121 protein-coding genes, 3 tRNA genes and 2 pseudogenes (1 of these 126 cut by a window edge) are annotated in these 114,583 nt (G+C 50.1%); 52 read left to right on the top strand and 74 right to left on the bottom strand.

The genetic code is table 11. The features are described 5' to 3' along the window. Together ptrB and tnpA are read right to left on the bottom strand one after the other, a co-directional pair. Positions 1-20: the start of an oligopeptidase B gene (gene ptrB, locus ACJHYR_RS13225; RefSeq protein ID WP_059328150.1), read on the bottom strand. Its footprint begins 2,041 nt before the window's first position; only the first 20 of its 2,061 coding nucleotides appear in the window; it begins with the start codon at positions 18-20; its stop codon lies beyond the left edge, outside the window. Positions 21-176: 156 nt separating this feature from the next. After that, on the bottom strand, positions 177-602 hold the full coding sequence (gene tnpA / locus ACJHYR_RS13220; RefSeq protein ID WP_000064873.1) for an IS200/IS605-like element ISEc46 family transposase: 426 nt from the start codon (positions 600-602) through the stop codon (positions 177-179). 56 nt (positions 603-658) lie between these two features. Between tnpA and ACJHYR_RS13215 the strand changes: the two genes are divergently transcribed. Continuing rightward, the gene (locus ACJHYR_RS13215; protein ID WP_000942660.1) at positions 659-1,828 is read left to right on the top strand and encodes an RNA-guided endonuclease InsQ/TnpB family protein; all 1,170 of its coding nucleotides are present in this window, start codon (positions 659-661) and stop codon (positions 1,826-1,828) included. A gap of 163 nt (positions 1,829-1,991) precedes the next feature. Here the strand turns inward: ACJHYR_RS13215 and ACJHYR_RS13210 are convergent, their stop codons facing one another. The 3 genes from ACJHYR_RS13210 to yebG all read right to left on the bottom strand — a co-directional run bounded on the left by ACJHYR_RS13210 (position 1,992) and on the right by yebG (position 3,691). Continuing rightward, positions 1,992-2,651 carry a tellurite resistance TerB family protein gene (locus tag ACJHYR_RS13210; RefSeq protein WP_000024735.1) on the bottom strand — a complete coding sequence of 220 codons (660 nt, stop codon included), beginning with the start codon at positions 2,649-2,651 and terminating at the stop codon, positions 1,992-1,994. A gap of 326 nt (positions 2,652-2,977) precedes the next feature. Further along, a complete protein-coding gene (yebF, locus tag ACJHYR_RS13205; protein ID WP_001295500.1) occupies positions 2,978-3,334 on the bottom strand; it encodes a protein YebF in 357 nt (118 codons plus the stop codon). Between the two features lie 66 nt (positions 3,335-3,400). Further along, positions 3,401-3,691 (bottom strand): DNA damage-inducible protein YebG, encoded by a 291-nt coding sequence (yebG, locus tag ACJHYR_RS13200; RefSeq protein ID WP_000257738.1) that lies wholly within the window; start codon positions 3,689-3,691, stop codon positions 3,401-3,403. A 133-nt stretch (positions 3,692-3,824) separates the two neighbouring features. Here yebG and purT point away from each other — a divergent pair, with 133 nt between their 5' ends. Continuing rightward, entirely contained in the window at positions 3,825-5,003 is a 1,179-nt protein-coding gene (purT, locus tag ACJHYR_RS13195; RefSeq protein WP_000173461.1) for a formate-dependent phosphoribosylglycinamide formyltransferase, read from the top strand. A gap of 54 nt (positions 5,004-5,057) precedes the next feature. Here purT and kdgA read toward each other — a convergent pair whose 3' ends face one another. The 3 genes from kdgA to zwf form a co-directional block, all read right to left on the bottom strand. Continuing rightward, positions 5,058-5,699 carry a bifunctional 4-hydroxy-2-oxoglutarate aldolase/2-dehydro-3-deoxy-phosphogluconate aldolase gene (gene kdgA, locus ACJHYR_RS13190; protein ID WP_000800512.1) on the bottom strand — a complete coding sequence of 214 codons (642 nt, stop codon included), beginning with the start codon at positions 5,697-5,699 and terminating at the stop codon, positions 5,058-5,060. A gap of 36 nt (positions 5,700-5,735) precedes the next feature. After that, complete coding sequence (gene edd, locus ACJHYR_RS13185; RefSeq protein WP_072837361.1) at positions 5,736-7,547, bottom strand: phosphogluconate dehydratase; 1,812 nt, start codon at positions 7,545-7,547, stop codon at positions 5,736-5,738. Between the two features lie 234 nt (positions 7,548-7,781). Next, positions 7,782-9,257 (bottom strand): glucose-6-phosphate dehydrogenase, encoded by a 1,476-nt coding sequence (gene zwf, locus ACJHYR_RS13180; protein WP_000301727.1) that lies wholly within the window; start codon positions 9,255-9,257, stop codon positions 7,782-7,784. A gap of 337 nt (positions 9,258-9,594) precedes the next feature. Here zwf and hexR point away from each other — a divergent pair, with 337 nt between their 5' ends. After that, complete coding sequence (hexR, locus tag ACJHYR_RS13175) at positions 9,595-10,464, top strand: DNA-binding transcriptional regulator HexR (RefSeq protein ID WP_001056694.1); 870 nt, start codon at positions 9,595-9,597, stop codon at positions 10,462-10,464. Between the two features lie 127 nt (positions 10,465-10,591). After that, positions 10,592-12,034, top strand: a complete 1,443-nt coding sequence (pyk, locus tag ACJHYR_RS13170) for a pyruvate kinase (protein WP_000091148.1) — start codon at positions 10,592-10,594, stop codon at positions 12,032-12,034. A gap of 131 nt (positions 12,035-12,165) precedes the next feature. Here pyk and lpxM read toward each other — a convergent pair whose 3' ends face one another. The 3 genes from lpxM to znuA all read right to left on the bottom strand — a co-directional run bounded on the left by lpxM (position 12,166) and on the right by znuA (position 15,527). Next, positions 12,166-13,137 (bottom strand): lauroyl-Kdo(2)-lipid IV(A) myristoyltransferase, encoded by a 972-nt coding sequence (gene lpxM / locus ACJHYR_RS13165; RefSeq protein ID WP_000448381.1) that lies wholly within the window; start codon positions 13,135-13,137, stop codon positions 12,166-12,168. A 119-nt stretch (positions 13,138-13,256) separates the two neighbouring features. Beyond that, positions 13,257-14,579, bottom strand: a complete 1,323-nt coding sequence (gene mepM, locus ACJHYR_RS13160; protein WP_001184045.1) for a murein DD-endopeptidase MepM — start codon at positions 14,577-14,579, stop codon at positions 13,257-13,259. Between the two features lie 15 nt (positions 14,580-14,594). Next, positions 14,595-15,527 carry a zinc ABC transporter substrate-binding protein ZnuA gene (gene znuA, locus ACJHYR_RS13155; protein ID WP_024180309.1) on the bottom strand — a complete coding sequence of 311 codons (933 nt, stop codon included), beginning with the start codon at positions 15,525-15,527 and terminating at the stop codon, positions 14,595-14,597. A 78-nt stretch (positions 15,528-15,605) separates the two neighbouring features. Between znuA and znuC the strand changes: the two genes are divergently transcribed. Both znuC and znuB read left to right on the top strand, forming a co-directional pair. Next, complete coding sequence (znuC, locus tag ACJHYR_RS13150; protein ID WP_000202996.1) at positions 15,606-16,361, top strand: zinc ABC transporter ATP-binding protein ZnuC; 756 nt, start codon at positions 15,606-15,608, stop codon at positions 16,359-16,361. Next, entirely contained in the window at positions 16,358-17,143 is a 786-nt protein-coding gene (gene znuB / locus ACJHYR_RS13145; protein ID WP_000571478.1) for a zinc ABC transporter permease subunit ZnuB, read from the top strand. Before znuC ends, znuB begins: the two co-directional genes overlap by 4 nt. A 151-nt stretch (positions 17,144-17,294) precedes the next feature. Here znuB and ruvB read toward each other — a convergent pair whose 3' ends face one another. The 3 genes from ruvB to yobI form a co-directional block, all read right to left on the bottom strand. Beyond that, positions 17,295-18,305 carry a Holliday junction branch migration DNA helicase RuvB gene (gene ruvB / locus ACJHYR_RS13140; protein ID WP_000568522.1) on the bottom strand — a complete coding sequence of 337 codons (1,011 nt, stop codon included), beginning with the start codon at positions 18,303-18,305 and terminating at the stop codon, positions 17,295-17,297. Positions 18,306-18,313: 8 nt separating this feature from the next. Further along, complete coding sequence (gene ruvA / locus ACJHYR_RS13135; RefSeq protein WP_000580323.1) at positions 18,314-18,925, bottom strand: Holliday junction branch migration protein RuvA; 612 nt, start codon at positions 18,923-18,925, stop codon at positions 18,314-18,316. A 138-nt stretch (positions 18,926-19,063) separates the two neighbouring features. Beyond that, complete coding sequence (yobI, locus tag ACJHYR_RS13130) at positions 19,064-19,129, bottom strand: stress response small protein YobI (protein WP_010723105.1); 66 nt, start codon at positions 19,127-19,129, stop codon at positions 19,064-19,066. 70 nt (positions 19,130-19,199) lie between these two features. Between yobI and ACJHYR_RS13125 the strand changes: the two genes are divergently transcribed. Continuing rightward, positions 19,200-19,802, top strand: a complete 603-nt coding sequence (locus ACJHYR_RS13125; RefSeq protein WP_001024914.1) for a YebB family permuted papain-like enzyme — start codon at positions 19,200-19,202, stop codon at positions 19,800-19,802. Position 19,803: 1 nt separating this feature from the next. Here ACJHYR_RS13125 and ruvC read toward each other — a convergent pair whose 3' ends face one another. The 4 genes from ruvC to aspS all read right to left on the bottom strand — a co-directional run bounded on the left by ruvC (position 19,804) and on the right by aspS (position 23,471). Further along, positions 19,804-20,325, bottom strand: a complete 522-nt coding sequence (gene ruvC / locus ACJHYR_RS13120; protein WP_001295503.1) for a crossover junction endodeoxyribonuclease RuvC — start codon at positions 20,323-20,325, stop codon at positions 19,804-19,806. A gap of 34 nt (positions 20,326-20,359) precedes the next feature. Further along, entirely contained in the window at positions 20,360-21,100 is a 741-nt protein-coding gene (locus ACJHYR_RS13115; RefSeq protein WP_000907234.1) for a YebC/PmpR family DNA-binding transcriptional regulator, read from the bottom strand. Positions 21,101-21,128: 28 nt separating this feature from the next. Next, the gene (gene nudB, locus ACJHYR_RS13110) at positions 21,129-21,581 is read right to left on the bottom strand and encodes a dihydroneopterin triphosphate diphosphatase (RefSeq protein ID WP_001308712.1); all 453 of its coding nucleotides are present in this window, start codon (positions 21,579-21,581) and stop codon (positions 21,129-21,131) included. Positions 21,582-21,698: 117 nt separating this feature from the next. Continuing rightward, positions 21,699-23,471, bottom strand: a complete 1,773-nt coding sequence (aspS, locus tag ACJHYR_RS13105; protein ID WP_001258662.1) for an aspartate--tRNA ligase — start codon at positions 23,469-23,471, stop codon at positions 21,699-21,701. Positions 23,472-23,780: 309 nt separating this feature from the next. Between aspS and ACJHYR_RS13100 the strand changes: the two genes are divergently transcribed. The 5 genes from ACJHYR_RS13100 to cmoB are packed head-to-tail and all read left to right on the top strand — an operon-like array spanning position 23,781 to position 27,362. Then, the gene (locus ACJHYR_RS13100; RefSeq protein ID WP_000891616.1) at positions 23,781-24,347 is read left to right on the top strand and encodes a hydrolase; all 567 of its coding nucleotides are present in this window, start codon (positions 23,781-23,783) and stop codon (positions 24,345-24,347) included. Beyond that, positions 24,344-25,162 (top strand): DUF72 domain-containing protein, encoded by an 819-nt coding sequence (locus ACJHYR_RS13095; protein WP_000639262.1) that lies wholly within the window; start codon positions 24,344-24,346, stop codon positions 25,160-25,162. Before ACJHYR_RS13100 ends, ACJHYR_RS13095 begins: the two co-directional genes overlap by 4 nt. 52 nt (positions 25,163-25,214) lie before the next feature. Further along, positions 25,215-25,610, top strand: coding sequence for an MAPEG family protein (locus tag ACJHYR_RS13090; RefSeq protein ID WP_000252980.1), 396 nt, complete (start codon positions 25,215-25,217; stop codon positions 25,608-25,610). A 40-nt stretch (positions 25,611-25,650) separates the two neighbouring features. Next, entirely contained in the window at positions 25,651-26,394 is a 744-nt protein-coding gene (gene cmoA, locus ACJHYR_RS13085; protein WP_000019591.1) for a carboxy-S-adenosyl-L-methionine synthase CmoA, read from the top strand. After that, positions 26,391-27,362 (top strand): tRNA 5-methoxyuridine(34)/uridine 5-oxyacetic acid(34) synthase CmoB, encoded by a 972-nt coding sequence (gene cmoB, locus ACJHYR_RS13080; protein WP_000564725.1) that lies wholly within the window; start codon positions 26,391-26,393, stop codon positions 27,360-27,362. The genes cmoA and cmoB overlap by 4 nt, the downstream gene beginning before the upstream one ends. Before the next feature lie 34 nt (positions 27,363-27,396). Here cmoB and torZ read toward each other — a convergent pair whose 3' ends face one another. The 4 genes from torZ to ACJHYR_RS13060 form a co-directional block, all read right to left on the bottom strand. Further along, on the bottom strand, positions 27,397-29,826 hold the full coding sequence (torZ, locus tag ACJHYR_RS13075; RefSeq protein ID WP_072837360.1) for a trimethylamine N-oxide reductase TorZ: 2,430 nt from the start codon (positions 29,824-29,826) through the stop codon (positions 27,397-27,399). Positions 29,827-29,850: 24 nt separating this feature from the next. Then, on the bottom strand, positions 29,851-30,951 hold the full coding sequence (locus tag ACJHYR_RS13070; RefSeq protein ID WP_001214344.1) for a NapC/NirT family cytochrome c: 1,101 nt from the start codon (positions 30,949-30,951) through the stop codon (positions 29,851-29,853). Positions 30,952-31,336: 385 nt separating this feature from the next. Next, positions 31,337-32,083, bottom strand: coding sequence for a copper homeostasis protein CutC (gene cutC, locus ACJHYR_RS13065; protein ID WP_059328147.1), 747 nt, complete (start codon positions 32,081-32,083; stop codon positions 31,337-31,339). Positions 32,084-32,096: 13 nt separating this feature from the next. Then, positions 32,097-32,663 (bottom strand): VOC family protein, encoded by a 567-nt coding sequence (locus tag ACJHYR_RS13060; protein ID WP_059328146.1) that lies wholly within the window; start codon positions 32,661-32,663, stop codon positions 32,097-32,099. Between the two features lie 215 nt (positions 32,664-32,878). Between ACJHYR_RS13060 and argS the strand changes: the two genes are divergently transcribed. Next, positions 32,879-34,612: an arginine--tRNA ligase gene (gene argS, locus ACJHYR_RS13055; RefSeq protein WP_072837359.1), complete on the top strand. Its 1,734-nt coding sequence runs from the start codon at positions 32,879-32,881 to the stop codon at positions 34,610-34,612. 52 nt (positions 34,613-34,664) lie between these two features. Here argS and flhe read toward each other — a convergent pair whose 3' ends face one another. The 15 genes from flhe to flhD all read right to left on the bottom strand — a co-directional run bounded on the left by flhe (position 34,665) and on the right by flhD (position 50,282). Further along, positions 34,665-35,057, bottom strand: coding sequence for a flagellar protein FlhE (gene flhe, locus ACJHYR_RS13050; protein ID WP_001259592.1), 393 nt, complete (start codon positions 35,055-35,057; stop codon positions 34,665-34,667). After that, the gene (gene flhA / locus ACJHYR_RS13045) at positions 35,057-37,135 is read right to left on the bottom strand and encodes a flagellar biosynthesis protein FlhA (protein ID WP_000066983.1); all 2,079 of its coding nucleotides are present in this window, start codon (positions 37,133-37,135) and stop codon (positions 35,057-35,059) included. Before flhA ends, flhe begins: the two co-directional genes overlap by 1 nt. Next, complete coding sequence (gene flhB, locus ACJHYR_RS13040) at positions 37,128-38,276, bottom strand: flagellar biosynthesis protein FlhB (protein WP_072837358.1); 1,149 nt, start codon at positions 38,274-38,276, stop codon at positions 37,128-37,130. Before flhB ends, flhA begins: the two co-directional genes overlap by 8 nt. A gap of 201 nt (positions 38,277-38,477) precedes the next feature. Then, positions 38,478-39,122: a protein phosphatase CheZ gene (gene cheZ, locus ACJHYR_RS13035; protein WP_059328145.1), complete on the bottom strand. Its 645-nt coding sequence runs from the start codon at positions 39,120-39,122 to the stop codon at positions 38,478-38,480. A 10-nt stretch (positions 39,123-39,132) separates the two neighbouring features. Continuing rightward, a complete protein-coding gene (cheY, locus tag ACJHYR_RS13030) occupies positions 39,133-39,522 on the bottom strand; it encodes a chemotaxis response regulator CheY (RefSeq protein ID WP_000763867.1) in 390 nt (129 codons plus the stop codon). A 14-nt stretch (positions 39,523-39,536) separates the two neighbouring features. Next, a complete protein-coding gene (gene cheB / locus ACJHYR_RS13025; RefSeq protein WP_000036371.1) occupies positions 39,537-40,586 on the bottom strand; it encodes a protein-glutamate methylesterase/protein glutamine deamidase in 1,050 nt (349 codons plus the stop codon). A gap of 2 nt (positions 40,587-40,588) precedes the next feature. Further along, entirely contained in the window at positions 40,589-41,449 is an 861-nt protein-coding gene (gene cheR / locus ACJHYR_RS13020) for a protein-glutamate O-methyltransferase CheR (RefSeq protein WP_000204341.1), read from the bottom strand. Between the two features lie 18 nt (positions 41,450-41,467). Then, positions 41,468-43,069, bottom strand: a complete 1,602-nt coding sequence (gene tap, locus ACJHYR_RS13015) for a methyl-accepting chemotaxis protein IV (RefSeq protein WP_033867069.1) — start codon at positions 43,067-43,069, stop codon at positions 41,468-41,470. Between the two features lie 45 nt (positions 43,070-43,114). Next, a complete protein-coding gene (tar, locus tag ACJHYR_RS13010) occupies positions 43,115-44,776 on the bottom strand; it encodes a methyl-accepting chemotaxis protein II (protein WP_072837357.1) in 1,662 nt (553 codons plus the stop codon). A 144-nt stretch (positions 44,777-44,920) separates the two neighbouring features. Further along, positions 44,921-45,424: a chemotaxis protein CheW gene (gene cheW, locus ACJHYR_RS13005; protein ID WP_000147302.1), complete on the bottom strand. Its 504-nt coding sequence runs from the start codon at positions 45,422-45,424 to the stop codon at positions 44,921-44,923. A gap of 20 nt (positions 45,425-45,444) precedes the next feature. After that, positions 45,445-47,409, bottom strand: a complete 1,965-nt coding sequence (cheA, locus tag ACJHYR_RS13000; RefSeq protein WP_001559269.1) for a chemotaxis protein CheA — start codon at positions 47,407-47,409, stop codon at positions 45,445-45,447. A 4-nt stretch (positions 47,410-47,413) separates the two neighbouring features. Beyond that, positions 47,414-48,340: a flagellar motor protein MotB gene (gene motB, locus ACJHYR_RS12995; RefSeq protein WP_001551271.1), complete on the bottom strand. Its 927-nt coding sequence runs from the start codon at positions 48,338-48,340 to the stop codon at positions 47,414-47,416. Continuing rightward, positions 48,337-49,224 (bottom strand): flagellar motor stator protein MotA, encoded by an 888-nt coding sequence (gene motA, locus ACJHYR_RS12990; RefSeq protein WP_000906336.1) that lies wholly within the window; start codon positions 49,222-49,224, stop codon positions 48,337-48,339. Before motA ends, motB begins: the two co-directional genes overlap by 4 nt. A gap of 126 nt (positions 49,225-49,350) precedes the next feature. Continuing rightward, a complete protein-coding gene (gene flhC, locus ACJHYR_RS12985) occupies positions 49,351-49,929 on the bottom strand; it encodes a flagellar transcriptional regulator FlhC (protein ID WP_001291603.1) in 579 nt (192 codons plus the stop codon). Between the two features lie 2 nt (positions 49,930-49,931). Continuing rightward, entirely contained in the window at positions 49,932-50,282 is a 351-nt protein-coding gene (flhD, locus tag ACJHYR_RS12980) for a flagellar transcriptional regulator FlhD (protein ID WP_001295647.1), read from the bottom strand. Between the two features lie 780 nt (positions 50,283-51,062). Between flhD and uspC the strand changes: the two genes are divergently transcribed. After that, positions 51,063-51,491, top strand: a complete 429-nt coding sequence (uspC, locus tag ACJHYR_RS12975) for a universal stress protein UspC (RefSeq protein ID WP_001565006.1) — start codon at positions 51,063-51,065, stop codon at positions 51,489-51,491. Positions 51,492-51,497: 6 nt separating this feature from the next. Here uspC and otsA read toward each other — a convergent pair whose 3' ends face one another. The 5 genes from otsA to araF form a co-directional block, all read right to left on the bottom strand. Continuing rightward, positions 51,498-52,922 carry an alpha,alpha-trehalose-phosphate synthase gene (gene otsA / locus ACJHYR_RS12970; RefSeq protein WP_001296148.1) on the bottom strand — a complete coding sequence of 475 codons (1,425 nt, stop codon included), beginning with the start codon at positions 52,920-52,922 and terminating at the stop codon, positions 51,498-51,500. Further along, positions 52,897-53,697, bottom strand: coding sequence for a trehalose-phosphatase (gene otsB / locus ACJHYR_RS12965; RefSeq protein WP_001298457.1), 801 nt, complete (start codon positions 53,695-53,697; stop codon positions 52,897-52,899). The genes otsA and otsB overlap by 26 nt, the downstream gene beginning before the upstream one ends. A gap of 166 nt (positions 53,698-53,863) precedes the next feature. Beyond that, positions 53,864-54,850, bottom strand: coding sequence for an arabinose ABC transporter permease AraH (gene araH / locus ACJHYR_RS12960; protein ID WP_001314829.1), 987 nt, complete (start codon positions 54,848-54,850; stop codon positions 53,864-53,866). Positions 54,851-54,864: 14 nt separating this feature from the next. Next, on the bottom strand, positions 54,865-56,379 hold the full coding sequence (gene araG / locus ACJHYR_RS12955) for an arabinose ABC transporter ATP-binding protein AraG (RefSeq protein WP_001187819.1): 1,515 nt from the start codon (positions 56,377-56,379) through the stop codon (positions 54,865-54,867). A 69-nt stretch (positions 56,380-56,448) separates the two neighbouring features. Continuing rightward, entirely contained in the window at positions 56,449-57,438 is a 990-nt protein-coding gene (araF, locus tag ACJHYR_RS12950) for an arabinose ABC transporter substrate-binding protein AraF (RefSeq protein ID WP_000548675.1), read from the bottom strand. Positions 57,439-58,232: 794 nt separating this feature from the next. Between araF and ACJHYR_RS12945 the strand changes: the two genes are divergently transcribed. Further along, entirely contained in the window at positions 58,233-58,736 is a 504-nt protein-coding gene (locus ACJHYR_RS12945; protein WP_000179469.1) for a non-heme ferritin-like protein, read from the top strand. A 79-nt stretch (positions 58,737-58,815) separates the two neighbouring features. Here the strand turns inward: ACJHYR_RS12945 and yecJ are convergent, their stop codons facing one another. Continuing rightward, the gene (yecJ, locus tag ACJHYR_RS12940; RefSeq protein ID WP_000082127.1) at positions 58,816-59,067 is read right to left on the bottom strand and encodes a DUF2766 family protein YecJ; all 252 of its coding nucleotides are present in this window, start codon (positions 59,065-59,067) and stop codon (positions 58,816-58,818) included. Between the two features lie 114 nt (positions 59,068-59,181). Further along, entirely contained in the window at positions 59,182-59,268 is an 87-nt protein-coding gene (azuC, locus tag ACJHYR_RS12935; protein ID WP_010723106.1) for a stress response protein AzuC, read from the bottom strand. 262 nt (positions 59,269-59,530) lie between these two features. On the opposite strand from azuC, the gene ACJHYR_RS12930 reads away from it, so the two are divergent. Together ACJHYR_RS12930 and ftnA are read left to right on the top strand one after the other, a co-directional pair. Beyond that, positions 59,531-59,854 (top strand): YecR-like lipofamily protein, encoded by a 324-nt coding sequence (locus ACJHYR_RS12930; RefSeq protein WP_001237856.1) that lies wholly within the window; start codon positions 59,531-59,533, stop codon positions 59,852-59,854. A gap of 171 nt (positions 59,855-60,025) precedes the next feature. After that, a complete protein-coding gene (gene ftnA, locus ACJHYR_RS12925; protein WP_001314831.1) occupies positions 60,026-60,523 on the top strand; it encodes a non-heme ferritin in 498 nt (165 codons plus the stop codon). Between the two features lie 37 nt (positions 60,524-60,560). Here ftnA and ACJHYR_RS12920 read toward each other — a convergent pair whose 3' ends face one another. Continuing rightward, positions 60,561-60,800: a YecH family metal-binding protein gene (locus ACJHYR_RS12920; protein ID WP_000377224.1), complete on the bottom strand. Its 240-nt coding sequence runs from the start codon at positions 60,798-60,800 to the stop codon at positions 60,561-60,563. Between the two features lie 190 nt (positions 60,801-60,990). On the opposite strand from ACJHYR_RS12920, the gene tyrP reads away from it, so the two are divergent. Further along, positions 60,991-62,202 carry a tyrosine transporter TyrP gene (gene tyrP / locus ACJHYR_RS12915; protein ID WP_000797585.1) on the top strand — a complete coding sequence of 404 codons (1,212 nt, stop codon included), beginning with the start codon at positions 60,991-60,993 and terminating at the stop codon, positions 62,200-62,202. A 49-nt stretch (positions 62,203-62,251) separates the two neighbouring features. Here tyrP and yecA read toward each other — a convergent pair whose 3' ends face one another. From yecA to uvrY, 7 genes are all read right to left on the bottom strand, one after another. Beyond that, on the bottom strand, positions 62,252-62,917 hold the full coding sequence (yecA, locus tag ACJHYR_RS12910; protein WP_000847882.1) for a UPF0149 family protein YecA: 666 nt from the start codon (positions 62,915-62,917) through the stop codon (positions 62,252-62,254). Positions 62,918-63,112: 195 nt separating this feature from the next. Further along, a tRNA-Leu gene (locus ACJHYR_RS12905) sits at positions 63,113-63,199 on the bottom strand. A gap of 12 nt (positions 63,200-63,211) precedes the next feature. Beyond that, positions 63,212-63,285: transfer RNA gene (locus ACJHYR_RS12900), tRNA-Cys, on the bottom strand. Between the two features lie 54 nt (positions 63,286-63,339). Further along, positions 63,340-63,415: transfer RNA gene (locus ACJHYR_RS12895), tRNA-Gly, on the bottom strand. 151 nt (positions 63,416-63,566) lie between these two features. Beyond that, the gene (pgsA, locus tag ACJHYR_RS12890) at positions 63,567-64,115 is read right to left on the bottom strand and encodes a CDP-diacylglycerol--glycerol-3-phosphate 3-phosphatidyltransferase (protein ID WP_001160187.1); all 549 of its coding nucleotides are present in this window, start codon (positions 64,113-64,115) and stop codon (positions 63,567-63,569) included. Between the two features lie 56 nt (positions 64,116-64,171). Beyond that, positions 64,172-66,004: an excinuclease ABC subunit UvrC gene (gene uvrC, locus ACJHYR_RS12885; RefSeq protein ID WP_001551272.1), complete on the bottom strand. Its 1,833-nt coding sequence runs from the start codon at positions 66,002-66,004 to the stop codon at positions 64,172-64,174. Then, entirely contained in the window at positions 66,001-66,657 is a 657-nt protein-coding gene (gene uvrY / locus ACJHYR_RS12880) for a UvrY/SirA/GacA family response regulator transcription factor (RefSeq protein WP_000611328.1), read from the bottom strand. Before uvrY ends, uvrC begins: the two co-directional genes overlap by 4 nt. Positions 66,658-66,952: 295 nt before the next feature. Between uvrY and yecU the strand changes: the two genes are divergently transcribed. Together yecU and yecF are read left to right on the top strand one after the other, a co-directional pair. Then, complete coding sequence (gene yecU / locus ACJHYR_RS12875) at positions 66,953-67,129, top strand: protein YecU (protein WP_000590347.1); 177 nt, start codon at positions 66,953-66,955, stop codon at positions 67,127-67,129. After that, entirely contained in the window at positions 67,116-67,340 is a 225-nt protein-coding gene (yecF, locus tag ACJHYR_RS12870; protein WP_000106474.1) for a DUF2594 family protein YecF, read from the top strand. The genes yecU and yecF overlap by 14 nt, the downstream gene beginning before the upstream one ends. Before the next feature lie 67 nt (positions 67,341-67,407). Here the strand turns inward: yecF and sdiA are convergent, their stop codons facing one another. The 8 genes from sdiA to ACJHYR_RS12830 all read right to left on the bottom strand — a co-directional run bounded on the left by sdiA (position 67,408) and on the right by ACJHYR_RS12830 (position 75,089). Then, positions 67,408-68,130, bottom strand: a complete 723-nt coding sequence (gene sdiA, locus ACJHYR_RS12865) for a transcriptional regulator SdiA (protein ID WP_001154271.1) — start codon at positions 68,128-68,130, stop codon at positions 67,408-67,410. 229 nt (positions 68,131-68,359) lie between these two features. Further along, positions 68,360-69,112, bottom strand: a complete 753-nt coding sequence (gene tcyN / locus ACJHYR_RS12860) for an L-cystine ABC transporter ATP-binding protein TcyN (RefSeq protein ID WP_059328140.1) — start codon at positions 69,110-69,112, stop codon at positions 68,360-68,362. Continuing rightward, complete coding sequence (gene tcyL, locus ACJHYR_RS12855; protein WP_001158220.1) at positions 69,109-69,777, bottom strand: cystine ABC transporter permease; 669 nt, start codon at positions 69,775-69,777, stop codon at positions 69,109-69,111. Before tcyL ends, tcyN begins: the two co-directional genes overlap by 4 nt. A 14-nt stretch (positions 69,778-69,791) precedes the next feature. Beyond that, entirely contained in the window at positions 69,792-70,778 is a 987-nt protein-coding gene (dcyD, locus tag ACJHYR_RS12850; RefSeq protein ID WP_001128215.1) for a D-cysteine desulfhydrase, read from the bottom strand. 104 nt (positions 70,779-70,882) lie between these two features. Continuing rightward, on the bottom strand, positions 70,883-71,683 hold the full coding sequence (gene tcyJ, locus ACJHYR_RS12845; RefSeq protein WP_059328139.1) for a cystine ABC transporter substrate-binding protein: 801 nt from the start codon (positions 71,681-71,683) through the stop codon (positions 70,883-70,885). 87 nt (positions 71,684-71,770) lie between these two features. Next, a complete protein-coding gene (gene fliZ, locus ACJHYR_RS12840; RefSeq protein ID WP_001306737.1) occupies positions 71,771-72,322 on the bottom strand; it encodes a flagella biosynthesis regulatory protein FliZ in 552 nt (183 codons plus the stop codon). A gap of 45 nt (positions 72,323-72,367) precedes the next feature. After that, on the bottom strand, positions 72,368-73,087 hold the full coding sequence (fliA, locus tag ACJHYR_RS12835; protein WP_023356452.1) for an RNA polymerase sigma factor FliA: 720 nt from the start codon (positions 73,085-73,087) through the stop codon (positions 72,368-72,370). A gap of 319 nt (positions 73,088-73,406) precedes the next feature. Continuing rightward, entirely contained in the window at positions 73,407-75,089 is a 1,683-nt protein-coding gene (locus tag ACJHYR_RS12830) for a FliC/FljB family flagellin (RefSeq protein WP_059328138.1), read from the bottom strand. Between the two features lie 265 nt (positions 75,090-75,354). Between ACJHYR_RS12830 and fliD the strand changes: the two genes are divergently transcribed. The 4 genes from fliD (at position 75,355) to amyA (ending at position 79,126) form a co-directional block, all read left to right on the top strand. After that, positions 75,355-76,761 (top strand): flagellar filament capping protein FliD, encoded by a 1,407-nt coding sequence (gene fliD / locus ACJHYR_RS12825; protein ID WP_059328137.1) that lies wholly within the window; start codon positions 75,355-75,357, stop codon positions 76,759-76,761. Positions 76,762-76,785: 24 nt separating this feature from the next. Then, positions 76,786-77,196 (top strand): flagellar export chaperone FliS, encoded by a 411-nt coding sequence (fliS, locus tag ACJHYR_RS12820; RefSeq protein ID WP_000270663.1) that lies wholly within the window; start codon positions 76,786-76,788, stop codon positions 77,194-77,196. Beyond that, on the top strand, positions 77,196-77,561 hold the full coding sequence (gene fliT, locus ACJHYR_RS12815; RefSeq protein WP_059328136.1) for a flagella biosynthesis regulatory protein FliT: 366 nt from the start codon (positions 77,196-77,198) through the stop codon (positions 77,559-77,561). The genes fliS and fliT overlap by 1 nt, the downstream gene beginning before the upstream one ends. A 77-nt stretch (positions 77,562-77,638) precedes the next feature. Next, on the top strand, positions 77,639-79,126 hold the full coding sequence (gene amyA / locus ACJHYR_RS12810; protein WP_001578520.1) for an alpha-amylase: 1,488 nt from the start codon (positions 77,639-77,641) through the stop codon (positions 79,124-79,126). A 33-nt stretch (positions 79,127-79,159) separates the two neighbouring features. Here amyA and yedD read toward each other — a convergent pair whose 3' ends face one another. Further along, positions 79,160-79,573 carry a lipoprotein YedD gene (gene yedD, locus ACJHYR_RS12805; RefSeq protein WP_001295642.1) on the bottom strand — a complete coding sequence of 138 codons (414 nt, stop codon included), beginning with the start codon at positions 79,571-79,573 and terminating at the stop codon, positions 79,160-79,162. Between the two features lie 186 nt (positions 79,574-79,759). Here yedD and yedE point away from each other — a divergent pair, with 186 nt between their 5' ends. From yedE to ACJHYR_RS12785, 4 genes are all read left to right on the top strand, one after another. Beyond that, a complete protein-coding gene (gene yedE / locus ACJHYR_RS12800; RefSeq protein ID WP_001551276.1) occupies positions 79,760-80,965 on the top strand; it encodes a selenium metabolism membrane protein YedE/FdhT in 1,206 nt (401 codons plus the stop codon). Continuing rightward, positions 80,962-81,195: a sulfurtransferase-like selenium metabolism protein YedF gene (gene yedF, locus ACJHYR_RS12795; protein ID WP_000790504.1), complete on the top strand. Its 234-nt coding sequence runs from the start codon at positions 80,962-80,964 to the stop codon at positions 81,193-81,195. The genes yedE and yedF overlap by 4 nt, the downstream gene beginning before the upstream one ends. Positions 81,196-81,301: 106 nt before the next feature. Next, positions 81,302-81,970: an SOS response-associated peptidase gene (locus ACJHYR_RS12790; protein ID WP_000334626.1), complete on the top strand. Its 669-nt coding sequence runs from the start codon at positions 81,302-81,304 to the stop codon at positions 81,968-81,970. A 110-nt stretch (positions 81,971-82,080) separates the two neighbouring features. Continuing rightward, positions 82,081-82,560, top strand: coding sequence for a GNAT family N-acetyltransferase (locus ACJHYR_RS12785; protein ID WP_001551278.1), 480 nt, complete (start codon positions 82,081-82,083; stop codon positions 82,558-82,560). A 137-nt stretch (positions 82,561-82,697) separates the two neighbouring features. Here the strand turns inward: ACJHYR_RS12785 and ACJHYR_RS12780 are convergent. Continuing rightward, a pseudogene (locus ACJHYR_RS12780) lies at positions 82,698-83,812 on the bottom strand (DUF5503 domain-containing protein). A gap of 185 nt (positions 83,813-83,997) precedes the next feature. Between ACJHYR_RS12780 and ACJHYR_RS12775 the strand changes: the two are divergent. After that, a pseudogene (locus ACJHYR_RS12775) lies at positions 83,998-84,096 on the top strand (integrase); the annotation flags it as partial. A 66-nt stretch (positions 84,097-84,162) separates the two neighbouring features. On the opposite strand, the gene fliE reads toward ACJHYR_RS12775, so the two are convergent. Then, positions 84,163-84,477, bottom strand: a complete 315-nt coding sequence (gene fliE, locus ACJHYR_RS12770; RefSeq protein ID WP_001301376.1) for a flagellar hook-basal body complex protein FliE — start codon at positions 84,475-84,477, stop codon at positions 84,163-84,165. Between the two features lie 214 nt (positions 84,478-84,691). On the opposite strand from fliE, the gene fliF reads away from it, so the two are divergent. The 14 genes from fliF (at position 84,692) to rcsA (ending at position 96,054) form a co-directional block, all read left to right on the top strand. Next, positions 84,692-86,350 (top strand): flagellar basal-body MS-ring/collar protein FliF, encoded by a 1,659-nt coding sequence (gene fliF, locus ACJHYR_RS12765; RefSeq protein ID WP_059328135.1) that lies wholly within the window; start codon positions 84,692-84,694, stop codon positions 86,348-86,350. Next, positions 86,343-87,338 (top strand): flagellar motor switch protein FliG, encoded by a 996-nt coding sequence (gene fliG / locus ACJHYR_RS12760; RefSeq protein WP_000067950.1) that lies wholly within the window; start codon positions 86,343-86,345, stop codon positions 87,336-87,338. The genes fliF and fliG overlap by 8 nt, the downstream gene beginning before the upstream one ends. Beyond that, entirely contained in the window at positions 87,331-88,017 is a 687-nt protein-coding gene (fliH, locus tag ACJHYR_RS12755; RefSeq protein ID WP_001282709.1) for a flagellar assembly protein FliH, read from the top strand. Before fliG ends, fliH begins: the two co-directional genes overlap by 8 nt. Further along, on the top strand, positions 88,017-89,390 hold the full coding sequence (gene fliI / locus ACJHYR_RS12750; RefSeq protein WP_000213294.1) for a flagellar protein export ATPase FliI: 1,374 nt from the start codon (positions 88,017-88,019) through the stop codon (positions 89,388-89,390). Before fliH ends, fliI begins: the two co-directional genes overlap by 1 nt. An 18-nt stretch (positions 89,391-89,408) precedes the next feature. Continuing rightward, on the top strand, positions 89,409-89,852 hold the full coding sequence (gene fliJ, locus ACJHYR_RS12745) for a flagellar export protein FliJ (RefSeq protein WP_000807584.1): 444 nt from the start codon (positions 89,409-89,411) through the stop codon (positions 89,850-89,852). Beyond that, a complete protein-coding gene (locus ACJHYR_RS12740; protein ID WP_059328134.1) occupies positions 89,849-90,976 on the top strand; it encodes a flagellar hook-length control protein FliK in 1,128 nt (375 codons plus the stop codon). Before fliJ ends, ACJHYR_RS12740 begins: the two co-directional genes overlap by 4 nt. A gap of 104 nt (positions 90,977-91,080) precedes the next feature. After that, positions 91,081-91,545: a flagellar basal body-associated protein FliL gene (gene fliL / locus ACJHYR_RS12735; protein ID WP_059328133.1), complete on the top strand. Its 465-nt coding sequence runs from the start codon at positions 91,081-91,083 to the stop codon at positions 91,543-91,545. Between the two features lie 4 nt (positions 91,546-91,549). After that, positions 91,550-92,554 carry a flagellar motor switch protein FliM gene (gene fliM / locus ACJHYR_RS12730; RefSeq protein ID WP_001295641.1) on the top strand — a complete coding sequence of 335 codons (1,005 nt, stop codon included), beginning with the start codon at positions 91,550-91,552 and terminating at the stop codon, positions 92,552-92,554. Continuing rightward, complete coding sequence (gene fliN, locus ACJHYR_RS12725; protein ID WP_001282098.1) at positions 92,551-92,964, top strand: flagellar motor switch protein FliN; 414 nt, start codon at positions 92,551-92,553, stop codon at positions 92,962-92,964. The genes fliM and fliN overlap by 4 nt, the downstream gene beginning before the upstream one ends. A gap of 2 nt (positions 92,965-92,966) precedes the next feature. After that, positions 92,967-93,332: a flagellar biosynthetic protein FliO gene (fliO, locus tag ACJHYR_RS12720; RefSeq protein ID WP_001302429.1), complete on the top strand. Its 366-nt coding sequence runs from the start codon at positions 92,967-92,969 to the stop codon at positions 93,330-93,332. Next, positions 93,332-94,069 carry a flagellar type III secretion system pore protein FliP gene (fliP, locus tag ACJHYR_RS12715; protein ID WP_001253450.1) on the top strand — a complete coding sequence of 246 codons (738 nt, stop codon included), beginning with the start codon at positions 93,332-93,334 and terminating at the stop codon, positions 94,067-94,069. The genes fliO and fliP overlap by 1 nt, the downstream gene beginning before the upstream one ends. 9 nt (positions 94,070-94,078) lie before the next feature. Further along, positions 94,079-94,348, top strand: coding sequence for a flagellar biosynthesis protein FliQ (gene fliQ / locus ACJHYR_RS12710; RefSeq protein WP_000187358.1), 270 nt, complete (start codon positions 94,079-94,081; stop codon positions 94,346-94,348). Positions 94,349-94,355: 7 nt separating this feature from the next. Continuing rightward, a complete protein-coding gene (gene fliR, locus ACJHYR_RS12705; RefSeq protein WP_001373924.1) occupies positions 94,356-95,141 on the top strand; it encodes a flagellar biosynthetic protein FliR in 786 nt (261 codons plus the stop codon). A gap of 289 nt (positions 95,142-95,430) precedes the next feature. Then, positions 95,431-96,054: a transcriptional regulator RcsA gene (rcsA, locus tag ACJHYR_RS12700; RefSeq protein WP_000104001.1), complete on the top strand. Its 624-nt coding sequence runs from the start codon at positions 95,431-95,433 to the stop codon at positions 96,052-96,054. Positions 96,055-96,097: 43 nt separating this feature from the next. Here rcsA and dsrB read toward each other — a convergent pair whose 3' ends face one another. Beyond that, the gene (gene dsrB, locus ACJHYR_RS12695; protein WP_000867217.1) at positions 96,098-96,286 is read right to left on the bottom strand and encodes a protein DsrB; all 189 of its coding nucleotides are present in this window, start codon (positions 96,284-96,286) and stop codon (positions 96,098-96,100) included. A gap of 162 nt (positions 96,287-96,448) precedes the next feature. On the opposite strand from dsrB, the gene yodD reads away from it, so the two are divergent. Together yodD and ACJHYR_RS12685 are read left to right on the top strand one after the other, a co-directional pair. Then, the gene (gene yodD / locus ACJHYR_RS12690; protein ID WP_000844800.1) at positions 96,449-96,676 is read left to right on the top strand and encodes a peroxide/acid resistance protein YodD; all 228 of its coding nucleotides are present in this window, start codon (positions 96,449-96,451) and stop codon (positions 96,674-96,676) included. 297 nt (positions 96,677-96,973) lie between these two features. Beyond that, positions 96,974-97,789, top strand: coding sequence for a mannosyl-3-phosphoglycerate phosphatase-related protein (locus ACJHYR_RS12685; RefSeq protein WP_000949109.1), 816 nt, complete (start codon positions 96,974-96,976; stop codon positions 97,787-97,789). Here ACJHYR_RS12685 and dgcQ read toward each other — a convergent pair. The 3 genes from dgcQ to ACJHYR_RS12670 form a co-directional block, all read right to left on the bottom strand. Beyond that, positions 97,786-99,480: a cellulose biosynthesis regulator diguanylate cyclase DgcQ gene (gene dgcQ / locus ACJHYR_RS12680; RefSeq protein ID WP_001551283.1), complete on the bottom strand. Its 1,695-nt coding sequence runs from the start codon at positions 99,478-99,480 to the stop codon at positions 97,786-97,788. The genes ACJHYR_RS12685 and dgcQ overlap by 4 nt on opposite strands. Positions 99,481-99,650: 170 nt before the next feature. Continuing rightward, entirely contained in the window at positions 99,651-99,833 is a 183-nt protein-coding gene (locus ACJHYR_RS12675; protein WP_000009306.1) for a YodC family protein, read from the bottom strand. A gap of 78 nt (positions 99,834-99,911) precedes the next feature. After that, positions 99,912-100,829, bottom strand: a complete 918-nt coding sequence (locus tag ACJHYR_RS12670) for a DUF808 domain-containing protein (RefSeq protein WP_000922683.1) — start codon at positions 100,827-100,829, stop codon at positions 99,912-99,914. A gap of 172 nt (positions 100,830-101,001) precedes the next feature. Here ACJHYR_RS12670 and yedA point away from each other — a divergent pair, with 172 nt between their 5' ends. Further along, complete coding sequence (yedA, locus tag ACJHYR_RS12665) at positions 101,002-101,922, top strand: drug/metabolite exporter YedA (RefSeq protein WP_001212226.1); 921 nt, start codon at positions 101,002-101,004, stop codon at positions 101,920-101,922. On the opposite strand, the gene vsr is transcribed toward yedA, so the two are convergent. From vsr to drpB, 4 genes are all read right to left on the bottom strand, one after another. After that, entirely contained in the window at positions 101,911-102,381 is a 471-nt protein-coding gene (gene vsr / locus ACJHYR_RS12660) for a VSPR family DNA mismatch endonuclease (protein ID WP_000786005.1), read from the bottom strand. The two genes, yedA and vsr, sit on opposite strands and share 12 nt — an antisense overlap. Further along, entirely contained in the window at positions 102,362-103,780 is a 1,419-nt protein-coding gene (gene dcm, locus ACJHYR_RS12655; RefSeq protein WP_001157233.1) for a DNA-cytosine methyltransferase, read from the bottom strand. The genes vsr and dcm overlap by 20 nt, the downstream gene beginning before the upstream one ends. Before the next feature lie 66 nt (positions 103,781-103,846). Then, positions 103,847-104,542, bottom strand: coding sequence for a phosphohydrolase (locus ACJHYR_RS12650; RefSeq protein WP_000365574.1), 696 nt, complete (start codon positions 104,540-104,542; stop codon positions 103,847-103,849). 39 nt (positions 104,543-104,581) lie between these two features. Next, positions 104,582-104,863 carry a cell division protein DrpB gene (drpB, locus tag ACJHYR_RS12645; RefSeq protein ID WP_001297704.1) on the bottom strand — a complete coding sequence of 94 codons (282 nt, stop codon included), beginning with the start codon at positions 104,861-104,863 and terminating at the stop codon, positions 104,582-104,584. A 649-nt stretch (positions 104,864-105,512) separates the two neighbouring features. Here drpB and ACJHYR_RS12640 point away from each other — a divergent pair. Beyond that, positions 105,513-106,628: a porin gene (locus ACJHYR_RS12640; RefSeq protein WP_000824355.1), complete on the top strand. Its 1,116-nt coding sequence runs from the start codon at positions 105,513-105,515 to the stop codon at positions 106,626-106,628. Positions 106,629-106,842: 214 nt separating this feature from the next. Here the strand turns inward: ACJHYR_RS12640 and ACJHYR_RS12635 are convergent, their stop codons facing one another. Next, complete coding sequence (locus ACJHYR_RS12635; protein ID WP_154675818.1) at positions 106,843-107,073, bottom strand: hypothetical protein; 231 nt, start codon at positions 107,071-107,073, stop codon at positions 106,843-106,845. A 146-nt stretch (positions 107,074-107,219) separates the two neighbouring features. Here ACJHYR_RS12635 and hchA point away from each other — a divergent pair, with 146 nt between their 5' ends. Then, the gene (gene hchA, locus ACJHYR_RS12630) at positions 107,220-108,071 is read left to right on the top strand and encodes a glyoxalase III HchA (RefSeq protein ID WP_072837355.1); all 852 of its coding nucleotides are present in this window, start codon (positions 107,220-107,222) and stop codon (positions 108,069-108,071) included. Positions 108,072-108,177: 106 nt separating this feature from the next. Here the strand turns inward: hchA and hprS are convergent, their stop codons facing one another. Next, positions 108,178-109,536, bottom strand: coding sequence for a two-component system sensor histidine kinase HprS (hprS, locus tag ACJHYR_RS12625; RefSeq protein ID WP_033867083.1), 1,359 nt, complete (start codon positions 109,534-109,536; stop codon positions 108,178-108,180). After that, positions 109,536-110,207, bottom strand: a complete 672-nt coding sequence (gene hprR / locus ACJHYR_RS12620; protein WP_059328161.1) for a response regulator transcription factor HprR — start codon at positions 110,205-110,207, stop codon at positions 109,536-109,538. The genes hprS and hprR overlap by 1 nt, the downstream gene beginning before the upstream one ends. 132 nt (positions 110,208-110,339) lie before the next feature. On the opposite strand from hprR, the gene hiuH reads away from it, so the two are divergent. From hiuH to zinT, 4 genes are all read left to right on the top strand, one after another. After that, positions 110,340-110,753, top strand: coding sequence for a hydroxyisourate hydrolase (hiuH, locus tag ACJHYR_RS12615; RefSeq protein ID WP_000920132.1), 414 nt, complete (start codon positions 110,340-110,342; stop codon positions 110,751-110,753). Positions 110,754-110,861: 108 nt separating this feature from the next. Then, positions 110,862-111,866, top strand: coding sequence for a protein-methionine-sulfoxide reductase catalytic subunit MsrP (gene msrP, locus ACJHYR_RS12610; protein ID WP_033867085.1), 1,005 nt, complete (start codon positions 110,862-110,864; stop codon positions 111,864-111,866). Continuing rightward, positions 111,867-112,502 carry a protein-methionine-sulfoxide reductase heme-binding subunit MsrQ gene (msrQ, locus tag ACJHYR_RS12605; protein WP_001240091.1) on the top strand — a complete coding sequence of 212 codons (636 nt, stop codon included), beginning with the start codon at positions 111,867-111,869 and terminating at the stop codon, positions 112,500-112,502. Positions 112,503-112,758: 256 nt separating this feature from the next. After that, a complete protein-coding gene (gene zinT, locus ACJHYR_RS12600; protein ID WP_001007760.1) occupies positions 112,759-113,409 on the top strand; it encodes a metal-binding protein ZinT in 651 nt (216 codons plus the stop codon). Positions 113,410-114,583: the final 1,174 nt, after the last annotated feature.

The following is a 114,583-nucleotide window of genomic DNA, read 5'->3' as shown; positions in this document are numbered from 1 at the left end:
CGGGCGGCTTTTGGTAGCATGTTATTGTTCTTTCTGGTTGAAACATCTTATAAGGGTGGCAAAACTCACCGGAGATGCAAGCGAAACAGGGTAGTCATTGCTTAGCGAAAAACGCCGTAAACCCTCGCCCAATGCGGGCGGGGATATAAGGCGAAAAGCCCGCAGGGCTTTAAAGATCAATCAGGTGTTGACTGACTCTGAACGTAGGCTCTGAGCGTTTCAATCGTTGCCTCTCCGGTGCTACAGACAAAGTACGATCTCGACCACAAAAGCCCCGTTTTACTCTGCATACGTAAATGCGCGTTCTGCTGGCGTAGCAAACGTGATGATACCGATTTTAAATTATTGACCATCACACTGACCGCCAGTTTTGGCGGGTAGGCAACCAGCAGGTGTACATGGTCTGGCTCCCCGTCCATCTCAATAATTTCGCATTCAAGCTTTGCCGCAGCGGAGCCAAAAGCCTCACGCAACTGAGCGATCATCTGACTGTCGAATAGTTTGCGTCGATACTTTGTCGTAAAAATAAGGTGCACAACCAGCTTACTGACACTGTGTCGTTTGCGGAGAAATCCCGCCAGTAAATCATCATGATTACTCAATTGATATATTTACCTAAAGTGTTAAAATAAAAGCATTATATCAATGAGCGCTGATTATGTTAAGAGCAACAAAAGTACGCATCTACCCGACACCAGAACAGGCTGAATTTATCAACGCCCAGTTCGGTGCAGTGCGTTTTGCGTACAACAAAGCTCTGCATATCAAGAAACATTCTTACCAGCGGCACCGCGTAAATTTAAACCCGCGTAAAGACCTCAAACCACTGCTTGCAGTGGCGAAGAAATCCCGCCGGTATGGATGGCTTAAAGAATATGATTCTATTGCGTTGCAGCAGGCGGTAATTAACCTCGACGTGGCTTTTTCTAACTTTTTCAATCCGAAACTGAAAGCAGGTAAACCTACCTTTAAAAGTAAACACGGCAGACAATCGAGCTATCATTGTGTTGGCATAAAAGTCCTTGATGGTGCGATAAAAATACCGAAAATCTTGCCGATTGAAGCGCGTTTACATCGTGAAATTACGGGAATGCTGAAAAGTATCACGTTGAGCCGCAGCGCAACCGGGAAATACTACGCGTCGTTACTTTGTGACGACGGGATGGAAGCGCCGGCAAAGCCTGCACTGATATCAAATGTGACAGGGCTGGATATGGGGCTGGCGCATTTTGTCATCAAATCGGACGGCAATAAAATTGCCAGTCCCCGCCACCTAATCAATGCAAGTCGCAACCTTCGCCGGAAGCAGAAAGCACTGTCCCGTAAGAAAAAAGGGAACGCAAACAGGCGCAAAGCCAGAATACAACTTGCAGCCGTTCACGAACGGGTAGCCAGTGCCCGTGCCGATTTCCAGCACAAGTTATCTCGCGCAATTGTTGACGAAAACCAAGCGGTAATTGTCGAGACATTGAAAACGGCAAATATGATGAAAAATCACCATCTGGCTCGTGCGATAGGCGATGCTGGATGGTCTGGATTCATCACAAAACTGGAATACAAAGCAACAGAGAAAGGTGTGCATCTGGTGAAACTGGATCAATGGTTCGCCAGTTCGAAAACCTGCCACTGCTGCGGTCACAAAATGTCGGAGATGCCATTACATAAGCGCATCTGGCAGTGTCCAGAGTGTGGAGTTGAACATGACCGCGATATCAACGCGGCGCTCAACATCAAACGCAAGGGCATACTGGAATTACAAGCGGCGGGACTCGTCGTTTCTGCCCATGGAGGCCAGCATAAATCCGTCACACAGACGGTTGCGGCTTAAGAAGTGGGAAGCCTCGCCCGACAGGGCGGGGAGCAGTCACATGATGACAGGTAATGGCGCGGATATCGAATGTTATGCAGACAGAGAAAATCAGCCTGTTCAAATGGCTGTGCGGTTCTGGATAGCCCGAAATAGTCAACTTCAGGCTATCCTGAGAGCGGAATTATTCCGCCAAAGTGCGTTTTTGTTGTTCGAGATCGCGTTCAATGCCTTCACGAACGTCCTGGGGGATTTTCAGCGCGTCACCCAGTGCATTCAGGTAACTGCGTTCCATAAAATGGTCAATATCAATAGCCGCGCAGCTCAGGAAATAGATTTCCAGCGCCTCTTCTTCATTGCGGACCCCGGTAGCCAGGCGTTGTGGATCCAGCGGTTGTTCGATTGCCTGCTCAATGAGTACACGCCCCTGCTCTTCCACGCCGGCTTCACGCAATTGCTGGTCGATTGCCGCACGTTCTCTGGCATCAATATGACCATCACTTTTAGCGGCAAAGACCAGCGCAAGGATCAAACGTTCCGTACGCTCATCCAGCGGCGTACTTTGCGCGCCAAACTGCGGTTCGTCCTGATGCGCCGCGCGAATTTTATCTTTGTATTTATTCCACAGCACCGTACCCGCGACCGCTCCGCCGCCAACCAGTAACGCGTTGGTGCCATATTTCGTAAGAAGTTTACGTGCTGATTTATTTGCGACCAGCAGCCCAGCCAGTCCGCCTAATGCGCCTGGCACTAAAAGTTTGCCCAATCCCTGATCCGCAGACGAGGAGGCAGAAGAACTGCTTTGCCCAAGCAAGGATTGCAGCTGATTTAACCAGTTAGCCATATTTGCTCCTCAATAACCATTTTTAGTGCCTGTAGCATAGCGGATGAGGATGTCAGAAAATGTATATCGAGACAAAAGATGCGCAAATAAGCGGGTCGGCAGGCCGTTATTCAAAGAAATTCGCGCCAGGTAAGGTATTCACTGTATATCAGGTGATAAGGGTATTTTAGGTGAAAGTAATTTGACGTTTTGAGTGGCATTGTTTGATGCTGATTGCCCGATGCGACGCTGTTGCGTCTTCTCAGGCCTACGATTGTGGTGCGTTGTGGGGCGGACAAGGCATTCGCGCCGCATCCGCCGACGGTCAATCGAATTATCAGAGGCCATTAACGCCGCTGATATTCCGCCATTCCCGCTTTGCAGTCCACGCTGACCTGGTAATGAATATCGGCACTTTTACCACGTACGGTTAGCGGTACTGACCATTTATCATCTTTACCCTGAATGTCCTGCAAACTGACCCATGCCACAGGATCGGCCTGACCGACAATTTTTTGATCATCTGCCCAGCGCGCCACGCGATTTTGTTGATAATCACGTTTTACGCTCGCGGCAATTCCGGCAGCATCCAGACCTTCACACTTTGGGAAAGTGACCGACTTGCTGGTTTCATTATTGGCAGCGAAAACTGATGCGCAAGCAGAAACCAACAACAGCCCTAAAAACGCCCCTCTTTTTTTCATGTTTTTCTCCATAGCACAATGATTCAGGAGAAAGCATGGTACAAATTGTCAGGAGCGCAAGTTGCTTCAGGCCGCGTGTGAGGCATCTTCTTCTTCGGATTCAGCACCGACGACCTGTGGGGACGGTAATTTGCCGGTTTTCAGAATGGTGCTCAGCACATCTTTTTGTTCTGCCAGCCATAGCGAAAGGGCTTCACGTTGCTCGTCTTCCATTTGCACTGGAGAATTTGTCAGCCAGGTGTCAAGCAGATCCGCCGTATCAAGCATTTTGTCATAAGCATCGGCTTCCTTTTTGCTGGTAAACGACATTTTCTCTTCGCCCTCACGAATGACTACGTATTTAACTTCAACCGCCATTTGCAGCCTCTCATAATAACTGTGATTTTATACAGTATATTTCTTTTCGGTTGGGAAATCAACATCAGCAATAAAGACACGCGCAAACGTTTTCGTTTATACTGCGCGCGGAATTAATCAGGGGATATTCGTTATGACGTTATTAGGCACTGCGCTGCGTCCGGCAGCAACTCGCGTGATGTTATTAGGCTCCGGTGAACTGGGTAAAGAAGTGGCAATCGAGTGTCAGCGTCTCGGCGTAGAAGTGATTGCCGTTGATCGCTATGCCGACGCACCAGCCATGCATGTCGCGCATCGCTCCCATGTCATTAATATGCTTGATGGTGATGCATTACGCCGTGTGGTTGAACTGGAAAAACCACATTATATCGTGCCGGAGATCGAAGCTATTGCCACCGATATGCTGATCCAACTTGAAGAGGAAGGACTGAATGTTGTCCCCTGCGCGCGCGCAACGAAATTAACGATGAATCGCGAGGGTATCCGTCGCCTGGCGGCAGAAGAGCTGCAGCTGCCCACTTCCACTTATCGTTTTGCCGATAACGAAAACCTTTTCCGCAAGGCGGTTGCTGACATCGGCTATCCCTGCATTGTTAAACCGGTGATGAGTTCCTCCGGCAAGGGGCAGACGTTTATTCGTTCTGCAGAGCAACTTGCTCATGCATGGGAGTACGCTCAGCAAGGCGGTCGCGCCGGAGCGGGCCGCGTAATTGTTGAAGGCGTCGTTAAGTTTGACTTCGAAATTACCCTGCTAACCGTCAGCGCGGTGGATGGCGTCCATTTCTGTGCACCAGTAGGTCATCGCCAGGAAGATGGCGACTACCGTGAATCCTGGCAACCACAGCAAATGAGCCAGCTTGCCCTTGAACGTGCGCAAGAGATTGCCCGTAAAGTGGTGCTGGCACTGGGCGGTTATGGTCTGTTTGGTGTCGAGCTGTTTGTCTGTGGTGATGAGGTGATTTTCAGTGAGGTCTCCCCTCGTCCACATGATACCGGGATGGTGACGTTAATTTCTCAGGATCTCTCAGAGTTTGCCCTGCATGTACGTGCCTTCCTCGGACTTCCGGTTGGCGGGATCCGTCAGTATGGTCCTGCAGCTTCTGCCGTTATCCTGCCACAACTGACCAGTCAGAATGTCACGTTTGATAATGTGCAGAATGCCGTAGGCGCAGGCCTACAGATTCGTTTATTTGGTAAGCCGGAAATTGATGGCAGCCGTCGTCTGGGGGTGGCACTGGCTACTGCAGAGAGTGTTGATGAAGCGATTGAGCGCGCAAAGCACGCCGCAGCACAGATAAAAGTACAAGCTTAACCCCGGCGAAAAACGCTACAAAAATGCCCGATCCTCGATCGGGCATTTTGACTTTTACAGCTTAGCGCCTTCTACAGCTTCACGCGCCAGCTTAGTAATGCGGTCGTAATCGCCCGCTTCCAGCGCATCTGCCGGAACCAGCCAGGAACCACCGATGCACAGCACGCTTTTCAGCGCCAGGTAGTCACGGTAGTTAGCCGGAGAAATACCACCCGTCGGGCAGAAACGGACCTGGGAGAACGGACCCGCGATCGCCTGCAGGGCTTTCACACCGCCGTTAGCTTCAGCCGGGAAGAATTTGAACTCTTTCAAACCGTAGTCCATACCCAGCATCAGTTCGGAAACAGTGCTGATCCCCGGAATCAGAGGAATAGTCCCTTCGGTAGCAGCCTTCAGCAGCGGCTCGGTCAGACCCGGGCTAATTGCGAACTGTGCACCCGCTTCGGTGACTTCTGCCAGCTGCTGTGGATTCAGCACCGTACCGGCACCCACAATCGCTTCAGGCACTTCTTTGGCGATAGCACGGATAGCGTCAACTGCACACTCGGTACGCAGAGTCACTTCCAGAACGCGCACCCCACCAGCAACCAACGCTTTTGCCATCGGCACCGCGTGTTCCAGTTTTTTTACCACGATAACCGGTACAACCGGGCCGGTGGTCAGGATTGATTCTGCACTTGTTTTCCAGTTTTTCATCAGAGTTTTCTCTCGCCTGATTACAAATTTGTCGTCTTAAAAAGTGATACAGGTTGCGCCCTGTTCGGCACCGGACAGTTTTTCACGCAAGGCGCTGAATAATTCACGTCCTGTTCCCACGCGTGACGCGCTCAGGTCAGGAATGTGTGGTTCGCGAGCAGCCAGTTCCGCGTCGTCTACCAGCAGCTTCAGTTCGCCTGTCTGTCCATTCACACGAATGATGTCCCCGTCGCGCACTTTTGCCAGCAGCCCGCCATCGTAGGCTTCTGGTGTTACGTGGATAGCTGACGGCACTTTACCTGAAGCGCCGGAGAGTCGTCCATCAGTAACTAACGCAATTTTGAAACACCGGTCCAATAATACACCAAGTGGCGGCATGAGTTTATGTAATTCTGGCATTCCGTTCGCTTTTGGCCCCTGATGACGGACAACAACGACACAATCGCGGTCCAGCAAACCCGCTTCAAAGGCCGGCATAACGTCATGCTGGCTTTCAAAAACAACCGCTGGCGCTTCAATCACCTGGTTCTCTACCGGCACGGCAGAGGTTTTCATAACCGCACGGCCCAGGTTACCGCTTAACACTTTTGTCCCACCATGATGAGAGAAAGGTTGTTCGAAGGAAGCGATCACATTGCTGTCGAGTGATTTTTCCGCCCCTTCCCGCCAGTCCAGTTCACCATTATTCAGCCATGGTTCAAGGGTATAACGAGACAGACCAAAGCCAGCCACCGTATTGACATCTTCATGCAGCAGGCCTGCTTTGAGCAGTTCACGCACCAGAACCGGTACGCCACCTGCCGCCTGGAAGTGGTTAATATCGGCCGGACCGTTCGGGTAGAGACGTGCCATCAGCGGTACAACATCAGAAAGGTCAGAGAAGTCATCCCAGTTAATCTGAATACCGGCCGCGCGTGCCATCGCCACCAGGTGCATGGTGTGGTTAGTGGAACCACCGGTCGCCAGCAGTGCAACGATACCGTTCACTACCACTTTCTCATCTATCATCTTACCGATCGGCATCCATTCATTACCATTACCGGTCATGCGTGTAACCTGGCGCGCAGCGGCTGCGGTCAAAGCATCGCGCAGCGGAGAATCCGGATGAACAAAAGAAGAGCCTGGCAACTGCATCCCCATAAACTCCACCACCATCTGGTTGGTGTTGGCAGTACCGTAGAAAGTACATGTTCCCGGCGCATGATAAGACGCGGCTTCTGACTCCAGTAATGCCATGCGGTCCACTTTACCTTCGGCATAAAGCTGGCGAATACGCACTTTTTCTTTATTTGGCAAACCGCTTGCCATCGGTCCAGACGGCACAAACACCGCAGGCAAATGCCCAAACGACAGGGCTGCCATCGTCAGACCCGGGACAATCTTGTCGCACACACCGAGGAACAGAGCACCATCAAACATGTTATGGGACAGCCCCACCGCCGCAGACATCGCAATCACTTCGCGGCTTAACAGCGACAATTCCATTCCATCCTGCCCCTGGGTGACACCATCACACATCGCCGGAACACCGCCTGCAACCTGACCAACCGCATTTGCTTCATGCAGGGCTTTACGAATGATTTCTGGATAGTGTTCATAAGGCTGGTGCGCGGAGAGCATGTCGTTATAGGAGGTGATGATGGCGATATTGTTACGCAACATGCTTTTCAAAGAGGCTTTGTCTTCTGGCTGGCAGGCAGCGAAACCGTGTGCCAGGTTACCGCATGCCAACTGCGAACGATGAACGGTCGAAGTTTTCGCTTGTTCTATCCGGGCGAGGTAAGCAGAGCGAGTCTCGCGCGAACGTTCAATGATTCGATTTGTTACGCGTAACAATTGTGGGTTCATAAAGGCTCCTGAAATTGAGTTGTCAGAGCAGGATGATTCACAACGCGTTTCATTCAGAGGATTTATGACTGAAACGCCTGTAACCGGAGCTCATAGGGCAAAAACGTTTCAGTCAGTGTAATAAAAAAAGCCTCGTGGGTGAATCCGCACGAGGCCTGAAAGTGTAAAAATTGTTCTACAATCTGTGCAAGATCATGTTACCGGTAAAATAACCATAAAGGATAAGCGCAGATATTACTCAAACTCATTCCAGGAACGACCATCACGGGTAATCATTGCCACCGAGGCAACGGGTCCCCAGGTTCCGGCCTGATACGGTTTCGGCGCATCATTGTCCATCGCCCACGCCTCAGTAATGGAGTCTACCCATTTCCAGGCTTCTTCCACTTCATCACGACGAACAAACAGTGCCTGAATACCACGCATGGTTTCCAGCAGCAGACGTTCATAGGCATCCGCCAGATGCGTCTGATTAAAGGTTTCTGAATAGCTCAGGTCCAGCTTGGTGATTTGCAGGTTATGTTTGTGGTCAAGGCCAGGAACTTTATTCAGTACCTGGATATCCACGCCTTCATCAGGTTGCAGACGGATAGTCAGTTTATTTTGCGGTAGATCCTGCCACGACTCTTTAAACAGATTCAGTTCAGGTGTTTTGAAATAGACCACGACTTCAGAGCATTTGGTCGGCAGACGTTTACCAGTACGCAGGTAGAATGGCACACCGGCCCAGCGCCAGTTATCAATGTCGACGCGGATCGCCACGAAGGTTTCTGTATTGCTGCTCTTGTTCGCGCCCTCTTCTTCCAGATATCCCGGCACTTTTTTGCCCTGGGCGAAGCCCGCAGTATATTGCCCGCGTACGGTTTTTTCGCGTACGTTGGAGCGGTCAATACGGCGCAGAGACTTCAGTACTTTCACTTTTTCATCGCGGATGCTGTCTGCACTCAGGTCAGACGGCGGAGACATCGCAATCATGCAAAGAATTTGCAGCAGGTGGTTCTGGATCATGTCGCGCATCTGACCGGCTTTATCAAAATAGCCCCAGCGCCCTTCGATCCCCACTTCTTCAGCCACGGTAATCTCAACATGATCGATGGTGCGATTGTCCCAGTTGTTCACAAACAGAGAGTTAGCAAAACGCAGCGCCAACAGGTTCAGCACCGTTTCTTTACCAAGATAGTGGTCGATACGGTAAACCTGGCACTCCTCGAAGTATTCGCCAACCTGATCGTTGATTTCCTGCGAGGTCGCCAGCGACGTCCCCAGCGGTTTCTCCATGACTACGCGTGCCGGTTTAGCATTCAGTTTTGCCTCGCCAAGCCCTTTGCAAATTGCGCCAAAAGTGCTGGGCGGCATGGCAAAGTAGTTAATGGTGATACGATTTTTTTGATCCAGCATCGCGCCGAGACGGCTGAATGCAGCAGTGTCATTGACATCGAGATTACAAAAATCCAGACGTGCACTCAGGGTGTCCCATAAACCTTCATCAATGGTTTCTTTCATGAAAGTTTCGAGCGCCTCGCGGACAACTTTGGTATAAGCCGCTTTATCCCAGTCAGCACGCCCTACGCCGATAATCCGGGTGTCCGGGTTGAGCTGACCGGCTTTTTCCAGTTGATACAGGGAAGGCAGCAATTTACGACGCGCAAGGTCGCCTTTCGCGCCGAAAATGACCAGGTCACAGGCCTGGGCTGTTTGCGTTACCGCCATGTCATTCTCCTTAAGTTAACTATCCCGGTACTTAAGCCAGGGTATACTTGTAATTTTCTTACGGTGCACTGTACTGCTTTTACGAGCTTGCGAAAACTGTAAACGCTTATCCACCCGTGCGATTACGGTAAAAGCGCGCAAAGTGCGGCAAAACTGATAAAAAAATCATCGTTTTCCATTGGGTAAAAATCTGACACTGATCATGTTATGAAAAAAAATAACAACTTTTTTATCTGCTTTTGTCATTAACACAGCACACAGGCGTAATATCTGACAAAACTGCATTTCGATTTCTTTCAGTGCGGAAATCGTCATTACCCGTGAGTCTCTTTACATCATGAATATGCTGGAAAAAATCCAGTCTCAGCTGGAACATTTGAGCAAATCAGAGCGCAAAGTTGCCGAGGTCATTCTGGCTTCGCCCGATAACGCGATCCATTCGAGTATTGCTGCTCTGGCGCTGGAAGCCAATGTTAGCGAACCGACGGTGAATCGTTTCTGTCGCAGCATGGACACGCGCGGTTTTCCTGATTTTAAACTTCATCTGGCACAAAGTCTGGCGAATGGCACTCCCTATGTTAATCGCAACGTCAATGAAGATGACAGCGTTGAATCATACACGGGGAAAATATTTGAGTCCGCAATGGCAACGCTCGATCATGTCCGTCATTCACTGGATAAATCTGCCATCAACCGCGCCGTCGACTTACTCACTCAGGCAAAAAAAATCGCCTTTTTCGGATTAGGCTCTTCTGCCGCTGTTGCCCACGATGCGATGAATAAGTTCTTTCGTTTTAATGTTCCGGTGGTGTACTCCGATGATATTGTGCTGCAACGCATGAGTTGTATGAATTGTAGCGACGGAGACGTGGTGGTGCTGATTTCTCACACTGGAAGAACAAAAAATCTGGTCGAGCTGGCGCAGCTGGCACGCGAAAACGACGCCATGGTGATTGCCCTCACCTCTGCGGGTACCCCGCTCGCCCGGGAAGCAACGCTGGCAATTACCCTCGACGTACCGGAAGATACTGACATTTATATGCCCATGGTTTCTCGACTTGCGCAGCTGACCGTGATAGATGTGCTGGCAACAGGATTTACTTTGCGACGCGGTGCAAAATTCAGAGATAACTTGAAGCGGGTCAAGGAAGCGCTGAAGGAATCGCGTTTTGATAAGCAGTTACTTAATTTAAGTGACGATCGCTAAAAACGACTGTCACTGTCCTAATCTTATACGACATCCGAATGAGATTAATTTATCGCCATCGCGGCGTTATTTCATTCGGATTTCATGTTCAAGCAACACCTGGTTGTTTCAGTCAACGGAGTATTACATGTCCAGAAGGCTTCGCAGAACTAAAATCGTTACCACGTTAGGCCCAGCAACAGATCGCGATAATAACCTTGAAAAAGTTATCGCGGCGGGTGCCAACGTTGTACGTATGAACTTTTCTCACGGCTCGCCTGAAGATCACAAAATGCGCGCGGATAAAGTTCGTGAGATTGCCGCAAAACTGGGGCGTCATGTGGCTATTCTGGGTGACCTCCAGGGGCCCAAAATCCGTGTATCCACCTTTAAAGAAGGCAAAGTTTTCCTCAACATTGGTGATAAATTCCTGCTCGACGCCAACCTGGGTAAAGGTGAAGGCGACAAAGAAAAAGTCGGTATCGACTACAAAGGCCTGCCTGCTGACGTCGTGCCTGGTGACATCCTGCTGCTGGACGATGGTCGCGTTCAGTTAAAAGTACTGGAAGTTCAGGGCATGAAAGTGTTCACCGAAGTGACCGTCGGTGGTCCCCTCTCCAACAATAAAGGTATCAACAAACTTGGCGGCGGTTTGTCGGCTGAAGCGCTGACCGAAAAAGACAAAGCAGACATTAAGACTGCAGCGTTAATTGGCGTAGATTACCTGGCTGTCTCCTTCCCACGCTGCGGCGAAGATCTGAACTATGCCCGTCGGCTGGCACGCGATGCAGGATGTGATGCGAAAATTGTTGCCAAGGTTGAACGTGCGGAAGCCGTTTGCAGCCAGGATGCAATGGATGACATCATCCTCGCCTCTGACGTGGTAATGGTTGCTCGCGGCGACCTCGGTGTGGAAATTGGCGATCCGGAACTGGTCGGCATTCAGAAAGCGTTGATCCGTCGTGCACGTCAGCTAAACCGCGCGGTAATCACTGCGACCCAGATGATGGAGTCAATGATTACTAACCCGATGCCGACGCGTGCAGAAGTCATGGACGTAGCAAACGCCGTTCTGGATGGTACTGACGCTGTGATGCTGTCTGCAGAAACTGCTGCTGGTCAGTATCCTTCAGAAACTGTTGCAGCCATGGCGCGCGTTTGCCTGGGTGCGGAAAAAATCCCGAGCATCAACGTTTCTAAACACCGTCTGGACGTTCAGTTCGACAATGTGGAAGAAGCTATTGCCATGTCAGCAATGTACGCAGCTAACCACCTGAAAGGCGTTACGGCGATCATTACCATGACCGAATCGGGTCGTACCGCGCTGATGACCTCCCGTATCAGCTCTGGTCTGCCAATTTTCGCCATGTCACGCCATGAACGTACGCTGAACCTGACTGCTCTCTATCGCGGCGTTACGCCGGTGCACTTCGATAGCGCTAATGACGGCGTAGCAGCTGCCAGCGAAGCGGTTAATCTGCTGCGCGATAAAGGTTACTTGATGTCTGGTGACCTGGTGATTGTCACCCAGGGCGACGTGATGAGTACCGTGGGTTCTACTAATACCACGCGTATTTTAACGGTAGAGTAAGTACGTTGCCGGATGCGGCGAAAACGCCTCATCCGGCCTACAGTTCAATTATAGTTCAACAGATTTCGAATCTTCTGAAGCAAACTTGAACTTATCACAAGGCGGAAGCCTCTCCTCGCGAGAGGCTTTTTTTATTTGATGGGATAAAGATCTTTGCGCTTATACGGTTGGATTTCGCCCGGTTTGCGAGTTTTCAGCAATTTTAATATCCAGGTGTATTGTTCTGGTCGCGGACCAACAAAAATCTCGACTTCTTCATTCATCCGCCGCGCAATTGTATGATCATCCGCCTCTAACAGATCATCCATCGGTGGGCGCACCTGAATCGTCAGACGATGCGTCTTGCCATCATAAATCGGAAACAGCGGTACAACGCGCGCACGACACACTTTCATCAAACGACCAATCGCGGGCAACGTCGCTTTATAGGTGGCAAAGAAATCAACAAATTCGCTGTGCTCTGGGCCATGATCCTGATCGGGTAAATAATATCCCCAGTAGCCCTGACGTACCGACTGGATGAATGGTTTAATACCATCATTTCTCGCATGCAGACGACCGCCAAAACGACGACGCACCGTGTTCCAGACATAATCAAAAACCGGGTTGCCCTGATTATGGAACATCGCTGCCATTTTCTGCCCTTGCGAGGCCATCAGCATGGCAGGAATATCGACGGCCCAACCGTGCGGCACCAGAAAGATCACTTTCTCGTTATTACGCCGCATCTCTTCGATGATCTCCAGCCCTTGCCAGTCAACGCGCGGCTGAATTTTCTCCGGCCCGCGTATTGCCAACTCAGCCATCATTGCCATCGCTTGCGGCGCAGTGGCAAACATCTCATCAACAATCGCTTCGCGTTCAGCTTCACTACGTTCTGGAAAGCAGAGCGACAGATTGATTAACGCACGACGGCGTGAGCTTTTTCCCAGTCGTCCGGCAAAACGTCCCAGCCGTGCCAGAATGGGGTCGCGAAACTTTGGCGGCGTTAAAGCGATACCCGCCATCGCTGCTACGCCCAGCCATGCTCCCCAGTAGCGCGGGTGGCGAAAGGATTTATCAAACTCAGGAATGTATTCGCTATTATTTTTTTTCGTTTCCATGCTTTTCCAGTTTCGGATAAGGCAAAAATCAATCTGGTGATAGTGTAGCGGCGCAACTTGCCCCGCACCAAATAAAAAAAGCCGGTACTGACTGCGTACCGGCTGCGAATGGATGTTAATTAATCAAACCGTAGCTGCGGCACAATCTCTTTGGCCTGTGCCAGGAATTCGCGACGATCGGAGCCGGTCAGCCCTTCGGTACGCGGCAGTTTTGCCGTCAGCGGGTTTACGGCCTGCTGGTTTATCCATACTTCATAGTGCAGATGCGGCCCGGTTGAACGTCCGGTATTACCGGAAAGCGCGATACGGTCGCCACGTTTCACCTTCTGTCCCGGTTTCACCAGAATCTTGCGCAAGTGCATATAACGCGTGGTGTAGCTGCGACCATGACGAATAGCCACATAATAACCTGCTGCGCCACTGCGTTTGGCAACCACCACTTCACCGTCACCCACTGAAAGTACCGGCGTACCCTGTGGCATGGCGAAATCAACACCTCTGTGTGGCGCAACACGACCAGTCACCGGATTAGTACGACGCGGGTTAAAGTTAGACGAGATACGGAACTGTTTCGCCGTCGGGAATCGCAAGAATCCTTTCGCCAGACCAGTACCGTTACGATCGTAGAATTTGCCATCTTCAGCGCGGATTGCGTAATAATCTTTACCTTCTGAACGCAAACGTACGCCCAGCAGTTGGCTTTGCTCACGTTTACCATCAAGCATTTCTCGTGACATTAACACCGCAAATTCATCGCCTTTTTTCAGTTTGCGGAAATCCATTTGCCACTGCATGGCTTTAATCACTGCGCTCACTTCGGCGCTGGTTAAACCGGCGTTTCTGGCGCTAGCAACAAAGCTTCCCCCGACGGTACCTTTCAGCAGATTGTTGACCCACTCTCCTTGCTGCATTTCGCTGGTCATTTTAAAACCGTTAGCGGCAGTACGGTCATAGGTTCGGGTTTCACGACGAGACACTTCCCAGGTGAGGCGCTGCAGTTCGCCGTCCGCGGTTAATGTCCAGGAGAGTTGTTGACCGATTTTCAGGTTACGCAATTCTTTGTCGGCAGCAGCCAGTTGGGTGATATCACCCATATCAATACCATACTGATTGAGAATGCTGCTTAGCGTATCGCCAGTGGAAACAACATATTCATGCACGCCCGCTTCACCGGCGATTTTGTCATCCAGTTCATCCTGGGGAATGGCTTCATCTTCTTGTGCAGCTTGATCAATCGGCTCACTGGCTTCAGGTAAGAGCGAACGAATTTCGTTCTGTTCCAGCTCAATGGTTTTGACAATTGGCGTGGCATCGCGGTGATAAACATAGGGCCGCCAGACAGCGACGGCCAGAGTAAGAACGGTGAGCGACCCCAACATAACGCGGTGTGGTCGCGGTAAATTATTAAACGCCAGGGCGACAGAGCGGGCTATCTGTTGCACGTAATCACTTCCTCATTAATCTCCTTTCAGGCAGCTCGCATACTGGTTGGCTAATTGATTCAGGAATTCTGAATAGCTTGTTTTACCCAGTTTGATATTCGTCCCCAGGGGATCCAACGTTCCCATACGAACGGATGTCCCTCGTGCGACGCTCTCAACGACCGCTGGCCTGAACTGTGGCTCAGCAAAAACGCAGGTTGCTTTTTGCTCAACCAACTGTGTTCTTATTTCATGTAAACGCTGCGCGCCAGGTTGAATCTCAGGGTTAACGGTAAAATGACCAAGCGGTGTCAGTCCGAACTGTTTTTCGAAATAGCCGTAAGCATCGTGAAAAACGAAATAACCTTTCCCCTTGAGCGGCGCGAGCTCGTTACCAACCTGCTTTTCGGTTGAGGCTAATTGTGCCTCAAAATCCTTCAGGTTGGCGTCAAGTTTGGCTCGACTTTGCGGCATAAGTTCCACTAATTTTCCATGGATTGCAACCGCTGTAGCCCGCGCTATCTCTGGGGAAAGCCAAAGATGCATGTTGAAATCGCCGTGATGGTGATCTTCGTCACTTTTTTCCGCGTGGTCGTGATCATCATCATCGCCGTGAATACTTTTCATCAGCAGCGGTTTCACATCTTCTAGCTGCGCAATCGTTACCTGTTTCGCTTCTGGTAATTTACTTACCGGTTTTTGCATGAACGCTTCCATCTCCGGGCCAACCCAAACGACTAAGTCCGCGTTCTGTAAGCGTTTTACATCTGATGGACGCAGTGAATAATCATGTTCTGAAGCGCCGTCAGGTAGTAAAACCTCTGTTTCTGTTACCCCATCAGCAATGGCAGAAGCGATGAACCCAACGGGTTTAAGCGAAGCGACAACGGCAGCATCTGCGGCCTGTGTTGCACCGCCCCAGAGAGCGGCGGATAATGCTGCGAAAAGAAGCGTTTTTTTATGTAACATAATGCGACCAATCATCGTAATGAATATGGGAAGTGTGATATTATAACATTTCATGACTACTGCAAGACTAAAATTAACATGACAAGTCTGGTTTCCCTGGAAAATGTCTCGGTTTCTTTTGGCCAACGCCGCGTCCTCTCTGATGTGTCGCTGGAACTTAAACCTGGAAAAATTTTGACTTTACTTGGGCCAAATGGCGCAGGTAAGTCGACACTGGTACGGGTAGTGCTCGGGCTGGTAACACCCGATGAAGGGGTTATCAAGCGCAACGGAAAACTGCGCATCGGCTATGTACCGCAGAAGCTGTATCTCGACACCACGTTGCCACTGACCGTAAACCGTTTTTTACGCTTACGCCCTGGCACACATAAAGAAGATATTTTGCCTGCACTGAAACGTGTCCAGGCCGGGCATCTGATTAACGCACCGATGCAAAAGCTCTCGGGTGGCGAAACACAGCGTGTATTGTTAGCGCGAGCATTGTTAAATCGACCGCAATTATTAGTGCTGGATGAACCCACTCAGGGCGTGGATGTGAATGGTCAGGTGGCGTTATATGACCTTATTGACCAGTTGCGTCGCGAACTGGATTGTGGCGTTTTAATGGTCTCTCACGATCTGCATCTGGTAATGGCAAAAACCGATGAAGTGCTTTGCCTGAATCACCACATTTGTTGTTCCGGTACACCGGAAGTTGTTTCCCTGCATCCGGAGTTTATTTCAATGTTTGGTCCTCGTGGTGCTGAACAACTGGGTATCTATCGCCATCATCATAATCATCGTCACGATTTACAGGGACGAATTGTTTTGCGTCGGGGAAATGATCGCTCATGATTGAATTATTATTTCCCGGTTGGTTAGCCGGGATCATGCTCGCCTGTGCCGCGGGTCCGCTGGGTTCGTTTGTAGTCTGGCGTCGTATGTCTTATTTCGGTGATACGCTGGCTCATGCCTCATTACTTGGCGTCGCGTTTGGTTTGTTGCTGGACGTGAATCCATTCTATGCGGTGATTGCCGTTACGCTGCTGCTGGCGGGCGGTCTGGTATGGCTGGAGAAGCGTCCACAGCTGGCGATCGACACATTATTAGGAATTATGGCGCACAGTGCCCTGTCGCTGGGCCTGGTGGTCGTTAGTCTGATGTCTAATATTCGTGTTGATTTGATGGCTTACCTGTTCGGTGATTTGCTGGCAGTGACGCCAGAAGATCTCATCTCTATTGCGATTGGCGTGGTCATCGTGGTGGCGATTTTGTTCTGGCAATGGCGCAATTTGCTGTCGATGACGATTAGCCCGGATCTGGCGTTTGTTGATGGTGTGAAATTACAGCGCGTGAAATTGTTGTTGATGCTGGTGACGGCATTGACGATTGGTGTAGCGATGAAATTTGTCGGCGCGTTGATTATTACTTCGCTGCTGATTATTCCTGCAGCTACAGCGCGTCGCTTTGCCCGCACGCCGGAACAGATGGCCGGTGTCGCTGTTTTGGTGGGAATGGTGGCAGTAACTGGCGGTTTAACCTTTTCCGCATTTTACGATACGCCGGCGGGTCCGTCGGTAGTGCTATGTGCGGCACTGTTATTTATTATCAGTATGATGAAAAAGCAGGCCAGCTAATCTGTCGCTGAACACATTTGTCGGATGCGGCGCGAGCGCCTTATCCGACCCACTGTTCGCTATCTCTGGTAGGCCTGATAAGACGCGAATGAACGGCGGCGCATCAGGCAACACTGCCAGTGTCGGATGCGCCGCGAGCGACCGATCCGACTTACGGCATTTCTGGCGGCGTGATGCCGAAGTGGTTCCACGCCCGCACTGTCGCCATACGCCCGCGCGGTGTACGCTGCAAAAAGCCTTGCTGAATCAAATAAGGTTCCAGCACATCCTCAATGGTTTCACGTTCTTCGCCAATGGCAGCCGCCAGGTTATCCAGGCCTACCGGCCCACCAAAGAACTTATCGATTACCGCCAGCAACAATTTGCGGTCCATATAATCGAAACCTTCGGCATCGACATTCAGCATATCCAGCGCCTGAGCAGCGATATCAGCCGAGATGGTGCCATCGTGCTTCACTTCGGCGAAATCACGCACTCGACGCAGCAGACGGTTGGCAATACGTGGCGTACCGCGAGCGCGACGAGCAACTTCCAGCGCGCCGTCATCACTCATCTCAAGCCCCATAAAGCGTGCGCTGCGACTGACGATATATTGCAGATCCGGCACCTGATAAAACTCCAGACGCTGCACAATACCAAAACGATCGCGCAACGGTGATGTCAGCGAACCTGCGCGCGTGGTTGCACCAATCAGGGTAAACGGCGGCAAATCAATTTTAATGGAGCGTGCCGCCGGACCTTCACCAATCATGATATCCAGTTGGTAGTCTTCCATTGCCGGATACAACACCTCTTCCACCACTGGCGAAAGACGGTGGATCTCATCAATAAACAACACGTCATGCGGTTCAAGGTTAGTGAGCATCGCTGCCAGATCGCCCGCCTTTTCCAGCACCGGACCAGAAGTCGTACGTAAATTAACGCCCATTTCATTGGCGACAATGTTAGCAAGCGTAGTTTTACCTAAACCCGGAGGACCAAAAATCAACAGATGATCGAGGGCATCGCCGCGCAGTTTCGCTGCTTTGATGAAAATCTCCATCTGTGAACGAACCTGCGGCTGACCAACATACTCTTCCAGTAATTTAGGGCGAATGGCGCGATCTGCCACATCTTCCGGCAAAGTGGTACCGGCAGAAATCAGACGGTCTGCTTCAATCATCCTTTACCTCATAACGCGGCGCGTAGGGCTTCGCGAATTAATGTTTCACTGCTGGCGTCAGGGCGAGCGATTTTGCTCACCATGCGGCTTGCTTCTTGTGGTTTATAGCCCAGCGCCACCAGCGCAGCAACCGCTTCCTGTTCAGCATCGTCGGTCGCCGGGCTGGCAGGAGACGTGAGTACCAGGTCGGCGGCTGGCGTAAAGAGATCGCCATGCAAACCTTTAAATCGGTCTTTCATTTCAACAATCAAGCGTTCGGCGGTTTTTTTGCCAATACCCGGCAGTTTCACCAGCGCCCCCACTTCTTCACGCTCAACGGCATTAACGAACTGCTGCGCTGACATTCCGGAGAGGATCGCCAGCGCCAACTTCGGGCCGACGCCGTTGGTTTTGATCAACTCTTTGAACAACGTGCGCTCTTGTTTATTGTTAAAACCGTACAGCAATTGCGCGTCTTCACGCACCACAAAGTGGGTGAAAACGATCGCTTCCTGACCCGCTTCAGGGAGTTCATAAAAACAGGTCATCGGCATATGCACTTCATAGCCTACGCCGCCCACTTCAATTAACACCAGCGGGGGTTGTTTTTCAATGATGATGCCTCTGAGTCTGCCTATCACATGACGCTCCTGCGTAATGAATCAAAGATAATGCTGTATGATAAAAAAATGCTGGATAGATATCCAGCGAAGGATGAAGAAAACTTGCGAGGTGTCTCGATGAACTGAAAAATGGCACAGTATAATTTATTCTACAGGTTATATTGGAAGCAAATATTTTAATATTACATATTCAGTGAAGAAATGCGTAATAAAAATATACATTGCGCCTCCTGAAAAAATAAATTTTTTATGCTATTACGTATATTTATATCTATTTCAATGGAATGACAACATGAATATTAATTACCCTGCTGAATATGAAATTGGTGATATCGTCTTTACATGTATAGGTGCTGCCTTATTTGGCCAAATATCAGCTGCATCAAATTGCTGGAGTAATCACGTCGGGATCATTATCGGTCATAACGGTGAAGACTTTCTGGTTGCAGAAAGCCGTGTTCCCCTCTCAACCATCACTACGCTATCCCGTTTTATTAAACGCTCTGCTAATCAACGCTATGCTATAAAGCGATTAGACGCCGGGCTAACAGAACAACAAAAACAACGAATTGTTGAACAGGTTCCCTCTCGGCTACGAAAACTTTACCACACCGGTTTTAAATACGAATCTTCGCGCCAGTTCTGTTCAAAATTTGTCTTTGATATTTATAAAGAGGCACTATGTATTCCGGTGGGTGAAATAGAGACGTTTGGAGAACTGTTAAACAGCAATCCAAATGCAAAACTCACTTTCTGGAAATTCTGGTTCCTGGGTTCTATTCCGTGGGAGCGTAAAACCGTCACGCCAGCCAGTTTGTGGCATCATCCGCATTTGGTGTTGATTCATGCGGAGGGAGTGGAAACGCCTCAGCCGGAACTGACCGAGGCGGTATAACTTAACGCAGTCGCCCTCTCGCCAGGTTCAGCCGCGATTCGCTCATCTGCATCGCATTCTGACTGACGTGGCAGTGGGTAATCGCGATAGCTAACGCATCGGCGGCGTCCGCCTGCGGGTTAGCGGGCAGTTTCAGCAAGGTGCGGACCATATGCTGCACCTGGCTTTTTTCGGCACTACCAATACCTACCACCGTTTGCTTTACCTGACGTGCCGCATATTCAAATACCGGCAATTCCTGATTCACCGCTGCCACAATCGCCACGCCGCGCGCCTGACCCAGTTTCAGGGCTGAGTCAGCGTTCTTCGCCATAAAGACTTGTTCAATGGCGAAATAATCAGGCTGGAACTGGGTAATGATTTCCGTCACGCCCGCATAGATGAGCTTCAGACGAGACGGTAAATCATCCACTTTGGTGCGTATGCATCCGCTACCCAGGTAGGACAATTGCCTGCCTACCTGGCGGATGACGCCATAGCCGGTCACGCGCGAACCCGGGTCAATGCCGAGAATAATAGCCATCACGCGTCTCCGTTTTGCTGTTTAGCAGGCCCCATCAGAGAGTCGCTGCAACCTCATCAGAGATTTCACCGTTATGGTAGACTTCCTGCACGTCGTCGCAATCTTCCAGCATATCGATCAGACGCATCAGTTTCGGTGCGGTTTCTGCATCCATATCAGCTTTGGTGGACGGGATCATGGAAACTTCCGCGCTGTCTGCTTTCAGACCTGCCGCTTCCAGAGCGTCGCGCACTTTACCCATTTCTTCCCATGCAGTGTAGACGTCAATCGCGCCGTCATCATAGGTCACAACGTCTTCAGCACCTGCTTCCAGTGCTGCTTCCATGATGGTGTCTTCATCGCCTTTCTCGAAGGAGATCACGCCTTTTTTGCTGAACAGATAAGCTACGGAACCATCAGTACCGAGGTTACCGCCACATTTACTGAATGCATGACGCACTTCAGCAACGGTACGGTTGCGGTTGTCAGACAGACATTCAATCATGATTGCCGTGCCGCCAGGACCGTAACCTTCGTAGATGATGGTTTCCATGTTTGCATCATCATCACCGCCCACACCACGTGCAATTGCGCGGTTCAGAGTGTCACGGGTCATGTTGTTAGACAATGCTTTATCAATTGCTGCACGCAGACGCGGGTTAGCGTCCGGGTCACCACCGCCCAGCTTAGCCGCGGTTACCAGCTCACGAATGATTTTAGTGAAGATTTTACCGCGCTTAGCATCCTGCGCAGCTTTACGATGTCTGGTGTTGGCCCATTTACTATGACCTGCCATAAAAATATCTCCAGATAGCCCTGCCTGTTCAGGCAGCGTTAATTACAAACTGTTCAATCGCCTGCCGGTTGCTCCAGGACTTAGTGAGCGCCGCCGCAGCAGGCGCATCAAGCCACTTGTAGGCCAGATGTTCAGTGAAGACGACCTGGCGTTCGTGCGGGAGCGCAAGACAGAACCATGATTCCGTATTACGCGTCACGCCCGGCGCATAGCGATGACGTAAATGTGAAAAAATTTCAAATTCTACCGTGCGCTGACAGTCAATTAAGGTCAGTTGTTCAGCGACAACATCGATGGTGACCTCTTCCTTTACTTCGCGCATGGCAGCTTGCGGCGCGGTTTCACCCTCTTCCACGCTGCCGGTTACCGACTGCCAGAAATCGGGATCGTCACGCCGCTGCAACATCAGCACCCGTTTCGTATCTTGTGCATAGATGACCACTAAGATCGAAACGGGACGCTTATACACTTTATCCTTCACGCTGCCTCTTCGTTGACTGCCTTCGCTCATCCCATTCACATAGTTATCTATGCTCATGGGAGTTCACTCAGTTGCCGCCTCGATGCAACGCGAATGATTTCGTGTATTTGAGTCATATCAGTTATTCTCTGCCTTCTTCACAACCTGAATGCTCAGCTCAGCCAGTGCAGTCGGGTTAGCAAAGCTCGGTGCTTCAGTCATCAGACACGCTGCCGCCGTGGTTTTCGGGAAGGCGATAACGTCACGGATATTGTCGGTGCCGGTCAGCAGCATCGTCAGACGGTCAAGACCGAATGCCAGACCTGCGTGCGGCGGAGTACCGTATTTCAGGGCGTCGAGCAGGAAGCCGAATTTCTCGCGCTGTTCCTCTTCGTTGATACCCAGAATACCAAACACCGTCTGCTGCATATCACCATTATGGATACGCACAGAACCACCGCCCACTTCGTAACCATTGATGACCATATCGTAAGCGTTCGCCACCGCATTTTCTGGTGCAGCTTTCAGTTCTGCAGCAGTCATGTCTTTTGGTGAGGTGAACGGATGGTGCATTGCCGTCAGGCCGCCTTCACCGTCGTCTTCAAACATCGGGAAATCGATAACCCACAGCGGTGCCCATTTGCTTTCGTCGGTCAGACCAAGGTCTTTACCCACTTTCAGGCGCAGTGCGCCCATCGCGTCGGCAACAATTTTCTTGTTGTCGGCACCGAAGAAAATCATATCGCCATCTTGCGCGGCAGTACGATCCAGGATGGCTTCGATGATTTCTGCATTAAGGAACTTCGCTACCGGGCTGTTGATACCTTCCAGACCTTTCGCGCGTTCGTTAACTTTGATGTAAGCCAGACCTTTCGCGCCGTAGATTTTAACGAAGTTACCGTATTCGTCGATCTGCTTACGGGTCAGCGATGCGCCGCCCGGAACGCGCAGAGCCGCTACGCGACCCTTCGGATCGTTCGCCGGACCTGCAAATACTGCAAATTCAACGGATTTCAGCAGATCGGCAACGTCGGTCAGTTCCATCGGGTTACGCAGATCCGGTTTATCAGAACCATAACGGCGTTCTGCTTCTGCAAAGGTCATTACCGGGAAATCACCCAGATCCACGCCCTTCACTTCCAGCCACAGATGACGCACCAGCGCTTCCATCACTTCACGCACTTGCGGGGCGGTCATGAAAGAAGTTTCCACATCGATCTGAGTAAATTCAGGCTGACGATCAGCGCGCAGGTCTTCGTCACGGAAGCATTTAACGATCTGATAGTAACGGTCAAAACCGGACATCATCAGCAGCTGTTTGAACAACTGTGGGGATTGCGGCAGTGCGTAGAATTTACCTTTGTGCACACGAGAAGGCACCAGGTAGTCTCGCGCGCCTTCCGGCGTGGCTTTGGTCAGCATCGGAGTTTCGATGTCGAGGAAGCCGTGGTCATCCATAAAACGGCGCACCAGGCTGGTGATTTTAGCGCGGGTTTTCAGGCGCTGAGCCATTTCCGGGCGACGCAGGTCGAGGTAGCGGTATTTCAGACGCGCTTCTTCGGTGTTGACGTGGTTAGAGTCAAGCGGCAGAACATCTGCGCGGTTGATGATAGTCAGCGAGGACGCCAGCACTTCAATTTCGCCGGTCGCCATATCGCGGTTAATATTTTTTTCGTCACGCGCACGTACGGTGCCCGTGACCTGAATGCAGAACTCATTACGCAGTTCAGAGGCCAGCTTTAACGCGTCCGCACGATCCGGATCGAAAAATACCTGCACGATACCTTCGCGGTCGCGCATATCGATGAAGATCAGGCTACCAAGATCACGACGACGGTTGACCCAACCACACAGAGTCACCTGCTGCCCCACGTGGGACAAACGGAGCTGTCCACAATATTCTGTACGCATGAGATATCCCTTAACTTAGCTGCCGGCGGATGCCCCCTGCTGCGCAGGTGACCAAGTCGCAGCGTTAGCTGTATGTCACAACTGAATGAAAAAAGGCGGCTATTATACTGGAAATTCTGCCGCACCGTAAGAGCCTGGCCCGCGCTGGAACACCTCGTTACCACTTTATATCGGGCCTGAAATCAGACTCTACGCCAGTTTGCTATAAAGGTGTTGCCCGAACTCATAAAAATTAACAAAATTTGTCGTTCCGCCATCGGCTAATCGCATTAAGGTGTGAGGCACGATTTTGTTTTGTCAGGAGTCAGCATGCTTGAACTTAATGCTAAAACCACTGCGCTGGTGGTGATCGATTTACAAGAAGGCATCTTACCTTTTGCCGGTGGTCCACATACTGCCGATGAGGTGGTTAATCGCGCCGGGAAGCTGGCGGCAAAATTTCGCGCCAGCGGTCAGCCCGTGTTTCTGGTGCGCGTTGGCTGGTCTGCCGATTACGCCGAAGCATTAAAACAGCCGGTTGATGCCCCTTCCCCCGCTAAAGTGTTACCCGAAAACTGGTGGCAACATCCTGCTGCATTAGGTGCAACCGACAGCGATATCGAAATCATCAAACGTCAATGGGGTGCGTTTTACGGTACGGATCTGGAGTTGCAATTACGCCGCCGGGATATCGATACCATTGTTTTATGTGGGATCTCGACCAATATCGGTGTTGAATCCACCGCCCGCAATGCCTGGGAACTCGGTTTTAATCTGGTGATTGCCGAAGACGCCTGCAGCGCCGCCAGCGCCGAGCAGCACAATAACAGCATCAACCATATCTACCCACGCATCGCCCGTGTGCGCAGTGTGGAAGAGATCCTCAACGCATTATGATTTACATCGGTCTGCCGCAATGGTCGCATCCTAAATGGGTGCGGTTGGGGATCACCAGCCTTGAAGAGTATGCCCGCCACTTTAACTGTGTGGAGGGCAACACCACGCTATACGCCCTGCCCAAACCCGAGGTTGTCCTGCGCTGGCGTGAGCAGACCACAGATGACTTCCGCTTCTGTTTTAAGTTTCCGGCGACCATTTCGCATCAGGCAGCATTACGGCATTGCGATGATTTAGTGACTGAATTTTTGACCCGCATGTCACCGTTAGCGCCGCGCATTGGGCAATACTGGCTGCAACTGCCTGCCACATTTGGTCCACGGGATCTGCCTGCGCTTTGGCATTTTCTCGATTCTCTTCCCGGCGAATTTAATTATGGTGTGGAAGTCCGCCATCCACAGTTTTTCGCCAAAGGGGAAGAGGAACAAACGCTTAATCGCGGTTTACATCAGCGCGGCGTTAATCGGGTGATTTTAGACAGCCGCCCGGTTCATGCAGCACGTCCACACAGTGAAGCTATTCGCGACGCTCAACGAAAAAAACCTAAAGTTCCGGTACATGCTGTACTGACGGCGACAAATCCGCTGATCCGTTTTATCGGTAGTGATGATATGACGCAAAACCGGGAATTATTTCAGGTCTGGTTACAAAAATTAGCGCAGTGGCATCAGACCACTACGCCTTATCTTTTTTTACATACGCCAGATATTGCCCAGGCCCCGGAACTGGTACATATCCTGTGGGAAGACTTACGTAAAACGCTTCCAGAGATCGGAGCAGTTCCGGCTATTCCACAGCAATCTTCTCTTTTCTGAATTTGCCACCTATCATAGACAGGTGCCATCGGCCATTTTAAAGGGAGTTTGTATGGTAAGCGCGCTGTATGCCGTTTTAAGTGCGTTGTTATTAATGAAGTTCTCTTTTGATGTCGTTCGCCTGCGAATGCAGTACCGCGTTGCCTATGGCGACGGCGGTTTTAGCGAACTGCAAAGCGCTATTCGCATTCATGGTAACGCGGTGGAATATATTCCCATCGCGATTGTGTTGATGCTGTTTATGGAAATGAATGGCGCAGAAACCTGGATGGTGCATATTTGCGGCATCGTTTTGCTTGCTGGTCGTCTGATGCATTATTACGGTTTTCATCACCGTCTGTTCCGCTGGCGACGTTCCGGCATGAGCGCCACCTGGTGTGCGCTGTTGCTGATGGTGCTGGCGAATCTTTGGTATATGCCCTGGGAGTTGGTTTTCTCCCTGCGTTAGCGCACAATACGCCACTTTCTTTTTCCCGGATTTTTACGTTATGTCTCACCGCGACACGCTATTTTCTGCCCCTATCGCCAGACTGGGCGACTGGACCTTTGATGAACGGGTAGCTGAAGTCTTCCCGGATATGATCCAGCGTTCCGTTCCCGGCTATTCCAATATTATTTCCATGATTGGTATGTTAGCCGAGCGCTTCGTTCAACCTGGTACGCAGGTTTACGATCTGGGTTGTTCTCTGGGCGCGGCGACGCTCTCGGTGCGTCGCAACATTCATCATGATAATTGCAAAATTATTGCCATCGACAACTCTCCGGCGATGATTGAACGCTGCCGTCGTCATATTGACGCCTATAAAGCCCCTACGCCAGTAGACGTTATTGAAGGTGATATTCGCGATATCGCCATTGAAAACGCATCGATGGTGGTGCTGAATTTTACCCTGCAATTCCTGGAACCTTCCGAGCGTCAGGCGTTACTGGATAAAATTTATCAAGGGCTGAACCCGGGCGGTGCGCTGGTGCTTTCGGAAAAATTCAGTTTCGAAGATGCCAAAGTTGGTGAATTGCTGTTCAACATGCACCACGACTTTAAACGTGCTAACGGTTACAGCGAACTGGAGATCAGCCAGAAGCGCAGCATGCTGGAAAACGTGATGCTAACCGATTCTGTGGAAACCCATAAAGCACGCCTGCATCAAGCTGGTTTTGAGCATAGCGAGCTGTGGTTCCAGTGCTTTAACTTTGGTTCCCTGGTGGCATTAAAAGCAGAGGACGCTGCATGATCGACTTTGGTAACTTTTATTCTCTGATTGCCAAAAATCATCTTTCACACTGGCTGGAAACGCTGCCCGCGCAGATTGCTAACTGGCAGCGCGAGCAACAGCACGGGCTGTTTAAGCAGTGGTCCAACGCGGTGGAATTTCTGCCTGAAATTAAACCGTATCGTCTGGATTTATTGCATAGCGTAACCGCCGAAAGCGAAGAGCCACTGAGCGCCGGGCAAATTAAACGCATTGAAACGCTGATGCGCAACCTGATGCCGTGGCGCAAAGGGCCGTTCTCACTGTATGGCGTCAACATCGATACCGAATGGCGTTCCGACTGGAAATGGGATCGCGTTCTGCCCCATCTTTCTGATTTAACCGGGCGCACCATTCTTGATGTCGGCTGTGGCAGCGGTTATCACATGTGGCGCATGATTGGCGCAGGGGCGCATCTGGCGGTGGGTATCGACCCTACGCAACTGTTTCTGTGCCAGTTTGAAGCAGTGCGTAAATTGTTAGGTAACGATCAACGTGCGCATCTGCTGCCGTTAGGCATTGAACAACTTCCGGCACTGAAAGCCTTTGATACCGTCTTTTCGATGGGCGTGCTTTATCATCGTCGTTCACCGCTGGAGCATCTCTGGCAGTTGAAAGATCAACTGGTCAATGAAGGTGAACTGGTGCTTGAAACGCTGGTTATTGATGGCGATGAGAACACGGTGCTGGTGCCGGGCGATCGTTACGCGCAAATGCGTAATGTCTATTTCATCCCTTCCGCGCTGGCGCTGAAAAACTGGCTGAAGAAGTGTGGTTTTGTTGATATTCGCATTGCGGATGTGAGCGTTACCACCACAGAAGAACAGCGACGCACCGAATGGATGGTTACTGAATCGCTGGCCGATTTCCTCGACCCACATGATCCGGGTAAAACGGTGGAAGGTTATCCTGCGCCTAAACGCGCGGTGCTGATTGCGCGCAAGCCGTAAAGATTAGCGCCCGTTTCCGGGCGCTTTTCACGTCTTATGCCTGAACAGCTGGCTGATCAAACGCCGTTAACTTCGGCGCATTGCTCGTATATTTTTCGATATACACCAGCGCAGAGTTACCGGCACAGGCATTTGCCAGCTGAGAGCTGGGGATATCCGCCGTTAACACGTTCGCACTGCCGTTTTTACACAAGCCATTTTCCAGATCTGGCCATGCACCTTCATGCACGCATACCACGCCTTTTTTGATCCCGTCAGTCACCACCGCGCCTGTCAGAATCTGACCACGTTTGTTCCACACACGCACCAAATCGCCATTCGCAATACCAAAGCGAGCAGCATCTTCGGTGTGAATAGTGATCGGTTCACGATCGGCAACCGCATATTTTTTACGCAGTTCCGCATAGTTAAGCTGACTGTGTAAACGGTGTGCCGGATGTGCGGTCAGAAGCTGCAACTGCTTATCGTCGGCGGAACCTTTCCACTCATCAGGCGCAAGCCAGGTTGGGTGTGCCGGGCAATCCTTATAGCCAAATTTTTCCAGCGTTTTGGAGTAAATCTCAATTTTGCCGCTTGGCGTACCCAGCGCATTTTTCACCGGATCGGCGCGGAAATCACCATAACGAACGTACTGTTCGTTCTTCTCGCTGCGGCGCATTTCGATCAGTTTATTTTGCTGCCAGAAGGCATTAAACATCGGCATAGTCACGCGTTGCGCACGGGCACCTTTCTGAGCGGCATCATAGAAAAATTTCAGCCACGCCATTTCATCTCTACCTTCGGTATAGATCTCTTTTCCGCCAGGTTTGAGTAATTCAGCAAGATCGGCAAACACGTCAAAATCGTTACGCGCTTCAAATTGCGCAGCGACAGCCTGCTTCATCGGTACAATATGCTGGTTGCTGTAATCACCGGTCATCGTCAAGTCATTGCGCTCAAACGATGTGGTGATCGGTAATACGATATCTGCATGTTTAGCAGCTGCGGTCCAGTAGCATTCAGAAACGACGATCATCTCCGGTTTCTGCCAGGCTTTGATCAGACGATTAGTATCCTGGTGATGGGTAAAGTTACCGCCACCCGCCCACCAGATCATTTTGATATTCGGATACGTTTGTTCTTTACCGTTATGCTGATATTTGCCGCCAGGATTTTCCAGCGCATCGACGATACGGGCAACAGGAATCGCCGTCATTCCGCCATCATCAGCGGCCTCACTGGCCTGTCCGGCAATCGCCGCAGACATTTCCGGCAGCACGCCGCCAACACGCGTCGGGTTGCCACCGTTTGAGTAATGATAAGAGAAACCAAACCCGCCGCCCGGTGTACCAATCTGCCCTAACATCGCCGCCAGCGTCACCAGCATCCAGTGTTTCTGTTCACCATATTGCTGGCGCTGAATTCCCCAGCCAGCCATCAGCATTGTGCGATTCGCCGCCATCAGTTCAGCGAGTTTGATTATCTGCGCTTCCGGTACGCCAGAAATTTCCGCCGCCCAGGCCGCGCTCTTCGGCGTATTATCGCTCTTGCCTGCCAGATACTCTTCAAACTGCGGGTAGCCGGTGGTGTATTTTTCCAGGAAGGCCTTATCGTGCTTACCTTGTACCATCAAGGTGTGCGCAATCCCTAACATCAACGCCACGTCGGTGCCCATATTCGGCGCGATCCAGGTGGCATTATCGCCAAAGAATTCGATAGTTTCGGAGCGGATAGGATCAATGGCAATCACGGGTTTGCCAGATTTTTTCAGCTGATGGAAGTATTCCAGCCCTTGCTCATCGGTACTGCTCCAGGCAATTTTTAAGGTATTCAGCGGGTTCATCCCCCACAGCACCACAACCTGGCTGTTTTCCAGAATCAGCGGCCAGGAGGTCTGCTGTTCATACACCTCCACGGAACCCACCACATGCGGCATGATCACCTGTGCCGCACCGGTTGAATAATCGCCGCTATGCCCGGAATAACCGCCCGCAAGGTTCATATAACGTTGCAGTAAGGTTTGCGCTTTATGCAACACGCCAGAAGAGCGCCAGCCGTACGATCCAGCAAAAATGGCCGATGGTCCGTTAGCTTTACGAATACGATCATGTTGCTCATGAATCAGTTTTAATGCTTGCTCCCAGCTCACCTGTACATAGATATCTTCGCCACGACCTTTCGCTGGTTGCAGTGGATTATCGAGATAGCTTTTTCTCACCATCGGATGCTGAATACGCGCCGTGGTGTGTACCTGATCCGCCGCCGTAGACTGTAAGGAGTTCGGTATGGTTTTCGCCAGCGCGCCTGTCGAAGAAACAATCTTGCCGTCCTCCACTTCTACGTTCATCGCTCCCCAACGGCCCGCGGTGAGGATTTTGCCACCCTTCTCTTCTGCCCATGCGGGTAGCGGTGCAGCCGATGTCATCACCAGCGCCCCAGCGGCAATACCGCTGTGTTTAATAAATTCACGTCTTGTTAATGTCATAACTTCCTCCCTGATCAACGAGGATCACTGTTTCTCGGTAATATCTTTGGCGTTGTACTGGAAGTACCGCGTCAAAATGTCCAGTTCGTTTTCGCTCATGCTGGTTCGCGCCCCCATTCCTTTGGCAATGGACGGCCATGCATTGACGGTGTAATGGTCGGAGGCAATAGGGGCGTGGCAACCAGCGCAATAGGTATCGTCAAGTTTTTCAGCGTATTGCCATAGCGGTTTACGGTCCGCTAATGCGGGATCGGTAAGCGCACCCTGTAAAGACGCCTGACGCCATTGATTGCCGTATTCGTCAGCCTGCCATTCCCCGTTTACCGTCAGCGCCTTGATACCTTCTTCACTTAATGTGGCTAGCGCCAGCCGTTGACCTGCCGCCAGGTAGAGCGTGTTTTCACTGCCCTGCATTTGATAACCCTGCAACAGAACGATCGGCTGTTTGCCACTGGCATCAACGACGGTGAGATCGGTACCAGGATTCACGGTAGCCAGTTCGCCTATACGAGAAGGTTTGAAAGGATAAATATGTGCGCCATTGGTAACTGAGGTAGCGGCCTGACTTTCCAGCTCATGCGCCGCGTTGTCATCCATTTTTATTTCTGGTGGAAAATGGGCAATGCCTTTATGACAATCGATACAGGTTTCGCCGTCCTTTTGCGCTTTGTTATGCATTTTCTGCGCAGATTCACTTTGCGAGGCAATATCCATGGCATCAAAAGAATGGCAACTACGACACGTTGCAGAGTCAGTGGCTTTTAATTCTTTCCATACTGTTTCGGCCATTTCCTGACGATGCGCTTCGAACTTATCGTCACTGTCTATTTTGCCGCTAACAAATTCATGATAAATATCTTTAGATGCTTTTAATTTAGCGAATAAATAATCCATCCCTGACTTTGGAATATGGCAATCGGCACATTCCGCACGTATCCCTTTCTGGTTCGAAAAGTGGACAGTTCCCTGATATTCCTCAAAAGGTTTACTCATCGAGTGGCAGGAAAGGCAAAATGCTGTATCCGACGTTTTATGTAAGGCTTTTTGCGCCAGCAATAACCCGCCGCCACCAACCACAACCGCTATCAGCAAAAACATTAACCCAATGCGTTTTTTCCCTCGCATAGATTCCTCTAATTAATTCCAGAACACCGAAATCATTGTATAATTAAATATACAACGAATTGACCGCTTGCATAATTCGGCACAACACTGCCTGAAATAATCGATAAAGAATATGATTTATTACAATGTAATCATTAATTGCTAAAGAATAACCCGGTTGTTATTTAGAATATATATTTGTCAGTTTTAGTAATTTAAATTACATAATTAATATGAATATATAAAAATTTTTAGCACAACGCTATGCGCACTGTCACGCGCTCAACTGATCACCGAAATCGTTCGTTTTTTATACTTCTCGGGGATAAAAAAAGGCCCCTGTTGAAATTGCAGGGGCCTGGTACGAGCAAGCATCATATTGGGCGACATGATGCAACGGTAAAAATCATTTGGCCTGATGGCGTTCAATGATTCCTTTCATTTCAGCAACCGCCGCCCCGTCTACGACATAACGCGAATACTCGTCCGCGTGTGCATCTGATGACATGGACAATCCTTGATTACGATAACGCATTGGTGAGGCTTGCCACGCTCCCGCGGAGCTATGGACTTCCAGCACTCCGGCATTGAGGAAGTGGTGCAGATTTTCTGCACGGACTCCTGCTCCGGCCATAATGATTGGAGCATCACGATGGGCAATAAGTTCCATAATTTTTGATAAACCTTGCAGTGCGTCTGATTTTTGCCCTGATGTCAGTACCCGAGCAACGCCCAATTCCGCAAGATTATTGAGTGTATTTAAAGGGTTAGCGCACATATCGAAGGCGCGATGAAAAGTCACTGCCAGCGGACCGGCAGCAGCCATTATTTTTTCCATTCGTGGCATATCGACATTCCCGTCAACATCGAGAACGCCCGTCACCAGTCCAGGAAAACCTAATTCGCGGACTGTGCGCACATCCTCAAGAATGGCGGCAAATTCACCGTCGCTGTAGCAAAAATCACCACCGCGTGGGCGAATAATTGGATGCACAGGGATCGTCACCCGCTGGCGCACGGATTTCAGCCCCCCCAACGACGGCGTTAAGCCCCCCTCTTTTGGGGCTGCGCATAATTCAACTCTGTCTGCGCCGTTTTGCTGCGCCGTTAGCGCGCATTCCATGCTGTAACAGCAAATTTCCAGTAATGCCATTTTTGCTCCTTAATTACGCCGACTGCTCGCTGGCAACGATCTCTTCAATGGACCACGGATGAAATTTAATGGTCGTTTTGCCATCGGTGACCGCCATCGTCGGATTCGGTAATCGTTCATGCTCATCTTTTGGCGAACTGGTTTTAACTGAGATCCCCGGCAGGCTGAGTCCTTCATCAGAAAGCAATGCCAGCGCACGGGCATTCAGCGTTTCTGGATCACCCGGCAGAACGATTTCAATATGTTCCCAACCTTCGTGCGGGTAACGTTTTTCCCCGGGCCACGGTAGCTCCACAATGGAAAACTGCCAGTGCGCAACCTGTACCGGTTCATGCAATTTAAACAGACAAATCGGCCTGCCATTGATCATATTTTCTGACAAAAGCTCGCCGCACTGTTCAAACCCGCGACGCCAGCGCTCAGCAGTGGCGTTTTGATGGCAACGCAAAGAAATGTGATCGGCAGTCAGCGGAGTGATATCCAACCCCAGACGGCGGGAAAGTTCATCTAATGCGTGGGTAAATCGCGGTAAATCCGATGCAATATCCTGCAACTCGTTGATAGATTGCCAGTTCGCCATAATCACTCTTCGTCTTTCAGTAAAAGCGTTAATTTACCCTGTTGCCCTGCGCCAACCAACCGCTGATTTCACGCCGCTTCTGATGCAATAGTGAAAACGGCAATACGCCACGCGCACGTTGCTGACGAAAACAGCCATTTGCAGTATACTCCCGCCCTAATTTCTTTAACTGGTGCGGGCAAATTTTGCTCGCTTCATCAATGTAAGGTATTCCGGTGAATATTCAGGCTCTTCTCTCAGAAAAAGTCCGTCAGGCCATGATTGCGGCAGGCGCGCCTGCGGATTGCGAACCGCAGGTTCGTCAGTCAGCAAAAGTTCAGTTCGGCGACTATCAGGCTAACGGCATGATGGCAGTTGCTAAAAAACTGGGTATGGCACCGCGACAATTAGCAGAGCAGGTGCTGACTCATCTGGATCTTAACTGTATCGCCAGCAAAGTTGAGATCGCCGGTCCAGGCTTTATCAACATTTTTCTTGATCCTGCCTTCCTGGCTGATCATGTTCAGCAGGCGCTGGCGTCCGATCGTCTCGGTGTTGCTACGCCAGAAAAACAGACCATTGTGGTTGACTACTCCGCTCCGAACGTGGCGAAAGAGATGCACGTCGGTCACCTGCGCTCTACCATTATTGGTGACGCGGCAGTGCGTACTCTGGAGTTCCTCGGTCACAAAGTGATTCGCGCGAACCACGTCGGCGACTGGGGTACTCAGTTCGGTATGCTGATTGCGTGGTTGGAAAAGCAGCAGCAAGAAAACGCCGGTGAAATGGAGCTGGCTGACCTTGAAGGTTTCTACCGCGATGCGAAAAAGCATTACGACGAAGATGAAGAGTTTGCCGAGCGTGCACGTAACTACGTAGTCAAACTGCAAAGCGGTGACGAATATTTCCGCGAGATGTGGCGCAAACTGGTCGACATCACCATGACGCAGAACCAGATCACCTACGATCGTCTCAACGTGACGCTGACCCGTGATGACGTGATGGGTGAAAGCCTCTACAACCCAATGCTGCCGGGTATCGTGGCGGACCTGAAAGCCAAAGGTCTGGCAGTAGAAAGCGAAGGCGCAACCGTCGTATTCCTTGATGAGTTCAAAAACAAGGAAGGCGAACCGATGGGCGTGATCATTCAGAAGAAAGATGGTGGCTATCTCTACACCACCACTGATATCGCCTGTGCGAAATATCGTTATGAAACACTGCATGCCGATCGCGTGCTGTATTACATCGACTCCCGTCAGCATCAACACCTGATGCAGGCGTGGGCTATCGTCCGCAAAGCAGGCTATGTACCGGAATCCGTACCGCTGGAACACCACATGTTCGGCATGATGCTGGGTAAAGACGGCAAACCGTTCAAAACCCGCGCGGGTGGTACAGTGAAACTGGCAGACCTGCTGGATGAAGCCCTGGAGCGTGCACGCCGTCTGGTGGCAGAGAAAAACCCGGACATGCCAGCTGACGAGCTGGAAAAACTGGCTAACGCGGTTGGTATTGGTGCGGTGAAATATGCAGATCTCTCCAAAAACCGCACTACCGACTACATCTTCGACTGGGACAACATGCTGGCGTTTGAGGGTAATACCGCGCCATACATGCAGTATGCTTACACGCGTGTATTGTCCGTGTTCCGTAAAGCAGAAATTGACGAAGAGCAACTGGCTGCAGCTCCGGTTATCATCCGTGAAGATCGTGAAGCGCAACTGGCAGCTCGCCTGCTGCAGTTTGAAGAAACCCTCACTGTGGTTGCCCGTGAAGGCACGCCGCATGTGATGTGTGCTTATCTGTACGATCTGGCCGGTCTGTTCTCTGGCTTCTACGAGCACTGCCCGATCCTCAGCGCAGAAAACGAAGAAGTGCGTAACAGCCGTCTGAAACTGGCACAACTGACGGCGAAGACGCTGAAACTGGGTCTGGATACGCTGGGTATTGAGACAGTAGAGCGTATGTAATCGCGTTATACGGCAAAAGCCGATGTCATGGCAGACATCGGCTTTTTTATCATTAACGATAATTCACAATCACTTCATTCCGTTGTACCTTTAGCGGCGGAATTAACCGCCCACCGCCAGGCACTTCCCAGATAAATCGCAACGGTTCTATCGCCGGTATACCGGAAAAGGCCACGGTGTTTCCACTCTGCCCTTCTAATTCGACACAACGAGATTGTGAACACAAGCGAACCCGCAGTCCTGCAGGTGTCGGGCCGATAAGCTGATAACGCCACGCCACCAGCGTCATCAATCCTGAAGCAGGTTGTCGAGTAGAAAGAGGCGCTGATGACATCGACTCGCCACGGTGATTCAGCGTAACGCCCACACTACTCGCCTGCCACATCCCCTCCCCCGCGGCTTGCACCAGCAGCGGAAACAATAATATTGCTAATAAGGTTCTCATCATTTACCGCCAATTGTCGCCGTCATGCGGATATGTCGGTTATCAGATAGTTCCAGATTCGACAGCACCACTAACTGCGGCAGGCTGCGGCGCAGGAAACGAGACAATAATGGTCGCAGCGCGTGGTTCACCAACAATACAGGCGGCGCACCCAACATCTCCTGACGGGATAGCGCTTCCTGAGTTTGCGCCAGTAAACGATCCGCCAACCCTGGCTCCAGTCCTCCCCCGCCCTGCAGCGCCTGTAGTAACAAACGTTCTAGCGGTGTATCGAGGCCAATAACATGGACTTCATCTTTGCCAGGAAACCACTGCTGGGTAATCGCCCGTCCCAACGCCACGCGCACGACGGCGGTTAATTCATGTGGATCGCTTTGGATGGGCGCATGTTCCGCCAGCGTTTCGAGAATAGTGCGCATATCGCGAATCGGCACTTTTTCATCGAGCAGATTTTGCAGCACTTTATGCAGTGTGGTGAGCGTGACGACGCCAGGAACGAGATCTTCCGTCAGCTTTGGCATCTCCTGGGCGACGCGATCCAGCAACTGTTGCGCCTCCTGACGACCAAACAGCTCTGCGGCATGCTGGCTAATGAGGTGGTTAAGATGCGTTGCCACCACCGTGCTGGCCTCAACCACGGTGTACCCCTGAATCTGCGCCTGTTCTTTAAGCGCACTTTCAATCCAGATAGCATTCAGGCCAAATGCCGGATCGACGGTCGCCTCACCAGGTAACGTCCCGGCAGCGGTACCAGGGTTAATCGCCAACCAACGCCCCGGATAAGCATCACCACTGCCTATCTCCACGCCTTTCATCAAAATGCGATAGCGGGCAGGTTGCAGATCCATATTGTCACGAATGTGCACCACCGGCGGCAGAAACCCCATCTCCTGGGCAAATTTCTTGCGGATACTGCGTATACGGCCCAACAACTCACCATCCTGCTGGAAATCGACCATCGGGATCAGTCGATAACCCACTTCCATTCCCAGAGAATCTTCCAGTTGTACATCGTTCCACGTCGCTTCGACAACGGTATTATTCTCTGCCATTTTTACCGGTTTTGGTTCGGCAGGCGCTTTTTGTTCGCGTCCACGGATCCACCAGGCCAGCCCCAGCAATCCGGCAGTGAACAGCAAAAATACCAGGTTCGGCATTCCAGGCACCAGGCCGAGTAAACCGAGCACGGCGGCGCTTAACAACATAACGCTCGGGTTACTGAAAAGCTGATTCACCATCTGCTCGCCAACATCCTGATCGGTGCTGACACGCGTAACGATGACCCCCGCGGCGGTAGAAATCACCAACGCCGGAATTTGTGCCACCAGACCGTCGCCAATGGTCAATAGCGTATAACTTTCCGCCGCGTGTCCCATGCTCATGCCATGTTGCAGCACGCCGACCAGCAACCCGCCGACAACGTTAATGACCATGATGAGGATCCCGGCGATGGCATCGCCGCGGACAAACTTACTTGCCCCGTCCATTGAGCCGTAAAAATCGGCTTCCTGAGTCACTTCGGAGCGGCGTTTTTTCGCCTCATCTTCACCAATCAATCCGGCGTTAAGGTCGGCGTCAATCGCCATCTGCTTACCCGGCATACCATCGAGAACAAAGCGCGCACCCACTTCTGCGATACGCCCGGCACCTTTGGTGATAACCATAAAGTTGATGATCACGAGAATGACAAACACCACGATACCGATAGCGAAATTGCCACCAACGAGGAAGTGACCGAACGCTTCGACCACCTTTCCAGCCGCCGCCGCGCCGGTATGCCCTTCCATCAAAATGATACGGGTTGAAGCCACGTTAAGTGCCAGACGCAACAGCGTGGTAAACAACAGGATGGTCGGAAACGCAGCAAACTCAAGCGTGCGCTGGGTAAACATCGCCACCAGCAACACCATGATCGACAAGGCAATATTGAAGGTAAACAACAGGTCGAGTATGAATGCGGGCAGTGGCAGCACCATCATCGACAAGATCAACAGGATCAAAATCGGTCCGGCAAGGATCTGCCATTGTGTCGATTTCAGGTTTGCGGGCAGGCGCAGCATCGCGGCCAGATTACTCATGGGTCGGTTTCTCGTTAATAAAATCCAGGGCTTCCGGCACCGGAAGATGAGTAGGTTGTACAGGGCGCTGTCCACCAGCCAGACGCCAGCGTTTCAGTTGCCAGACCCAGGCCAGCACTTCCGCCACCGCGGCGTACAGTTGACCCGGGATTTGTTGACCGATCTCCGCATGTCGATACAGCGCACGCGCCAGCGGCGGCGCTTCAAGCGTCGGGACGTTATTTTCAGCGCCAATTTCACGAATGCGCAGCGCGACCAGCCCTGCACCTTTAGCGACCACTTTCGGTGCGCTCATTTTGTTTTCGTCATACTGCAACGCTACCGAATAGTGGGTCGGGTTATTGACAATGACATCCGCTTTCGGCACATCGGCCATCATCCGACGCCGTGCAGCCGCTCGCTGCATCTGACGTATCCGCCCTTTAACATGGGGGTCGCCTTCGCTTTGTTTGAACTCATCACGAATATCCTGCCGCGACATACGCAGCTTTTTCAGGTGGCTGAAGATTTGAAAAAAGACGTCAAATCCCACCATTGGAATGACACCAAGCACCACCAGCAGTGCGCATAGCCCTACCAGATCCATCGCATTACCCATGGCGGTAATCGGAGACTCTGCCATTAAGCGCATCATTTGCGGCCAGTGGTGCCAGAGATAAAACCCCGTCACACTGCCGACCAGGATGGTTTTCAAAATTGCTTTAAGCAACTCCGCGCCAGTCTGTGCCGAGAACATCCGTTTAATCCCCGGTAGCGGGTTGAGTTTGGAAAACTTCGGCTGCAAGGATTTGCCGCTAAATACCAGCCCTCCCAGCATGACCGGAGAAATGAGCGCCACCAGCACCACGCCGCTAATCAGTGGCAGCAGCACCAGCATGGCTTCTCTGATCAGCAGAATAATCTGCCCGAGGATCAGATTCGGGTCATTGATGATGCTGTGATCAAAATGCAATCCCGCGGAGAGCATGCCCGACAATCGACGGGCCAGCGACACACCGCCAAACCAGATAACACACACGCCCACTAACAAAATCAGCAGTGACGTTAATTCACGTGAACGCGGGATTTGCCCCTCTTCCCGCGCTTTTTCTAGTCGGTGAGGTGTGGGGGCTTCTGTTTTGTCGTCGCTCTCGTCAGACACGTCGCCAATCCTGGAAAGAGTATTAAGCGTAAATGATGCCAGTGCGCAAAGCGTTCAATGGTTTGAGTAAGGGGCAAAACAGGCGGGATTTAGGGCTTTTGCTGCCACACATCAAGCATAGTATGCGTTTGTCGGATGCGGCGTCATCGCGTTATCCGACCGCCTGATATGACGTAGTCACGCCACATCAGGCAATACAAATCAAAATCCAAGACTATCCAACAAATCGTCCACCTGATCCTGACTGGCTACCACACCGGCTTTGCTGGTATCGACCTGAGGTCCATTAAGCAAACTCTGGTTTTCACGTTTTGGACGCGACTCCTGTTCCGGGATGTTTTCCAACAGCACCATCAACAACTGGCGTTCGATCTCCTGAATGACATCCATCATCCGCTTAATGACCTGTCCGGTGAGATCCTGAAAATCCTGCGCCATCATGATTTCCAGCAGTTGCGCGTTAGTAAAGCTGGTATGCGCGGGGACATCTGCCAGAAATTGCCGCGTATCTGTTACCAGTTCTCGGGCGTCGGCAAGGTCAATCGGATCGGCAAACCAGTCATCCCAACGTTGGGTTAACGCTTTTGCTGATTTCTCCATTTGATCCTGATGCGGTTGTGACGCCTCAACACTGTTCAGCGCCCGCTCCGCAGCCTGGGCGGTCATCTGCACAACATAGTACAAACGATCGCGCGCATCGGGGATGGCTTCCGCCGCTTCGGCAATGGCCTGATCCAGCCCCAGCTCCCGCAAACTGTCGCGCAGCATACGCGTCAGGCTGGCGATGCGCGCAATGATATCGCCAGCTGAATGCTCGTCAGCAGGTTTGATTGATGGTTGCATCATAGTCGCATCCTCACATGCCCAGTTTCTCAAAGATTTTGTTGAGTTTTTCCTCCAGCGTCGCGGCGGTAAATGGCTTCACCACATAGCCACTGGCCCCCGCTTGCGCCGCAGCAATGATGTTCTCTTTCTTCGCTTCTGCAGTCACCATTAACACTGGCAATGCTGACATCGCGCCATCCGCACGAATTGTTTTCAGCAATTCCAGGCCATCCATGTTGGGCATGTTCCAGTCGGAGATAACAAATCCATAACCGCCTGCCTGCAACTTATTGAGAGCGTCGACACCATCTTCCGCTTCCTCAACATTATTGAATCCTAGCTCTTTCAGCAGGTTACGCACTATGCGTCGCATGGTGGAAAAGTCATCCACAACCAAAAATTTAAGTTCTTTATCCGCCATTTCACACTCCTGATTTAAATACGTATCGCCTGTCCGGCACTAATTTTTGCCAACATTTGTTGGCTTACCTGGCTAAGATCGACCACTTCGCAGACACCACCCATATTGATGGCCTCGCGCGGCATGCCGAACACCACGCAACTTGCTTCGTTTTGCGCAAGGGTCCATGCCCCCGCCTGACGCATCGCCAACATTCCCGCCGCACCGTCGTTGCCCATACCGGTCAGGATCACCCCAACCGCATTACGCCCCGCCTGTTTCGCGACAGAATGGAACAACACATCTACCGAAGGCCGATGACGGTTAACCGCCGGGCCATCGTGAATTTTGATTTGGTAATTTGCGCCACTACGCGCCAGCTCCATATGCCGATCGCCCGGCGCAATATAGGCATGCCCCGGCAAGACACGTTCTCCGTCTTCGGCTTCTTTAACCCCGATCTGGCAAAGCTTATTAAGTCTGTCGGCAAAAGAGCGGGTGAAACCGGGCGGCATATGCTGGGTAATTAACAGTGCCGGGCTGGAAAGCGGCAACGGTTGCAGTACGTGACGAATTGCCTCAGTTCCCCCCGTTGAAGCACCAATCGCAATCAGTTTTTCAGAACTCAACAGCGGCCCCGCTTTCAGCGTTGTCGGTGCCGACAATGGTTTATGTGCCGCAAGGCTCGCTTTTGCTGCCGTACGCACCTTTTCAGCAATCATTTCGCTATACGCCAGCATTCCTTCGCGAATACCCAGTTGCGGTTTGGTGACAAAATCTATCGCCCCCAGCTCCAATGCGCGCAGCGTGACTTCTGATCCTTTGCCGGTCAGGGAAGAAACCATCACAACGGGCATTGGACGCAAACGCATTAATTTTTCGAGAAAATCCAGTCCGTCCATCCGCGGCATTTCAACATCCAGCGTTAGCACATCCGGATTGAATTTCTTAATCAAATCACGCGCGACCAGCGGATCAGGGGCGGTCGCCACCATTTCCATGTCGCTATGGCTGTTGATGATTTCTGTCATGATCTGGCGCATCAGTGCCGAATCATCGACAGATAACACCCTGATTTTGCTCATCGTTAATCCTTACTTAGCGCATACACCGTCTGACCACGCAGCGTGAAGCGGCGCTCAAGGTGGCTAAAGTTTTCAGAGTGACCCGCAAACAGCAATCCGTCGGGTTTAAGGAGCGGAACAAAGCGGCGCAAAATCTCCTGCTGGGTAGTTTGATCGAAGTAGATCATGACGTTACGACAGAAGATCGCATCAAACGGCCCCGGCACGGTGTACTGTTTCGCCAGTAAATTCAGCGGGGCAAAATCAACATAATTCGCCAGTTCCTGACGCACGCGTACCAGCCCTTGATGCGGTCCCGTCCCTCGCATGAAGTACCGCTGCAGTTGCTGCGGCGTCAGATTTTTCAACTCTTCATGGCGATAAATACCGCTTCTGGCTTTTTCCAGCACTTCGGTGTCAATGTCGCTGGCAAACACTTTCCAGCGTCCGGGCGCGGTGCCCAATGTGTCAGCCAGTGTCATCGCAATGCTGTACGGCTCTTCGCCGGTCGAAGCCGCCGCGCTCCATACGCGATACTCGCCAGAACGACGCCGGGCGTGATCCGCGAGCAGAGGAAAATGATGCGCCTCACGGAAAAATGCCGTCAGATTCGTGGTCAGCGAATTGATAAACGCCTGCCACTCACCGCTGTGCTGGTTAGATTCCAGCAAGTTCAAGTAATGGCCGAAATCCGTCAGTCCCAGCGAACGCAAACGACGAACCAGTCGGTTGTAAACCATGTCGCGTTTATGGTCGGCCAGGACGATCCCGGCTCGTTGATAGATCAATTGACTTATCCGCCGAAAATGCGCGTCGGAAAGCGCCAGGCGCTCGGTCATCTGTAACAATAAAGACGTTTGCCCACAGGGCAGAGATGAAGTCATAGCGCCTTCTCAATCACTTCAGGATACCACTGGCGCAATTTGTAATTGCGCCGACTCATGTCGTGCTACTTCATGTTCTTCAAGGGTAAATACCGCCACACGCGACGAAAGATGGTCAGCCTGGTTCGCCAGTTGTTCCGTTGCCGTCGCCGCTTCTTCTACCAGGGAGGCGTTCTGCTGAGTCACCTGATCCATCTGGCTGACAGCCTGTGCAACCTGCTCAATCCCCCGCCGTTGTTCTTCCGAGGCCGAAGCAATTTCTCCCATAATGTCGTTCACGCGGGTCACCGAACTGACAATATCAGTCATGGTCGCGGCGGCGTTATTCACCAGTTTCGCCCCCTGCTGGACACGATTGACTGACTCTTCGATCAGCCCTTTGATCTCTTTTGCTGCCTGCGCGCTACGGCTGGCAAGATTGCGCACTTCACCTGCCACTACCGCAAAACCACGCCCCTGCTCTCCGGCGCGAGCCGCTTCCACTGCCGCATTCAGGGCCAGAATATTGGTCTGGAAAGCAATGCCGTCGATAACGCTGATAATGTCGCCAATTTTTTGCGAGCTGGTGGCGATCTCCTGCATGGTGTGAGTCATGGTACTGACCTGAACACCGCCCGCCTGCGCCGTTGTCGCGGCATTTTTTGCCAGTTCCGACGCCTGGCGCGCGTTATCGGCGTTTTGCCCTACCGTGGCGGTTAATTGCTCCATACTGGCGGCCGTTTGTGCCAGCGATGCCGCCTGCTGTTCGGTACGACTTGAGAGATCGTTATTGCCTGCGACAATCTCCGCGATACCAATGTGCATCTCCTGGCTTCCCTTACGCACATCACTTACCGTCCCACGCAAAGCCTGCTGCATGGTCTTCAGACTGGCAAAAATGGCGGTGATCTCATTGCGACCATATACCGCAATCGGACGCGCCAGATTACCCGCAGCAATGCTGTCAAAATGGCTACCGATAATGGCCAGTGGTTGAACAATCATCTTGCGCGTCCACCACAGCGCACTGCTGATGTAGATCGCCGCAACAATAATCATGCTGATAAACACCAGCGCCGAAATCTGATAGTTACGCTGGCTTTGCGCACTGGCAGCTTCCAGCACATGGTTGATCTCCTGCTGCCAGGCCTCAAAGTTAACGTCAAACGCATTCTGTGATTCCTGCACCGGCGCAGTGAGGAAATCCGAAAGTTGATTACTTTCAAGCCAGGTCGCCTGATGTTCGAGATCGTTGTGCCAGCGGGCAAAACTTTTCTCCGTCTCTTTTTGCAACGCCCTGACGTGCTCATTGCCCGCAGTCATCGCCATAAAACTTTTAAACAGCGTGGTGGATTGCGTCAGACTGGCGCGCGCCGTCGTCATCAACGTTTTAATGTCATCCGCCGGATAGCTAAGCGCCGTCAGAGTGCCCGCTTTGTTCAGCGCGGTACTGGCCTGTAACATTACCGCCCGAGTTTGCGCTAATGCCGCACGTTGCTGATTGCTCTGCTCGACCTGATTCAGTCGTTGCAAATCGTCGCGAAATGCCCAAAAAGACATGCCGTTACTGCCAATCTGCAAGATCCCGCAGAGAATCAAAATTAAAAACAGCGTGGTCGAAATTCGAATACGATTAAACATCAACGCTCCCCATCAGGCGGCAATGACCGCGTTAGTAAATACTCGTCAAAATGTTTCCCAGTTTGGATCTTGTTCAGCAATTCGCAGTCGTGGCTGTGCCGGTGGTTGCTCACTGGCAGGACGGGATGGTGTTTGCGGTTTATTGGTGAGTGGGCTGGCTGCCAGACGAAACGCGGAAACCGCTTGCGTTAAACGACTGGCCTGTTCTTCCAGCGCAGCTGCGGCGGCAGCTGATTCCTGCACCAGCGATGCGTTCTGTTGCGTGACGCGATCCATTTCCGAAACCGCCAATGCGACTTGATCGATGCCACGGCTCTGTTCATCCGATGCCGATGCAATCTCGCCCATAATGTCAGTCACGCGAGTGACAGCATTGACGATATTGTTCATTGTTTCCCCGGCGCTTTCGACCAGCACCGAACCGGTATCAACGCGCGAGACGGAGTCTTCAATGAGGGCTTTGATCTCTTTTGCCGCCTGGGCGCTGCGACTGGCAAGATTACGCACTTCGCCCGCCACCACGGCAAAACCACGGCCCTGTTCACCCGCACGCGCGGCTTCAACAGCGGCATTCAACGCGAGGATATTAGTCTGGAAGGCAATACCGTCGATAACGCTAATAATTTCGGCAATTTTCTTCGAACTATCGGCGATCTCATGCATCGTTTTCACTACGCCATCCACTACTTTGCCGCCATGCTGGGCGGTATCGGAGGCACTTTGCGCCAGTTGCGAGGCCTGGCGGGCGTTATCGGCGTTTTGCTTCACTGTCGCGGTGAGCTGCTCCATGCTGGCGGCAGTTTCTTCCAGCGCAGATGCCTGCTGTTCAGTACGGGAGGAAAGATCGGTGTTGCCCGCCGCAATTTCACGGGTACCGGCATAGATGGCATCTGAACCTTCGCGCACATGAGTGACGGTGTCAGTCAAAGAGCGTTGCATATGTGAAACGCTCTGCGCCAGGTCGCCCATTTCACTGCGCCCGTCAATGGTCAGGGTATTCGCCAGGTTACCACCGGCAATTTCGCGAATATGCGCAATAATTTTTGCCAGCGGTGTAAGCAACATACGGCGAATGCCGTACCACGCCACCAGCAGAATCAATATCACCACCAGCGCGATAACCGCCAGTTGCCACTGGGCAAATCGGTAATCATCTGCGTTGTCAGTGACGATATCGCGATACAGTTTTTCACTGCTGAGGGCGTACTGAGCAAACGCTTCGCCCATTGCATTTTGCATTCCCTGGGTTGGCTGAGCGAAATAAGCTCCAGTATTGCCATAATCAAGATAATCAATCAGTTCAGTTAACGCTGTGTGATAGTTTTTATATTTTTCATCAATATTTCGACTGGTAGCGACCATTTCAGGTAACGGTGCCATGCTTTTGAATTTTTTATAATGAGTCGCGGCCTGGGCCAATGTTTTCCTGGCGCTATCGAGCAATTCAACTTTGGCGTTACTTTGTTGATTGGAGGAATCCATCATCATCCGCACCGCTGAACGACTCAGGTTAATGCGCGTTTGCAGCATTAAATCCCAGGTTGACGTCAGCTCGCCCTGCTGTTCCCGTAATTGATTGGAAACCACAAAGCTCTTCTGGCTATGGTGAAGGGAAGAAAAAAACAGACTGCCGGAAATAAGCTGTAACAGTGCGAATACCCCCAGCACCATTACCAACAGCGTGACTACGCGGATACGGTTAATCATAAGGCACCTTCCTGAAAACAAGTTGATCTCGTTATCGGCAAGGAGGGGGGAAACTTTATTGCAGATGCCACCTACCGCTAAATTGAAATAAAAAACCCGATGCGCAGATCATCGGGTTCATTGCAATTGAGGAAATCAGGAGAATTACGCCACTTCTGACGCCGCGCTATCCAACAGCGCCATCTCTTCGCTGTTCAGCAGTTTTTCGATGTTCACCAGAATCAACATCCGGTCGCCCAGTGCGCCCAGTCCAGTGAGATATTCTGTTGAAAGCGTCACGGCAAATTCCGGTGCCGGACGAATTTGCTCCGCCGTCAATGAAAGCACGTCTGAAACGCCGTCAACCACGATGCCGACCACCCGCTGTCCGAGATTCAGGACGATAACTACCGTGTTGTCGTTATAGTCCACATCCACCTGGCTGAACTTAATTCGTAAGTCCACAATCGGCACAATAACACCGCGCAGATTCGTGACGCCTTTGATAAACGCTGGCGTGTTCGCAATCCGTGTTACCTGATCATAGCCACGGATCTCCTGCACTTTCAGAATATCAATACCGTACTCTTCATCACCAAGGGTAAATACCAGAAATTCCTGGCCTGACGGCTCGCTGGCCAGCTTTGTTACATTCGTCATACCGGTCATATTGTTACCTTTTTACTCATTCAGGCGGCGGTGTTCGCCATACGTTGTTCGCGGTTTATCGCCTGCAAGGCGGAGACATCAACAATCAGTGCCACGCTGCCGTCGCCAAGAATGGTCGCAGCAGAAATGCCGGGGACTTTGCGATAGTTACTTTCAAGGTTTTTAACCACAACCTGGTGTTGACCAATTAATTGATCCACCAGCAAGGCGTAGCGGCGACCGCCACTTTGTAAGATCACCACAATTCCCTGGGTAGCTTCGGTTTTCGCGCCCGCGACGTTGAACACTTTCCACAGTTCGACGATGGGCAGATATTCACCCCGCACTTCCAGCACCCGCTCGCCGCCGGCCAGTGGATGCAGATCGGCTTCACGGGGTTGCAGTGATTCCATGACAGCATTCAGCGGCAGAATGAAAACTTCATCCGCAACGCGTACGGACATGCCGTCGAGGATGGCCAGCGTCAGCGGCAGTAAAATGCGGATCGTAGTGCCAGTACCCTGCTTCGACTGGATTTCGACATGACCGCCCATCTCCTGGATATTACGTTTAACGACGTCCATGCCGACGCCGCGCCCGGAGACATCGGTGACCTGCTCCGCCGTGGAGAAGCCAGGGGCAAATATCAGCATCGCGACTTCGTCGTCGCTCATGTTTTCGCTGACGGTCAGACCTTGCGAGGCCGCTTTTGCCAGAATTCGCTCACGGTTTAGCCCCGCACCATCGTCGGTCACTTCAATGCAAATGTTGCCGCCCTGATGTTCGGCAGACAGAATTAAATTTCCGACGCTGTTTTTACCTGCGGCGAGCCGTTTTTCTGGCAGTTCAATACCGTGATCGAGGCTATTGCGTACCAGGTGGGTCAGCGGGTCGATAATGCGTTCAATCAGGCTCTTGTCGAGTTCAGTGGAACTGCCCACCAGCGTCAGTTCTACCTGCTTGCCGAGTTTTCCCGCAAGATCACGCACCAGCCGGGGATAACGGCTAAAGACATATTCCATCGGCATCATGCGAATCGACATCACTGATTCCTGCAAATCACGGGCGTTACGTTGTAACTGCCCCATGCTGGTAATCAAATCACCATGATTAACCGGGTCCAGTTCGCTGGAACGCTGGGCAAGCATGGACTGGGTGATGACCAGCTCGCCGACGAGGTTAATTAATTGATCAACCTTTTCTACCGCTACACGGATGCTGGTGGATTCACTACTGCGCGTCGTTTTTTCCCGCTCCACGCGACCGGTTGGCGCTTGTTCGGCTGCCAGTTTAAGCACTGGTGGGGTGGCTATTTTTGGCGAGACTTCTACTGTTTCAAAGGTAATCTGATCGGCTTCAATCACAAAACAGAGTACCGCTGTGATGTCATCTTCGGCGATGTCGCCCGTTAATATTGCCGAGAGAGAATCCGCCCCTTTCACCACGTCAGTTAACGTTGTCAGATGCCCCAGCTCTTCTTCCAGCAGGTCGACTTCCCCGGCCTTCAGGCGCGAAAGGATAATTCGCCGCGGCGACTGATTGCGGCTCTGCTCATCTTGCGGTTCACTTTTGGCAACCACACTTAATCGGGTCACTGCGGATGGCGTTTCGCCTTTCGCTTCTAATGCCAGTTGACGCAAGGCCTGGCAGATATAATCGAAGCTGGCAGCATCCGGCTCTTGCGACTGTTTATAAGCGTCGAGCTGTTCTTGCATGATGTCCTTCGTTTCCAAAAACAGATTGATAATGTCGGTGTTGAGTTGCATCTCACCTCGTCTGGCTTCGTCGAGCAGGTTTTCCATCAGATGTGTGGTTTCCTGCAAAACGCTGAAGCCAAAGGTTCCTGCCCCTCCTTTGATCGAGTGGGCAGCCCGAAAGATGGCATTCAATTGTTCGGCATCTGGCGCTTCCGGCTGCAAAACCAGCAGATGCTGCTCCATGTCAGCCAACAGTTCGTCCGCTTCATCAAAAAATGTCTGATAAAAATCGCTTATATCCATGCTCACGCTGTCACCTCGGTTCGGCTGATGGCATTGTGGGAACACTGACCTGTGGTGCAACCTCAGGTTCTTCCAGGGCGCTTACTGGCTCATTCTGGCTTTCGGCGTTTTCATGCAAAATGGCCTGTTCGGCTTGTTTGTTCAGTACCAGCAGGCTGATGCGACGGTTGACAGCATCATCAGGACCGCGATCGCTTAAGCGCATCGTTGCCGCCATGCCGACGACACGTAACACTTTGCCGCCATTCAACCCGCCAACCATCAGTTCGCGGCGGGATGCATTGGCCCGATCGGCAGAAAGCTCCCAGTTGCTATATCCTTTCTCACCACTGGCGTAAGGGAAATCATCGGTATGACCCGAAAGGCTAATACGGTTGGGAATACCATTCAGAACGGGCGCGATGGCGCGCAGAATGTCGCGCATATAGGGTTCCACATCGGCACTGCCGGTTCTGAACATCGGGCGATTCTGGCTATCGATGATCTGAATACGTAGACCTTCCTGGACCAGATCGATTTTGAGATGTGGACGTAACGCCCGCAGTTTCGGATCGGATTCAATCAACTGGTCGAGATCGCCACGCAATTTCCGCAATCGACTTTGCTCCATGCGTTTTTTCAGCTCTTCGATGTTCGGCTGCTTATTCACTTCCCCCTGGCTTTGGGTGTAATCATCACCCCCACCGGGAATTGGGCTTTCACTATTAGAAATGCGATCGCCGCCCGTAACCGCAGTCGCCAGTGGCGTCCGGAAGTACTCCGCAATCTGAATCAACTCTTTTGGGCTGGAGATGGAGATCAGCCACATCACCAGAAAAAAAGCCATCATCGCGGTCATAAAGTCGGCATAAGCAATCTTCCACGATCCATGTGCTGCCCCGTGGCCTTTGGCTTTGCGTCGTTTGACGACAATAATCGGATGCGCTTGATTCTTCATGCTTCCTCGGTTGTCGTCTGTTGTTGCGGATTTTTCACCGCACGCACATGCTCTTCCAGTTCAATAAACGACGGACGTTCGCTGGAATAGAGCGTTTTGCGACCAAACTCAACGGCGATAGGCGGTGCGTAACCGTTCAGATTAGAAAGCAGTGTGACTTTGACGCACTGCATCATTTTGCTGGTTTCGGCGCTTTTCTGACGTAAAACACTCGCTAATGGGGAAATAAATCCGTAAGCCAATAAAATACCGAGGAAAGTCCCCACCATCGCATGTGCGATAAGCGCCCCCAGCTCGGCGGCAGGACGATCGGCTGAACCTAACGCGTGAACGACCCCCATCACAGCCGCGACAATACCAAACGCCGGAAGTGAGTCCCCGACCAGCGCCAGACTGTTCGCCGGGACTTCTGCTTCGCTTTCGTGCGTCTCAATCTCTTCATCCATCAGGGCTTCGATTTCGAAGGTGTTCATGTGACCGCTGATAATCAGACGTAGATAATCGACGATAAAATCAAGCATGACGCTATCCGCAAGGATGCGTGGGTAGCTGGCGAAGATCTCGCTCTCACGGGGATTTTCAATATCACGTTCCAGCGAAAACATCCCCATCTGCCGCGATTTCGCCATCAACCGATAAAGCAGAGCCAGCAGATCCATATACATTGCTTTGGTGTATTTGGAGCGACGAAACAGCAACGGCAGCGCCTTCAGCGTGCCTTTAATCGCTTTGCCATTATTGCCGACGATAAACGACCCAATCCCTGCACCGGCAATAATCACCAGTTCAGCGGGTTGATAGAGTGCTCCAAGGCTTCCACCGGTCATCAAATAACCGCCGAAAACTGTACCGAGAACAACCAGGTAACCTAATAAGATAAGCACGACATCATCCTTCCACTGTTGACCATGACAGGATGTTCAGTCGTCAGGCGTTAACGCGCGATTGGGGCAAAAAAAAGCAGCGGTACGTCGTTACCGCTGCTGGAATGTTGCGCCACACCGTATAAGTTAAACAGCCTGTACTCTCTGTTCATCCAGCAGTTGTGGGATAATATCGGCAGGATTCTGGGAAAGTTTACGTCTTTTTACTGCCCGGGATGGCGGCTGACATAAGCTGCAGGCAAAGCTGCCAACAGGCTGGTGAGCGTGGGTAATAAAATTGCCGCCGCAGCAGTTGCAGCTGGAAAGTTGCAGTAATCCACTTTCAACAAACCGCACCAATGTCCAGGCACGGGTTAATGCCAGCAGCGGTCCTTCTTCTGCTTGCGGGCACTGTTCAAGGTATAAACGGTAGGCTTTGATCACCGCATCGACGCCATTACACAAGCCGGTTTTCAGTAAAAACTGCCATGCGTTACAGAACATCGAAGCATGAACGTTTTGTTCCCAGGTCATAAACCAGTCGGTTGAGAATGGCAGCATGCCTTTCGGCGGTGGGCTTCCGCGCAGTTCTTTATAGAGTTTTATCAGGCGTCCGCGACTTAACTGTGTTTCGCTTTCCAGCATCTGCAAACGAGCGCCCAGGGTGATCAATTCCATTGCCAGCTGAATATCCCGCGCTTCCTGAACAATGCTTTTTTCACTCATGATCAGGCCCTTTTCTTGCGCAGCGCTTCTTCAGGCTGATTAACATCATTCAGCAAGCGTGTTGAGAGCATGATGCCGGTATGAATTTGCTGGAGATCGTCAACGCGGGAATCTTGCGTCAACTGAGTAATCGTCTGGTGGCTGTCAAAACGAAAGTGACAAACCAGTTGATTGGTTTCTGCCAGCTTAACCATTTGCGGAAGAGTCAGTGCCGCTAACGTTGTCGCCATTTCTTCATTTATGCCGAGACGAAACATTGCGGACGCTTTGTCCTGAACAATCAGACGCTGTGCAAGTAGTAAATATGACAAGTTGATGTCATAAATGTGTTTCAGCAACTCGGAGGTATGCATTATTCCCACCCAGAATAACCAACTTTATTTTTATGCGGTCTCACCGCACCCCGTGATGTCGCCGGGAAGCCCCGGTAAAAAATAATTAGCATTAGAATAGTTGCGATAAGCTGCAACAGGCAGAGCCCCTTTTTTGGATTTAATAAGTCCTTACAAATAGAAGGGGTTCTTTACACTTATCTAAGATTTTTCCTAAATCGACGCAACTTTACTCGTCACTACACTCACATACAACGGAGGGGGGCTGCGATTTTCAATAATGTGTGATACAGATCACACAAAACGCTCAATTACTTAACATAAATGTATAAGTCATACTTTTGTTTTGGGTGTATTTCAATCTGTTAAAAAGTTTTTCGCGACGCTAGCAAGCAAAAATGAAACAGGAATAATCGAAATGGGATGTTGCGCACAGTTAAAATAACTCACCGTAAATAATCATCTGCTATAAATAATTGCTTTAATGCAATACCAGATAAGCTATTTTTAAACAGACACTTACCGCACAACAAACTAATTAAATACAAAGAAAGGCAACAATCAACTTAATGTTAATAAAATGTTTTACACATATTAACCACTTGTTTAATATGGAGAATCAGTACATTATTTTCTTATAATTACAGTTGAAATCATATGATCACCGAGAGTGATTGATTAATTGTCTTTACTAATAATCAGACTAATATTTACCTGTTTGACTGAGTTGGGATTGCGTCGTTTCTCCATTAGGAGTAAAGCTTTAATGTCACCTGAAGTTCACAGAATAAGGAACAGGTTATGAGCTATAGCAATATTCTTGTCGCCGTTGCGGTTACACCGGAAAGTCTGCAACTGCTGGCAAAAGCGGTATCTATCGCCAGGCCAGTAAAGGGACACATCAGTTTAATTACTCTCGCTTCCGACCCGGAAATGTACAATCAATTAGCCGCGCCGATGCTTGAAGATTTACGCAGCGTGATGCAGGAAGAAACACAAAGCTTTCTTGATAAGTTAATTCAGGATGCGGGGTATCCCGTTGACGAGACGTTTATTGCCTACGGTGAGTTAAGCGAACATATTCTGGAGGTTTGTCGCAAACATCATTTCGATTTGGTGATTTGCGGTAATCATAATCACAGTTTCTTTTCGCGAGCATCCTGCTCGGCGAAAAGAGTGATTGCCTCAAGTGAGGTCGATGTGCTGTTAGTTCCACTTACGGGAGATTAACCGCTCCTACGCAAGCTTTGGAAAGGTAGCAACTTTATCGCGCTGCTGGCTTTCCGCGCTTCGCGGAACTATCTGCTTTAGGTCGCTAATGAAGCACTCCTGCCAGTGGTTAATATCGTTTTTCACGATAACGTCCAGCATCTCTGCATGACGGGAAATACGTTCCGCCAGCGACATAGTCAATGCACGATCCAGCGCAGCTGCAACTTCGTCACGATCGTAGGGGTTAACAATTAACGCCGACGTTAACTCGTTTGCCGCTCCCGCAAATTGCGAAAGAACAAGAACGCCCGGGTTGGCTGGGTCCTGAGCGGCAACATACTCTTTTGCTACCAGGTTCATCCCGTCACGCAGTGGCGTCACTAAGCCCACGTCAGAGTAGCGGAATATTTTCATCAGTAATTTACGGTCAAAATGCTGATTCAAATAATAAAGCGGCGTCCAGCCTAATTGCCCGTATTTACCATTAATTCGTCCAGCTTCATTTTCGAGCTGATGACGAATATCCTGATAGGCTTGCACATCACCACGCGACGTTGGTGCAATCTGGGTATAACGAATTTTACCATGATGCTGCGGATATTTTTCCAGCAACGCTTCATAGGCGAGAAAACGCTCCGGCAAACCTTTGGAATAATCCAGCCGTTCGACAGAAAAGATATTTTGTACGTTTTTCAGTTCCGCTTTAAGTTGCGCCAGTTTTGGCGGCAGTGGTCCGGCAGCCTGTTTCGCTATTTCTTTCGGTTCAATGCCAATCGGGTAAACTTCTGTTCGAAACGCTTTGCCGCAGGCTGTATGGCTTTTTGCGCTACGTGTCGTGACGCGGGTCAGGTTAGAAAGGCAATCCAGGAACGCCAGACGATCGTTCTCCGTCTGGAAACCCAGCAAATCATAATCACAAAGCTGTTCAAGCAAGGTGTCATATGTCGGCAGCGCGTTGAAGATTTCCGGTGTCGGGAAAGGAATATGCAGAAAGAAACCAATGCGATTATTCACGCCCCGTTTGCGTAATTCATGCGCAAAGGGCAACAGGTGATAATCGTGGATCCAGATAATGTCATCGTCTTGCAACAGCGGCAGTAATTTATCTGCCAGCAACGCATTTACGCGTAGATAGCCATCCCAGGCAGGACGCTGAAATTGCACCAGATCGAGCCGATAATGAAAAGCGGGCCAGAGAACGGCATTGGAGAATTTGTTGTAGTATTCGTCAAGGTCCTGTTCGCTGAGGTTAAAAGAGGCCCACGTAATGTTACCCTTTTTCACCTTTTTTAGCGGCTGATCCTCATTCCCTGTTTCACCGCTCCAGCCAAACCACAGTCCACCTGCGGCTTTCAGTGCCCCCAGTATGCCAACGGCAAGGCCACCGGCACTGGCGGCGTGCTCGTCTGGTGGTGCAATCCGGTTAGATACTACGACTAAACGACTCATAGTCATCACTCCTGTTATTTTCTCTTTTTTGTTGTAATGCGGTGGTTATCATTTCAAGCCAGCTCCAGACATCCGGCACGCCCGCCAGTCGCCATGATGCCTGAGTTGCACCTGTGCCAATTTTTACTGACATTCCGCCCAGCCGGTTAACGACTGCGAAGCCAGATTCATCGGTTAGATCATCGCCCAGAAATACGGGCGTTCGCCCGATAAAGGGAGCTTCCTGCATAAAAGCAGCAATCGCCTCACCTTTACTGGTACCTTTCGGTTTGATCTCGACAACACACTTTCCCTGCTGTAACGCCATTTGTGGCCAGATCTGAGTAATACGTTGCGCTAATGTCATTAATGCGTCTTCATGCTGCGGAGCCTGGCGATAATGCAGCGCAAAAGCCATCCCTTTCGCCTCCAGCTCCGCGCCGGGATACTGGGCGATGACCGTATGCAGTTGCACGCTAATATCACGCGCAATCGCATCCGGCAGATGAACGATATGCGTTTTACCATTGATGTCACGGCGCTCCGCCCCATGCACGCCCGCTAACGGGAAGCGATAAGGTTTTGCCAGTGCGTCAAGCTCCACCATTGAGCGCCCTGAAATCAATGCCAATGCACCATCACTTGCGGTTGCCAGTAGCTGAAGTCCTTGCAGAATAGTGTCAGGCACGACGACCTGATCGGGATGCGGTTTGATTTCCGCCAGCGTTCCATCGAGATCAAAAAACCAGGCATATTTCGCGGATAGTTCAGGGGTTTCGGTTAACGGTTCTGTCACCCGGTTCTCCTCCTTCTCTTTTCTTATTGTGTTGCGCAGAACGCGCTTTACAGACATGTAAGTATAGACAGTGTGACGGGGGTCGCCATTTGCAACGAAGAACAGCCAACCGTTGTGGCGGCTGGCTGTGGTGGGAAAAAACGCTAAATTGTTGTGGAAAAAAGCATCAGACAGTGCGTTTCGCTTTTTGCTTGTAACGGTCGAAAATCACCGCTGCCAGCAGGATTAAGCCGCGAACTACGTACTGTGCGAAAGGAGAAATATTAAGCAGGTTCATGGCGTTTTCCACGGTGCCTAAAATTAAGATACCCGCCACCACATATGAGATTTTTCCGATGCCGCCTTTCAGAGAAACGCCACCTAAAACGCAGGCGGAGATCACAATCAGCTCATAGCCAATCGACGTCATTGGCTGCCCACTGGTCATACGTGAAGCCAGAATAATTCCGGCTATCGCTGATACCAGGCCAGAGAGAACAAAGATAATAATTTTGGTGCGAACAACCGGTACACCCGCCAGACGCGCAGCCTCTTCGTTCCCGCCAATCGCCAGGGTATTACGACCAAAGGTGGTTTTATTCAGCAGCAAACCAAAGATAACCAGACACGCGACGGTGAGCCAGATTGGCGCAGGCAGACCGAACCAGTTGGCGTAACCAAGGGCAAAGAAGCTTTCATCTTCGATACCGACCGCTTTACCGTCTGAAATGATGTACGCCAGACCTCGAACAATCTGCATCGTTGCCAGTGTCGTGATCAGAGCATTTATTTTCAGTTTGGCGATAACAAAGCCATTGACCAGGCCACAGAGAACGCCCAGCAACAAACCCGCTGCCACGCCAATCCACAGGCTTTCAGTCAGGTTGATAACCACCGCCGTGGTGACACCCGCACAGGCAATTACGGAGGCGACAGAAAGGTCAAAGTCACCGGAAGCAAGGCAGAACAACATGCCACAAGCCACCATCCCCGACATGGAAATTGCCAGGCCCAACCCTTTCATATTAATGAAGGTGGCAAAGTTCGGGACAAAAATGGCACAGGCGATAAAGAGCACCGCAAACACCACCAGCATGCCGTACTGATCCCAGATACGCCCGAAGCTGAATGACGACTTAGGTGCGCCAGAACCCGATGTAGAAACAGAAGACATCATACTCTCCTTACTCAGGCAACTGCCTGGCTGACTTTAGGCATCGCAAGGCTCAGTGCCTGACGCTCATCTGCCTGCTCGTGTAACAATTCACCGGCGATTTCACCTTCGCGCATCACCACAATCCGGTCGGCAACGCCGAGGACTTCAGGTAAGTCGCTGGAGGCAAACAGCACCGCCACACCCTGCGCCGCCAGCGCATAAATTACGTTATATATTTCGTGCTTAGCGCCAACATCAATGCCGCGCGTAGGTTCATCCAGCAAAATGACCTTCATCTCTTCCGATAACCAGCGGCCCAGAATGGCTTTTTGCTGATTTCCGCCTGAGAGATTCATGATCAGTTGCTCAGCGCCCGGCGTTTTGATATTGAGCGAACGAATGTGGTGATCGGCATTGTTTTCTTCCCAACCGTTGTTGATTACACAACCGCCGAGCACATGTTTGCGTCTGGCACTGATGTTGATATTGTCGCGAACGGAGTGCACAGGAATAATGCCTTCGGCTTTGCGATCTTCCGGGCAGAGCATCATGCCTGCGGCAATGGCGTGGCTCGGTTTACGAATATCGATCGGCTGTTGGTCGATATAAACCTGACCGGCGGTGATTTGCGTACCGCCAAACATGCCTTTCATTAATTCGCTACGCCCTGCCCCGACCAGACCAAACAGACCGACAATTTCTCCACTGCGAACCGCCAGACTTATTGGCGTACGCACGCCTGGTGCTTTCACAGCATCAAGACGCAGGCGCTCCTCGCCATAACTACGCGGTTGCCAGCCGTAGATATCGCCAATGTCGCGCCCGACCATCGCCTGCACCAGCGCGTCGTGATCAACCTGCTGCATATCGGTAAAGGTTTTGACATAACGTCCATCTTTAAAGACAGTGATGGCATCGCTGAGGGCAAATATTTCTTCCATACGGTGAGAAACGTATAAGATCACCCGCCCCTCTTTTCGCAGTTCACGAATAACGCGGAAAAGATTGTCGATTTCGCGGGCAGAAAGGGAGCTGGTTGGCTCATCAAAGGCGATAATTTTAGCGTTACGCGCCAGCGCCTTGGCGATTTCAACCATCTGCCACTGACCAATGGAGAGATATTTCAGCGGCGTGTCCGGGTCAATATCCATACCAAGATGTTTAAGTTGTAAACCCGCCTCATAATTCAGCAATGAGCGATTCACAATGCCGCCTTTATGCGGCAGCTGGCCGAGATAGATGTTTTCCGCGACGGTCATTTCCGGCACGAGATGCAGTTCCTGGTAAATAATCGCCACACCCGCGTTAAGTGCTGCGGTCGTGTCAGAAAAGGACATTTCCTGCCCATTAATCACTACAGAACCCGTGGTTGGCGCATAGTTGCCGCTGAGGATTTTTAAGAGAGTTGATTTTCCTGCGCCATTTTCACCCATCAACGCATGAACCTGACCGGCATAGCAATCAAAACTAATATCCGTCAGCGCCTTAACGCCGGGAAACGTTTTACCGATGCCGCGAAATGAGAGATACGGGGTAGACTGTTGCATAACGTCTCCGTGAATCACTGGTCGTTCACACCCCCTCTGCATCATGCAGAGGGGAATTTTTCCGGCAAATTACTTACCGCCTAAACCTTTTTTCTCCAGTTCTTCTTTAAAGTTGTCACGCGTGATCAATACCACGTCGGTAACTTCGGTAAATTTTGGCGGTTCAACGTCTTTTGCTACCCAGTTGTAAAGCATTTCGCTGGATTTATAGCCATGTACGTCCGGGCTTGGCAGCAGGGAACCGTAGAAGCCGGTTGCCTGTGCCTTAGACAGTTCGCTCACCGCATCCACACCGTTAATACCGATACCGATGATATCGGCCGCTTTAAAGCCCTGACCTTCCGTCGCGCGTACGCCGCCCAGCACGGTGCTGTCGTTCATACCGACGATCAGCCAATGTTTAACTTCCGGATGTTGAACCAGCATTGAGTTGGCAGCGTCAAATGCCCCCGGGATGTCGTTAGATTTGGTAGGTACCTGATAAATTTGTTTTTCCGGGAATCCTGCAGCTTTCAGCGCATCCATAGACCCCGTAGTACGGCGACGAGCCGTATCCAGTTCGTTGGCGGTAATCGCCATCACCGCGCTTTCTTTGACATCCCAGCCACGTTTCTGCATCTCTTTATACAGTTCCTGGCCCTGACGTTCGCCAATTTTGGTCGCTGCCATCATCACCAGCGGAACGGTATCCATTGGCTTGCCTTTGGCGTTAACAAACTGGTCATCCACGGCAATGACTTTCATATCGTAGCCACGCGCTTTCGCCACGATGGCAGAGCCGAGTTTCGGGTCCGGAGTACAAATAACGAAACCTTTTGCGCCACTGGCAGCCAGGCTGTCGATCGCGTTCAATGTTTTTTCGCCATCCGGCACGGCAATCTTAATAACTTCAAACCCTAAATCCTTCCCAGCTTTATCGGCAAACTTCCATTCGGTCTGGAACCACGGCTCTTCCGGTTGCTTCACCAGGAAACCGAGCTTCAGGTTCTCCGCCATAGCGGATTGTGACATAACGGCTGCCAGACCAATGGCTGCCAGGGCTTTAGTAAATTTGTGCATGGTTCTCTCCAGCTTTAGTGTCGTTTTGTGTAGGGCAAAAACGAATGACATTCGTTAAATTAATCGGAAAACAAAGCATTACCTTTTAACTAAAAGATAAGTGACTGTGTTGACATAGTTTTAGCGAGAAATTAATTCTCCATAGGAGAGCAATATCACATCGCAGAATTACAGTGAGAACGTGCATAAATTTAGCGGGAAAAGACATAAGGAAAAGCCAATTTGTCTGACAAATTGTCTAGTGCACAGCAGATTAATCCATAAGATTAGCCTGGAAATCCTTGTTGTCTTTGGTACCCAGCGGGATGTCTTTTTTTTAACCAGTCAATAGGCCACATTACCTGGCGTTGAGTTTTTAAAGGGTGTAATAACCGCAACTCAAAGATGTGGAAAAAGCGCGTCATTCATTTCGCCATTAATTATCACCGTGCTCATTAATTAACAGAACACGTATACTGAGAGCCATACCGCAAAAATGAAAAAACGTTTTAAAAAATCATTGCTTCATCATGAATTCAAATTCACCGATTAATATCAACAAGATACAAAAAGCACTATCATTAAAATTCATTGCAGTTACATTGATTTCATCAATGAAATGTAAAAATATATAAACTTGATGATTTAAGCATTTTCTTATACCCATTCAGACGTTATTCTTATTTCAGATCATCGTCAGAATTGACTCCACGATCACATTTCGGACCGGCAGAAAGGAATTATTCTGCAAACAGTAATTATGGTGTTTTGATTTATCTTGCACCTCTCCACTTCTGGATATAAGGATATTAGGTATGGCAACCGCTGGAATGCTTCTCAAACTCAACTCTCAAATGAACCGCGAGTTTTACGCATCCAATCTCTACCTTCACCTGAGTAACTGGTGTTCTGAACAGAGTCTGAACGGCACCGCCACTTTCCTTCGCGCCCAGGCACAGAGTAATGTGACCCAAATGATGCGCATGTTTAACTTTATGAAGAGTGTCGGCGCTACCCCCATCGTTAAAGCCATTGATGTTCCCGGTGAAAAACTGAACTCTCTGGAAGAACTGTTCCAAAAAACGATGGAAGAATACGAGCAACGTTCAAGCACGCTGGCGCAGTTAGCCGATGAAGCTAAAGAACTGAATGATGATTCAACCGTCAATTTCCTGCGCGATCTGGAAAAAGAACAGCAGCATGATGGCCTGTTGCTGCAAACCATTCTTGATGAAGTGCGCAGTGCGAAACTTGCTGGTATGTGCCCTGTGCAGACCGACCAACATGTTCTGAATGTCGTGTCGCATCAGCTGCATTGATCATCATCGGCGCTAATGCAATTGCGCCGATGAAGTTTTTGAGAAACCGCTGCCTCATCTTTTTGAAGCAGCGGTTTTTTTAATGGGATTCGCCCTGTGGGGTAAACTTGAGTTCAATCAGCGCGATGGCTTTTTGGATTGCCCGCATGGTGACCGGGTCTGCGGCGGCGGGATGGTTAGTAAAGTCGATATTCTTCAGCTGGCTGGACATTTTTTCACGAACTTCAACGGGCGCGATTACATCGAGAACATCCAGAATTTGTTTGATAACCAACTGGCAAGCAACCACATCAGAAACCAGTTCCTGATCGGCATTCAGCGGCTGGGACATCGTAAACTCCTGATAGCATTTTGAAAGCCGTTATAGTAGCGGCTTCACATCTTCAGCGATAGTCACATCCACCGTCATCAGGACACAAAAAAACCTGCCGGAGCAGGTTTTTTGTTATCGGAACATATTGCCTGGCGGTACGTCTTTGAACGTCTTGCAATAGTTATTGAACATACTTTTCAGGATCTTGCGCAGTTTCATCGCGGCACTCCGACTATTTGTTATGCAGGTGTTATTATCTTTGCGCTTATAATATGACAACCATCACAAAAATCAATCTTTATGTGATGTAAATCACACAAATACCTCTTTAATGTTATAAAAATGATAATCAAAAAGCAGCCCCCCCCTTTCTGACACCTACAGATGGCAAGAAATAGCGCCTGCCAGGCGTCTTTTCCGGCCATTGTCGCAGCGCTGTAACGCGTAAAATAGTGCTTTCTTTTACTCTTCTGGCTGGACCATGAGACTTCTGATTCTGACTCTTTCATTAATAACGCTGGCGGGGTGCACAGTTACTCGCCAGGCTCATGTGGGCGAAGTTGACGCGGCAACAGGTATTGTTCGGTTGGTTTATGATCAGGCTTTTTTGCAGCATGCCCATACCGATCGTTATGTCAGTCGCGGGATCGCCGATCGCGCATGCCAGCAGGAAGGCTATACCCACGCGATCCCCTTTGGTCAGCCAGTAGGCAACTGTAGCCTCTTTGCGGGTTCCTTATGTTTGAATACGGAATTCACTTTGTCATATCAGTGCCATCATTCCGCCGTCCCTGTCTTTCTCTAAATATTTTAATCAGCGAGGGGGATCTTCGCTGATTAAATAAATAGCGGTAATGCGTTTTATTCCCATTCGTATTTTTAATAAATGAAGTTTATATTTTACCTTTTGCAAATAATAAAATAACAAATTATAGTGACGCCACAGCAACAAATATAACCTTTGTGGAGCACTATCATGCTGAAACCAGAAATGATTGAAAAACTTAATGAGCAGATGAACCTGGAACTGTACTCTTCACTGCTTTATCAGCAAATGAGCGCCTGGTGCAGCTATCATACCTTCGAAGGTGCTGCCGCGTTCCTGCGCCGTCACGCCCAGGAAGAGATGATGCATATGCAGCGTCTGTTTGATTATCTGACTGATACCGGCAATTTACCGCGTATTAATACCGTTGAATCTCCGTTTGCTGAATATTCCTCACTTGATGAATTATTCCAGGAAACCTATAAACACGAACAATTAATCACGCAGAAAATTAACGAACTGGCTCATGCTGCAATGACCAATCAGGACTACCCAACATTTAATTTCCTGCAATGGTATGTTTCTGAGCAGCATGAAGAAGAGAAACTGTTCAAATCGATTATTGATAAATTAAGTCTGGCAGGCAAAAGCGGCGAAGGTTTGTATTTTATCGACAAAGAACTCTCCACCCTCGACACACAAAACTAATGTTCTCCGGCGGCAGGTTTGCTGCCGCCGTTTCAAATCAGTGACGGCAAATCTTACTCTGATCGGTCGAAAAACCTTCTTCCGAAGGTATAAATTTGCCTTTTGCTGCCAGAAACGCTACCAGCTCTCCCGCTGTCATCCCTTCTGCCGAGCAAGTGTGAAAACGTGCCTGTTCACCAAAACGCGCTTTAATCGCAGCTTCCAGACTGGCATGCGTATATTGCTCACCTGATTCAATCATCATATTTAACACTTCATGACCGTGAATAGAGTCCATCGTTCCTCCTCAAAAAAAAGCTAGCGTAGCGATTGCCGCTTACCAAGACTTTGCGCCAGCGCAGGACTGAACGCATTTTATTGTACATTTATATTTACACCATATGTAACGCCGGTTTGACGAAGCAGCCGTTATGCCTTAACCTGCGCCGCAGATATCACTCATAAAGATCGTCAGGACAGAAGAAAGCGTGAAAAACAGAACTCTGGGAAGTGTTTTTATCGTGGCGGGAACCACAATTGGCGCAGGCATGCTGGCAATGCCGCTGGCTGCGGCAGGTGTTGGTTTTAGCGTCACGTTAATCTTGTTGATTGGGCTTTGGGGGTTGATGTGCTACACGGCGCTATTACTACTGGAGGTGTACCAGCATGTCCCGGCAGATACCGGTCTGGGCACGCTGGCAAAACGCTATCTGGGACGCTACGGTCAGTGGCTGACGGGCTTCAGTATGATGTTCTTAATGTATGCTCTGACTGCGGCATACATCAGCGGTGCTGGTGAATTGTTGGCCTCCAGCATCAGCGACTGGACAGGTATTTCAATGTCGGCAACCGCTGGCGTGCTGTTGTTCACTTTTGTTGCCGGTGGCGTGGTTTGTGTCGGAACTTCGCTGGTCGATTTATTTAACCGTTTTCTGTTCAGCGCCAAAATTATTTTTCTGGTGGTGATGCTGGTACTGCTACTTCCGCATATTCATAAGGTGAATCTTTTAACCCTGCCGTTGCAACAGGGGCTGGCACTGTCTGCAATCCCGGTGATTTTTACGTCGTTTGGTTTTCACGGTAGCGTGCCGAGCATTGTCAGTTATATGGATGGCAATATTCGTAAGCTACGCTGGGTGTTTATAACCGGTAGTGCGATCCCTCTGGTGGCATATATTTTCTGGCAGCTGGCGACGCTTGGCAGCATTGATTCAACAACCTTTATGGGATTGCTGGCTAATCATGCCGGATTAAACGGGCTGTTACAGGCGTTACGCGAAATGGTGGCCTCTCCGCATGTTGAGCTGGCGGTGCATTTATTTGCTGATTTAGCCCTCGCCACGTCATTTCTCGGCGTTGCGTTAGGTTTATTTGATTATCTGGCAGATTTGTTTCAGCGTTCAAATACCGTTGGTGGACGATTGCAAACTGGTGCAATTACCTTTCTGCCGCCGTTAGCGTTTGCACTGTTTTATCCACGAGGATTTGTGATGGCGCTGGGTTACGCCGGTGTGGCGCTGGCGATACTGGCATTGATTATCCCTTCGCTGTTGACCTGGCAAAGCAGAAAGCACAATCCTCAGGCGGGTTACCGGGTGAAAGGTGGTCGTCCGGCGCTGGTGGTGGTGTTTCTCTGTGGTATTGCTGTGATTGGCGTGCAATTTTTGATTGCGGCAGGCTTGTTACCAGAAGTGGGATGATTAGATCTTATTGGGTGCCAGAATTAACGCTGACACCCAATTTGACCTCTTAATGCAGGCAGCACTGCTTAAATTTCTTACCACTGCCGCACGGACAAGGATCGTTACGACCCGGTTTCTCTTCTGCTTTGATCGGTTGCTGAACAGCTTTTTCCTGCGGATGCGCCATCCAGTATGCATGTAAATCAAGCGCCGCCAGTCGAATGGCATCTACGCTCTCTTCAAACGCTTCTGGCGACATCTTCTCTACCCGCTCGAAGTTTTCCTCAGTACCGTGCAGCGCAATCGCCTCCAGCGCCGGTTTTAACGAATCGGGCAACGTTGACCAGTCAGAAAGTGCCACGCCCCGCATATAGCCAAAGCACCATTCCTCAACAATCGTCAGCTCGCTGCCATCGACTTCTCGCAAACCGAATAACGGCTCAAACTGCTCCGGGAATTCGTTCAGACGCTCTGCGGTATCGGCCATATGTTGAAAGGCCAGGTTCATAAAGCGCGTCATCTCTTTCTCTGATGCCCAGCGCGGCACATAGTCAGCCCCACCCCACACGGCAACCAGCCACTGTGCCGGTTCAATCTCTTGCGGAGAACTCAACACCGCCGTCAATAAACCGTCCAGCTCCGCCACATCAAGAATGGCGTGGTCAGTGTTGTATTTGGTCAGAATATCGTCCAGCCATTCCAACTCACTTTCGTTTAACGGTCCCGTTTTCATACGCTTTTCCTTGTGGATCTCAACTCGCCAGCACCTATCTTACATGTCGGTCCGTAACAGAGATACTTTTTGAGTGGCTTTGGCGGTGATTAAAAATTAAGGAGGGTGTAACGACAAGTTGCAGGCACAAAAAAACCACCCGAAGGTGGTTTCACGACACTGCTTATTGCTTTGATTTTATTCTTATCTTTCTCATGGTACCCGGAGCGGGACTTGAACCCGCACAGCGCGAACGCCGAGGGATTTTAAATCCCTTGTGTCTACCGATTCCACCATCCGGGCTCGGGAAGAAAGTGGAGGCGCGTTCCGGAGTCGAACCGGACTAGACGGATTTGCAATCCGCTACATAACCGCTTTGTTAACGCGCCAAATTCTTCAGGCCTTTCAGCCAGACATCCGCTTGACGCCGATGTCTTTTAAACTGGAGCGGGAAACGAGACTCGAACTCGCGACCCCGACCTTGGCAAGGTCGTGCTCTACCAACTGAGCTATTCCCGCATTCATCAAGCAATCAGTTAATCACTTGATTTTATTATCGTCTGGCAATCAGTGCCGCCGTTCGATGCGTTGCATTCTACTTACCTGGCGCGATGAGTCAACGATATTTTTCACCACTTTTGATCGTTTGCTGAAAATTGCGCCGAAACGATCACTGATCAAGCAAATCTGCACGCGCAGCGCTCAAATATTGCAACATTGACCACAGAGTCAGTACCGCAGCCACAAAGAAAAGTGCAATACCGGCGTACTCAACCCAAATGTTCGGACGCCACAGCAGCCAGGCCAACGCCACCATCTGGGCAGTGGTTTTCACTTTCCCAATCCAGGAGACAGCCACGCTACTGCGTTTACCCAACTCCGCCATCCATTCACGTAGCGCAGAAATAATAATTTCACGGGCGATCATCGTTGCTGCCGGTAAGGTCACCCACCAGCTGTGATAATGCTCGGTTACCAGCACCATGGCGATAGCCACGAGAACTTTATCTGCCACAGGGTCAAGGAAAGCACCAAACCGGGTACTCTGGTTCCAGCGGCGTGCCAGAAAACCATCGAACCAGTCAGTCACCGCCGCGACGCAGAAAATGAGCGCGGCGGCAAACGGCGACCAGGTGACAGGCAGATAAAAGACCAATACAAAGAATGGGATAAGGATGACACGGAACAGTGTAAGCAACGTAGGGATATTAAATTGCATAATGACGGGTAACTATCTGTTGTCAGTAAGATTACCCCTATGTTGCTACAGAGACATCAATGTTTCAACGACCAGAAGATCTTTTCTGCCAGACCTTGCGAAATACCCGGCACTTTTGCAATTTCCTCAACGCTGGCGTTACGTAAACCTTGCAAACCGCCCATATATTTCAACAACATTTGCCGACGTTTTGGCCCGACGCCTTCAATGGTTTCCAGGGAACTGGTATTTTTGACCTTCGCCCGTTTCTTACGGTGCCCGCCAATCGCGTGATCGTGTGATTCATCGCGAATATGCTGGATAACATGCAGCGCGGGAGAATCTGGCGGCAAAATAAATCCCTCACCTTCCGGCTCAAAGAACAGCGTTTCCAGCCCAGCCTTACGATCTGCTCCTTTGGCAACGCCAAGAAGCAGCGGATGATTTTTATCCCATGAGACATCCAGTTCGGCGAAGACATTTTTCGCCTGCGCAAGCTGGCCTTTGCCGCCGTCAATAAGGATCACATCCGGGATCTTACTGTCGTCGATGGCTTTACCATAACGCCGACGCAGCACCTGATTCATCGCCGCATAATCATCGCCCGGCGTGATGCCAGTAATGTTATAGCGCCGATACTCCGCACGCAGCGGGCCGTTAGCATCAAACACCACACAGGAAGCGACGGTTTGTTCACCCATGGTATGGCTGATGTCAAAGCACTCCATCCGCTTCACTTCCGGCAATTTCAACACGCTGGCAAGCGCGGTCAGTCGCTGGTGAACGGTAGATTGCTGCGAAAGTTTGCTGGTTAAGGCCGTCGCCGCATTGGTGCGCGCGAGTTTCAGATAACGCGCCCGATCGCCGCGAGGTTTGGTTTGAACATTAATCTTGCGTCCCGCCAGTTCTGAAAGGGAATCGGCGAGCAGCGTTTTATCGCTAAGATTAAAATCGAGCAGGATCTCACCCGGTAAGGTGCGCATCTGGCTGCCTTGTAAATAGAACTGACCTACGAAGGTTTCTACCACCTCGCTCAGTTCCGTACCGCCAGGCACTTTCGGGAAATAGCTGCGGCTGCCGAGCACTTTGCCCTGACGAATGAACAATACATGGACACAAGCCATTCCCGCATCGAACGCCACACCAATAACGTCGAGGTCGTCGCCGGTATTGGACACAAACTGTTTTTCGGTGACGCGTCGCACCGCCTGAATTTGGTCGCGAATACGTGCCGCTTCTTCAAACTCCAGATTCTGGCTGGCAGTTTCCATACGGCTAATGAGTTGCGTAAGCACCTGATCATCTTTGCCAGACAAAAACAGGCGCACATACTCGACCTGCTGAGCGTATTCTTCTTCACTCACCAGTCCTTCAACGCACGGTCCCAGACAGCGCCCTATCTGATATTGCAGACACGGACGCGAGCGATTGCGATAAACACTATTTTCGCACTGGCGAATGGGGAATATCTTTTGCAGTAGCGCCAGTGTTTCACGTACGGCATAGCCATTCGGGAACGGGCCGAAATATTCACCTTTAGCATGCTTCGCACCACGATGCATCGCCAGACGCGGATGGGTATCGCCACTCAGGAAGATAAAGGGATAAGATTTATCATCGCGTAGCAAAACGTTGTAACGCGGCTGATAGAGTTTGATGTAGTTGTGTTCCAGCAACAGCGCTTCGGTTTCTGTATGAGTAACCGTTACATCAATTTGCTGGATCTGGGCGACCAGCGCTTCGGTTTTGCGCGAAGCGAGGTTGCTACGGAAATAGCTGGAAAGCCGTTTTTTCAGGTCTTTCGCTTTGCCGACATAGATAACCGTACCACCAGCATCGTACATGCGATAAACGCCTGGCTGGCTGGTTACGGTTTTTAAAAACGCTTTTGCGTCAAACTGATCACTCACTGACTTGATAATGTCTCCGCATTACACAGACCATGGCGAATTGCCAGGTGAGTCAGCTCAACATCGCCATGAATGTTTAGTTTACTGAACATACGATAGCGGTAGCTGTTCACCGTTTTCGGACTGAGATTGAGCTGTTCTGAGATCTCATTGACCTTCTGGCCCTTGGTGATCATCAGCATAATCTGCAATTCACGTTCAGACAAACTGGCAAATGGGCTTTCTGTTTTTTCTGGTTCGATCTGGCTTAACGCCATTTGTTGAGCGATGTCAGAAGCAATGTAACGCTGCCCTGAATAGACAGAACGGATCGCACTCACGACTTCCTGCGGAGCCGCGCCTTTGCTGAGGTAGCCAGCAGCACCGGCCTGCATGACTTTCGCTGGTAAAGGGTTTTCTGTATGGACGGTAAGCATGATGATTTTGACATCAGCTGTGGAACGCGCGATTTTACGCGTCGCCTCAAGACCGCCAATGCCCGGCATACTCATGTCCATTAGCACCACGTCAACGGCATTTGCCCGGCACCACTTAACGGCGTCTTCACCGCACGATGCCTCTCCGACGACTTTTATACCCTTTATATCTTCCAGAATGCGTCGTATCCCTGCGCGCACCAGTTCGTGGTCATCAACAAGTAGAACGTTGATCAAAGGAATATCTCCAGAAATAGGGATAACGCTACTGATAGTTAGTCATTCGTATATTAGCGGTTTTTATTGCAACTTTGAAACGTTAAAAATGGTGGGTATTCGATTTTTCTCTCGTTTTTGTAAATTCGATTGTCCACAGTTATGGTCACGCCCGTCACCAACGGCTTCCGGGATCGTTTCACAGTAAGCCCTACGATGAAATGTGACAAAAATTGACTTTATTCAGCAAAAATGAAAATCAGCCCGCTGAATATGTAACATTAATTAACCCGAACAATACGGGCAAAAAACATTCATGATAAAAATATTTATTGGTCATTATATTAACGTATTTTATAGCACTGCCGATATCACGCTCAAAAAACAACCACTGCTATTTTTAGCAAAGCTTATGGTATACTCCGCCGCCTTAACATTTTTCACCGCAAATTTTCATTGCAACATGACGAGGAAAATAAATGAGTACGCCTGATTTTTCTACTGCCGAGAATAATCAAGAACTGGCAAATGAAGTCTCCTGCCTGAAAGCGATGCTGACGCTGATGCTGCAGGCGATGGGACAAGCTGACGCGGGCCGCGTGATGTTAAAGATGGAAAAACAGCTTGCGCTGATCGAAGACGAAACCCAGGCTGCAGTATTTTCCAAAACGGTTAAGCAAATTAAACAAGCCTACCGTCAGTAATATAAAACCGGCTGAGAGCGTGCCTTTCAGCCGGTTTTTGCATCTGGCACGCAGAACAGAAAAGAGATCAAATTAAGCCAGTAGCGGCCGCGTAACAGGCCACCTGGGTCTTATTTGGTGCATTGATTTTTTTCTGCATGTTTTTCTGATGGAAATTGACCGTATTCTCAGAGATTGACAAAATCATCGCTATCTCTGCTGATGTCTTCCCTTCCGCCGTCCATTTCAAAATTTCTTTTTCGCGCTTGCTGAAATTCATCTCTGGCGTCATCACTATTTCATCATTTAAACGCATCAGAGCCATCAGACTTTCGCGCACCAGTAACTGCATTTTTAATTGCAGTTCATCACTAAGAATGGGTATTTCGCGCGTGCTGCAACGGGAAAAGGACAAAAAGCCCAGCGCCCGATTTGGCAGCATTAAATACTGAGTGACACCGCGGCGTAAACCATGCGCGCGCGCGGCTTCCCATAACGGCTGAGCTTCGCTGAATAAGTCATCATTCCACATTAAATGGCCCTGACTAAAGTTTTCAGGGTTCAGCACCGGATCAATTGCGAGAAAGTTTTTTGCCTGATAATAACTAACCCACGCCTCAGGGTAATTGGTGTAGAAAGCCACTTTAGGTCGCGTGAATGGTACCGGGTGGCGAACACATAACGAATAGTAGTCGTACTCCAGCTGCTGAGCCTGAAGCTCTATTTCATGGTAGACCTCTTCTGCGGCCTCCATCCTCTGAAAACGCAACAGCATCGTGCGACGCCAGCTGAAAAAATCCGTATCCTGCATAGTAAACCGCAACGCCCCTGAGAGTGAGTATCATTTATAATGATAATTCAAACTATCACATAAATAAGATTTATATATAATTTATATTATTCAGGCAATGAATTACTTTTGCAAGCCATCGCATTCTCTTATGTTATTAATGAGTTATGCTGATTTGTTAAGCACTTTTATTACGCTTGAAATGGCGTCCCGCCCCGACAGGTGAATCGTCGGGGCTGATTTTTTCTTATTATTGCAGCAGAAACTTCTCGAGGAACTGGCGGGTGCGAGGCTGCTCGGGATCTGCAAATAACGCTTTTGCGGCCCCCTGCTCGACTATCCGCCCCTGGTCCATAAAGATCGCCCGGTCCGCAACATCCCGGGCAAAGCTCATTTCGTGCGTCACAATCACCATCGTGCGCTTTTCCTGCGCCAGCTGGCGGATGGTGTTCAGGACTTCGCCCACCAGCTCTGGATCCAGCGCCGACGTTGGCTCGTCAAACAAAATCACTTCAGGACGCATAGCCAGCGCTCGCGCAATCGCGACACGCTGCTGTTGACCGCCAGACAAACGACGTGGATAGCTGGTTTCTTTACCTGCCAGCCCAACTTTCGCCAACAGCTCGCGAGCGCGCACCGTGGCCTCTTCTTTCGGTTCGCCTTTGACGATCACCGGCCCTTCAATAATGTTCTCCAGCACCGTACGATGCGGAAACAAATTAAAGTTCTGGAAGACAAACCCGACGTGCTGACGCAACTGGCGAATCAGCGATTTTTGCTGACTTAATGAACGTGCAGTATCAATAGTGATATCGCCAACGGTGATGGTTCCCGCTTCCGGTTGTTCCAGCAGATTTATGCTGCGTAGCAACGTGGTTTTGCCGGAACCACTCGGACCGATAATTGCCACTACTTCGCCAGGCTTTACCTCGAGGTCGATACCGTGCAGCACCGTCTGACCGTGAAATTTTTTCACCAGGTTCTTAACTTCAATGGCACTCATTTTGGTTCTCTCTCCTGGCGATTAAGTTGATTCTCAAAATGGTTCTGCAACGTCGATAACACTGTCGCCATGATCCAGTAGATGAGCGAAGCCGCCAGATACATGGTGAACACCTCCAGCGTACGCGAGGTAATCAACTGCGCCTGACGGAACAGCTCCGGCACCTGGATTGTCGCGGCCAGCGACGTATCTTTTACCAGGCTGATAAAGCTGTTCGACAGCGGCGGCAACGCCACCCGCGCCGCCTGTGGCAAAATCGCGCGACGCATGGTCTGCCATGGCGTCATACCAATACTGGCAGCAGCTTCCCACTGACCTTTATCAATAGAAGAAATGGCGGCGCGCAGCGTTTCGGCAGCATAGGCGGCAGTGTTTAGCGACAGACCAATCATTGCTGACGGAATGGGATCTAGTTCGATGCCAAACTGCGGCAGGCCGTAATAGATCATAAACAGTTGTGCGATGAGTGGCGTACCACGAAAAATAGAGATATAAAAACGCGCCAGCCAGCGCACGGGCCAGATTGGTGAAAGGCGCATCAGCGCGAGAATAAACCCTAGCAGTAAGCCAAAAAACATGCCGCCGATACTGAGTTGCAGCGTATACCCAGCCCCTTTCAGCAGGAACGGCAAGGAATCAATAACCAGTTGTATACTTTCTTGCATGAGCGTTTCCGGAGCTAAACGTGGGGATGATAGGCGAACAGCGCAGGCGCGCCGCCGGTATGAATAAACAGAATCGGCCCTTCATCTTTGAAGCGTTTCTGACTGATACCGTCAATCAGCCCCGCCATCGCTTTTCCGGTATACACAGGATCAAGCAGAATGCCTTCCAGCCGCGCCAGCAATTTCACTGCTTCCATGCCTTCGTCGTTCGGCACGCCGTAGCCAGGTGCAAAATAGTCATCCCAGAGTAAAATTTCCGCTGATGCGGTCAGCTCCAGTTCTTTCGCAATCGCCTGTTGTAGGTTAACCACTTTCGGCAATTGATCGGCAACGGAACGCGACACGGTCACGCCAATCAGTTCGCTTTCAGGCATCAGGTGTTCCAGCCCAACAGCCAGTCCGGCGTGAGTTCCGGCACTGCCCGACGCGACCACCACCGACGAAATATTAACCGCCCCTTCACACTGTTGCGCGATTTCCAGCGCACTCTCCACATAACCTAGCGCGCCCAGAGCATTAGAACCGCCAACCGGAATGACATACGGGCGAAAGCCTTGTGCTTCGACTCGCGTCGCCAGCTCTTCCAGTTGGGCATTGGGATCGGTCAGTGCGTCGCACATTTCAATCTGGGTATTGAACAGATCCAGCAACAAACGATTGCCGTTGGTTAAATAGTTTTCTGCGGTTGTGCCAATAGGATTTTCCAGCAGCGCCACGCAGTGCAGACCGAGTTTCGCAGCGACTGCGGCAGTCTGGCGCACATGGTTAGACTGGATCGCCCCAGCAGTAATCAGCGTATCGGCACCTTCACGCAGAGCATCTGCCGCGAGAAATTCCAGCTTACGTAATTTATTGCCGCCCATTGCCATGGGAGTGACGTCATCCCGTTTGATGAAAATTTCCCGTCCAAGATAATCAGAAAAGCGCGGCAGATATTCGAGCGGTGTTGGCGCGCCGATAAACTCCAGCCGTGGAAAACGGGTTAAATTATGCAGTGGCATAACAGCCTCCGATGTGTGTTGTTGTGATTTTCTTATTATGCACGCTGAAAACGCGTAAATAAAAAAGGCGCTAGTGAAAGCGCCCTTTTTTGTCATTATGCTGATTATTTGGTCACATCAGCACCAAACCATTTTTTGGAAAGCGCTTGCAGAGTGCCGTCTTTTTGCATTTCCGCAATTGCATCATTCACTGCTTTCAGCAGGTCTTCATTTCCTTTACGCAGCGCCACGCCAGACTCCTGACGGGAGAATGCTTCACCGGTTACTGCCAGCGTATCGTTGGTTTTCTTTACCAGATCCAGCGCTGCCAGACGGTCAACGAGGATCGCATCAATACGGCCTACGCGCAAATCCTGATATTTGGTCGGGTCATCATCATAGGTACGCACATCGACGCCCTGAACATTCTGACGCAGCCACTCTTCATAGTTGGTGCCCAGACCGACACCCACTTTTTTGCCTTTCAGATCATCAGCCGTTTTAATGGTGCCTTCGTTACCTTTTTTCACCAGCGCCTGAATACCGGAAATGGTGTACGGGGTAGAGAAATCGTATTTTTTCTTGCGCTCGTCAGAAATGGTGACCTGATTAATCACCACATCAATGCGTTTAGAGTCCAGCGACGCCAGCATACCGTCCCATTTGGTCGGTTTTAGTGACGCCTCAACGCCAAGATGTTTTGCCAGCTGTTGGGCAAATTCCACTTCAAAACCGGTTAATTTGCCGTCATCCCCCTGAAAACTGAACGGCGGATAAGTTCCTTCCAGCCCTACCAGCAGCGTGCCGCGCTCTTTGACTTTATTAAGCAGACCTTCATCTGCAAAACTTTTAACGCTCATGCCCGCAACCAGCGCCACGGCCATCACACCCATCAATGCCTGACGTCCCAGATGTGCTAATTTCATATTCACCCCGAATGTTGTTATGTCTGTTTGCAGTGTAGAGCCATTGTTTGTAAACACAAAAACAACTCCGCTACATCTTATTCTTATTTAATATATATCAGAAGCAGGCAGGCTGGAGGATTTCTGCACAAGTCCGGTACACGTTTGACGCTGATAGTGTTGATACTTCCGTAACGCAATGCGGTAATTGTTGGTGCTGGTGGTGGGCAGCCACGGGGCGAGGATTTCATCAAGGAAACCGTCCTGCAGCTGATCGAGGGAAATATTTTGCTCGTGTAGATGATTACCCAAACGGCGCAGACGAACGACATATTCACGCACCGTACCTGGGCTCATTTCAGTTTGTTCAAAAAGAAATTGCTTAAAGCCGATAATATCGAAAAAATCACTTTGCGTTTTGCAATGTAAATCACCGCAGAATCGGCACAATGCCGCCCATGATTTTTGTTCCACTTGCCAGCCATTTTCATCAAGCAGCATGTCCAGGCGGGAAATCTCGATTTTATTCACTATTTTGCCGTCGCGAACGAGGGTAATGCGGTCGAGTAATTTACGGCAATGCGCGCAATGGGTCTGGCTGTGCTTAAAGTCTTTAAGATAGCGGCTTAATGGCCGTCTTTTCAGGTGCTGCACCATCATTAAGAACTCCTGGTAGTCAAAATTAAAGTGCGGCATTTACTGACGTTATAACTTACCCAGTTTAGTGCGTAACCGTTTAATGGCCTGGCTGTGTAACTGACTGACCCGCGATTCCCCGACCTCCAGCACCGCGCCAATCTCTTTGAGATTCAGCTCTTCCTGGTAATAGAGGGTTAATACCAGTTTTTCGCGCTCCGGCAACGTTTCGATGGCTTCCATCACCCGCTGGCGCAGATTACTGTCCAGCAGTTGTTGTAGCGGGTTTTCTCGCTGATGATCATCAGTAACCAGTTCGATGCTATCGCCGTGCTCTTCGCGCCACTCATCGTAGGAGAAGAGCTGGCTGTTATTGGTGTCGAGCAACATTTGGCGATAATCGACAATATCGATCCCTAAACGTTCCGCTACCTCAGTTTCCGTGGCGTTGCGGCCAAGTTCCTGCTCCAGTTGCCCTATTGCCTGTGCCACTTCACGCGCGTTGCGTCGCACGCTGCGCGGCACCCAGTCACGGCTGCGAAGTTCATCCAGCATAGCGCCACGGATACGCTGCACTGCGTAAGTTGTAAATGCCGTTCCTTGTAGGGCGTCATAGCGTTCGACGGCATTAAGTAACCCAATGCCGCCCGCCTGTAGCAGATCGTCAAGTTCCACGCTCGCGGGCAGTCGAACCTGCAGGCGCAATGCTTCGTGACGCACCAGCGGGACATAACGCTGCCACAGCGAGTGTTTATCCATTACACCTTCAGCGGTATAGAGTGAATTCACGATAAACAGCCCTGCGTTATATGAGTTATCGGCATGATTATCCGTTTCTGCAGGGTTTTTAATCGGACGATTAGTGGGTGAAATGAGGGGTTATTTGGGGGTTACCGGTAAATTCCATGCAGAAAAAACCCCGCCGGTGGCGGGGAAGCACGTTGCTGACAAATTGCGCTTTATGTTGCCGGATGCGGCGTAAACGCCTTATCTGGCCTACAAAAATGTGCAAATTCAATAAATTGCAATTCAACTTGTAGGCCTGATAAGCGCAGCGCATCAGGCAATTTGGCGTTGCCGTCAGTCTCAGTTAATCAGGTTACAACGATTAACCCTGCAGCAGAGACAGAACCTGCTGCGGTACCTGGTTAGCTTTTGCCAACACGGAGTTACCGGCCTGCTGGATGATCTGCGCTTTCGACATGTTGGACACTTCGGTCGCATAGTCGGCGTCCTGAATACGGGACTGCGCTTCAGACAGGTTGGTAGTGGTGTTGTTCAGGTTGGTGACCGCGGAATCCAGACGGTTCTGGATAGCACCCAGGGATGAACGGAATTTGTCGATGGAGCTGATTGCGTCGTCAAGCGCAGCCAATGGATCGGACGTCTTCGATGTTTTATTCTCTGTGCTGTAGACACCATCAGCGTCTTTATAGATTTCTTTACCTGCGCTATTCGTGACCGTGCCATCTGCTTGCGAGTAGTAGGTTGAAACAGTTTGAGCATCCTGGGTTAAGTCATCCCCCGCCAGGAAACCATTTGTAGTATTATTTGCGGCAACAGCATAAGTATTCCCACCGGTGTTGGCGGAATATGCAATGCCCGTAAATGCAGATGCTGAAACAGTAGCACCTTCAATTTTTACAGTACCATCTGTGAAGCTATCTGGTACGCCATCAGTATTAGTATCAGTACCTGTATTACCTTTAGCTGTAACTGTTACACCAGCCTCTGTCTTGATGGTTGTTTCAACAGCAGTACCATCCGCAGCCATATTTCCGAGAAGCCCAGAAACGGTTGCTTTGCTCGGGTTGCCGGCCTGGTTTTTAGTCAGGTTACCTGTTGAATCCAGATAAAGTTGATCTCCATCACTTGAAGTAATATTGCCCGAATCATCAATATTTACATTCTGTGCTGTCCCACCAATAGTAACTGATGCAGCTGTCGTTTTCCCTGCTGCAGGTATGAGATTTGCTGCAGCATTCGTTTGGTTTACACCGTCAGCCGTGTAGGAGAAGGTATTGCTGGTTGCATTATAAGTATAAGTTGTCGATGTCGCATTATCAGCAAGGCTATTTGCACCTGTTGCGGTAATTTTATCGCCAGTCTTAAGCGCCGCAAGAATATCAGATCCTTTTGCTGCAGTATTTGCTGTAGTTTTAGTATATGCAGTGCTGCCGTCAGATGAAGTTAACCCTTTGATATATCCGTCTTTAACCATTCCGTCAGCTGTCGCCGCGACACTTGCCTTATCTGCGCTACCATTTACGTTAAACCCACTCAGCCCCAGCGTATCTGAGTCAATTTTCTTCAGATCAATCGTGATAGTCTGGCCGTCGTTCGCACCAACCTGAATTTTCATCGAACCGTCTTTCGCCAGTACGTTCACACCGTTGAACTGGGTTTGACCGGATACGCGGTCAATTTCGTCCAGACGGGATTTGATTTCGTCCTGAATGGAGTCCAGATCCGAATCAGAGTTAGTCCCGGTAGAAGCCTGAACCGTCAGTTCACGGATACGCTGTAAGTTGTTGTTGATTTCGGACAGCGCGCCTTCAGTGGTCTGTGCAACAGAAATACCGTCATTGGCGTTACGTGCAGCCTGAGTCAGGCCTTTAATGTTAGAAGTAAAACGGTTAGCAATCGCCTGACCTGCGGCGTCATCCTTCGCGCTGTTAATACGCAAGCCAGAAGACAGACGCTCGATAGAACTCGACAGCGCAGACTGGTTCTTGTTGATATTATTTTGAGTGATCAGCGAGAGGCTGTTGGTATTAATGACTTGTGCCATGATTCGTTATCCTATATTGCAAGTCGTTGATTACGTATTGGGTTTCCACCCGTCGGCTCAATCGCCGTCAACCCTGTTATCGTCTGTCGTAAAACAACCTTTAGAATTTTTTTCACAAACAGCCATTTTTTGTTAGTCGCCGAAATACTCTTTTCTCTGCCCCTTATTCCCGCTATTAAAAAAAACAATTAAACGTAAACTTTGCGCAATTCAGGCCGATAACCCCGGTATTCGTTTTACGTGTCGAAAGATAAAAGGAAATCGCATGGCAAGTATTTCATCGCTGGGAGTCGGGTCAGGCCTGGATTTAAGTTCAATCCTTGATAGCCTCACCGCCGCGCAAAAAGCGACGCTAACCCCTATTTCAAATCAGCAATCGTCGTTTACCGCTAAACTTAGCGCCTACGGTACGCTGAAAAGCGCGCTGACGACTTTCCAGACCGCCAATACTGCATTGTCTAAAGCCGATCTTTTTTCCGCCACCAGCACTACCAGCAGCACCACCGCGTTCAGTGCCACCACCGCGGGTAACGCCATCGCCGGGAAATACACCATCAGCGTCACCCATCTGGCGCAGGCGCAAACCCTGACCACGCGCACCACCAGAGATGATACGAAAACGGCGATCGCCACCAGCGACAGCAAACTCACCATTCAACAAGGCGGCGACAAAGATCCGATTACCATTGATATCAGCGCGGCTAACTCATCGTTAAGCGGGATCCGTGATGCCATCAACAACGCAAAAGCGGGTGTTAGCGCGAGCATCATTAACGTGGGTAACGGTGAATATCGTCTGTCAGTTACATCAAATGACACCGGCCTTGACAATGCGATGACGCTCTCGGTTAGCGGTGATGATGCGCTAGAAAGTTTTATGGGCTATGACGCCAGTGCCAGCAGCAACGGCATGGAGGTCTCGGTCGCCGCCCAGAATGCGCAGCTGACGGTCAACAACGTCGCCATTGAGAACAGCAGCAACACCATCAGCGACGCGCTGGAAAACATCACCCTGAACCTGAACGATGTCACTACGGGCAACCAGACGCTAACCATCACTCAGGACACCTCCAAAGCGCAAACGGCGATTAAAGACTGGGTGAATGCCTATAACTCGCTAATAGATACCTTCAGCAGCCTGACCAAATACACCGCCGTAGATGCGGGAGCTGATAGCCAGAGTTCTAGCAATGGCGCACTGCTCGGCGACTCCACGTTGCGGACGATTCAGACGCAGTTGAAGTCGATGCTGAGTAATACCGTTAGTTCTTCCAACTATAAAACATTGGCGCAGATTGGTATCACGACCGATCCCAGCGATGGCAAACTGGAACTGGATGCCGACAAACTCACCGCTGCACTGAAAAAAGATGCCAGCGGCGTAGGTGCATTGATTGTTGGCGATGGTAAAAAAACCGGCATCACAACCACCATCGGCAGCAACCTGACCAGTTGGCTTTCGACAACAGGCATTATTAAAGCCGCTACCGATGGCGTTAGTAAGACCCTGAATAAGTTAACTAAAGACTACAACGCCGCCAGCGATCGCATTGATGCGCAGGTCGCTCGCTACAAAGAACAATTTACCCAACTGGACGTTTTAATGACCTCGTTAAATAGCACCAGCAGCTACTTAACGCAGCAGTTCGAAAACAACAGTAATTCCAAGTAATCATTATTTATCGGGAGACAGGTCATGTACGCGGCAAAAGGCACCCAGGCCTATGCACAAATTGGCGTCGAAAGCGCCGTAATGAGCGCCAGCCAACAGCAGCTGGTCACCATGCTATTTGATGGAGTGCTGAGCGCACTGGTTAGAGCGCGCCTGTTTATGCAGGACAACAATCAGCAAGGCAAAGGCGTCTCTTTGTCAAAAGCGATCAACATCATTGAGAACGGGCTGCGGGTGAGTCTTGATGAAGAGAGCAAAGACGAACTAACCCAAAACTTGATTGCTCTTTATAGCTATATGGTCAGGCGCTTGCTGCAAGCCAATTTACGCAACGATGTCTCCGCAGTCGAAGAAGTGGAAGCATTAATGCGTAATATTGCCGATGCCTGGAAAGAGTCTTTACTCTCCCCTTCTTTGATTCAGGACCCAGTCTGATGAACCATGCACCGCATTTGTATTTCGCCTGGCAACAACTCGTCGAAAAAAGCCAGCTCATGTTACGCCTGGCAACAGAAGAACAGTGGGACGAACTCATCGCCAGCGAAATGGCGTATGTGAATGCGGTGCAGGAGATTGCACATCTGACTGAAGAGGTTGCCCCGTCCACCACGATGCAGGAGCAACTCCGCCCGATGCTGCGCCTGATTCTCGATAACGAAAGCAAGGTGAAGCAGTTATTACAGATTCGGATGGATGAACTGGCGAAACTGGTCGGTCAGTCATCGATGCAAAAATCGGTGTTAAGTGCCTATGGCGATCAGGGCGGCTTTGTGCTGGCTCCGCAGGATAACCTCTTTTGAATCTTAACGAGCCGATGGCTCGCGAATAATCCGATTACGGCTACGCTTCTAATGTTCCCCTTGAATGGAGTCGAAGAATGCGTAATCCCACGCTGTTACAATGTTTTCACTGGTATTACCCGGAAGGCGGTAAGCTCTGGCCTGAACTGGCCGAGCGCGCCGACGGTTTTAATGATATTGGTATCAATATGGTCTGGTTGCCGCCCGCCTATAAAGGCGCATCGGGCGGGTATTCGGTCGGCTACGACTCCTATGATTTATTTGATTTAGGCGAGTTTGATCAGAAAGGCAGCATCCCTACTAAATATGGCGATAAAGCACAACTGCTGGCCGCCATTGACGCTCTGAAACGTAATGACATTGCGGTGCTGCTGGACGTGGTAGTCAACCACAAAATGGGCGCGGATGAAAAAGAAGCTATTCGCGTGCAGCGTGTAAATGCTGATGACCGTACGCAAATTGACGAAGAAATCATTGAGTGCGAAGGCTGGACGCGTTACACCTTCCCCGCCCGTGCCGGGCAATACTCGCAGTTTATCTGGGATTTCAAATGTTTTAGCGGTATCGACCATATCGAAAACCCTGATGAAGATGGCATTTTTAAAATTGTTAACGACTACACCGGCGAAGGCTGGAACGATCAGGTTGATGATGAACTCGGTAATTTCGATTATCTGATGGGCGAGAATATCGATTTTCGCAATCATGCCGTGACGGAAGAGATTAAATACTGGGCGCGCTGGGTAATGGAACAAACACAATGCGACGGTTTTCGTCTTGATGCGGTCAAACATATTCCAGCCTGGTTTTATAAAGAGTGGATCGAACACGTACAGGAAGTTGCGCCAAAGCCGCTGTTTATTGTGGCGGAATACTGGTCGCATGAAGTTGATAAGCTGCAAACGTATATTGATCAGGTGGAAGGCAAAACCATGCTGTTCGATGCGCCGCTGCAGATGAAATTCCATGAAGCATCGCGCATGGGACGCGACTACGACATGACGCAGATTTTCACGGGTACATTAGTGGAAGCCGATCCTTTCCACGCCGTAACCCTCGTTGCCAACCACGACACCCAACCGTTGCAAGCCCTCGAAGCCCCCGTCGAACCGTGGTTTAAACCGCTGGCGTATGCGTTAATTTTGTTGCGGGAAAATGGCGTTCCTTCGGTGTTCTATCCTGACCTCTATGGCGCACATTACGAAGATATCGGCGGTGACGGGCAAACCTATCCGATAGATATGCCAATAATCGAACAACTTGATGAGTTAATTCTCGCCCGTCAGCGTTACGCCCACGGTGTACAGACGTTATTTTTCGACCATCCGAACTGCATTGCCTTTAGCCGCAGTGGCACTGACGAATATCCCGGCTGCGTGGTGGTCATGTCGAACGGGGATGATGGCGAAAAAACCATTCATCTGGGAGAGAATTACGGCAATAAAACCTGGCGTGATTTTCTGGGGAACCGGCAAGAGAGCGTAGTGACCGACGAAAACGGCGAAGCAACCTTCTTTTGCAACGGCGGCAGCGTCAGCGTGTGGGTTATCGAAGAGGTGATTTAAATTCATCCCCGGCGGCAAGCCGGGGAGATTTCATTACGGCAGTGGCGTCGGTAACGGCGCTTTATCCAGCGCAGCGGCACACTCTGCCGTCGGGCGATCCACACGCTCCATCGTCATACCATCGTACTCAATGGTGTTACCGTCACGCTCAACCTCGTACAGCTCGCGTTTTACGGTAACGTTAGTGAGATCATCAGACATCAATGTCAATTTACCCGGCACGGCAATCACCCGCTGCCACTGACGGCAATCCAGAGTATCGCCCTCTTTAGTGACAATCAGGCTGCCTATCGCTTCCGGACTGACCAGCGCACGTTGCGGCCCTTTGGTCTGCCAGTAGCCCGCCAGCCAGTCCGGCGCGGGGGTTTTCACGACATTGTTATAGTTTTCGACTTCGGCACAGCCCGCCAGCAACATGAGCGCGCCTGCAATTGCGAGTTTTTTCATCATTCATCCTGCATGAGAAGAAAAGAGGATTGTGGCATTAAAGCCCTGATGTCGCCAGCCTTTCCAGGTTCAGAGAGAAATTTGATCTAATTATTATTTTTGTGAATTATTACCCCGAAAATAAATTTGCTTGATGTATGATTCGCGACTCTTGTTTCAAACCTTCTGAGTTCAGAGGCTACATTCATGTCATGGCAGCAATTCAAACACGCCTGGTTGATTAAATTCTGGGCACCCATCCCTGCGGTCATCGCGGCGGGTATTCTCTCCACTTACTATTTTGGCATTACTGGCACCTTTTGGGCTGTCACGGGTGAATTTACCCGTTGGGGCGGTCAGCTCCTGCAGCTGTTTGGCGTCCATGCTGAAGAGTGGGGTTACTTTAAAATTATCCATCTGGAAGGATCGCCATTAACCCGCATCGACGGGATGATGATCCTCGGTATGTTTGGCGGCTGCTTTGCCGCAGCGCTGTGGGCCAACAATGTCAAACTGCGCATGCCACGCAGCCGTATCCGCATTATGCAGGCCATCATTGGCGGTATTATCGCTGGTTTTGGCGCGCGTCTGGCAATGGGCTGTAACCTGGCGGCGTTCTTTACCGGTATTCCTCAGTTCTCGCTGCATGCCTGGTTCTTTGCCATCGCCACTGCCATTGGTTCATGGTTTGGCGCGCGCTTTACCCTGCTGCCCATCTTCCGTATTCCCGTGAAAATGCAGAAAGTTTCTGCCGCCTCACCGCTGACGCAAAAACCGGATCAGGCGCGGCGTCGTTTTCGTCTCGGGATGCTGGTCTTTTTCGGCATGCTGGGCTGGGCGCTGCTCACGGCGATGAACCAACCAAAACTGGGGCTGGCAATGCTGTTTGGCGTCGGCTTTGGTTTACTGATTGAACGTGCGCAAATCTGCTTTACTTCGGCGTTCCGCGATATGTGGATCACCGGACGTACCCATATGGCGAAAGCAATCATTATCGGTATGGCGGTGAGTGCCATCGGGATCTTCAGTTACGTACAGTTAGGTGTTGAACCTAAAATCATGTGGGCGGGACCAAACGCGGTAATTGGTGGTTTACTGTTTGGATTTGGCATCGTGCTGGCAGGCGGCTGCGAAACCGGCTGGATGTACCGCGCGGTAGAAGGCCAGGTGCACTACTGGTGGGTCGGTCTGGGCAATGTGATCGGCTCAACGATTCTGGCGTATTACTGGGATGATTTCGCTCCGGCGCTGGCCACCGACTGGGACAAAATCAACCTACTGAAAACCTTTGGTCCGATGGGTGGCCTGCTGGTGACATATTTGCTGCTGTTTGCTGCGCTGATGTTGATTATCGGCTGGGAAAAACGCTTCTTCCGCCGTGCGGCACCGCAGACTGCTAAGGAGAACGCATGAAAAATATCGTTCCTGATTACCGCCTTGATATGGTGGGTGAACCCTGCCCTTATCCGGCAGTCGCAACCCTTGAGGCGATGCCGCAATTAAAAAAAGGTGAGATCCTGGAAGTGGTGAGCGACTGTCCGCAGTCGATCAATAATATTCCACTAGATGCGCGTAATCACGGCTATACGGTGCTGGATATTCAGCAAGACGGGCCGACCATTCGTTATTTAATTCAGAAATAATCCCTCATTCCCGCTGTGGCCCACAGCGGGAACATCGTTGCCTCTGACACATAGATTTTACCCGCCCCCTCTCCTATTCTTTTCAGTATGATCTCAGGAGGTTGCTATGTGTGGACGCTTTGCCCAATCCCAAACGCGTGAAGATTACCTTGCGCTTCTCGCGGAAGATATTGAACGCGATATTCCCTACGATACAGAACCCATTGGCAGATACAACGTCGCGCCGGGAACCAAAGTCCTTCTGCTCAGTGAACGTGATGAACACCTTCATTTGGATCCGGTTTTCTGGGGATATGCTCCCGGATGGTGGGATAAACCGCCGCTGATTAACGCCCGTGTAGAAACTGCCGCAACCAGTCGCATGTTTAAACCGCTCTGGCAACATGGTCGGGCAATCTGTTTTGCCGATGGCTGGTTTGAGTGGAAAAAAGAAGGCGACAAAAAGCAGCCTTATTTTATCTATCGTGCTGATGGACAACCTGTTTTTATGGCCGCGATAGGTAGCACACCGTTCGAGCGCGGTGACGAAGCCGAAGGATTTTTGATTGTCACTGCAGCAGCAGACCAGGGTCTGGTAGATATTCATGACCGCCGCCCACTGGTACTGTCGCCAGAAGCTGCGCGGGAATGGATGCGGCAAGATATTGGCGGTAAAGAAGCCTCAGAAATCGCTACCAGTGGCTGTGTGCCAGCAAACCAGTTCACCTGGCACCCGGTATCGCGCGCGGTGGGTAATGTTAAAAACCAGGGCGCGGAGTTAATTCAACCTATCTGATAAGCCTGGAGATTATTGATCAACAATACTGCGTCATAAGAAATCTCTATTAGACAAAGATTTCAGTACCTGTTGGCATATTGCAAAAATAACACCAATACGGAATCGTCATGTTCACGATTAAAACAGATGATCTCACCCATCCAGCAGTGCAAGCATTAGTGGCTTACCATATTTCCGGCATGCTGCAGCAGTCTCCCCCCGAAAGCAGTCATGCTTTAGATGTGCAAAAATTACGTAACCCGACAGTGACATTCTGGTCAGTATGGGAAGGCGAACAACTCGCAGGAATTGGTGCGCTGAAGTTGCTGGATGATAAACATGGCGAACTGAAATCAATGCGTACCGCGCCAAATTATTTACGTCGAGGTGTCGCCAGTCTGATTTTACGCCACATTTTGCAGGTCGCCCATGACAGATGCCTTCATCGCCTGAGCTTAGAAACGGGTACACAGGCTGGATTTACGGCCTGCCATCAACTTTATTTGAATCATGGTTTCGTTGATTGCGAACCGTTTGCTGATTATCAACTTGATCCACACAGTCGATTTTTGTCATTGACGCTATGCGAAAATAATGAATTGCCATGAGCCAGACGCAGCACATTCTTGCATTCGACGTGCTGCGCCTTTATTCATCACCAGCCGCATATGTCTTGTCCTTAGACGCTCCTTCCACATGCGCCACAAGAAACCTCTATTCCAGTGACACAATTGCGCCTAACTATTTAATTCTTACCATCTATTACGCCCCTTTTGACTATGTCAGAATATTTATCATAATCAGCGGAATTCGTAACAATATATTTTCGCTGCGATATTTCATAGGTAATGTCTGTCAAAGTCCACGGCATTAAAAACTCCTCTTTAATAGGATAACATTCTATAAAAAGTAATTTTAAATTGCTATGTATCGCAGGGACAACCTCAATATTATACTCCATACGTGCTGTCTCCAGATGATTTGGGAAGTATTGAATTTTTTTATCTTATTATCGCCACAATTAAACAGATTAGTAGTCTCAGGCATTGCTGGTATTTACCATATTTTATTGCGATAAATAAAAATTTTCATAGCCTTTGACGGAGATGAGTCAACACGCGATATCAGATTATTATCTACGGAGACCTGGGTAATTCCATCGGATACTTTTGGAAATACCATATAATTATTAAAATCGAGTTCTAATTCTTTGCAGAATTTGGGAATCTGTATTGTGGCAAGGCCATTATGACGAAGAGAAAGCACCTCAATCCAGTCTGGAAGAGGTGGCAAAGACCCCAAGTGAAGATCTGTTAAGTCAAGTTTACTATTGTGGAGTTCAACACATTTAAACAATCTCACCAATGCTATATCCACATTTTCTTTGAAGTCATTCGATGCGCCTTCTTTGACTGAATTAGCCCAGTCACTGAAACCTTTGCAAAGTCTGGCATCTGTAATTTTCGTTAACTTGTCTAGAAACTCTGCAATATTAGTCGATATAAACTCTAATGTATGCCGAATGGGTGGATTACCAGCTCCCTGACTTTTTTCTATCATGATAAAACCTGTCTTATCATAAATCGAGAAACCTTGAAACCAGAGACTATAATCACCCCATCCGAAATATTCTGAGTGCAACAACTTAAATTCTGACAGCATATTCAGTAATTTGCTGTCTTCACTAATTGGTGTAAACCTACCATTTCCAAGACAACTGACTAACTCACTTGATAATTCATTTATCATTGCATCATCAGATACTAAATCTTGTTGTTTTATCGTAGACTCAGTATTAGATGTGATTTTATTTAATTGAACCGACTGAGCTTTTAACGACAGATCATTTAATGGAAACATTTACACTCCTGTTTAATAAATTATATTGCCCAGGGAGCATTCTAAAACACAATAAAATTACCACTATCAAAAATCGCTCATTTTTATAACGCAGTATATTAATAAAAATAAGAACGAAGATTAAATTATCCAGAGGTTACTGTTGCGTCTGTGGTCGTAACAACATCCGACGTGGTGATGAGTGTCAAATGAGACACTCTGATGGTCAAAGGGTTTATTGCGTTTACGGATCGTGGATGGCAGAAAACGTTCAGGATCAGGTATCCATTTTAAACCAGAAATAGAGTGAGTTTGCCCCATCCATGCCCCACGCGGTGAGATCGGATGTAATTAACAACAGGTTACACAACCTACACCTGCATGCTCATCACTTCCTGATACGCCGCCACCAGCTTATTACGCACCTGAATCCCCATTTGCATTGAAACTGAGGCTTTTTGCATATCGGTCATCACATCGTTTAACGCCACGCCGGGTTCACCGAGAGTGAATTTTTCTGCCTGCGTGCGGGCGGCTGTTTGTGTATCGCTTATGCGATCGAGCGCGGCGTGCAGCTGCCCGGCAAAACTAATGGTCGGTTGCGGCAGTGATTCCTGCGCACGTGCACTCATCGCCGTGGTCTGTAACTGGCTGATAACCCCTTCAATCCCCTGTATCGCTGACATTTTCATCTCCCGGATAATTTCTGGTAGCAAAGCCTACCAGTAAGTCAATAAGACAAAGGCGCTAAATAGCAACAAAAAAACGGGTTTATTGGCGGATAGAAAAAAACGAAAGCACAAATAATGGGAGCGTCAATTTTTCGAGTTTGCTGACCCGGGAGTGAGTCTTGTTCCACTTTGCCAATAACGCCGTCCATAATCAGCCACGAGGTGCGCGATGAATGCGACTGCAGCCCAGACAAAATCTCTTGAGTGGCTTAATCGCCTGCGTGCGAATCCGAAAATTCCATTGATTGTTGCCGGTTCCGCAGCAGTGGCGGTCATGGTCGCACTGATCCTGTGGGCGAAAGCCCCCGACTACCGCACATTATTCAGCAATCTTTCCGATCAGGATGGTGGCGCAATTGTCAGCCAACTGACGCAAATGAATATTCCTTACCGCTTCAGCGAAGCCAGCGGCGCTATTGAAGTTCCGGCAGATAAAGTTCACGAACTGCGTCTGCGCCTGGCACAACAAGGTTTGCCCAAAGGCGGCGCGGTCGGTTTCGAACTGCTCGATCAGGAAAAGTTTGGTATCAGCCAGTTCAGCGAACAGGTGAATTATCAGCGGGCGCTGGAAGGCGAGCTTTCTCGTACCATCGAAACTATCGGCCCGGTAAAAGGGGCGCGCGTACATCTGGCAATGCCGAAACCGTCTTTATTCGTCCGTGAACAAAAATCCCCTTCTGCATCGGTGACGGTAAATCTGTTACCCGGCCGCGCACTCGATGAAGGGCAAATTAACGCCATTGTACATCTGGTTTCCAGCGCGGTTGCTGGTCTGCCGCCGGGGAACGTCACGCTGGTGGATCAGGGTGGACATCTGTTAACCCAGTCCAATACCAGCGGGCGCGATCTTAATGACGCTCAGTTGAAATATGCCAGCGATGTCGAAGGCCGGATTCAGCGGCGTATTGAAGCGATCCTGTCGCCAATTGTTGGCAACGGTAATATTCACGCCCAGGTTACGGCGCAGCTGGACTTCGCCAGTAAAGAACAAACGGAAGAACAGTATCGCCCAAATGGTGATGAAACTCAGGCGGCGCTTCGTTCACGCCAGCTTAATGAGAGCGAGCAAAGCGGTTCCGGTTATCCGGGCGGCGTACCGGGAGCGTTGTCGAATCAACCGGCTCCTGCGAATAACGCGCCAATCAGCACGCCTCCGGCAAATCAAAATAACCGCCAGCAGCAGGCGAGCACCACCAGCAATAGTGGGCCGCGTAGCACACAGCGGAATGAAACCAGTAACTACGAAGTCGATCGCACCATTCGTCATACCAAAATGAACGTGGGCGATGTGCAACGTCTGTCCGTCGCGGTCGTGGTGAATTACAAAACCTTGCCAGATGGCAAACCGTTGCCTCTCAGCAACGAACAGATGAAGCAAATTGAAGATCTGACCCGCGAGGCGATGGGCTTTTCTGAAAAACGCGGTGATTCGCTCAATGTTGTTAACTCGCCGTTCAATAGCAGTGACGAAAGCGGCGGAGAACTGCCGTTCTGGCAACAGCAAGCGTTTATCGATCAGTTACTTGCTGCCGGTCGCTGGTTGCTGGTACTGCTGGTGGCGTGGCTGCTGTGGAGGAAAGCGGTACGCCCGCAGCTAACACGTCGCGCTGAGGCAATGAAAGCTGTACAGCAACAGGCACAGGCCCACGAGGAAGTGGAAGATGCGGTGGAAGTCCGCCTGAGCAAAGACGAACAACTCCAACAACGGCGCGCTAACCAACGTCTGGGGGCAGAAGTCATGAGCCAGCGTATCCGTGAAATGTCTGATAACGATCCGCGCGTGGTGGCGCTGGTCATTCGCCAGTGGATAAATAACGATCATGAGTAACCTGACAGGCACCGATAAAAGCGTCATCCTGCTGATGACCATTGGCGAAGACCGGGCGGCAGAGGTGTTCAAACACCTTTCCCAGCGCGAAGTGCAAACTCTGAGCGCTGCAATGGCGAACGTCACGCAGATCTCCAACAAGCAGCTAACCGATGTGCTGGCGGAGTTTGAGCAAGAAGCTGAACAGTTTGCCGCACTGAATATCAACGCCAACGATTATCTGCGTTCGGTATTGGTCAAAGCTCTGGGTGAAGAACGTGCCGCCAGCCTGCTGGAAGATATTCTCGAAACCCGCGATACCGCCAGCGGTATTGAAACGCTCAACTTTATGGAGCCGCAGAGCGCCGCCGATCTGATTCGCGATGAGCATCCGCAAATTATCGCCACCATTCTGGTGCATCTGAAGCGCGCCCAGGCCGCCGATATTCTGGCGTTGTTCGATGAACGTCTGCGCCACGACGTGATGTTGCGTATCGCCACCTTTGGCGGCGTGCAGCCTGCCGCGCTGGCGGAGCTGACCGAAGTTCTGAATGGCTTGCTCGACGGTCAGAATCTCAAGCGCAGTAAAATGGGCGGCGTGAGAACAGCAGCCGAAATTATCAACCTGATGAAAACTCAGCAGGAAGAAGCCGTTATTACCGCCGTGCGTGAATTCGACGGCGAGCTGGCGCAGAAAATCATCGACGAGATGTTCCTGTTCGAGAATCTGGTGGATGTCGACGATCGCAGCATTCAGCGACTGTTGCAGGAAGTGGATTCCGAATCGCTGTTGATCGCGCTGAAAGGGGCCGAGCAGCCACTGCGCGAGAAATTCCTGCGCAATATGTCGCAGCGTGCCGCCGATATTCTGCGCGACGATCTCGCCAACCGTGGTCCGGTGCGTCTGTCGCAGGTGGAAAACGAACAGAAAGCGATTCTGCTGATTGTGCGCCGCCTTGCCGAAACTGGCGAGATGGTAATTGGCAGCGGCGAGGATACCTATGTCTGATAATCTGCCGTGGAAAACCTGGACGCCGGACGATCTCGCGCCACCACAGGCAGAGTTTGTGCCCATGGTCGAGCCGGAAGAAACCATCATTGAAGAGGCCGAACCCAGCCTTGAGCAGCAACTGGCGCAACTGCAAATGCAGGCCCATGAACAAGGTTATCAGGCGGGTATTGCCGAAGGTCGCCAGCAAGGTCATAAGCAGGGCTATCAGGAAGGACTGGCCCAGGGGCTGGAGCAAGGTCTGGCAGAGGCGAAGTCTCAACAAGCGCCAATTCATGCCCGGATGCAGCAACTGGTCAGCGAATTTCAAACTACCCTTGATGCACTTGATAGTGTGATAGCGTCGCGCCTGATGCAGATGGCGCTGGAGGCGGCACGTCAGGTGATCGGTCAGACGCCAACAGTGGATAACTCGGCACTGATCAAACAGATCCAACAGTTGTTGCAGCAAGAACCGTTATTCAGCGGTAAACCACAGCTGCGCGTGCACCCGGATGATCTGCAACGTGTGGATGATATGCTCGGCGCAACCTTAAGTTTGCATGGCTGGCGCTTGCGGGGCGATCCCACACTCCATCCTGGCGGCTGTAAAGTCTCCGCCGATGAAGGCGATCTCGACGCCAGTGTCGCCACTCGCTGGCAAGAACTCTGCCGTCTGGCAGCACCAGGAGTGGTGTAATGACCACGCGTCTGACTCGCTGGCTAACCACGCTGGATAACTTTGAAGCCAAAATGGCGCAGTTGCCTGCGGTACGTCGCTACGGGCGATTAACCCGCGCTACCGGGCTGGTGCTGGAAGCCACCGGATTACAATTGCCGCTCGGCGCAACCTGTGTGATTGAGCGCCAGAACGGCAGCGAAACGCACGAAGTAGAAAGCGAAGTCGTTGGCTTTAACGGTCAACGGCTGTTTTTAATGCCGCTGGAGGAAGTGGAAGGTGTCCTGCCCGGCGCGCGTGTTTATGCCAAAAACATTTCGGCTGAAGGGCTGCAAAGCGGCAAGCAGTTGCCGCTCGGTCCAGCGTTATTAGGTCGCGTTCTGGACGGCAGCGGTAAACCGCTCGATGGCCTCCCCTCCCCCGATACGACGGAAACCGGTGCGCTGATTACCCCGCCATTTAACCCGTTGCAACGTACACCGATTGAACATGTGCTGGACACCGGCGTGCGCCCAATCAATGCCCTGCTTACCGTCGGGCGCGGGCAGCGTATGGGACTGTTTGCCGGGTCCGGCGTTGGTAAAAGTGTGCTGCTGGGGATGATGGCGCGTTACACCCGCGCCGATGTCATTGTCGTGGGTTTAATTGGTGAACGCGGACGCGAAGTAAAAGATTTTATTGAGAATATCCTCGGTGCCGAAGGGCGTGCACGCTCCGTGGTGATTGCCGCTCCGGCGGATGTTTCTCCGCTACTGCGAATGCAGGGTGCCGCCTATGCCACGCGCATTGCCGAAGATTTTCGCGATCGTGGTCAGCATGTGTTGCTGATTATGGACTCCCTCACCCGCTATGCGATGGCCCAGCGTGAGATTGCGCTGGCGATTGGCGAACCACCTGCCACTAAAGGTTATCCACCGTCGGTGTTTGCCAAATTACCGGCACTGGTCGAGCGTGCCGGAAATGGCATTAGCGGCGGCGGCTCGATTACCGCTTTTTATACCGTGCTCACCGAGGGCGATGACCAGCAGGACCCCATTGCCGACTCCGCGCGGGCCATCCTCGACGGTCACATTGTGCTGTCTCGCCGACTGGCGGAAGCCGGGCACTATCCGGCTATCGATATTGAAGCGTCGATCAGCCGCGCAATGACGGCGTTGATCAGCGAGCAACATTATGCGCGAGTGCGCACCTTCAAACAGCTGTTGTCGAGTTTTCAGCGTAACCGCGATCTGGTTAGCGTCGGTGCGTATGCCAAAGGCAGCGATCCGATGCTCGATAAAGCCATCGCCCTGTGGCCGCAGCTGGAGGGCTATTTGCAACAAGGCATTTTTGAACGCGCGGACTGGGAAGCGTCTCTCCAGGGGCTGGAGCGTATTTTCCCGACAGTGTCATAACCCAGGAGATAACGGCAGATGGCAGAACATGGCGCGCTGGCGACCCTGAAAGATCTGGCAGAAAAAGAGGTAGAGGATGCCGCGCGCCTGCTGGGTGAAATGCGTCGCGGATGTCAGCAGGCGGAAGAACAGCTCAAAATGCTGATCGATTATCAGAATGAATATCGCAATAACCTCAATAGCGATATGAGTGCCGGGATGACCAGCAACCGCTGGATCAACTATCAGCAGTTTATCCAGACGCTGGAAAAAGCCATTACTCAGCATCGCCAGCAACTTAATCAGTGGACGCAGAAAGTTGACATTGCCCTGAACAGCTGGCGAGAAAAGAAACAACGTTTGCAGGCCTGGCAGACACTGCAGGAACGGCAATCCACGGCGGCACTGCTTGCAGAAAACCGCCTCGATCAGAAAAAGATGGATGAGTTCGCCCAGCGCGCCGCCATGAGGAAACCTGAATGATTCGCATAGCGCCCTTGATTACCGCTGACGTTGATAACGCCACATTGCCTGGCGGCAAAGCCAGCGATGCTGCACAAGATTTTCTCGCGTTGTTGAGCGAAGCATTAACAGGCGAGGCAACAACCGACAAAGCGACTCCCCAGTTGCTGGTGGCAACAGATAAGCCCACGGCAAAAGGCGAGCCGCTGGTCAGCGATATTGTTTCAGACGCGCAACAAGCAGATTTACTGATCCCTGTGGATGAAACACTGCCTGTCATCAACGACGAACAATCCACATCAACACCGTTAACCACCGCTCAGACGATAACGTTGGCTGTGGCGGCTGACAACAATACGGCAAAAGACGAAAAAGCGGATGATCTGAATGAAGACGTCACCGCCAGCCTGAGTGCCCTTTTTGCGATGTTGCCGGGTTTTGACAATACGCCCAAAGTGACTGATGCGCCGTCAACCGTGTTACCGGCAGAGAAACCAACGCTCTTCACAAAACTGACTTCTGCGCAACTCACAACAGCACAGCCTGATGATGCCCCCGGCACACCAGCTCAGCCATTAACACCGCTGATAGCAGAAGCCCAGAGTAAAGCGGAAGTCATCAGCACGCCTTCGTCGGTGAGCGCTGCCGCCAGCCCGCTAATCACTCCACACCAGACACAGCCACTGCCCACCGTCGCCGCGCCTGTTTTGAGTGCACCGCTGGGTTCTCACGAATGGCAACAATCATTAAGCCAGCATATTTCGCTGTTCACCCGCCAGGGGCAACAAAGTGCAGAGTTGCGTCTGCACCCGCAGGATTTAGGTGAAGTGCAAATCTCCCTCAAAGTGGATGATAACCAGGCACAAATCCAGATGGTTTCACCGCATCAGCACGTGCGCGCCGCCCTGGAAGCAGCGCTGCCGGTACTGCGTACGCAGCTGGCCGAGAGTGGCATTCAGTTAGGGCAAAGCAACATCAGTGGCGAAAACTTTAGTGGTCAGCAGCAGGCCGCTTCCCAACAACAGCAAAGCCAACGCACAGCAACCCATGAACCTCTGGCGGGGGAAGACGACGATACGCTTCCGGTTCCCGTCTCTTTACAAGGGCGTGTAACAGGCAACAGCGGCGTTGATATTTTCGCCTAACGTCAGAGGTAGCACCGTAATCCGCGTCTTTTCCCCGCTTTGTTGCGCTCAAGACGCAGGATAATTAGCCGATAAGCAGTAGCGACACAGGAAGACCGCAACACATGACTGATTACGCGATAAGCAAGAAAAGCAAGCGATCGCTTTGGATCCCGATTCTGGTATTCATTACCATCGCGGCCTGTGCCAGCGCAGGTTACAGCTACTGGCATTCGCATCAGGTTGCCGCTGAAGACAAAGCGCAGCAACGCGTCGTGCCCTCCCCGGTCTTCTATGCGCTGGATACCTTTACGGTCAATCTGGGCGATGCGGATCGCGTGCTTTATATCGGCATAACCCTGCGACTGAAAGATGAAGCTACCCGCTCGCGGCTGAGTGAGTATTTGCCGGAAGTCCGTAGCCGTTTGCTGTTACTGTTTTCGCGTCAGGATGCTGCCGTACTGGCGACAGAAGAAGGCAAGAAAAAACTGATTGCCGAGATTAAAACCACACTTTCCACCCCGCTTGTTGCCGGGCAACCGAAACAGGATGTCACCGACGTGCTGTATACCGCTTTTATTCTGCGATAACGACATGGGCGATAGTATTCTTTCTCAAGCTGAAATTGATGCGCTGTTGAATGGTGACAGCGAAGTCAAAGACGAACCGACAGCCAGTGTAAGCGGCGAAAGTGACATTCGTCCGTACGATCCGAATACCCAACGACGGGTTGTGCGCGAACGTTTGCAGGCGCTGGAAATCATTAATGAGCGCTTTGCCCGCCATTTTCGTATGGGGCTGTTCAACCTGCTGCGCCGTAGCCCGGACATTACCGTCGGGGCCATCCGCATTCAGCCGTACCATGAATTTGCCCGCAACCTGCCGGTGCCGACCAACCTGAACCTTATCCATCTGAAACCGCTGCGCGGCACAGGGCTGGTGGTGTTCTCACCGAGTCTGGTGTTTATCGCCGTGGATAACCTGTTTGGCGGCGATGGACGCTTCCCGACCAAAGTGGAAGGTCGCGAGTTTACCCATACCGAACAGCGCGTCATCAACCGCATGTTAAAGCTGGCGCTTGAAGGCTATAGCGACGCCTGGAAGGCGATTAATCCGCTGGAAGTTGAGTACGTACGTTCGGAAATGCAGGTGAAATTTACCAATATCACCACCTCACCAAATGACATCGTGGTTAACACGCCGTTCCATGTGGAGATTGGCAACCTGACCGGCGAATTTAATATCTGCCTGCCATTCAGCATGATCGAGCCGCTACGGGAATTGTTGGTTAACCCGCCGCTGGAAAACTCGCGTAATGAAGATCAGAACTGGCGCGATAACCTGGTGCGCCAGGTGCAGCATTCACAGCTGGAGCTGGTCGCCAACTTTGCCGATATCTCGCTACGTCTGTCGCAGATTTTAAAACTGAAACCCGGCGACGTCCTGCCGATAGAAAAACCCGATCGCATCATCGCCCATGTTGACGGCGTCCCGGTGCTGACCAGTCAGTACGGCACTCTCAACGGTCAATATGCGTTACGAATAGAACATTTGATCAACCCGATTTTAAATTCTCTGAACGAGGAACAGCCCAAATGAGTGACATGAATAATCCGGCCGATGATAACAACGGCGCAATGGACGATCTGTGGGCTGAAGCGTTGAGCGAACAAAAATCAACCAGCAGCAAAAGTGCTGCCGACGCGGTGTTCCAGCAATTTGGCGGTGGTGATGTCAGCGGAACGTTGCAGGATATCGACCTGATTATGGATATTCCGGTCAAGCTGACCGTCGAGCTGGGCCGCACACGAATGACCATCAAAGAGTTATTGCGTCTCACGCAAGGATCAGTCGTGGCGCTGGACGGTCTGGCGGGCGAACCACTGGATATTCTGATCAACGGTTATTTAATCGCCCAAGGCGAGGTGGTGGTGGTTGCCGATAAATATGGCGTGCGGATCACCGATATCATTACTCCGTCTGAGCGAATGCGTCGCCTGAGCCGTTAGTGATGAATAACCACGCTACTGTGCAATCTTCCGCGCCGGTTTCTGCTGCGCCACTGCTGCAGGTGAGCGGCGCACTCATCGCCATTATTGCCCTGATCCTCGCGGCTGCCTGGCTGGTAAAACGGCTGGGATTTGCCCCGAAACGCACTGGCGTTAACGGTCTGAAAATTAGTGCCAGTGCTTCGCTGGGCGCGCGTGAACGGGTCGTGGTGGTCGATGTGGAAGATGCACGGCTGGTGCTCGGCGTAACCGCTGGGCAAATCAATCTGCTGCATAAACTTCCCCCTTCAGCACCAACGGAAGAGATACCACAGACCGATTTTCAGTCGGTCATGAAAAACTTGCTTAAGCGTAGCGGGAGATCCTGATGCGTCGTTTGTTGTCTGTCGCACCTGTCCTTCTCTGGCTGGTTACGCCCCTCGCCTTCGCGCAACTGCCGGGTATCACCAGCCAGCCGCTGCCTGGCGGTGGACAAAGCTGGTCGCTCCCGGTGCAGACGCTGGTGTTCATTACCTCGTTGACGTTTATTCCGGCAATTTTACTGATGATGACCAGTTTCACCCGCATCATCATTGTTTTTGGTTTATTGCGTAACGCGCTGGGAACGCCCTCCGCGCCACCTAACCAGGTATTGCTGGGGCTGGCACTGTTTTTGACCTTTTTTATTATGTCACCGGTGATCGATAAAATTTATGTCGATGCGTACCAGCCATTCAGCGAAGAGAAAATATCAATGCAGGAGGCGCTGGAAAAAGGGGCGCAGCCGCTGCGTGAGTTTATGCTGCGTCAGACCCGTGAGGCGGATTTAGGGTTGTTTGCCAGACTGGCAAATACTGGCCCGTTGCAGGGACCTGAAGCCGTGCCGATGCGCATTTTGCTCCCGGCCTACGTGACCAGCGAGTTGAAAACCGCATTTCAGATAGGCTTCACGATCTTCATTCCGTTTTTGATTATTGACCTGGTGATTGCCAGCGTGTTGATGGCATTGGGGATGATGATGGTTCCCCCCGCTACCATTGCTCTGCCCTTTAAACTGATGCTGTTTGTACTGGTGGATGGCTGGCAATTGCTGGTCGGTTCGCTGGCGCAGAGCTTTTACAGCTAGAGAGGCAAAATGACACCTGAATCGGTCATGATGATGGGGACTGAAGCGATGAAAGTCGCGCTGGCACTGGCTGCCCCGCTATTGCTGGTAGCGTTGGTCACGGGCCTTATCATCAGTATTTTGCAGGCCGCCACGCAGATTAACGAAATGACGCTGTCGTTTATTCCGAAAATCATCGCCGTATTTATCGCCATTATTATTGCCGGACCGTGGATGCTCAATCTGTTGCTGGATTACGTCCGCACCTTGTTCACTAACCTGCCGTATATCATCGGGTAGCCGTACTATGTTGCAGGTGACAAGCGAACAATGGCTATCCTGGTTAAGCCTGTACTTCTGGCCGTTACTGCGCGTGCTGGCGCTGATCTCCACCGCGCCGATTCTGAGCGAACGCAGCGTACCGAAACGGGTAAAACTGGGTCTGGCAATGATGATCACGTTCGCCATTGCCCCATCATTACCTGCCAACGATGTTCCTGTTTTTTCGTTCTTTGCTCTGTGGCTGGCCGTGCAGCAGATCCTGATCGGCATTGCGCTTGGTTTTACCATGCAATTTGCCTTTGCCGCTGTGCGAACCGCTGGTGAAATTATCGGTCTGCAAATGGGGCTGTCATTTGCGACGTTTGTCGATCCGGCCAGCCATCTCAATATGCCCGTTTTAGCGCGTATCATGGATATGCTGGCGTTACTGCTGTTCCTGACATTTAACGGTCATTTATGGTTGATTTCACTGCTGGTCGATACCTTTCACACCCTGCCAATTGGTGGCGAACCGTTGAACAGCAATGCGTTTCTGGCACTCACCAAAGCAGGGAGTTTGATTTTCCTTAACGGGCTGATGCTGGCGTTACCGCTCATTACTCTGCTGCTGACACTGAATCTGGCATTAGGTTTACTGAATCGTATGGCCCCGCAATTATCCATTTTTGTTATTGGATTTCCATTAACTCTGACTGTCGGTATCTCTTTAATGGCGGCATTAATGCCGTTAATTGCGCCTTTTTGCGAACATTTATTCAGTGAGATGTTTAATTTGCTGGCTGATATTATTAGTGAATTGCCATTAATATAATTCCGTAACGTTTATCATGTTATCCTAAGGATTATCCGAAAAATAATACCTACGAACATCTTCCAGGATACTCCTGCGGCGAAATATTTGTTTTAAGCTCACTCACATATCGCAACATTTACTTTACTTTAAGACAATTCCAGGCAAATTATACAACACTTTACGGGATAGTAAGTCCGCCTGAAAAATCGCGAGAGTGGCGCATTAGGTGACCCATGTTGTTCCGTTTAGTCATGATGAAATATTCAGGTAAGGGGAATTATCGTTACGCATTGAGTGAGGGTATGCCATGTCAACGATTATTATGGATTTATGTAGTTACACCCGACTAGGTTTAACCGGGTATCTGTTGAGTAGAGGGGTTAAAAAAAGAGAAATCAACGACATTGAAACCGTTGATGACCTTGCCATAGCTTGTGATTCACAGCGCCCTTCAGTGGTGTTTATTAATGAGGACTGTTTCATCCACGATGCTTCTAACAGTCAGCGTATCAAGCTCATCATTAATCAACATCCCAATACGTTATTTATCGTTTTTATGGCAATTGCCAATGTTCATTTTGATGAATATCTATTGGTCAGAAAAAATTTATTGATCAGTTCTAAATCGATTAAACCGGAATCTCTCGACGATATCCTTGGCGATATTCTGAAAAAAGAGACAACGATAACCTCGTTTTTAAATATGCCGACGTTATCATTGAGCCGAACCGAATCGAGTATGTTGCGAATGTGGATGGCAGGTCAGGGAACCATTCAAATCTCCGACCAAATGAATATCAAAGCCAAGACCGTTTCATCGCATAAAGGTAATATTAAACGTAAGATCAAAACGCATAATAAACAGGTTATCTACCATGTCGTCCGACTGACGGATAATGTGACTAATGGTATTTTTGTCAACATGCGCTAACACATTCTGACTGGTGGTTTCCCACCAGTCAGGCTGAATTAGATTACTCTGCTTTCTCCACAAAGATACCGTCCTGATGCCCTGCTTCATTAAAGAACCAGATGCCGAGCGGGTAGTCTTCCAGCGAAACCAGGTACATTGTGCCTTCACTAAACTCCTCAACTGCCAGTACCACGCCAGGACGACGCGGACCGCCATCCGTTTTGACTGTTACCCGATCATTCACCTTCATCGTTTTCCTCCTGTGGCTTTGTGCCAGTGTAGAACAATTTCGTTTTTCTGGCAGCGCCAGGCGCGCGTGAGTGCTGATTTTCTCGACGGTCTATACTTAAGAGATGCCAGGCAGACTAAACGACTGGCGGCAACAACAGAGTAACGGTTGCGAGGAAAGATGATGAAAACCGCAAAAGAGTACAGCGATACCGCAAAACGTGAGGTCAGCGTCGATGTCGATGCCCTGCTGGCGGCGATCAATGAAATTAGCGAAAGCGAAGTTCATCGCAGCCAGAACGATTCTGAACACGTTAGCGTCGATGGACGTGAATATCATACATGGCGTGAATTGGCGGATGCCTTCGAACTGGATATTCATGACTTCAGCGTCTCTGAAGTGAATCGTTGAATGCACAATAAAAAAATCCCGACCCTGAGGGGGTCGGGATGAAACTTGCTTAAGCAAGAAGCACTTAAAAAATTCGTTACACCAGGAAATCTGATGTGTTCATCACCTTATCCGCAATTTTTTTCGCTGACAAGAAAATATTCGTGATATGAATGATTAACGCTACTTATGAATAGAAATGTGACGCGCGTCACCCCTTGGTGGCTCTGGCGTCAACGGGATCGCTCCCGAAAAAATCATCTTTGATAATTTGTGCTGTTTTGAGAATCATCCTGGTAAGGGGAGTACTGCGCAACCATGCTTTCAATTCAACAACCACTACTGGTTTTTAGCGATCTTGATGGCACCCTGCTGGACAGTCATAGTTATGACTGGCAACCAGCTGCCCCCTGGCTCAGCCGTTTACGCGAAGCGAATGTTCCCGTCATTCTCTGTAGCAGTAAGACATCAGCGGAAATGCTGTACTTGCAAAAAACGTTGGGGCTACAAGGTTTACCGCTGATTGCCGAAAATGGCGCAGTGATCCAGCTTGCTGAGCAATGGCAGGATATAGACGGTTTTCCACGCATCATCTCAGGTATTAGCCATGGCGAAATCAGCCAGGTTTTAAATACGCTACGCGAGAAAGAACATTTTAAATTCACAACTTTTGATGATGTCGACGATGCAACCATCGCCGAATGGACGGGATTAAGCCGTAGCCAGGCGGCGCTGACGCAGCTACATGAGGCGTCGGTAACGCTAATCTGGCGCGACAGTGACGAGCGTATGGCACAATTTACCGCGCGTCTTAACGAACTGGGCTTGCAGTTTATGCAGGGTGCGCGCTTCTGGCACGTCCTGGATGCCTCTGCCGGAAAAGATCAGGCTGCCAACTGGATTATCGCGACCTATCAACAATTGTCAGGCAAACGCCCAACCACACTTGGCCTGGGCGATGGACCAAACGATGCGCCCTTACTGGAGGTAATGGATTACGCGGTGATTGTGAAAGGGTTAAACCGTGAAGGGGTGCATCTGCATGATGAGGATCCGGCCCGCGTCTGGCGAACGCAGCGTGAAGGACCGGAAGGCTGGCGTGAAGGGCTGGACCATTTTTTCTCCGCCCGTTAAGCGTTATCGCTCGCGAATACCCGATTGCGCCCGGCCTGTTTAGCGAGATAAAGTCGACGGTCGGCCAGTGACTGGAGTTGTTCAAAATCATAATCACCGGTTTCCTCGCTGCTGCTTACCCCCAGCGAGGCACTGATGCGTATCGTCGTACTCTTGGCGATCAACATCTCTTTTTCATTTAGCTTCAGGCGAATACGTTCTGCAACCTCCGCAGCCTGCGTCAGGCTCGCGCCTGGCAGAATCACACAAAACTCCTCACCACCGACCCGCCCGGCAACGTCCTGCGCACGCAAGGAACTGCTAATTAATCCGGCAGCATGAGAAAGAACACGGTCGCCCGCCTGATGACCAAAGCGGTCATTAATCGCTTTAAAATGGTCAAGGTCGACCTGAATGACAGAAAAAGGATGTTGGTGCGTCTGACACAATTTAGCGAGCGGACGGGCTTTTTCGAACAGTGCGCCACGGTTATATAAACGCGTTAAGGTGTCGTGCCACGCCTGCCACTGCAACGAGCTTTGCAAAACATACATGTTGCTGACCATCCGGCGAATCACATACCAGGAGATGAGTAACATGGTGGTAAAGAGCGCCCACAGCAGGGTTAATGCAATGCTGATACTGCCGAAATCGCCGCGCACGCCTTCGCTTAGCGTATGGACGCGCACCAGCACACCGTCGAAATGGTCCAGACGTTCCCAGCTAACATATCGACTGTTCATACGAATGCCGCCCCGCGTGTCATGTTCCATTGCCTGCGCCAGCAAGGCCAGTTCACGAGGATCAAAAATATTCCCTGTTGGATGGTCAGGATTGGAAGAGGTCAAAAATCTCAGCTTACTGTCATAGAGCTGATACTCACCATCGAGGTTTTTATCGATGGCGTTTCTTAAAAATTGCTGCATGGTACGCACGGGAATACTCATCCCCAGCACGCCATACCAGTAGTTATTACTGTCTACCGGAACACTGACGGTAACCTGCGGTTCAGTATTGCTGGCGTGTTCCGGTTGCGAAGTGAACCAGCGTACCGCGCGGTGACGATTTTCTCGTTGCGAATGGCCGATAAACCAGGGTTGGGTGACATAGCCGTAATAACGCGTTGGTACATTGCGCGTAAACAAGGTCGGCTGCGTCGAAACGTAAAATCCGGCACGCGAGACATACATCGCCTGTTCAACCATCGACGAGGAGTTGTGTGCCAGTCGCAGCAAGTAACCAACTTCCAGTGCAGCGGTAATTTCATTGTCGAGGCTTTCATTTTCGCGAGACAGGAGATTCCCCTCGCTGACTAATGCATCCGACACACCATTGACTGGCAGGGTGCGTCGTCGGTTGAGTTCGATTTGCCAGGCGTGCTCGTCGCGATGCTGTTCGAACTCGGTTACGGCATTACGCAGAGAGGTGAAATCCAGTGGCGCTACGAGAGCTTCGCGCATGCCATTACGCAAAAAGATCAGTTTGTCGACGTTATACTGCAAATGCTTATCGAGCGCGTTGGCTACGTTTTCCAGATGATTACGCTGGCTGGAGATATAGGCATCTTCCAGCACTACCACTTCACGCCAGGTCAGCAAGGTGGAAAAAAGCAATACCACGATAAAGCAGAGATTAACGATATGACCAGGCCCCAGGCGGCGTGCGAGTTTTTTCAACCAGCTCTGGTTTTCCATTTTTGTCTCGTGCTGCACCCTGACGACTCCCAACCTGCTTTTTTATGATTCTGGCATAACCCGGCGATAACGTACCGCAAAACAGCGATAATTTTATAATGGTGGCATGATAAGACGCGACTATCATTCATTGCAGGCATTGGCACACCAGGCCGGATGTGATCCGGCCTGGTGTTAATGATACCCTTTCAAACTTCTTCCGCAGGACGACTCCCCTCCCCTGGAACAAGCTCGGTTTCATGAAAAGCTTCCCGCTTGACCCCGTAACCGTCATACCAACGACACTCAACCATACCGCTGGAGTATCCGGTGACAATCATCCGCGGGCCGCCCTCTTTAACCGTAACTTCCTCACTAACCATAAAGCTCATACTCGCCTCCTTTTTTCGAGTGAAACTTGTTCACCTTAGTTTAAGATGGCGAATTTTGCATAATAGCCTGTGCGAGTATTAATGTGCCTGACCGCGCATTTTCGCTACTGCTTTCACTCCCAGCACCACGATGCCGCCGATGATAAATCCAAGAATCAGATTTAAAACAGTCGGTAATATCATCGCCACCACTGCACTTTGCTGCCCGGCGAAATGTTCAATGGCGTGATGCAACGGCGCAATACCATGTACCACAATCCCGCCGCCGACGAGGAACATCGCCAGCGTGCCGACAATCGATAACGCTTTCATCAACCAGGGCGCGATAATCAATAACCCTTTACCTAATGCCTGCATCAGCGCGCTGGATTTTTCCGCCAGCCAATACCCCAGGTCATCAATCTTAACGATAACCCCTACCAGACCGTAGACGCCCACGGTCACTACCAGCGCGATGCCTGAAAGCACCAGCACCTGATTAAGCAACGGCGCTTCTGCCACAATCCCCAGCGTGATGGCGACGATTTCCGCAGACAATATAAAATCGGTACGAATCGCCCCTTTTATTTTGTCCTTTTCAAACTTCAGCGGATCCTGCGCCGCCAGCTTCTCCAGACGCTGCTGACTCTGCGCCGGATCTTCTTTATGTTTACGCGCCTCCAGCATATGCAGCACTTTCTCTACCCCTTCAAAGCAGAGAAACGCGCCGCCAATCATCAACAGTGGCGTAATCGCCCACGGGATAAACGCACTGATGATCAGCGCCAGCGGCACCAGAATCACTTTATTGATCAGCGATCCTTTCGCCACGCCCCAGACCACGGGAAGTTCCCGGTTGGCCCGCACGCCTGAAACTTGTTGCGCATTGAGCGATAAGTCATCCCCTAATACACCGGCGGTTTTCTTCGCCGCCAGTTTGCCCATCACGGAGATATCGTCCAGCAGTGTGGCGATATCATCGAGCAACGTCAGTAAACTACTCCCGGCCAAAAGCATTCCCTCTCATTTTTATTGTTGAAGGGTGTAAGTATGAAGCAAAAACGGTAGCTCTGATACTTGCTTCACAGGTCAACATTTTTTTAACAATCAAGTGCAATTATATCTCTCGCCAGCAGAATGATTTTCACGTTTACTATGAACCACCTTTTTATTTCCACCGTGAGGGATTATGCGTTTCCGCCAGTTGTTACCGCTTTTTGGCGCGTTGTTTGCGTTGTATATCATTTGGGGCTCTACCTATTTTGTCATTCGGATTGGCGTGGAAAGCTGGCCGCCGTTAATGATGGCGGGCGTTCGATTCCTGGCAGCCGGTATTTTATTGCTGGCATTTTTGCTACTGCGCGGACACAAACTCCCCCCGCTACGTCCGCTGCTCAATGCCGCACTGATTGGCCTGTTATTATTGGCTGTCGGTAATGGCATGGTGACGGTTGCCGAACATCAAAATGTTCCTTCCGGCATCGCCGCCGTAGTGGTTGCAACCGTGCCCCTCTTTACCCTGTGCTTCAGCCGCCTGTTTGGCATTAAAACGCGCAAACTGGAATGGGTGGGTATCGCCATTGGGCTTGCCGGAATCATCATGCTCAATAGCGGTGGAAACTTAAGCGGCAATCCATGGGGCGCGATTCTGATTTTAATCGGCTCGATTAGCTGGGCGTTTGGCTCGGTTTATGGCTCGCGCATTACCTTACCTGTAGGGATGATGGCGGGTGCGATTGAGATGCTGGCGGCTGGCGTGGTGTTAATGATTGCGTCGATGATTGCGGGTGAAAAACTGACGGCGCTCCCTTCCCTTTCAGGCTTCCTTGCGGTCGGCTATCTGGCGCTGTTTGGTTCGATTATCGCCATTAACGCTTATATGTATTTAATCCGCAACGTCAGTCCGGCTCTCGCCACCAGCTACGCCTACGTTAACCCGGTGGTCGCGGTCTTGCTGGGTACGGGACTGGGCGGAGAGACGCTGTCGAAGATTGAATGGCTGGCGCTCGGCGTGATTGTCTTCGCGGTGGTACTGGTCACGTTGGGAAAATATCTCTTCCCGGCAAAACCCGTAGTTGCGCCAGTTATTCAGGACGCATCAAGCGAGTAAATGAATCCCCTGCGTGTCGATCTGCGCGCTGGCACCTTCGCCGCAGATCCACTCTTCCAGACGCTCGGTAAGCGCTTCATCCGTCAGCTTCTCGCGCCCACGTAACGCACACTCCCAGACAATCAGTACGCGCCAGCCGAGCTCCTGCAAGCGACTGATATCGCGGCGATCGCGCTCAACATTTTTACCTATCTTCTCCAGCCAGAACTCGGTTCGTGTCGCAGGTACTTTAAACAGATAGCAGTGGTGATGGTGCCAGAAGCAGCCGTGGGTAAATATCACGCAGCGATATTCATCAACGACAAAATCCGGGCGTCCGGGCAGACTGGCGTCCTGAACGCGAAACGCCAGGCCCTGCCCGGTTAACAAACTGGCGAGGCGCTTCTCAATCGCCGTATCACGCGTGGCAATCGCGCGCATATTTTTGCTGCGGGTGGCCTTATCGTGAACGTCGGCCATGTTGTGCCTCTTGCTGACGCAACGCCACCGCCTGTTTGATTTTTGGCTCAAGCAGTTTTGCCACCGCGGCAAAGACCGGTACGACCACCGAGTTACCGAACTGGCGATAGGCCTGAGTGTCCGAAACTGGAATGCGGAATTTCGCTTCTCCCGGCGCTTCAAAACCCATTAAGCGCGCGCATTCCCGAGGCGTTAACCGACGTGGACGATGTTGCTGATTCAGCGGATCGTCAAAGTCTTTCTCACCCGTGGCCATATCCCAACCGCGATCGATTAAAATTTCCGCGCCATCTTTGTAATAACGCGCAGACAGGGTACGCGTGACGCTTTGCGGATTGTTCGGATAAACCATTCCATAACCGAAGCCGTTACCGCGTGCCTGATGTTTTTTCGCATAACGATAGAGGTACTTCCACAACACCGGCGTCAGGATATATTTCGCCTCGACCATCGGGTCCAGCAGCTGGGCCAGCGTCACTCGCTGTGCAGGGAAACATTCGCTGATATCACGCAGGGTAAAATCGGCTTTCAGATTCAGATCGCGACGAAAACCCACCAGCACGATGCGTTCACGGTGCTGCGGCAGAAAATGTTTGCCGTCGATGATTTTTGGATCGTCCGGCCCGTTATCTTCTGCATCAGCCACGTCATAGCCCAGTTCGTCCAGCGTCTGCATGATGATGCGGAACGTTTTTCCTTTATCGTGACTTTTCAGGTTTTTGACGTTTTCGAGCACAAACATCGCCGGACGACGCGCGTCGATAATGCGCACCACATCAAAGAACAGCGTGCCCTGGGTATCGCAGGCAAAACCGTGCGCCCGCCCGAGCGAGTTCTTTTTCGATACGCCAGCCAGCGAAAATGGCTGACAAGGAAAACCCGCCAGTAATACATCGTGTTCAGGAATGTGTTGACGAATATGTTCCGCCGCCGCCTCATCACTCACGCCTTCTTTATGGCTGAGGGTGATGTCGCGGATATCTTCATTAAAATGATGCGTCGCCGGATCGCAATAATGGTTGGCTTTATAAGTGCGAACCGCATGTTTGTTCCATTCGCTGGTAAAGACGCACTGTCCGCCAATCGATTCAAAACCGCGACGAATGCCGCCAATTCCGGCGAATAGATCGATAAAGCGAAACGCATAATGCGGATGATGTGCCGGTGGTTTGGGTAACAACGTTTGCAGATGGGCGAACTCTTTCTCACTTAAACGGTGCCATGCCGAGTCATTCGCCAGTGCACGTTTTAAAATTGCCGCGCTCCAGTGATTCTCACCCACACCATTAAGCTGCGCCACCAGCGTTTTAACATCATAAATTTGCAGCAGTTTCTCCAGCATTGCCTGTGCGGCATTCCCGGTGCTGTATGAATCGGTTACTGATATATTTTCCTGCATAGATTTAACCGGCCATCTGAGATGGCCGACAGGTTAACATAATTACAGCCATTTAGGGCCACGCGCTCAGCCCGCGGGTGAAAACGCATCTATCACCTTGTGATCGACACCTTCATTCTCCCCCGCCAGTTCGGCACTGAGCTTCGCCATAAACTCGACTAAAAATTGCGCGTTGTGCTGCGCCAGCTGCTTGCCTCTTGCGGTTTGCATGGTTTGCGGTAGCTTCAGCAACTTAGTCTGGAAATGATCCAGCGCGTAGCGTTTATCATCAAGCGGGCGATGCTGTGCGAACGGATCTTCACCATCAAACAGCGCCACGCCCAATGCCCCTGAAACAGCAAACACGCGCGCCAGGCCAATCGCCCCCAGGGCTTCCAGCCGATCCGCATCCTGGACGATTTTAGCTTCCGTTGTTAAGGGGGCGATTTGCGCGCTGAAACTGTGAGCGGCAATGGCATGACAAACGGCCTCGATTTTCTCCGCCGGAAATTGCACGAACTCTTCACGGAGCAGGCGACGCGTCTCTTCTGCCGCCAGGATTGAAGAACGCTGCCGTTGCGGATGATTTTTCGCCAGGCTCACAATATCGTGAAAATAACAGGCGGTTAAAATCACCAGCATATCGACATCGTCATCTGCCGCCAGCTTCTGTGCCGTAGCCCAGACGCGGCGAAAATGACATACGTCATGGGCCGCGTCCTGGTGCTGATGATGGTTTTTCAACCAGTTTTCGAACTGTGCCTGCCAGTGTTGTAAGTCCATACGCGCTCCGTTGCCAAAGAGTCGCAACCTTAGCAGTTTTTATTCATAGCGTCTGCTACGTGCGGGACGAGGTCGGGTGTACCAGGCAATGCTGCCTAACAATGCCCCGACCAGAGCCATAAATAAAAATCCGACCAGTGCCCCTAACCACTTTCCCGCGGTAGAGCCTAAATCGCTTTCAAATCCCGACACAGGGGCATCGGGGATCCGGCTCATCACCCAGATGTAACGCGCCATTGCCCAGACAAAATAGCCACACCATGTATAGAAAGCCCACAAAGCCAGTTTGCCACCAGGACTGCGAGAGAGTCTCTCTTCCATCTTTGTCGAACCGTATTCCATTTTGAGATAACCCGGAAAATTCAGACTTAGTACTATTATGTGATAAAGGTCACATTTTTCCACATTGGATGAGCCAGTCAAGACTCAATCATTTTTTGAACAAATAGATAATTTTTGCGCAATGGCAATAATTACCGGAAAAACAGCAATAAAGATTTATTATTATCTATGGTAATGGTTTTATTAATTCACCTAAACAATATATTAGCACCGAATTCAATTATACCTTTTTTGATTTCTGTGTCATGATAACCCCGTTATTAGCCTTTTATCGTCTTGTTTATATTTTTTGGGCCGGCATGATGCCGGCTTTTTTTATGTCTTCATTAATGTGCGCGCGATCACACCAGCCGTTTAGCGCAACACTCATTGATACCCCCTATGTTTCCACTTAACTCATAACATATTGATATACATTTATAATTTTCATGAATATTTATATTTAGAATTCATAATTCTGAATTATATTAAATAGATTAGAAACATTTTGAAATCTTTTAAATACATTTGTTACATGTAATCTTTAAAATAAAATGAACTTCATAGAATAGTATCCAAATGTGCTTTTTTTTGGATAACGGCACTTATTGATATATTCATGAAGATTATAATCACAAGGGAATACATAATGAAAAGAAAAGTTCTGGCAATGCTGGTCCCGGCGTTATTAGTTGCTGGCGCAGCAAATGCGGCTGAAATCTATAATAAAGATGGCAATAAAGTTGATTTCTACGGCAAGATGGTTGGCGAACGCATCTGGTCAAATACTGATGATAATAACAGCGAAAACGAAGATACCTCCTATGCTCGTTTCGGTGTTAAAGGTGAAACCCAAATCACCAGCGAACTGACTGGTTTCGGTCAGTTTGAATACAACCTCGACGCCAGCAAACCTGAAGGTGAAAACCAGGAAAAAACCCGTTTAACCTTCGCCGGTTTGAAATATAACGAGTTAGGATCATTTGACTATGGCCGTAACTACGGTGTTGCTTATGATGCCGCAGCTTATACCGATATGTTAGTTGAATGGGGCGGCGATTCCTGGGCTTCCGCTGACAACTTCATGAATGGTCGTACCAACGGTGTTGCAACCTACCGTAACTATGATTTCTTTGGCCTGGTTGATGGTCTTGATTTTGCGATTCAGTACCAAGGCAAAAACAGCAACCGTAGCACTAAGAAACAAAATGGTGACGGCTATGCGTTGTCTGTAGACTATAACATCAATGGTTTTGGTATCGTTGGTGCATATAGCAAATCTGATCGCACCAACGATCAAGTTGCCGATGGAAACGGTTCAAATGCTGAACTGTGGTCATTGGCTGCAAAGTATGACGCGAACAATGTCTACGCAGCTGTAATGTACGGTGAAACTCGTAATATGACTCCGGGTTCTATTGATACAGGTGTTGCCGATCGAGAAGGCAATACAATAATGCGTGATCAACTTATCAATGAAACCCAGAACTTTGAAGCGGTTGTTCAGTATCAATTCGACTTTGGTCTGCGTCCGTCCTTAGGTTATGTGTACTCTAAAGGTAAAGATATCAAAGGTGTACCTGGACATAGATATGTTGACGCTGACCGTGTGAACTACATTGAAGTTGGTACCTGGTACTACTTCAATAAGAACATGAACGTTTATACTGCATACAAATTCAACATGCTGGATAAAGATGACGCCGCCATTACTGGCGCAGCAGCTGATGACCAGTTTGCAGTTGGTATCGTCTACCAGTTCTAATCAGCCAACGCGCCGCGGCGTGTTACTGTAAAACTTAACACCAGCCTGAGTTCGTCCCTCATCGAACTCAGGCTTTTTTATTGGCATTTCATCTCGATCTGCGGCACACGCAATTGCCAAAGCATATCGATACAGCACCTTACCCCGCCCCCCTGGCTCAATAAAATCTACCAGCGTCTCTTCCAGCCAACACCCAAATGCATTTCTTTATGAATTAATCCGCAACAAAACCGCCGTCCATATAGAAATATTTGCAAAAATAGTGCATGAAAAAAAGCTTTTTCTCTACCAATCCGGGATATAAATATTCATCAGCACCACAATATTCCACAGCACTAAATCTCTCCCCGCCGCCCCGGACCTCTGATAATGGTCTAAAATCATTGAGGTCACTTGCGACGGCGTTGCTCAATAAGGAAAATTTGGCGTGAATAATATTCAACACCAGTGCAGCATCATCATTACATACTTACGCCCGCCGACTACCGCTTTCGATATATTGACTCAATTTTCCAGCCTGGTTAAAAATAGCGACCAGCTCAGTCGCAAATATAGTGACTACCCTAACTAAGCAACAATAAGGAATACACTATGACTGTTCAAACAAGTAAAAATCCGCAGGTCGATATTGCTGAAGATAATGCATTCTTCCCTTCAGAATATTCGCTTAGCCAATATACCAGTCCTGTCTCTGATCTTGATGGCGTGGACTATCCAAAACCTTATCGCGGTAAACATAAAATTCTGGTGATCGCCGCGGACGAACGTTATTTGCCGACCGATAACGGCAAACTGTTCTCGACCGGTAACCATCCGATTGAAACATTGCTGCCGTTGTATCATCTCCACGCTGCAGGTTTCGAATTCGAAGTGGCGACCATTTCCGGTCTGATGACCAAGTTTGAATACTGGGCTATGCCGCACAAAGATGAAAAAGTAATGCCATTCTTTGAGCAGCATAAATCGTTGTTCCGCAATCCGAAGAAACTCGCGGATGTTGTCGCCAGCCTCAACGCTGACAGCGAATATGCAGCAATCTTTGTTCCTGGTGGTCATGGCGCACTTATTGGTTTACCTGAAAGCCAGGACGTAGCTGCCGCTTTACAGTGGGCAATCAAAAATGACCGTTTTGTTATCTCCCTTTGCCACGGCCCGGCGGCTTTTCTGGCGCTTCGCCACGGCGATAACCCACTGAATGGTGATTCCATTTGCGCATTCCCAGACGCCGCAGACAAACAAACGCCAGAGATAGGCTATATGCCGGGTCATCTCACCTGGTACTTCGGCGAAGAGCTGAAGAAAATGGGCATGAACATTATTAATGACGACATCACCGGGCGAGTACATAAGGACCGTAAAGTTCTCACCGGCGACAGTCCTTTCGCAGCGAATGCGTTGGGTAAACTGGCGGCGCAGGAAATGCTGGCAGCTTACGCGGGTTAATCCCTGTTACGTTTGAATGTAAGCGCATAATCAATCGCAGCCGCGTTAGTACTCACGACGTGGCTGCGTTTTTCACGGTTAATTTATGGCGTACTGAAGCCCTATGTTAATTTCTTTGCGGTAACGTAATCCGGAACACATTATGCTTATTGAGATAGTGATACGTAGCACTTCCCCCATGCAATTCGGCAATCGCTTTGACTAAAGAAAGACCAAGTCCCTGACCTACGGAATGACGCGAATTATCTCCCCGCCAAAATCTACGGAAGAGTTTTTCAGGCTCATTAATTTTCGTACCAGGGCTGGCGATATCAATATTAAGAGAGCCGTTGGTATCAAGAAAACTGGTTATAAGAATGCGCGATTTTTCTGGCGAATATCGAATAGCGTTAACAATAAGATTCGATAACATTCGTTGCAGTAAAATTTTATCCGCAAAGATTTGCTGATTGCACTCGACCTTAAAGCAAATCTCTTTCTCGTCTGAAAGGTATTCAAGATAGTCCAACAAATTTTCGACTTCCTTATTGAGAGAAAGCGAGTCCAGTTTCACCAAAACATTGTTTTTATCTGCCCGGGCAAGAAACAGTATGTTCTCTGTTAACCGCGAAATATTTTCCAGCTCTTCAATGTTACCGGCAATTGTTTTTTGATATTCAGCGATACTTCTGGTTTGACTGAGCGTAACCTGATTCTGACCCAGTAATGCATTAATGGGCGTTCTAAGTTCATGAGCGAGATCGTCAGCAAATTGACTTAGGCGTTCAAAATCTTTGACTAAGGCTTGGTGCATTTTATTCAACGCCTGTCCAAGAGGTTTTAGTTCTCTCGGTAATGCGCTAACTTCAACAGGCTCTCGGCTATCGTTATAATTCAGCGCTTCCGTTACACCACTCAACTTTTTGATCTCTCGTAATCCCGTTCTGATTAACAACGGACTTAATACTGAGCAAAGTATAATGGCGACAATGCAAATTATAATGCTATTAATTTTATACTGTTCAAGCATGTTATGTCTGGCTGAAGCCAATTTAGCCACAGTAACCGTTAATGATGGCGAAACTTCATCAATATTAATTCGTAAAGCATCTATCTCTGTATCATTAATAATGCTTCTGTAAATGCCAGCTGCGCTGATTGTCTCAGTAGCAGGTATGTTATTTAACATGTCATCACTGACATTCGTCCGGTTAACAATTTTATTGATGCTATCACCATGAATGATCAAGATATCCTGACTAACATCCATCATCCGGTTAAAGTACACAGGTAACGTATCTGGATTTACCCCATCAATTAACAACTGCTTGATCTGCGCTGTCCGGTTAATGAGTGTTGTATCATCGCGCCATTTCAACTCACTTGCCAGGCCATTATAGAGAGTCCATACAATTCCAGCGCCAGCAACAGACAGCAGCAATATAAAAAGCAAGGTTAAACGGACGGTTATAGATAATCTTTTCATTATTTTTTTACCGCTACGAATGAATAGCCCATCCCCCGGATTGTGGCGATTAGCTTTTCAGGAAAAGGATCATCAAGTTTTGCGCGGAGCCTGCGAATGGCGACATCCACCGTATTGGTATCACTATCAAAGTTGATTCCCCAAATTTCACTCGCAATAACCGTTCTGGGTATAATTTCGCCAGCTCTGGAGGCCAGTAGCCAAAGTAACTGAAACTCCTTGCGCGTCAGTGTAATACTGATATTGTCCCTGCTCACACTTTGACTAACAGAGTCCATTCTTAAGCCGCTGATTTCTAATGTTGAATTCAAAGCGTGATGTTGCCTTAATTGTGCCCGAACCCTTGCCAGCAACTCAGAAAATGAAAAAGGTTTTACCAGATAATCATTTGCCCCACTGTCCAGCCCTCTGACTCTGTCATCGACAGAATCTCTTGCAGTAAGGCAAATAACAGGAGTTTGCTTTGCCGTTCTTAACGTTTGTAAGATCTGCCAGCCATCCATACCCGGAAGCATAATATCCAGAATGATCAATGCATAATCATCCTTCAGCGCAAGATAAAGCCCATCTCTGCCATCAGTAACGGCATCAATGACATAACCCGCTTCGGAAAGCCCCTGCGTTACCCATTCCTGGGTCCTTTGATTATCTTCAATAAGTAGAATCTTCATGAAAATAATATGCCATAAATCATATGTTATAGAAACAGCCTGGTTCATTACAAAATTGTAATGCTGCTGTAAGGTTACCCTGGACGCTTTTTCGCTATCCTCAAAACTCATTCACATGACAAGGATATAAACATGTTAAAGCGTTATTTAGTACTCTCCGTAGTAACGGCTGCATTTTCATTACCTTCTTTGGTCTATGCTGCACAACAAAACATTCTTAGCGTGCACATTTTGAACCAGCAAACAGGAAAACCCGCTGCCGACGTGACAGTCACTCTTGAAAAGAAAGCGGACAACGGCTGGTTACAACTTAATACCGCCAAAACAGATAAGGATGGACGAATTAAGGCACTGTGGCCCGAGCAAACTGCAACTACGGGCGATTACCGTGTCGTATTTAAAACCGGGGACTATTTCAAGAAACAAAATCTTGAAAGTTTCTTCCCTGAGATCCCCGTTGAATTTCATATTAATAAAGTGAACGAGCATTATCATGTGCCTTTATTACTTAGCCAATATGGGTATTCAACCTATCGTGGCAGTTAATGCATAAATATGTAAAAGCAGATCTCTGCTACTGTTAGGGAGGACACTCCCTGACAGATTAACAGTAAACGGCTCTTGCTGGCTAACGACAAAAAAGTGTGATGGCTTATGAAAAAGAATCAATTTTTAAAAGAATCAGATGTTACGGCCGAGTCAGTATTCTTTATGAAGCGTCGGCAGGTGTTAAAAGCACTGGGCATCAGCGCGGCTGCACTTTCTTTGCCTCACGCTGCGCATGCCGATCTGCTTAGCTGGTTTAAAGGGAACGATCGCCCACCTGCCCCCGCCGGAAAACCGTTGGAGTTCAGCAAGCCTGCCGCCTGGCAAAATGACCTGCCACTGACGCCAGCAGATAAAGTCTCCGGTTATAACAACTTCTATGAATTCGGGCTGGATAAAGCCGATCCCGCCGCTAATGCTGGTAGCCTGAAAACCGATCCATGGACACTGAAAATCAGCGGCGAAGTGGCAAAACCATTGACCCTCGATCACGATGATTTAACCCGTCGCTTCCCGCAGGAAGAGCGTATTTATCGTATGCGCTGCGTAGAAGCATGGTCGATGGTGGTGCCGTGGATTGGTTTTCCGCTGCACAAATTGCTGGCGCTTGCCGAACCCACCAGCAATGCGAAGTATGTCGCTTTCGAAACAATTTATGCACCGGAACAAATGCCAGGCCAGCAGGACCGCTTTATCGGCGGCGGGCTGAAATATCCTTATGTCGAAGGATTGCGTCTCGACGAAGCAATGCATCCGCTCACACTGATGACCGTAGGTGTTTATGGCAAGGCGTTACCGCCACAAAATGGCGCGCCGGTGCGACTGATTGTGCCGTGGAAATATGGCTTTAAAGGGATTAAATCGATCGTCAGTATTAAGCTGACCCGCGAGCGTCCGCCAACCACCTGGAATCTGGCAGCGCCTGACGAATACGGTTTTTACGCCAACGTTAATCCGCATGTTGATCACCCGCGCTGGTCACAGGCTACCGAACGATTTATTGGTTCAGGCGGCATCCTCGATGTACAGCGCCAGCCAACGCTACTGTTTAATGGTTACGCCGAGCAGGTGGCATCGCTGTATCGTGGCCTGGATTTGCGGGAGAATTTCTAAATGCGTCTGACAGCAAAACAGGTGACATGGCTGAAAGTTTGCCTGCATCTTGCCGGATTGTTGCCGTTTCTCTGGCTGGTCTGGGCGATTAATCACGGTGGATTGGGTGCCGATCCGGTGAAAGATATTCAGCATTTTACTGGTCGCACTGCACTGAAATTTTTGCTGGCGACCTTGTTAATCACACCTCTGGCACGCTACGCAAAACAGCCGTTATTGATACGCACTCGCCGCCTGTTAGGCTTATGGTGCTTTGCCTGGGCGACACTGCATTTAACCAGTTACGCATTACTGGAGCTGGGCGTGAATAATCTGGCGTTATTAGGCAAGGAGTTAATTACCCGGCCTTATTTAACGTTAGGAATTATCAGCTGGGTTATTTTGCTTGCTTTAGCGTTTACTTCAACCCAGGCGATGCAGCGAAAACTCGGCAAGCACTGGCAACAGTTGCATAATTTCGTCTATCTTGTCGCGATCCTGGCCCCAATACATTATCTGTGGTCAGTGAAGATTATTTCACCGCAGCCGCTCATCTACGCTGGGCTGGCTGTACTGCTTTTAGCCTTACGGTATAAGAAGTTGCGTTCCCTTTTTAACCGGTTACGCAAGCAGGTTCACAACAAATTATCTGTATAACTTCATATTGCCGACAAAGTACGCGTTATCCCTGCCGGATGCGGCGCGAGCGCCCTATCCGGCATACACAGATCGCATTAGGTTATGTTTCGTTTGTCATCAACCTCAAATCATCGACATAATTTATTTTATTTCAATAAGATAGATAAGCACACCTGAGAGAACTATTCTCTTGTCTCCTAAGAGTTGTTGCATTTTGTCATATGTTACAATATAACATTACACATCATATACATTAACTCTGGAGGAAACTGTTTTGGCGATTCGTCTTCATAAACTGGCTGTTGCTTTAGGTGTCTTTATTGTTAGCGCTCCTGCCTTTTCGCATGGTCATCACTCACACGGCAAACCCTTAACAGAGGTCGAACAAAAAGCTGCTAATGGTGTTTTTGATGATGCCAATGTACAAAACCGAACGCTCAGTGACTGGGATGGAGTCTGGCAATCCGTTTATCCTTTACTGCAAAGTGGCAAACTTGACCCCGTCTTTCAGAAGAAAGCGGATGCAGATAAAACCAAAACATTTGCTGAAATTAAAGATTATTATCACAAAGGTTATGCGACAGATATCGAGATGATTGGCATTGAGGACGGCATTGTTGAATTCCATAGAAATAATGAAACAACATCCTGTAAATATGATTACGATGGATACAAAATACTCACCTATAAATCAGGCAAGAAAGGCGTTCGTTACTTATTCGAATGTAAAGATCCTAAAAGCAAAGCCCCTAAATATATACAATTTAGCGATCATATAATTGCACCACGAAAATCATCTCATTTTCACATTTTTATGGGTAATGATTCACAGCAATCTTTATTAAATGAAATGGAAAACTGGCCAACGTATTATCCCTATCAGTTGAGTAGCGAAGAAGTGGTCGAGGAAATGATGTCTCATTGATTTTTTTGCGCTGACTTCAATTATTTAACAGAACAGTGCCTGGTAGTAACGACAATAATTTACCAAGACAAATAAATAAGACAAACTCAGACACGCTCATGCTTGAGACGTGTCTTTTTTATTATGTCTGTAGAAAAAAACTGAGAAAACGGCGAACAATAAATACACAACTCACCAATACAGACTGGCTGCACCAATGTCTCCAGGAGCAAGTCATCTGTCATGGTAAAGCTAACCAGAAATATAGGTTAATTTTGGTATTTAAACCTTTTTTACTTGTTAGTATGATACAAAGGCTTTCAAAAAAGCTGGGAAATTCAACAACTCTTGGAAATTATGGACTTTGTCCCGCGGCTTTAATCTGACGGCCGCGTTCCTTTTTTTGCTCAATTATTGCCCCCTTCTCTACGCAACTTCAGTTCCCACCACCAACTTTGCGGCAGCTTTGTAGGATCAATGTCTAAAAGAATAATGGTGACCGATAAGAAAACGACTGAATAATTGCAGATTTTCGCTCGAAAGCTTCCTGTCAGATCCATAGCGAATCAAGTGCTGAATGTCACAGTATCGAACAGAAAACAGTGACGATCTAACCCTTCAAGAATATTCTACGATTGTTCTGTTTAGGAAAAGCAAGGCGGGAAGTCGGGAGATAAGTCATTGATAAAGTGGCGGAGAGAGGGGGATTTGAACCCCCGGTAGAGTTGCCCCTACTCCGGTTTTCGAGACCGATGATACAGAGTCGAAAAATCAAAGAGTTAAAAATTTTTCTTGGAATAAATGTCTTAAAATCGTACACGAAAAATCAATAATTTACATAACATTAAAGAAGAATATTCCAAGCCTTCTTGAGGCCACCATCTGTTGTCAGGTGTCATTCAGACGTGATTTGCCCCAGATTGGGAAAGCACGCTTTTTTCTCAGCTTATTCCGTTTTGCCTGTGTTGAATAATTCCACTGCAGTTATATAAAATCGGTAACGGCTGGAAATCATTCAATACTCGCACTATCGAAAGTTAACCAGCCAGCTGCAGCACGTTCTTACATACGACGTGCCTGCGGTTTCAACTCCCGCCAGCTCCACCATTTTTGACAGGACTGCAACCGGACATCGACAATAAAAACAGATAATTACGGACACTGACCAGACAACAAACAGACCTGAACAAGACAA

It is taken from the genome of Escherichia sp. WS1450, from assembly GCF_046487395.1.
GTDB lineage: Bacteria > Pseudomonadota > Gammaproteobacteria > Enterobacterales > Enterobacteriaceae > Escherichia > Escherichia coli.
The sequence above is the reverse complement of the archived record's forward strand: the minus strand, read 5'-3'. Positions and strand labels throughout refer to the sequence as shown.

Coding starts and splice junctions, on each gene's coding strand:
- yecA (WP_000847882.1), bottom strand. CDS start 62,917: ATGAAAACGGGACCGTTAAACGAAAGTGAGTTGGAATGGCTGGACGAT.
- ACJHYR_RS13215 (WP_000942660.1), top strand. CDS start 659: ATGTTAAGAGCAACAAAAGTACGCATCTACCCGACACCAGAACAGGCT.
- fliP (WP_001253450.1), top strand. CDS start 93,332: ATGCGTCGTTTGTTGTCTGTCGCACCTGTCCTTCTCTGGCTGGTTACG.
- yedA (WP_001212226.1), top strand. CDS start 101,002: ATGCGTTTCCGCCAGTTGTTACCGCTTTTTGGCGCGTTGTTTGCGTTG.
- fliE (WP_001301376.1), bottom strand. CDS start 84,477: ATGTCAGCGATACAGGGGATTGAAGGGGTTATCAGCCAGTTACAGACC.
- araH (WP_001314829.1), bottom strand. CDS start 54,850: ATGTCTTCTGTTTCTACATCGGGTTCTGGCGCACCTAAGTCGTCATTC.
- cheZ (WP_059328145.1), bottom strand. CDS start 39,122: ATGATGCAACCATCAATCAAACCTGCTGACGAGCATTCAGCTGGCGAT.
- yedE (WP_001551276.1), top strand. CDS start 79,760: ATGTCATGGCAGCAATTCAAACACGCCTGGTTGATTAAATTCTGGGCA.
- dsrB (WP_000867217.1), bottom strand. CDS start 96,286: ATGAAGGTGAATGATCGGGTAACAGTCAAAACGGATGGCGGTCCGCGT.
- fliH (WP_001282709.1), top strand. CDS start 87,331: ATGTCTGATAATCTGCCGTGGAAAACCTGGACGCCGGACGATCTCGCG.
- tcyN (WP_059328140.1), bottom strand. CDS start 69,112: ATGAGTGCCATTGAAGTTAAGAACCTGGTGAAAAAATTTCACGGTCAG.
- dcm (WP_001157233.1), bottom strand. CDS start 103,780: ATGCAGGAAAATATATCAGTAACCGATTCATACAGCACCGGGAATGCC.
- ACJHYR_RS13210 (WP_000024735.1), bottom strand. CDS start 2,651: ATGGCTAACTGGTTAAATCAGCTGCAATCCTTGCTTGGGCAAAGCAGT.
- ACJHYR_RS13095 (WP_000639262.1), top strand. CDS start 24,344: ATGATTTACATCGGTCTGCCGCAATGGTCGCATCCTAAATGGGTGCGG.
- fliJ (WP_000807584.1), top strand. CDS start 89,409: ATGGCAGAACATGGCGCGCTGGCGACCCTGAAAGATCTGGCAGAAAAA.
- zwf (WP_000301727.1), bottom strand. CDS start 9,257: ATGGCGGTAACGCAAACAGCCCAGGCCTGTGACCTGGTCATTTTCGGC.
- ACJHYR_RS12675 (WP_000009306.1), bottom strand. CDS start 99,833: ATGAGCTTTATGGTTAGTGAGGAAGTTACGGTTAAAGAGGGCGGCCCG.
- uspC (WP_001565006.1), top strand. CDS start 51,063: ATGAGCTATAGCAATATTCTTGTCGCCGTTGCGGTTACACCGGAAAGT.
- yecU (WP_000590347.1), top strand. CDS start 66,953: ATGATAAAAATATTTATTGGTCATTATATTAACGTATTTTATAGCACT.
- hprS (WP_033867083.1), bottom strand. CDS start 109,536: ATGAAAAGATTATCTATAACCGTCCGTTTAACCTTGCTTTTTATATTG.
- fliD (WP_059328137.1), top strand. CDS start 75,355: ATGGCAAGTATTTCATCGCTGGGAGTCGGGTCAGGCCTGGATTTAAGT.
- yecF (WP_000106474.1), top strand. CDS start 67,116: ATGAGTACGCCTGATTTTTCTACTGCCGAGAATAATCAAGAACTGGCA.
- znuA (WP_024180309.1), bottom strand. CDS start 15,527: ATGTTACATAAAAAAACGCTTCTTTTCGCAGCATTATCCGCCGCTCTC.
- cmoB (WP_000564725.1), top strand. CDS start 26,391: ATGATCGACTTTGGTAACTTTTATTCTCTGATTGCCAAAAATCATCTT.
- fliR (WP_001373924.1), top strand. CDS start 94,356: ATGTTGCAGGTGACAAGCGAACAATGGCTATCCTGGTTAAGCCTGTAC.
- tcyJ (WP_059328139.1), bottom strand. CDS start 71,683: ATGAAATTAGCACATCTGGGACGTCAGGCATTGATGGGTGTGATGGCC.
- cheR (WP_000204341.1), bottom strand. CDS start 41,449: ATGACTTCATCTCTGCCCTGTGGGCAAACGTCTTTATTGTTACAGATG.
- ACJHYR_RS13070 (WP_001214344.1), bottom strand. CDS start 30,951: ATGCGAGGGAAAAAACGCATTGGGTTAATGTTTTTGCTGATAGCGGTT.
- ACJHYR_RS12740 (WP_059328134.1), top strand. CDS start 89,849: ATGATTCGCATAGCGCCCTTGATTACCGCTGACGTTGATAACGCCACA.
- yedD (WP_001295642.1), bottom strand. CDS start 79,573: ATGAAAAAACTCGCAATTGCAGGCGCGCTCATGTTGCTGGCGGGCTGT.
- flhD (WP_001295647.1), bottom strand. CDS start 50,282: ATGCATACCTCCGAGTTGCTGAAACACATTTATGACATCAACTTGTCA.
- yebG (WP_000257738.1), bottom strand. CDS start 3,691: ATGGCGGTTGAAGTTAAATACGTAGTCATTCGTGAGGGCGAAGAGAAA.
- pyk (WP_000091148.1), top strand. CDS start 10,592: ATGTCCAGAAGGCTTCGCAGAACTAAAATCGTTACCACGTTAGGCCCA.
- tar (WP_072837357.1), bottom strand. CDS start 44,776: ATGATTAACCGTATCCGCGTAGTCACGCTGTTGGTAATGGTGCTGGGG.
- rcsA (WP_000104001.1), top strand. CDS start 95,431: ATGTCAACGATTATTATGGATTTATGTAGTTACACCCGACTAGGTTTA.
- fliT (WP_059328136.1), top strand. CDS start 77,196: ATGAACCATGCACCGCATTTGTATTTCGCCTGGCAACAACTCGTCGAA.
- amyA (WP_001578520.1), top strand. CDS start 77,639: ATGCGTAATCCCACGCTGTTACAATGTTTTCACTGGTATTACCCGGAA.
- ftnA (WP_001314831.1), top strand. CDS start 60,026: ATGCTGAAACCAGAAATGATTGAAAAACTTAATGAGCAGATGAACCTG.
- msrP (WP_033867085.1), top strand. CDS start 110,862: ATGAAAAAGAATCAATTTTTAAAAGAATCAGATGTTACGGCCGAGTCA.
- ACJHYR_RS13060 (WP_059328146.1), bottom strand. CDS start 32,663: ATGGCGAACTGGCAATCTATCAACGAGTTGCAGGATATTGCATCGGAT.
- yecJ (WP_000082127.1), bottom strand. CDS start 59,067: ATGTCCCAGCCGCTGAATGCCGATCAGGAACTGGTTTCTGATGTGGTT.
- ACJHYR_RS12830 (WP_059328138.1), bottom strand. CDS start 75,089: ATGGCACAAGTCATTAATACCAACAGCCTCTCGCTGATCACTCAAAAT.
- ACJHYR_RS12930 (WP_001237856.1), top strand. CDS start 59,531: ATGAGACTTCTGATTCTGACTCTTTCATTAATAACGCTGGCGGGGTGC.
- cheW (WP_000147302.1), bottom strand. CDS start 45,424: ATGACCGGTATGACGAATGTAACAAAGCTGGCCAGCGAGCCGTCAGGC.
- znuB (WP_000571478.1), top strand. CDS start 16,358: ATGATTGAATTATTATTTCCCGGTTGGTTAGCCGGGATCATGCTCGCC.
- tcyL (WP_001158220.1), bottom strand. CDS start 69,777: ATGCAAGAAAGTATACAACTGGTTATTGATTCCTTGCCGTTCCTGCTG.
- msrQ (WP_001240091.1), top strand. CDS start 111,867: ATGCGTCTGACAGCAAAACAGGTGACATGGCTGAAAGTTTGCCTGCAT.
- motB (WP_001551271.1), bottom strand. CDS start 48,340: ATGAAGAATCAAGCGCATCCGATTATTGTCGTCAAACGACGCAAAGCC.
- ACJHYR_RS12640 (WP_000824355.1), top strand. CDS start 105,513: ATGAAAAGAAAAGTTCTGGCAATGCTGGTCCCGGCGTTATTAGTTGCT.
- dcyD (WP_001128215.1), bottom strand. CDS start 70,778: ATGCCACTGCATAATTTAACCCGTTTTCCACGGCTGGAGTTTATCGGC.
- fliO (WP_001302429.1), top strand. CDS start 92,967: ATGAATAACCACGCTACTGTGCAATCTTCCGCGCCGGTTTCTGCTGCG.
- hprR (WP_059328161.1), bottom strand. CDS start 110,207: ATGAAGATTCTACTTATTGAAGATAATCAAAGGACCCAGGAATGGGTA.
- pgsA (WP_001160187.1), bottom strand. CDS start 64,115: ATGCAATTTAATATCCCTACGTTGCTTACACTGTTCCGTGTCATCCTT.
- drpB (WP_001297704.1), bottom strand. CDS start 104,863: ATGGAAGAGAGACTCTCTCGCAGTCCTGGTGGCAAACTGGCTTTGTGG.
- azuC (WP_010723106.1), bottom strand. CDS start 59,268: ATGAAACTGCGCAAGATCCTGAAAAGTATGTTCAATAACTATTGCAAG.
- cutC (WP_059328147.1), bottom strand. CDS start 32,083: ATGGCATTACTGGAAATTTGCTGTTACAGCATGGAATGCGCGCTAACG.
- ACJHYR_RS12945 (WP_000179469.1), top strand. CDS start 58,233: ATGGCAACCGCTGGAATGCTTCTCAAACTCAACTCTCAAATGAACCGC.
- ruvC (WP_001295503.1), bottom strand. CDS start 20,325: ATGGCTATTATTCTCGGCATTGACCCGGGTTCGCGCGTGACCGGCTAT.
- ACJHYR_RS13100 (WP_000891616.1), top strand. CDS start 23,781: ATGCTTGAACTTAATGCTAAAACCACTGCGCTGGTGGTGATCGATTTA.
- cmoA (WP_000019591.1), top strand. CDS start 25,651: ATGTCTCACCGCGACACGCTATTTTCTGCCCCTATCGCCAGACTGGGC.
- ACJHYR_RS12790 (WP_000334626.1), top strand. CDS start 81,302: ATGTGTGGACGCTTTGCCCAATCCCAAACGCGTGAAGATTACCTTGCG.
- fliM (WP_001295641.1), top strand. CDS start 91,550: ATGGGCGATAGTATTCTTTCTCAAGCTGAAATTGATGCGCTGTTGAAT.
- cheB (WP_000036371.1), bottom strand. CDS start 40,586: ATGAGCAAAATCAGGGTGTTATCTGTCGATGATTCGGCACTGATGCGC.
- ACJHYR_RS12920 (WP_000377224.1), bottom strand. CDS start 60,800: ATGGACTCTATTCACGGTCATGAAGTGTTAAATATGATGATTGAATCA.
- lpxM (WP_000448381.1), bottom strand. CDS start 13,137: ATGGAAACGAAAAAAAATAATAGCGAATACATTCCTGAGTTTGATAAA.
- flhC (WP_001291603.1), bottom strand. CDS start 49,929: ATGAGTGAAAAAAGCATTGTTCAGGAAGCGCGGGATATTCAGCTGGCA.
- hiuH (WP_000920132.1), top strand. CDS start 110,340: ATGTTAAAGCGTTATTTAGTACTCTCCGTAGTAACGGCTGCATTTTCA.
- kdgA (WP_000800512.1), bottom strand. CDS start 5,699: ATGAAAAACTGGAAAACAAGTGCAGAATCAATCCTGACCACCGGCCCG.
- ACJHYR_RS12650 (WP_000365574.1), bottom strand. CDS start 104,542: ATGGACTTACAACACTGGCAGGCACAGTTCGAAAACTGGTTGAAAAAC.
- cheY (WP_000763867.1), bottom strand. CDS start 39,522: ATGGCGGATAAAGAACTTAAATTTTTGGTTGTGGATGACTTTTCCACC.
- fliF (WP_059328135.1), top strand. CDS start 84,692: ATGAATGCGACTGCAGCCCAGACAAAATCTCTTGAGTGGCTTAATCGC.
- edd (WP_072837361.1), bottom strand. CDS start 7,547: ATGAACCCACAATTGTTACGCGTAACAAATCGAATCATTGAACGTTCG.
- ACJHYR_RS13090 (WP_000252980.1), top strand. CDS start 25,215: ATGGTAAGCGCGCTGTATGCCGTTTTAAGTGCGTTGTTATTAATGAAG.
- ACJHYR_RS12785 (WP_001551278.1), top strand. CDS start 82,081: ATGTTCACGATTAAAACAGATGATCTCACCCATCCAGCAGTGCAAGCA.
- torZ (WP_072837360.1), bottom strand. CDS start 29,826: ATGACATTAACAAGACGTGAATTTATTAAACACAGCGGTATTGCCGCT.
- yedF (WP_000790504.1), top strand. CDS start 80,962: ATGAAAAATATCGTTCCTGATTACCGCCTTGATATGGTGGGTGAACCC.
- flhA (WP_000066983.1), bottom strand. CDS start 37,135: ATGAGTAATCTGGCCGCGATGCTGCGCCTGCCCGCAAACCTGAAATCG.
- znuC (WP_000202996.1), top strand. CDS start 15,606: ATGACAAGTCTGGTTTCCCTGGAAAATGTCTCGGTTTCTTTTGGCCAA.
- ACJHYR_RS12685 (WP_000949109.1), top strand. CDS start 96,974: ATGCTTTCAATTCAACAACCACTACTGGTTTTTAGCGATCTTGATGGC.
- ACJHYR_RS12670 (WP_000922683.1), bottom strand. CDS start 100,829: ATGCTTTTGGCCGGGAGTAGTTTACTGACGTTGCTCGATGATATCGCC.
- sdiA (WP_001154271.1), bottom strand. CDS start 68,130: ATGCAGGATACGGATTTTTTCAGCTGGCGTCGCACGATGCTGTTGCGT.
- yebF (WP_001295500.1), bottom strand. CDS start 3,334: ATGAAAAAAAGAGGGGCGTTTTTAGGGCTGTTGTTGGTTTCTGCTTGC.
- fliL (WP_059328133.1), top strand. CDS start 91,081: ATGACTGATTACGCGATAAGCAAGAAAAGCAAGCGATCGCTTTGGATC.
- ACJHYR_RS13125 (WP_001024914.1), top strand. CDS start 19,200: ATGAATATTAATTACCCTGCTGAATATGAAATTGGTGATATCGTCTTT.
- fliI (WP_000213294.1), top strand. CDS start 88,017: ATGACCACGCGTCTGACTCGCTGGCTAACCACGCTGGATAACTTTGAA.
- aspS (WP_001258662.1), bottom strand. CDS start 23,471: ATGCGTACAGAATATTGTGGACAGCTCCGTTTGTCCCACGTGGGGCAG.
- fliG (WP_000067950.1), top strand. CDS start 86,343: ATGAGTAACCTGACAGGCACCGATAAAAGCGTCATCCTGCTGATGACC.
- araG (WP_001187819.1), bottom strand. CDS start 56,379: ATGCAACAGTCTACCCCGTATCTCTCATTTCGCGGCATCGGTAAAACG.
- fliS (WP_000270663.1), top strand. CDS start 76,786: ATGTACGCGGCAAAAGGCACCCAGGCCTATGCACAAATTGGCGTCGAA.
- otsA (WP_001296148.1), bottom strand. CDS start 52,922: ATGAGTCGTTTAGTCGTAGTATCTAACCGGATTGCACCACCAGACGAG.
- tap (WP_033867069.1), bottom strand. CDS start 43,069: ATGTTTAATCGTATTCGAATTTCGACCACGCTGTTTTTAATTTTGATT.
- hexR (WP_001056694.1), top strand. CDS start 9,595: ATGAATATGCTGGAAAAAATCCAGTCTCAGCTGGAACATTTGAGCAAA.
- hchA (WP_072837355.1), top strand. CDS start 107,220: ATGACTGTTCAAACAAGTAAAAATCCGCAGGTCGATATTGCTGAAGAT.
- fliZ (WP_001306737.1), bottom strand. CDS start 72,322: ATGATGGTGCAGCACCTGAAAAGACGGCCATTAAGCCGCTATCTTAAA.
- vsr (WP_000786005.1), bottom strand. CDS start 102,381: ATGGCCGACGTTCACGATAAGGCCACCCGCAGCAAAAATATGCGCGCG.
- purT (WP_000173461.1), top strand. CDS start 3,825: ATGACGTTATTAGGCACTGCGCTGCGTCCGGCAGCAACTCGCGTGATG.
- yodD (WP_000844800.1), top strand. CDS start 96,449: ATGAAAACCGCAAAAGAGTACAGCGATACCGCAAAACGTGAGGTCAGC.
- flhe (WP_001259592.1), bottom strand. CDS start 35,057: ATGAGAACCTTATTAGCAATATTATTGTTTCCGCTGCTGGTGCAAGCC.
- ruvB (WP_000568522.1), bottom strand. CDS start 18,305: ATGATTGAAGCAGACCGTCTGATTTCTGCCGGTACCACTTTGCCGGAA.
- ACJHYR_RS13115 (WP_000907234.1), bottom strand. CDS start 21,100: ATGGCAGGTCATAGTAAATGGGCCAACACCAGACATCGTAAAGCTGCG.
- fliQ (WP_000187358.1), top strand. CDS start 94,079: ATGACACCTGAATCGGTCATGATGATGGGGACTGAAGCGATGAAAGTC.
- fliN (WP_001282098.1), top strand. CDS start 92,551: ATGAGTGACATGAATAATCCGGCCGATGATAACAACGGCGCAATGGAC.
- araF (WP_000548675.1), bottom strand. CDS start 57,438: ATGCACAAATTTACTAAAGCCCTGGCAGCCATTGGTCTGGCAGCCGTT.